Raw genomic sequence first — 115,343 nt, 5'->3', positions numbered from 1 at the left:
CAGATGGTGTGGAAGCAACGACTGGACCACTTGGGCAAGGCATCGCAATGGCTGTTGGAATGGCAATGGCGGAAGCCCATCTTTCTGCGACTTACAATCAGGAAAATTATCCGATTATGGATCATTATACCTATGCATTATGTGGAGACGGTGATTTGATGGAAGGTGTTTCTCAAGAAGCAGCATCAATGGCCGGTCATATGAAGTTGAATAAATTAATTGTTTTATATGATTCAAATGATATTTCTTTAGACGGACCAACGTCAAAAGCCTTTACTGAAAATGTAGGACAAAGGTTTGAAGCCTATGGTTGGGAGCATCTTTTTGTTAAAGATGGGAATGACTTAGATGAAATTTATACAGCCATTGAAACAGCACGAAAATCAGATAAACCAACATTAATTGAAGTAAAAACAGTCATTGGTTACGGGTCAGTTAATCAAGGAACATCGAAAGTTCATGGTTCACCTCTAGGGCAAGAAGATACAAAGAAAGTCAAATCTTTTTATGGTGTTAATTCAGAGGAAGCCTTCACTGTCTCTAAGGAAGTTCGTAGTCATTTTATTGAGCAAATTGTTTGCCGAGGTGAAAAAGAAGAACGCGAATGGCAAGCTCTTTTTGCAAACTATGAGAAAGAATATCCTAAATTAGCTAGACAATATTTGGAAGCCTTTAATAATGAATTACCTAAAGATTGGACAGAAAATCTACCCGCTTATGAAGTTGGTACAAGTGCGGCGAGTCGTGTGACAAGTAAAGAGATTATTCAAGTATTGTCACAAAATATTCCTACACTATGGGGTGGATCAGCAGATTTATCAGCTTCTAATAATACAATGGTATCAGCTGAAACTGATTTTTCTCCAGAAAATTATGCAGGAAGAAACATTTGGTTTGGTGTCCGTGAGTTTGCGATGGCCGCTGCGATGAATGGTATTCAACTTCATGGCGGAAGTAAAATATATGGTGGAACGTTCTTTGTTTTTGTTGATTACTTACGTGCAGCAGTTCGTCTAAGTGCTCTACAAAAATTACCTGTAACCTATGTTCTGACGCATGATTCTGTGGCTGTTGGTGAAGATGGACCTACACATGAACCTGTTGAACAATTAGCAAGTTTACGTTGCATGCCCGATATCCATGTCATTCGTCCAGCTGATGGAAATGAAACTGTCGCAGCTTGGAAAGTAGCTATTTCTTCCAAAGATACACCCACTGTTTTAGTCTTAAGTCGTCAAAATTTACCTGTTATTCCAGGTACCATCGAACTGGCGACAGAAGGTGTTCCTAAAGGTGGGTATGTCATTTCTCAATCACAAGGAGAAAAACCTGAAGGCATTTTAATTGCGACTGGTTCAGAAGTAAATCTAGCTATTGAAGCACAACGTAAACTTTTAGCAGAGGGAAAAGATGTTTCGGTAGTGTCTCTACCAAGCTTTGATTTATTTGAACAACAAGATAAAGCTTATAAAGAAACAGTATTGCCCTCTGATGTATTGAAACGAGTATCAATTGAAATGGGCGCAAGTTTTGGATGGGAAAGATATGTAGGTTTTACAGGGAAAATTATTGGCATTGATCGTTTTGGAGCTAGTGCACCTGGAGATACCGTTATTGAAAAATACGGATTTACGGTTGAACACGTAGTAGACACCTACAATTCACTATAATAGATGCCTTCGCTACTATTAATTAAGGAGACAGATAATGAAAATTGCAATTGCTTCGAATCATGGAGGATTTGAATTAAAAGAGCTTCTCAAAGCACATTTATCTGAAAGGGATATAGATTATGAAGACTTTGGTACGACTGCCGCTATGGTTAGTGTAGACTATCCAAATTATGCACAAAAAGTTGCAAATGCTATTTTAACAGAAGCAGTCGATTGCGGTATTTTGATTTGTGGAACAGGAATTGGCATGAGCATTGCTGCTAACCGAAACAAAGGTATTCGAGCTGCAGTTGTTGGCGATGTATTTTCAGCGAAGGCAACAAAAGAACACAACAATGCCAACATTATTTGCTTAGACCAACGTGTAACAGGCGACGGTCTAGCTCAAATGATTGTGGATGCATGGTTGGATGCAACGTTTCAAGGGAAACGTCATCAAAATCGAATTGACATGATTGAAAATTAATAAAGTAAATAGTTTGTTTGATTACCTGGAGAAAGTTCAGTATTATCTTGAGCTTCCTCCAGGTAAATTTATTAAAAATGACAAGGAGAAGAAGCAATGAAAAAAATATTCGTTTTTGATATTGATGATACAATGTACGATCAACAACACGCATTTGGAAGAGCATTGAATAATTTAGTTATTAATGAAAAACAATTGAATATTCCTGCTCTTTATCAATTAATGAAAGAATACGGAGATGAAGCTTTTTCAGAAGGCTTTGATAAGAAGAAATTGAAAGCGATGCAAATATTTCGCATTCAGCGTGCACTACAAGATTACAATATTCAAATTACAGAAGAACAAGCCATTCAATTTCAATTGGACTTTGAAGATTATCAAAATGAGATTCAATTATTTCCAAAAATGGAAGAACTTTTAGATTTATTGGTGAATGAACAGCAAATTATCGGAATTATTACTAACGGTACGATAAAAAAGCAATCTAAAAAAATCACTATGTTGAATTTGGATAAATGGTTCCCACAAAATCGCATGTTTATTTCTGAAAAGGTAGGGATTTCTAAGCCGGAAAAATTTATTTTTGAACAATTTGAGAAAAAATTAGATTTTCCAATAAATAAGCAACATTTTTATTATATAGGTGATAATTATCAAAATGATATTGTAGGACCAAAATCAGTAGGATGGCATACGATTTGGGTGAACTATCGAGGGTATAGAGAAGAAAAAGAATCTTTATCCGATTATATTGTACATTCGCCCGATGAATTATTATCTGTTGTTCAAAGACTTGTATATAAGTAAAAAACACTTCATTTGATTCGATCTATGCAAATTGTTTGCACTATGTTGATGCAATCAAATGTGGTGTTTATTTATATAGCTAGTAGTTATATTAGTAATAGGAAACGTTTTCTTTTTAAGGAGTAAAAATATGAATTCTAGACAAATAAAATTACTCAAAATATTGTGTGCTAATAAAGATTATGAAGCAGTAAATCAAATTGCTGAAAGACTCAACATTTCAAGAAGAACGGTATTCAATGATTTAAAAATAGTTGAGCAGTTTTTAATCACGAATCAAATTCCACTACTTAAAAAACAGGGGAAAGGGATCAAAGTGACTATCAATTATAAAGATACATGTAGAATTCAAGAACTTATTGATTATGAAGCGACTAGTTTTGAAATTACTGAAGTTGAAAGCCGATTTTTTGAAAATATTGAAACGCTGTTAAAAGGGAAAAAAGTCACGTATGAATCATTGGCTGCAACGTATTATATCAGTAATTCCTCTGTTGCCCAATTGTTTGAAAAAATAAAATTATTCTTCTCAGATAAAGCAGGATGTACCTTTTACTCTGGTTCACAAGGTAGTTATGTTACTGGTTCAGAATCTCAACTTCAATTTAGTTATACAAAGCTAATCTTTGAAAGATCTAAAAATACAAGTGAATCTTATGTTTCATCGGATAATCATATCCAATTTTTAAAGCAATCATTTGGTGAGAGAGCAGTCAATAGTTGTATGGACATGTTAAATGACGTACTAGAGCTGAATATATCACAATTTAATGTTATCTATTACCGAGAATTGCTCACTAAATTGGTCGTGATGATTCATAGAATCCAACAAGAGCATCATGTTGAAGATACTTTTATGAATTCAACATTAGTTTTACAGTTGGAATCTTACGCTGCAATGAAAGAATATTTGAACTTGGTAGGAGAAAAATTATCTATCATATTTACTGAAGCAGATATATTTTATATGAATCATCTGTTCATTGGTTATGGAATAAATGTTTCTGATAATAAGCAGGTATATCAGAAACAAGTGAAAGAAATCGTTCAACAACTTATTGTTAGAATGAGTGATGTTAGCTCTATTGATTTTAGCCAAGATGACGTTTTAAATAAACAATTACTTGCTCATGTTGAGCCAATGCTATATAGAGTCAAACGGAAAATTCATTTTAAAAATCCGATGTTGGAGACAATCAAAAAAGATTATCCCATTATTTTTCATCTTGTTGCATTGGTTGTAAGTGACCTTCAAACATCTATGGGATTAGTGATACCTGACGATGAAATTGCATTTTTAACGATTCATTTTCAAGTTTCAATTGAAAAAAATCATCGGATAAAACGTGTGCTAATTATTTGTTTAAATGGCGTAGCATCCTCTCAATTGTTAGCTTTAAAAATTCGGCGTTACTTACCTCCGCTAGACATTATGGAAGTTAGTTCATTGGAAGAGGCTAAAGATATTGATTTATCAAGGATTGATTTTATTGTTTCAACAGTTAAAGTCAAAATTGACACTGTCCCTGTTTTCTACGTATCGCCATTTATTTCTGATGAAGATTTATCTCAAATAAAAAACTATTATTCCAAATCTTTATTACAATCTGAACAAAAATTATTGTCAGGAAATTCTTCTAAGTCTATTGGAAGGCATTTTTTAGAGGGAGCATTGTTATATGAAACAAGTAATTTCTTAACTAAAGAAGAAGTATTACTCTTTCTAGCAACAGAAACCGAAAAACATGAGTTGACAATAGGGAATACGTATGAAAACTTAATGAAACGTGAACAGATTAGTTCGACAGCGTTTGTTAATGGCATAGCAGTTCCCCATCCATCACCAAAATTAGTGAAAAAAACACAGATATTAATTATTCGTAATACAACCCCTATAGAATGGGGGAATGGCAAAGCAAAATTAATTTTTTTGCTTTGTATGAATGAAAAAGACTTACACCAAGCTAAAAATATATTAACCATAATTATTGAAATTGCTAATTCGAAACAAAAATTGAGTCAGTTCATGGAATTAGACTCAATTGTTAATTTTTTTCAAAATAGGAGGAGTTAAAATGAAGGTTATCGGAATTTCTGCATGTCCAACTGGGATTGCACATACCTATATGGCAGCAGATTCAGTTGAGAACGCTGTAAAAAAGCGTAATGGTATCGTTAAAATGGAAACGCAAGGATCTATTGGGATAGAAAATAAACTTACTAAAGCAGATATTGAAAGTGCAGATTTAATTATTTTTACTGCCGCTGTCACCATTCGTGAAGAAGAGCGGTTTGAAGGTTTTGAAGATAAAATCATTGAAGTATCTTTACAAGATGCGATTGGAAAAATTGATCGTATTTTAGATGAATATTTTGAAGGAAGAAATTGATATGGGGGCCAAATTAAAACCTATTCTTAAAGAGTTGCAAAAGAATTTAATGACAGGTATTTCTTATATGATGCCTTTAATTATTATTGCTGGTGTAACTATGGGAGTCACATCTTTATTAGGCTCAGTTTTTTTTGATGTTAGTGTTTTTACAGAAGAAGTTTTGGCTGCACAAGGAAGTCCTATATTAGATTTTATTACGTGGTGTTATAATGCAGGCTCATTAATGTTTACTATTATGTATCCTGTATTCGCTGGATATATTTCTTTCGGTATTGCTGATAGACCAGGATTAGCTCCGGGATTCTTAGGTGGATTGTTAGTTGTTCAAATGGTAACAGGTTTTCTTGGCGCGATTTTAGCAGGATATGTGGCAGGTTATAGTATTTTATGTCTTAATAAATCCATTAAAATTAATCGAAAATATATTGGTGTAAAAACGTTATTTTTACTTCCGCTTTTAGGCTCAATTATCGTTTTATTGGCAAGTAAATTTGTTATTGCCTATATCGGTATTGGGTTTTCCAGTCTCAGTCAATGGTTAATCACTTCGATTGGTACAGAAGGTGGCGCATTACTTTCTGCCGGATTGGGTGCAGCTCGTGCCTTTGATTTTGGTGGTCCAGTAAATAAAATGGCTGGTACTATAGGAAAACAATTATATTTTGATACAGGATATTCGTATATAGCATTGGTTCTGGGTGCTCTTGTCGCTCCGATAGGTTTAGGATTGTCTCCTTATTTTGCAAGAATTTTTACGAAAAAAGAAATTTTCGATCCCCAATTAAAGCAAGGTGCTCTTTCTTGTTTAATATTAGGATTTTTAGGAATTTCAGAAGCAGTATTACCGTTCATCATCTTATATCCAGTAATTATTCCAATAAGCATGATTGGTACGGCTGTAGCAGGAGCAATTGGCTTTTCACTAGGTGCTTCAGTATTTCCAGGAGGGATTTATGGCTTTTATATGTGGCCGTTAATCGAAAATGTTTGGGGATTTCTAATTGCTTTAGCGGTTGGTGTATTAATTGTTTGTACATTAATGTTCTTCTATAGATTACGAGTATACAATAAAGAACAATTAGAACAAGAAGAACAGGTCAAAAGCGTAGAATAAACTATAATTAGTAGCGATAATTAGAGGAATGTCTTAAAATTTTTTGAATGCAAACAAAAGATTTCTGAGTTATCTCAATCATTTGTTGCAACAAATTATTCTTTTCAAGAAGAGAAAACTGATTTATTATGAATAATAAGAAATCTTCTCTTCTTCAGACTTAATTATAAAGGAGTTCGTTATGACAGCAATCTTATTTGATGTAGACGATACATTGTATGATCAGTTAGAACCATTCAAGCAAGCGTATCAAGAACATTTTAATTTTCCCAATGTGTCAGTTGAAAAGTTATATGTTTTAAGCCGGAAATACAGCGATGAAGTTTTTCATTTAACGGAAAATGGCGAAATGAGTATGACCAAAATGCATAGATATCGCATCGGTAAGGCGTTAGCTTATTACAGTCATGAAATTACTGATAGCCAAGCAGATAGTTTTCAAAAAACATATCAAGAATATCAACAGAAAATTGAACTTACGCCAGATATGAAAAATGCCTTGGATTTTTGTTTAGAAAAAGGAATAACCTTAGGAATCATTACTAATGGGCCAAAAGAACATCAAAAAAGAAAAATCCAACAGTTAAATTTGGAAAAATGGATTCCAAAAGAACAGATATTTATTTCTTCCATTGTTGAATTAGCTAAACCTGATCCGAAAATTTTTCACTTGGTGGAAGAAAAGCTGAACTTAAATAAAGAAAAAACGTATTATGTTGGAGATTCTTTTCAAAATGATATGGTAGGGGCAAAAGCGGTAGGCTGGAAAACAATTTGGAGTAATCGACGACAACATCCACAACCTGTTGGAACAATTATTCCAGATTATATTGTAACAGAAAAAGAATCGTTGCTAGATTTGTTGAAAGAAATTTTGTGAGTTAAGCATCTATGATCGATGACTAAAGAACTTCCGATTAACTGTGTTTAAAACAGCTAACCGGAAGTTCTTTATTTAATACCATCAATCATTTCTTTAACTAACTTCGTTTATTTCTTGCAAACTTGAATATTTTTCATATTGAATTATGGCGTCTGCAAAATATTCATCTGTAGGAGCTGTGACTTTTTCTAACCAATTAGTTGCTTCTTGGTAATAAATCTTAGCTTTCTCAATGTTTCCTAAAAGAAAGGAACAGTCGACAAGAAGTACATAAGCTTGAAATATGATGGAAGGTTGTTCGTTTTGCAAATTCTGTCTTTTTATTGCAGTTTCTAACATTTTTTTCGCTTCAATAGGACTCTCGTGAGAATAGGCGAGCGTATTGCTTTCCCAATATAATTTTTCAAATCGTGTTTTTATATGATGCTCATTCTTTTGTTCAAATACCTCCAAAAAAATGAAATTATTGCCATTCATATCCGTTAAACTAAATCTTCTATCAAAATTTAGACTTTTTGGTACGCCCATTCTAGGTAGTCCTGTTCGTGGAAGTTTTTTTCCTACTGCTTCCTTATATTGTGTCGCTAACATTGTGTGCAACGCATCGACATTGTTTACTTGATAAAGATACGTATTTGTCGGAGTAGGAATTTCTAATTTCTTATACGTATAGATATGAAATTCCAAATAATCATTTACCATCACTGCATATCCGTTTGAACGTATATTGTTCTCATAGATATTGGTAAAGCCTAAATTCTTGTAGAATGCGATTGTTTCTTTGAGATTTACAGCGGGTAATGCTGGGACAACTTTTTGAATTTTAATTTGACTCATAATAAATTCCTCCATTCTAAATATAGTTTAGCAAATTCATGCAAATGCTAAGGTTTTTAATAAGGAATCCATTATAATAAGCATTTAGTAAACATAAAGCTGTCATGTACTTTAAAGTTTATTTATAATTTAGCAAAGGAGGAATCACTTTGAGAGGAACTGACATTGCAAAACAATTAAATATTAGTACGAGTGCTTTGAGACACTATGAATCATGGGGAATTATTCCGAAAGTAGAGCGTCAAAATAATGGCTATCGTATTTATACCACGATTCATCAATCATACTTCACGTGTATTAGAGAAATGATGCCTGGTTTTGGCACAGATTTCATAAAAACTATTTTTCCGATGGTGATTTCTGGCGATATTATTTCGGCTATCTGGGAAATTAATAAAAAACAAGTCACATTGTATTCTGAAAAAGAGAGAATCGAATATACGATTGAAATTCTCGAACCTGACGTATTAGCTTCTATTCCAAAATATAAAAATAAAACAGTCTTTTCAATTGGTGAAGTGGCTAAAGAAGCAGGAGTTTCAACATCGGCTATCCGTCACTGGGAAAAAGAAGGACTGATCAACGCTAAGAGAAATTCTGATAGTAATTTTCGCCAATTCACTATTAACGATATTAGAAAAATTTACATCATCCGAACCGTTCAACGTACAGTCTTTTCTTTAGATACTGTACGATCAGTACTGGAAGAGGTAGAAAAAAATAATATCACGCAAACAAGAGAAATAGCAAACAAAGCTTTAGAAGAAGTCAACCGTGTTCTTTTGAATCAATTTAAAGGGATTGCTGCATTCCATAAGTTATTGGATACTTTATCAAGGTAAAGCTTGTTTGTGGGATACGATTGCTGGGAAGAAGACAAAATAAGCTCAATCTTTGTAATGAAAGAAGATTGAACTTATTTTATATTGATGTGTATCAATTGATGAACATCAGCATAATCGCTGACAGGATGTATCGATTAAGGTTTCATCAGTATTTTTAATTCTTCGCCATTCATAGCTAAACGAAACGCAGCTTCCCATTCATCAAGTGGAAGGATGGCAGTTACAATAGGAGACAAATCCATATTTGTATCTACTAGCCATTGGATTGCTGATTTCCAAGAGCTGGGTTTTTGCGTGCGTGAACCAACATAGCAGATTTCTTTATGAATTAAATCATCCATATTAATCTCATTCATTGTGGTAGCGAAAAGTCCTTCTTGAATAATCGTTCCTTTCTTTTTAATAATTTGCATCGCTTGATGAACAGCATGAATACTCCCTGAACATTCAAAAATTTGATCTGCACCGATTCCGTTCGTCCAAGTCTGAACGAACGCTTCAACATCATCCTTTTGCACAATCAGCGTGTGAGCAATACCTAATTCTTTAGCCAAAGCTAATCGTTTTGCATCTCTCGCTGTTCCTACTAATAAAACCTCAATATTTAGTGAAACTAACACTGTGGCAAGAAGAATACCTATTGGACCAGGTCCAAATACAACAATTTTTTCGTTAGGAGAGACTATTGTCTTTTCTTTGACGGCATGAATACAACATGCAAGTGGCTCCAACATTGCAGCTATCTTGTTGTCAATCTCTTTAGGAATAAGATGGCATCGTTTTTCTTTTACAAGAACAAACTCGGCAAAGCTACCGTCTACCTGTGTGCCAAGACCCTTTCGATCAGAACAAAGATTATATTCCTGTTCATTGCAATAGCTGCATTTTTCACAAGTTTCAAAAGTTGTTTCGCTAACGACAATATCTCCTACTTTATATAATGAAGAAGAATGTCCTATATCAACTACTTCCCCAACAAATTCATGACCTAATGTTAAAGGGATTTTTTTGTTATACTCTCCTTTAAAACCATGGATGTCAGAACCGCAAATCCCTGTATAGATAACTCGAAGCTTCAGCTCACCATCCGATGGAAAGACTTCATTTACCTCAACTAAAGCCATTTGGTTGTAGCCTTCCGCTAATTTACGTAAAGCTTTCATAATTAAGTTCCTTTCTATTTCATAAGTTCTTATTGTTATTTTTTCTTGTATTAGAGGTTGTATTGAATTATAGTAGTTAGTTTAGCATGACAGGTATCTTTTCACTATCACAATTCTTTTGAAAGCGATATCAAAATGATTGGTCTTGTGAAAAATATGAATATAGCGATAATTAGAAATGTAGAGGTGGTTGCATTGAATAGAAGAATCAATAAAATTTTATTAGATATACTTAGAGCAAAAAGTGAAACCTTACAAAGATATGCAGAACTATTTAACGTTTCAGAACAAACAATTCGAAATGATATCAAAGAAATCAATTTTTATTTAGAGAAAAAGCATGCAACTAAATTAATTATTGATGAAACAGGATTCCTAAGAATGGCGGAAGAAATTGATTTGAAATCAGTTTTGAAAGCGTATTCTAATTTTCAGAACTATCGTTTATGTCAAAATGAACGACGGACGATTTTAGCTTTAATTTTAGTGACAAGTAGCGATTATATCACCACGTATTATCTATCGGAATATGTTTTAGTTAGTCGTAACACCTTAGTTAGTGATATTGAAGAGTTAAAAAAATGGTTTGAACAAAATCAATTATCTTTAAGTTCATTCACTGGAAAAGGGTACAAAGTGATTGGCGACGAGAAAGGCATTAGAGCAGCAATGATGAAACTGATTATATCAAATGGTTTGTTTGACCAAGAATATGATTATGCAATGGGATTTGAAGATAATATTTTTCAGAACTTATTATTAGACATTATTGATAAAAAAGCGCGTTATCAAGAAATTGGTAAGCTATTATTGGAGGTTGAAAAACAACATCAAGTGCAACTTTCTGACTTTGCCTATCAAGAAGTTGTTTGTTATTTGCTGATTATGATTGAAAGACTACAACTAGGCTTTTCCATCCAAACGCTAGAAGATGGTGTTGATGTGAAGTCAAGTTCTAAATACAATTTTGCTTTGAGTTTAGCAAAAGAATTAGAACTTAAATATAATCAGAAAATTTCAGATAAAGAAATTGCATCACTTGTTTCTATTTTGCGCAGTAAAAGCTATATCAAAAATAATGGTCGAAAAATTGATTCGATTGAAATGCAAATTATGATCACTGAATTTATTTTCAATATTTCGAAAGAATTGAATATCAAGTATTACTTGAACAGTGAACTATTTGATTTACTTGAAAATCATCTAAAATTATTGATTTATCGCGTTAAAGCAAATATCAATGTTCGAAATGTCTTATTCGATGAAATTTATCAATCATATTCTGCGATTTTTCCATTAGTGAAAAAGTATTTACAGAAAATTGAAGACTATTTGCAGGCATCATTAACCCTTGATGAAATCTCTTTTGTTGTCATGTATATAATGGCAATATTTGAAACAAATGATGTTGCCACAAAGAATAAATCGTTGAAAGTCAGAGTTGTCTGTAACTCAGGACGTGGGACGGCACAATTGATTAAAGCTAAGTTGACAGCAACTTTTCCAAATATTGACATCATTTCAATTGATTCAACGCATATGTTAAGAAAAAATAATCCCACAAATCAAGATTTAATTATTACGACAGTACCTCTCCAATTTTCTTATTCACCAGTTGTTTTAATTAATCCAATTTTAATGGAAAAAGACATTATTAAAATTCAAAAAGCGATTTATCAAATCAAACCAAGAGAAATTATTGACCAAGAAATCAGTCATCAAAGCCGAGATATGTTTCAAACGTTACTTTCTCTTATGGATAAGTACGTAGAAAAAGAAGAACAGGACGAATTTTTGAAAGATATTGAAGCATTGTATTCTCCATCAATTACTCAATTAGAGCTGGAGGAAACTGAAGTGAAACGTTTATCTGATTTGCTTTCGATGGAACGTATTGCATTTAAAGTAGAAGTGAATGACTGGCGAGAAGCAATTAGCGAAGCAGGTAAACTATTACTAAAAAGTGAATTGATTGAAGAACGATATATTGAAGGTATGATAAAAGTCATTGAAGAGAACGGTTCCTACATTGTGATTTCACCTGGAGTAGCAATTCCACATGCAGATGCTTCTGATGGTGCAATTAAAATTGGCGCAAGTTTTATAAAGTTAAAAGAAGCTGTTCATTTTGGACATCCGGAAAATGATCCAGTGCAATATATCATTGCTTTTAGTATTCCAGAAGAAACATCAATAGGTAAGTGTTTATATTACTTTACTGAAATCCTAGCGAATGAAGATTTTCTTTTTAGGATGGATCAGCAAAAGACAGAAAGTGGCATGCTATTAGAAATGAGAAAAATGGAAAATAAAGTGATGGGGTTGACTTATGAAAAAAATATTAAACGATGAAACAAAAAAATATCTATATTACGTTTTTGATGAAACCAATCAAGAACAATTACTGAAACAGATGAGTACAGTGTTGATTCAAAAGAAATTTGTCAAAGAAAGTTATCAAGATGCAGTAATCGAACGTGAAAGAGAATTTCCCACAGGCTTACCCACAGGAGGAATTCATATTGCAATTCCGCATACGGATTGTGTTCATGTAGAAACAGAGGGGTTTTTGGTAGGGGTGCTAGAAACTCCAGTAGAGTTTGAAATTATGGCTACTAATAACGAATATGTGAATGTTGAGATTGTTTTTATGCTTGCAATTAAAAAACCTGAAAATCAAGTGTTTATGTTACAAAAACTCATTGCTCTTTGCCAAGACTCAGAAAAATTAATGTTATTAAAAAAAGGAGAAAAAATAGAAGAAATAGAAAAATTATTAGGCACAATCATTTAAAAGGAGGAAAAACGTATGTTAGAAATAATTAAAGGTGCTGTCAACTATGTGTTGGACTTAGGAGCAGCAGCAATGTTGCCATTGATTCTTACAATTTTTGGATTGATTTTAGGTCAATCGATTAGTAAGTCATTTCGCGCAGGTTTGACAGTAGGGATTGGATTTACTGGGTTAAATTTGGTTATTGGATTACTTTCCGATTCTATAGGTACTGCATCACAAGCAATGATTGAACGTCTAGGTTTGTCTTTAGATATTTTAGATGTTGGTTGGCCAATTGCAGCGGCAATCACATTTGCGACACCAATTGCTGTAATTTTAATTCCAATTATCTTTATTTTCAATATTATCTTATTGAGCTTGAATCAAACCAAAACAATGGATGTTGATTTATGGAATTACTGGCATTTAATTTTTCCAGGTGCGATGGTCTACTATGCGACAGATTCTATCGTGATTGCCATTGTTGCAACATTAGTAAATGCATATGTTGTTTTCAAACTTGCTGACTGGACTGCCCCAGCAGTTGAAAAGTTTTTCGGCTTACCAGGAATTTCACTACCACATGGTGAGACGGTTAACTTTGCACCAATTACTTATGCGTTAAATAAAATTTGGGATAAAATTCCAGGTATCAATAAAATTAATATCAATGCTGGAACATTGAAAGATAAATTAGGACTTTTTGGGGAACCTATGATGATTGGTTTAGTTTTAGGTTTAGGAATGGGTTTTCTTGCGGGCTATGATTCAAAAGAAATTATTCAGTTAGGTATTCAAATGTCAGCAGTTATGATTTTGATGCCAAGAATGGTAGCTCTGTTAATGGAAGGGTTATCTCCAATTGCAGATGCAGCGAAATCGTTCATTCAAAAACGATTCCCAGGAAAAAAAGTTTATATCGGTTTAGATGCAGCTGTAGTAACTGCTCATCCGGCAATCATTACAGTAGCACTACTTATGGTACCGATTACTATTTTATTAGCAGCTATCTTACCGTTTAATCGTTTGTTGCCATTTGCTGATTTAGCTGTTTTACCATTTACCGTTATTTGGTCAGTCGCAGCTTCAAAAGGGAATATTTTCCGTGGACTACTTAATGCGATTGTTTCTCTTTGTATTGTGTTCTTTATTGCAACAAACTTAGGCGCCTTAACAACCACATTGGCACATGCTGTTGGTTTTGCTTTTCCAGAAGGTGCAACAATGATTTCAGGTATTGATATGAGTTCACATATTACATTATGGATTATGCTGAAATTGATTGATCCAAGTAATGTTCCTGCCTTTGCAGCAGGTGTAATTGCGTTGCTACTTTATGGAGGTCTATGGTTCTGGACACGTAATGATATCAAAAAACAATTTGAAACCAAAGAATAAAAACATTAGATGACAGGAGACGGTTTATATGAATAAAAAACACATTTTAATTGCATGCGGTACAGGAGTAGCTACATCAACAGTGGTTAGCATGAGAGTTCAAGAAGAATTAGCGAAAAATAATATTCCAGCAACAGTAGAACAATGCAAAGTTTCAGAATTACCTTCAAAAGTTGGAAATGCTGATCTAGTGGTAACAACAACTTCTTATGAAAGTGACAGCATTCCTGTTATTCGTGCATTGTCTTTCCTAACAGGTATTGGGATTGAAGAGGATGTTCAAAAAATTGTTGAAATTCTAAAATAAGGATGTGACAGGTGTGCAAGACGATAAAAATCAAGTGGTCGTTATCACTGGTTCGGCTAAGGGTATAGGGAAATCAATTGCTGTTACTTTTGCAAAACAGGGATATAATCCAGTAATTGTGGATTTTAATGAACAAGCAGGTGAAGAAACTGCTGAGGAAATTAGTCGGAAATATCACGTTTCCTCATTTTTTGTCAAAGCAGATGTCTCGAACGCAGAAGATTTGATAAATGTTAGAAATCAAGTGATTGAGCGCTTCTCACGAATTGATGTGCTAATCATTAATGCTGGAATTAGTTATCTTCGTACGATTGATGAAATTAGTATAGATGAGTGGGAGCGTGTAATCAAAATCAATCTTCATGGCTCTTTTTATACATTGAAAGCATTTTACGAAGATTTTTTAACAAATAAGGGGAAAATTATCTTTATCACATCTGGATCAGCAATTACGGGAACTGGAGGAGGCGCTCATTACGCTTCTTCCAAAGCTGGTCAACATGGATTAATGCGAACTGTATCTAAAGAATTGGGACCAAAAGGGGTTAATGTCAATGCAATTGCTCCTCGTGTGATTCAAACCGAAATATTGGATCATTTATATCCTAATGAAGAAAGTAGAAAAGAATTACTTAAGAAGATTCCCATCAATCGTATCGGTCAACCAGAAGATATTGCTAATCTTGCGGTCTTTTTAGCAAGCCCAGAAAGCAGTTATATTCATGGGCAGATTATCTTAGCTGACGGTGGAAGAACGTATTAAAAGGAGAGATATAATGAAAACGATTTTAGTAGCATCAGGCACTTCAGACAATAAAAGAAAAGCTGCTGTTGAGTTCATTCAACATTACTTAACAGAAAAAGGCTTGGAAGTGGCTGTGATTGGGAAAAGTATTTATGAGGTTACGACTATTGAACCAGAAATAGATGCTGTGGTATCAATTGGACAGTTAAGCATTCAACCGAATGTTCCTGTGATTGACGGTACACCATTTATTACAAGTTTCGGCAGAGAAAACTGTTGTGACAGTTTGATTGAAGCTCTTTAAAATTTACTGATTTATAAAAGAGAGAAGGAGAACAAATGACAATTTCAATACCAAATAGTGCTGGCTTAACAGATGAAGATTTGAAGAACATTTATAGGGTGATGTGGGAAATCCGTTTTTTTGATGAAAAAGTAGATCAATTGTTTGCACAAGGGCTAATTCATGGAACAACTCATTTAGCAGTTGGTCAAGAAGCTACCGCTGCTGGTAGTGGCGCAGTTCTTCGAAAAACTGATTGGATTACTGCCACACATCGCGGTCACGGACAGACGATAGCCAAAGGAACAGATGTCAATGCAATGATGGCTGAATTATTTGGACGAACTACAGGCACCAATAAAGGAAAAGGTGGTTCGATGCATATTGCTGATCTTGATACTGGTAATTTAGGTGCCAATGGGATTGTGGGTGGTGGATTTCCAATTGCTGTTGGAGCTGGATTAACTGCTAAAATGAAAGGCTGGAATCGAGTTGCTTTGGCTTATGCTGGTGATGGTTCAACGAACGAAGGGAGTTTCCATGAGGCTGTTAATTTGGCAGCTATCTGGGATCTACCAGTGATTTTCTTTATTGAAAATAATCAATATGGCATGAGTGGTTCTGTGAAAAAAATGACTCGTGTCAAGCAGTTGTCAGATCGTGCGCAAGCCTACGGAATCGAAGGAGTGACCATTGACGGTAATGATTTGATGAGCGTTATAGAGACGACCCATCAAGCAGTTGAAAAAGCCCGTCGAGGAGAAGGCCCAACTTTAATTGAAGCTTTGACCTATCGTTGGAAAGGGCATTCGAAATCAGATGCGAAGAAATATCGTACAAAAGAAGAAGAAGAGAATTGGCGTAAAGAAAAGGACCCAATTCGTCGAGCGAAAGATAGGTTTATTGCAGCCGGTGTATTTACCGAAGAAGAAGCAGACGAAATTCGAAAAAAAGCGAAACAAGCAATTGAGGATGCAGTGAAATTTGGTGAAAAAAGTCCAGTAGTAGCTGTTGAAACCATGTACGAAGACGTATACGCAGAGTAGGAGGAACAACGATATGAGAGAAATTACGTATGCAGATGCAGTAAGAGAAGCTCTTTCTGAAGCAATGCGTGAAAATGAAGAAGTATTTATGTTAGGCGAAGATATCGGAGTTTATGGGGGAGCATTTGGTGTTAGTCGTGGTATGGTTGAAGAATTTGGAGAAGAACGCATACGTTCAACACCAATCTCTGAATCAGCCATCGCTGGCACAGCTGTGGGAGCTGCTATGACGGGCATGCGTCCAATTTTTGAACTTCAATTTTCAGATTTTATTACAATTGCTCTAGATCAAATTGTTAATCAAGCAGCTAAAATCCGTTATATGTATGGAGGAAAAGCAAAAATTCCTTTAGTAATGCGGACTCCAGGTGGTTCAGGTACTGGAGCTGCCGCTCAACATTCTCAAAGTTTAGAAAACTGGACAGCTCACATTCCTGGATTGAAAGTCATTCAACCAGCAACAGCTTATGATGCTAAAGGTCTCTTACATGCTGCAATTATAGATGACAATCCTGTGATGTTTTATGAACACAAATTGTGTTACCGAACAACGAGTGATGTTCCAGAAGGTAAATACGTGATTCCAATCGGAGTTGCTGATATCAAAAAAGTTGGTACCGACATTACAGTAATTGCAACTGGAATTATGGTACATAAAGCTTTGGAGGCAGCCGAAGTTTTATCTAAAGAGGACATTAATATTGAGGTTGTGGATCCACGAACATTGGTACCATTGGATAAAGAGACAATTATTCAATCGGTAATTAAAACCGGTAAGGCAGTCATTGTAACTGAAGCAGTTAAACGTAGTGGTTTTAGTGCTGAACTAGCTAGTGTAATTGTCGAAAATGAATCATTTGATTTCCTAGACGCCCCACTTGTACGGTTAGCTGGTGCAGAAATCCCAATGCCTTATCATCCTGAGTTAGAGAAAAAAGCAGTACCACAAGTTGAAAACATTGTAGAGGCTTGCCGTAACTTAATGTCGCATAATTAGGAGGAGAAAGAATGGCACACGAAGTCTTGATGCCGAAATTAAGTTCAACTATGTCTGAAGGAACAATCACTGTCTGGTTGAAAAATGTGGGAGAACCTGTTGAGATTGGTGAAGCAATTTTTGAAGTGATGACTGATAAAATTGCTATCGAAGTCGAAGCTTACGAAGAAGGTATTTTGCTAAAACGTTATATAGAAGATGGAGAGAGTGCACCTGTCAATGCAGTTATTGCTTATATTGGAGAAGCTGGTGAAGAAGTTCCTGAAGATATGCCAGGACAACAAATAGCGCCATCACAAGTGACATTAACTGAAGAGATAAAAGAACAATCAGAAGAATTAACTTCAGAATCAACTGTAGACTCAGATCACCATAAAAATGTAAGAGCGACTCCAGCCGCTAGACGAATGGCTCGTGAAAAAAAATTGGACTTAGCAGTAATTCATGGAACTGGTCCGAACGGGCGGATTCAAGCGCTAGATGTTAAAAAATATCAGATACCAGATAGAACGACCATGACATCCGCTGCGGAAGTTACAGTTGTCGAAGGGGAATTAGTTCCTTGGAGTAGTATGCGTCAAATAATTGCTAATCGGATGGTGGCTAGCAAATCAACAATTCCACATGTAACGATGACAGCGGAAGTAGACATGACACAATCCATTGAAATACGCAGACAGCTGTTGCCAATGATTGAAGAACAAGTGAATGAACGTCTGTCGTATTTAGAAATTATTGCTAGAGCAGCAATGATTGCTTTAAAAACTTATCCAATCTTCAATGCTCATGGTTTAGAAGAAGGTATCCAATTCCATAAGCATGTGAATTTAGGGATCGCAGTGGCAATTGAAGAGGGGCTCGTTGTTCCTGTCATCAAGCAGGCAGATCAGATGGGGTTAAGTGAATTAACAAAAGCAGTTAAAGAAAAGACAACAAAAGCTCGTAACAACCAACTATCTCCATCAGAGATGAGTGGTGGAACTTTCACAATTAGTTCATTGGGACGAAGTAAAGTTAAAACCTTTAATCCTATCATCAATGCACCAGAAGTGGCAATCTTAGGAGTAGGTGGTATGTATGAACAGTTAGTTCAAGATGCAACTAGTGGAGAAATAAGCAATCAATTCAAAATCAACCTGAATTTGTCGTTCGATCATCGAGTCATCGACGGAGCTCCTGCTGCAGCTTTCCTAAGTCAGATTGTTACACTTCTTGAAAATCCACTAGGCTTATTGTTATAGAAAAGTGAGGTCAAAAAATGGGAAAGAAAACAGAAACATTGGTCATTGGTTCTGGACCTGGTGGATATGTAGCCGCAATTCGGGCAGCGCAACTGGGGCAACAAGTTACAATCGTGGAAGGAAAACACATTGGTGGCGTTTGCTTAAATGTTGGTTGTATCCCATCTAAAGCTTTGATTCATGCTGGACATATTTACCAAGAGTCCTTACACGCTACTTATTTGGGCATTAAAAATAGTCAGACTGAATTGGATTTTGCAACAACACAAAAATGGAAAGATGAAAAAGTTGTACGTGTGTTGACTTCAGGAATCCGAATGTTGTTGCAAAAAAATAATGTGAAAATTGTTGAAGGGATGGCAAAATTTATTTCATCAAAACAAGTGTCTGTAAGCACGAATGAACAAGAAGAAGTCATCGATTTTCAACAAGCGATTATTGCTACTGGTAGTCAACCAATTGAGATACCTGGTTTTTCTTTTGGTGGACGAATAATTGATTCAACAGGAGGTCTTTCTTTAAAAGAATTACCAAAAAAATTGGTGATTATCGGTGGTGGAGTTATTGGTTCAGAGCTAGGAGGCGCATATGCCAATTTAGGTGTAGATGTAACAATTCTAGAAGGTTCGTCACAGCTATTACCAACTTATGAAAAAGATTTGATTCAAGTTGTCGAAACATCCTTCAAGAAAAAAGGAATTAAAGTGGTGACTAATGCGATCGCTCAATCAGCGGTTGACGATGGTTCACAAGTAAACGTACATTATACAGTCAATAATCAAAAAAATCATGTGTCTGCAGATTATGTGATGGTCACAGTTGGTCGTCGTGCCAATACAGCCAATCTTGAATTAGATAAAGCTGGTCTTGCAGTAAATGATATAGGTCTAATTCCAGTCAATAATCAGTATCAGACTAAACAATCGCATATTTATGCTATAGGAGATGTTATTGAAGGACCAGCGCTAGCACACAAAGCTAGTTACGAGGCGAAAGTTGCTGCTGAAGTGATCTGTGGTAAAAATGTCGCTAAAGATTATCGAGTCATTCCAGCAATTTGTTTTACCGACCCAGAAGTTGCAAGCGTAGGTTGGACTTTAGCAGAAGCTAAAGCGGCTGGCAAACAAGTTAGTAGGGCTGTCTTTCCTATGAAAGCGAATGGTCGAGCCTTGTCACTAAATGCAACTGAAGGATTTGTGCGCTTAATTTTTGAAAAAGAAACAGAATTGGTTATGGGCGGACAAATAGTTGGTGTAGGTGCTAGCGATTTGATTGCAGAACTCACTTTGGCAATCGAATCTTGCTTGACCTTAGAAGATATTGCATTAACCATCCATGGACATCCAACTCTTTCAGAAACAATTATGGATGTGTCCGAGATAGGCTTAGGTTTACCCATTCATATGTAAAAAATAGTCATAAAGTGAAAATTATCATAACTGGAAAAAAGTGCGTTCTCATACAAAGAATGCACTTTTTTAATGTAATTAGCATTAGTTGGTAACCAGATCATCCTTAAATATGTTGTTTCATTTCAGACAGATAAAGTGCCACGCGCAATTGCAGCGAGAGTTCTTCTGAATGGATAGGTGCATGAAAAATCGCTTCACATTTTTTTATGCGATATTTAACTGTATTCCGATGCACAAATAATTTTTCGGCAGTTTTTGTGATTTCGCATTGATTGTCCAGATAAGTTTTTAAAGTTTGACGCAAGTCTATGTCACTTTCATTCTTAGGATACGCGAGATGTTTCAAGACAGAAAGGCAAAAATATTGTATATCATCTTCTGGCGTATTTTTAGCAATATATTTGATACTTTTAATTTTATTAAATGAGAGATAAGTATCACCATTATTTTCTTTTAAAGCATAAAGACTTTCTTTATGCGAAAAACTAATAAGATCAATATCATTAACCGGATCACCAATCCCAAAGTGAGTATCTGTTTTTAAATAATCAACCACAAAATGATGGATTTCTTCTAAGAGGGGTAAAAAATCGACTTTTTCTTGTAAAAGTAAAATCCATTGTGTAGGTTCATTAGTTGGAAATAATAAAATAGATTGGTGCATGTCTTTCATTTTTTTAAGCAAATAATCCTCAATTAACAATAATATACTTTGTTTGTGAAAATACTTTTTTGAAGAGATAGTCGCTTCCATTGTCACAATTCGATAATAAGCAGAGGTTAATTTAGGAAAATGTTTTTTGTACTCTACCCAGTCATCATTTTTTGCATCTGATTGTGTTAAAAAATATTGAAGAACTGTTTTTCTTTCCGTTTGTTGTTGTGTTTGTAATGCCAATTCTTTGTGAACAGCTAGTGATAAAACATTGAGTGCTTGCTTAATCGCAAATTTAGAAAAAGGATACGGCAGTGGATCTGTTTCAAAAAGCACCAATACATAGGGAAAATAACGTTCTGTTTCTATTGGCAAAACACTAACCAATTTTTCTTCTTGTTCGAAAGTGAATAAAAATTGTTTTTCCTGTTTTTCCTTTTGCAATCTTTTTAAGAGTGATAAAAATTTTTGTCCATCTTCAGAAAATAAATCAAAAGTAGAATACTGAAGATTTGAATACCGAATATCTCCTAATGGGTCAACAAGTAGCATAGACTGTTTTAGCATAACACTCAATTCATCTAAAAGTTTTTCTAGGGGTACATTTCGAACGAGTAATTGAAGAAAATGTTGTTGAATTTCTAAAGAATAAAAAATTTGCTCCGTTTGTTCATCCCAAATATAGCCCAATAATTTTTGAGAAATATCTCCAAGCGTCATATGGATAGGGATTTGGATGAGAGGAAATTCTAATTGATCTGCTAAATCAAGGACTTGTGAATCAAGTGTTTCTACAAAGCGACCTAATTTAATTGCTAATCCAGTTGCAGGTAATTCCGATAATGTACTAATTAGTTCGCATAATTTTTCAGGTTGATTTTGATAAACCATACCTGTTGTAATCAATAGGGTATTTTTTTGAATGAATCTATGCATATCGGGTGTTTCGAAGACTTCCACTGTATCCAACGGGCGGTCCAAATTGGCGTGATTATTAAGAAGACTCAATTCGCTAAATCTTGGAATAGCTAGAATTTCTTTTAAAGTAGTCAAGGAAAACCCTCCATTATACAAAGTCAACAAGACTTAATATCAAAATATTTTTTGTTTAAATCTTAGCATAATTAAAATAATGATTCAATAAAGATAAACATCTGTAAATAAGGGAAACTTTCTCATTAGAAAAGCAAATATTCGATGATGATGGACGATTTTTCATAAATTTATAAAAAATACCTTTGTTCAAAACGGACAAATTAATAAATAAAATATGTTTCATTTGATTAATGATTGAAATATCCGATGCGATTACAATTAAATAGAAATTTGAAAGAAGAGTAAAAGAATGTAAAGGAGGAAGAATTATTTGTTAGAAGCTTATCAAATTTCAAATGACAAGTTTAAACTGTTTGAACAACCATGAAATTATTCGAACAATTTTTCATAGGCAATTGTTTCTAGGTAATCTGAGAGTTTTTTAGAAAAATTTTCTAATATGTTCATGGGGGGATGTAATTTGGAAAAAGAAGCACTAAAAAAAACAGTTCCTTATTGGAAACAAATTTTATTCATTTTGACTGCTGGCTGGGTAGTTATCTGGATTTATCGAGACGCATATCCTCCGATTTATCCAATCATTAAAGAATTTTTTGGTGGAGCAAGCGATGCACAAATTGGTTATATTTCTAGTTATTATTTTTTAGGTTATGCGTGTATGCAAATTCCATCAGGGATATTAGTCGATAAATTAGGGCGAAAGAAGATTCTTATTCCAGGATTTATTATTTTCGGTTTTGGTACATTGCTTGTAACGACAGCAACAACACTACCCGTGGTATATTTAGGAAGTGTGTTATCTGGACTGGGATGTGGAACCTATTATGGTGTTGCATATTCCTTAACAAATGAATTTGTTCCTCCAAAAAAACGCAGTATCGCAACAGCTATTGTGAATAGTGGCACAGCATTGGGGTGTGGAATAGGCTTGATTTCATCTAATATTTTAGTAGGTGGACGTATTATTCCATGGCAAGCTATTTTTTTACTTCCGATGTTTTTGATTATTGTGATGCTAGTTATTTTTACTAAATATATCCGACCAGAAGAAATAAAAGAAAGAACAATTTCAAAAGGTCAGTCAAAAAAAGTATCCATTAAAGAATTTTTTAAGCCGCAAATGGTTGCAGCGTATATCTTGTATTTTTCAACATTATATACATATTATTTAATTGATACATGGTTACCTAATTTTTTAGAAACCGAACGTGGAGTTCCCAACAATTTTGTAGGAATTATTTCAGCAATGGTCTTTTTTGTGGCAATTCCGGGAGCATTAATTTTTAGTCGTTTAGCAGATGAAATGCCGCAATACAAAGAACGATTTATTATTATTTTAGAGCTTTTGGCGGCAACTATTTTATTATTCACGTTGTCACCAATAACTGAGGGAAGACAAACATTACTAATCATAGGTTTTATTTTGTATGGTTTTTTTGGAAAATTAGCAGTCGAACCAATTATTATTTCTTGGTTAGGACAATTTGCTCCAAGAAAAAATATCGCAACAACTTATGGTGTGTTCAATTTCTTTGGAATGACCGCTTCAGTTCTCGTTCCTACAGTCACAGGCTTTATTTCAGATAAAACAGGTTCAAAAGTCTATGGTTTTTACCTAGCTATCTGTATTATTTTAGTTGGCACCTTATGTTTTTATTTGATTAATAAGTTCTTTCCAACTGAAAACCTGGAAAAAGTATAGCATAAGAGCAATCTTTTTCACGATATTTGTAATATAAAAGATAAAATAGACAAGTAGACTGCTTTGGCAGATGCTTGTTTTTTTATTTGTTGAACTTCTTGATTTAAAAATAAGTTCGCAGGCAACTTAAGTTCAGGTATTTTTTCTTCATTTATAACTTTTGGGAATGAATCCCCAATTAAAAAAGTCTACCAATGATTTTGATGGAAAAAATGGATTTATTGAAAACCCTGTTTGATAAAGGATTCTTTTACAGCAGGTGATGGTTCCACCGAGTATTCCCACTAAAATTGATTTTGATATTTTTCGTGGGATTGTTAAGGTGCATTGGGATTTTAAGAAAATAATTCTTAAAATATTAATTGTTGTTATGCTAACGAAAAAAGCTCTTATTGATTGTACTATAAGTGCTTTTTTTGCGCTTTATTAATGAAAAGAGTCATTTCTCGTAAATGTTCTTTCTTTGTCTACCGCGATTGCTGTTTCAGTTCCTGTATAACTTTTATAATAGTAATTCATATGGAGAGACTTTTTTTGCCTTTGTAATCATCATTGCAATTTCTTCAGGCGTTTCTAGCCCGCCTTTTTTTATCCATAAATGAATGATTCCAGCAATACTAGATAATAAAATTTCTTTGGCATAATCATCAGGCAGTTCTTTTTTTGAAAATTGTAGACTTTTTGACAAATTTAATTTTGAATGAATCAACTCATTAAGTATATCTTTAACCATTTGCATAAAATGAGGATCTCCCCCTTCACTTGCTAACGCTTGAATTAAGCTAAAATCATTTTTCACATAAATCAAGGCTTGAAGGATGGATTCATAAGGAATGAGTTGAAGTGGATCTTCAAGATTTTTCGGATTTTTATCCAATAGTAAAATTTGTTTAAGATTATAAATTGCTTCCATTTCTAATTTTTCCATCAAATCATATTTGTCTACATAATGAAGATAAAAGGTTCCTCGATTAATATTACACTGTCGAGCAATATCACTAACGGTCATCCCTTCTAATCCTTTTTCGTTGATTAAGTTGATAAAGGCTTCTTTTATTTTATCTTTTGTTTGTGTATTTCTTCTCATTTTTTCTCACCTTTCTTGTAAAATAAACACATTTGTAAAAAGTGTTTATTGCCATTGCTTGGGGTTAATTATATACTAGCCATGAGTTTAAATCAACACGTTGTTCATTTAAAGGAAGGAAGAGGATTATGAGTTATATCGAAGTTATTAACAGCTATAAACGTTATCACATGGGAAATACAGAAATTGTAGCGAACAATAATGTGTCATTTGAAGTAGAAAAAGGTGAGTTAGTCATCATTCTAGGTGCTTCTGGTGCTGGTAAATCAACCATGTTAAATATATTAGGTGGCATGGATACAAATGATGAAGGACAAATTATTATCGATGGAAATGATATTTCTGATTACAATTCAAAACAATTAACAAAATATCGTCGTGAAGACGTTGGATTTGTATTCCAATTCTATAATTTAGTACCCAATTTAACATCCAAAGAAAATGTTGAATTAGCCTCAGAGATTGTGAAAGAAGCTTCTGATCCAGTAGAAGTATTAAAGGAAGTTGGACTAGGCGAACGAATAGATAACTTCCCAGCTCAATTATCTGGCGGGGAACAACAAAGGGTTGCGATTGCTAGAGCTGTAGCAAAAAATCCAAAAATTTTACTTTGTGACGAACCTACAGGCGCACTTGATTACCAAACAGGGAAGCAAGTACTACAAATTTTGCAAGACATGAGTAGAGTCAAAGGTGCAACGGTAATTATTGTTACACATAACGGTGCCATTGCTCCTATTGCAGATCGTGTGGTTCGAATGAGAGATGCAACGGTTCAAAGTGTGGACATCAATCCTTCACCAAGTAAAATTTCAGATCTTGAATGGTAGGTGAGTAAAGTGAAAAAAATGTTATGGAAAGATATTTTCAAATCAATTTCTAAATCAAAAGGACGCTTCTTCTCTATTATGGGATTAATGCTGATTGGTTCCTTTGCACTTGTCGGATTGAAAGTGACTGGACCGAATATGCGTGCTACTGGGGAAAATTATTTTGATGAATTGAATGTATCCGATTTAACGATTATAGGAACATTGGGAATTGATGACAATGATGTTGAGGTAATTAATCAGGCAACCGGCATCGATTCTGTAGAGTATGGATATTTAAAAGACATGGTCATTAAAGAGACCAATTTGAGTATTAGAGTGTTTTCTAAAGGCGAACAAATTTCTGATTATCAAATTATAGAAGGAAAACTACCTGAAAAGGCAGAGGAAATCGCTCTTGATAACAAATATGTAGATCAATACAAAATTGGGGATACCATTGAATTTACAGAAGATGAAGACATCTCAGGAGAAACTATTTTAAAAAGACATAAATTTGAAATCGTTGGATTTGTCTACTCAGGTGAAATTCTATCCAGTATTAACCAAGGGGTCTCAACAGCAGGAACAGGATCATTAGAAGGTTACGCCGTGGTTCCTGAAAGTGCTTTTGACTCTGAAATCTATATGTTAGCTCGTGTAACATTTGAGGACTTAAACAATGTAGATCCTTATTCTGATCAATATACAGATTTACTGCAAACACATAAAGATAATTTGGATGAACTGCTAAAAGATCAACCGGATATCCGTTTAACAACGATTAAAGAAGAATATCAAAAACAAATTGATGACGGTCAAAAACAAATTGATGATGCGAAAAAACAATTAGAAGATACTGAAAAACAGTTAGAAGCCGCGAAAGAAAAATTAGCCTCTGGTGGCGAACAAATTGACGAAGCGCAAGAAGAATTAGCTTCTAAAGTTGCGGATGCCAATCAACAAATCAGTGATGGTGAAAACCAAATTGCAGATGCACAAGTAACCATTGCTGACGGAGAAAAACAACTATCTGCAGCCAAAGAGCAATTAAACAATGGTCAAGCGACATTAGATGAGAAATGGAATCAACTACAAAGTGCCAAAAGCCAATTAGAGCAAGCACGAGGATTATTGAATAATGCCGATGCGGAATTAACGACAGCAGCGAATTCATTAGCAACTGGGCGCCAACAAATTGCAAATGGTTACGGAAAAACTAATGAAAATCAAGCAAAGATTGCAATAGCAGAAAGTCAAATTGCAGCAGCAGAACAAGTTTTCTCAGAAAAACAACAAGAATACAATGCAAAAAACAATGAATACGAAACCGCACGTAATCGTTTCAATCAAAAACAACAAGAATACAACGCAGGCGTAGAGCAAGTTGAAGTAGCTCAAGCCAATTTAGACTCAAAACGCCAAGAATTAGAGTCAGGAAAACAGCAATATGAAGCAAACATTCAACGCTTAACAGCTGCTAAAAGTGAAGTGGAACAAGCACTCACAAACCCTGACCTAACAGAAGAAGAAACGGCTGAGCTATCGGCTAAACTTGAAGGTGTCAATCAAGACTTGAGTACGCTACAAAATGAGTACAATACATTTATCGAATCGACATACAACCCAGGTTTAGACCAAATAGCAACCGGTCAAAATGAAGTAGAGAGTAAAAGAGCAGAATTAGCTAATGCAAAAAGCCAACTAGACCCGATTGAACAAGAGTTAGCCAGTGCACAAAATGAGTTAAATGCCGCTTCTACAGAGCTTTCAAACGCAAAAGCAGAGCTAGACAGACAAAAACAAACGATTGCAAATTCAAAAAATCAATTGCAACAAGCACAAAATGAACTAGCTCAAAAAGAAGTACTCTTGAACCAAAAAGAAACAGAATATCAAAACGGATTAAATCAATACAATTCTGGTGTAGCAACGTACAATCAAAATTTAAATGCCTATTATGTAGGTTTAAATGAATGGTATGAAGGCGCATCTACCTTAGATAGTAAGTCTGAAGAATACCAAGCTACTGCTTCTAGATTAGCGCAAGCACAAAATGAGTTAGCCAATAAAGTAGACGAGCTAGAAACAGCCAAAAACACGCTTGCTGAAGAAAAAAGTGCGGGAGAACAACAGATAGAAGAGGCTAAACAAACACTCGCTGAAAACCAAAACGAATACGAGGAAAAGAACAAAGAGTTTCTATCGAAAAAAGAAGAAGCAGAAAAAGAAATTGCAGACAAACAAGAAGAACTTGATAAAGCCCAAGAAATGATTGATCACTTGTCCGTACCAACCTATTCATTGAATAGCCGTCGAGAAATGCCAGGTGGGGAAGGCTATAAAATTTATAGTAGCGTTTCTCAAATTGTCGATTCCTTAGCCAATGTTTTCCCTATTTTCCTTTATTTTGTGGCGGCATTGGTTACGTTGACTACTATGGCTCGATTTGTAGATGAAGAGAGAATCAAATCAGGAACATTAAAAGCATTGGGGTACGAAAATAAAGATGTTCTAAAGAAATTTGTGTTTTATGGGATGACTTCTAGTCTTTCAGGAACAATTTTAGGGATTATTTTAGGGCATACACTCTTGCCGCTAATTGTAAATAATGCCTATCATGCAGGATTTACCGTTCCAAACATAGAATTACATTTCTACTGGGGCATTTCATTAGTCGCTATCCTACTTGCTCTATTGAGTTCCGTTCTTCCTGCGTTTATTGCGGCTTCCAAAGAGTTAAAAGAAAAACCTGCACAACTCTTGCTACCGAAGCCACCTACAGCCGGTTCAAGAATTCTATTAGAACGAATCAAGCCTATTTGGAGTCAAATGAGTTTCACTCATAAAGTGACGGCGAGAAACATTTTCCGTTATAAACAAAGAATGATGATGACCATTTTTGGTGTTGCTGGCGCAGTGGCACTCTTATTTGCTGGATTTAGCGTACAGCATTCTATTGGTGGCATTAACGAGCGACAATTTGGTGACTTGATTCACTATAATATGATTGTTGCCCAAAATGATTATGTTTCAGATGAGCAAGAACAAAAAATCAACGATATGCTGCACTCTGATGAAGTAGCTCAAAATGAAGCCATTCACTACGAAGAGTTAACAAAAGTTGCAGGAGCAAATAAAGATACACAAGAGATAAAATTAATTGTTCCAGAAGAAGACGAAAATTTTTCAGATTATATCAACCTAATAAATAGAAAAAGCAAGGATTCCTTGTCATTGCCAGACGATGGCGTAATTATCTCTGAACGTTTAGCAACACTTCTAGATTTAAAAGTTGGAGATACTGTAGCATTAGAAGACAGCACCAACACCGAAAGAGAAATGAAAGTCACTGGAATTGCGGAAATTTATATGGGACACTTTGCTTTTGCAAATAAAGAAAGTTACGAATCCATTTTTGGAACACCATTCGAAACAAATGCCTATCTTGTAAACCTAAAAGACAATTCCACTGAAAATACGAAAGAACAATCTTCTAAGTTTATTACTTTAGATGGGGTAACCGGTGTTGTTCAAAATACAACACTGACCAACCAAATTGAAACCATTGTGCACTCACTAGATAAGATCATGACTGTCTTAATTCTTATTGCAGCATTGTTAGGCGTGGTTATTTTGTACAATTTGACGAATATCAATGTTTCAGAACGAATGCGTGAACTTTCAACAATTAAAGTACTCGGATTTTACGAAAAAGAAGTCACGCTTTATATTTATCGTGAGACGATCTTATTAACAATCTTGGGTATTATCACAGGATTTGGAATCGGAAGACTGTTGCATCAGTATATTATTACGGTCGTTCCACCAGATGACGTGATGTTTAACCCTTCATTAGCGGCAATCAGCTTTATTGTTCCAGCGCTGATTATCGCAGTGGTCACAACCATATTGGCATTTGTCATTAATAGTCGGTTGAAAAAAGTAGACATGTTGGAAGCCTTAAAATCTGTAGATTAAACAACTATTTATCTGAGTAGATTCCATAGATGTGTACTAAAACTAGACAAAAAGTGGCTCTCTTAACACTTGTTAAGGGAACCACTTTTTGGTTTTTTTTGATTGGTTTTATCAAATGATTGTAATTTATTGGTAATCAATATATTCGGCAACTATTGATTGTAATTAGTTTGGGATATGAAAGCACGTTAACTAAATTGAAAAAGATTGTGTAGACAGCATTGGAATTTCAAATAATGTGTTTGACTATACGATTGTTTTAATGGGTTTTGGAGTACCTTCTTAAAATATTTAAAATTGAATTTCAATCAAAAAGTATAAGAAATAATTTTATGGATGTCTACATCCTCATCAGCTAAGTCTTAGATTTGAGAACTAAAAAAATTACAGAAACGAATGCTTCATCTGATAACTTAAATTAATACTTAATTACTATGGATAACAATTGATATGGATTCTATCAGTTAGGAAGACTATCATTAGTGCTTACGATTTTTGGTATCAATGAGCCAGTTATTTTTGCAACGCCAATTGTAAGGAATCCTGTTATGGCTATTTCGTTTATTTTCCCCCCCTTTGTTTCAAGTTTATTGACTTATTCTGCATTGTATACAGAAATTGTTTCGTTATATACCGCAGTTCAGGTACCATGAGCTACATCACTTATTATTTATGGATTTTTATTAAATGGGCAAGACTCATTATTACAAGCGATAGTCCTGGGAATAAGTATATTGATATATATCCATTTGCACGAAAGATGGATCAAATAAATTTAAAAGTAAGATATTACTGAAATGTTTTAATTAAAGGTTACACTATGTCTTTTTTACTTTACTAAAAATGCGTCTGTTAGTGAGCACAATAGTAGAATGACTTTTTTCTAGAAAGAACGAATAGCTTGTTGTATGATAATAAGAAGAATATGGAGCAGAGGAGAGAAATGTGATGCCGACAATGAATGATGTAGCGAAATTAGCAGGAGTTTCACGAGGAACAGTCTCGAACTATGTTAATGGAGTGAAGGTAAAAGAAAGCTCTCAAAAAAAAATTCAATCGGCTATTGAGCAATTGAATTATATCCCCAATATAATGGCAAGAGAATTGAAAATGAATCGTTCGAATTTAGTTGTTTTTATTATTCCGTCGACACGAACCCCTTTCTTTGCGGAATTAACACATAAGATGCAGCAAGCGTTACGAGAAGAAAATTTCAAGATGTTGCTGTGCAATTCCAACAATGAAATTAAAGAAGAACTAGAGTATATTCAAATGGCGAAGGAACAGAAAGTGGCAGGAATTATCACCATTTCTTATAGTGATTTGGCACCGTATATAATGACTGAATTACCGATTGTCTCGATTGAAAAAAGGTTGTCAGAAACAATTCCTTGTATCTCAGCTGATAATTATAGTGGTGGTAAATTAGCTGCACAAAAGTTAGTGGAGAAGGGATCAAAAAATCTGTTAGTGATTACGAGAAGTACTTATAAAACAGAAGTCAATTATGGGCAACGAGTAACGGGGGTTATTGATTATTGTGAACAAGAAGGTGTATCGTACACACTTTTTGATTCAAGAACACATGAAGAAGAATTTTATCCAGAGCTAGCGGACTATATTGGAGGTTTAGCACGGAAAGGTTTTCCTTATGACGGTATTTTTGCAGTTGCCGATCAATACGCAGATTTTTGCTTAAATATTTTAGAAAGTGCGAAGTATGAAATACCAAAGGACATACAAATTATTGGTTTTGATGGAGGACGGATGTATCCTGAACAACAACGCTTTGTTTCATCCATTCGTCAACCGATTTCAGAGATTGTCCAACAAAGTGTTCATAGTTTACAGTTAATCTTACAAAATAAGGAAAAGAAAGTCTATCAGACCCAATATTTACCTGTTGATTACCTTGAAGGTATCACGACCCGAAGAATGTAGCAGATTATAAAGGAAACTCTGACACAGATGAAGTAGCCTGTATCAGAGTTTTTTTGATAAAAAAACCTTTGACAAGGGTTACATTTTATTTTATAGTAAAGATACAAATTTGGAACGTTCCAAAAATAGCGAGTTCCATATTTGTATTTTTAAAAATATTTTTTGGAACGTTCCAAAAAAAGGAGGAGCTTATGAAAAAGTTTGTAATCGCTTCACATGCAAAGATGGCACAAGGGATTCAAAGCACATTGGAATTATTTGTAGGAAGAGAATTAGATGTAACTTATATGTGTGCATACGTAGAAGGTGAGCTGGAGATTGAGAAGCAAATCGAAGTATTTTTTGCTGATTTGAAAGAAGACGATCAAGCGGTGATTTTTACGGATATGTTTGGCGGTAGTGTGAATCAGAAGATGACAGTGGCAGCACAAGGAAAAGAAAATGTCTTCATTGTAGCAGGATTTAATCTACCTGTAGTGATTGAAGTGATTTTTGGTGCAGAGGTTTATACAAAAGAAATTATTCAAGCGTTGGTTGAAAATGGAAAAAATGCGATGACGTTTGTTGGTGCACCGGAAGAAATAAAAGAAGAAGCACCGATTGCTACACAAGAAACAGCAAATGAATCGGTTGAAGAAGTAGTGGCATTTACTGGAACGTTACCAACAACCTTGCGCGTGGATGAGCGATTGATTCATGGACAAATTGCGATGGTTTGGTCAAGAGAGTTAAATTTACATGGGATTTTAGTTGCTAATGATGAGGTCGCAAAAAATGAAACACAACAAATGGCATTAAAAATGGCTGTACCAGCAGGAATCAATGTGTTGATTCGTTCGATTGATGATATAGCTACTATTTTGAAAGATCCTCGTGCACAATCGAAACGATTGTTGGTTTTAGTTCGTACAGTAGGAGATGCGCTAAGACTTGCAGAGAAAGTGCCAAATATGAAATACATCAATATTGGAAATGTTGGAAAATCAGTAGAAGGTAAAAAAGAAACGTTAACACAATTTGTTATGTTGACTGCTAAAGAAAAGGAAAGTCTTGTTGAATTGGTTAAAATTTATCCAGAGACTGCTTTACAAAATGTACCATCTGATAGAAAAGAATTAGCAACATCATTTATTAAGTAGAGGAGAAAAATATATGTTAATAGAAGCTATTATTGTGGCACTTATCGTTTTCCTGACGGTAGGTGGTCAAGAACTTTTAGGATTTACAATGTTGGGGCGTCCGATTGTCATTGGTCCATTATTAGGTTTATTACTTGGAGATATCGAAACAGGATTATTAATTGGAGCAGCGTTAGAAACTATTTTTATGGGTGTGATTAATATTGGTGGAGCAAGCTCCGCTGAACCTGGATTAGCAGCAGCACTTGCGACAGCTTTTGCCATCAATATGAATGCTGGTGTTGAAGTGGCTATTCCAATTGCTGTCCCACTAGGAATTATTGGTTTACAAGTCAAAACTTTATTGTACGTTGCTGTTGTAGGACCATTTGCGGCGAAATTCGATGCAATGGCAAAAGAAGGAAACAGTAAAGGAATTGCCCGTTTGCACTTTGGTTTGTGGGGATTGCAGTGGTTCATATATTCATTGATTCCATTTTTTGCTATTTTATTTGGTTCAACGGCTACACAACGCGTGCTAGAGCAAATACCTGAAGTGATTGTTCATGGGTTAAGTATTGCTGGAAATCTATTGCCTGCTGTGGGAATGGCTATGCTTTTGAATATTTTATGGGACAAGGGTGTGGCGGTTTATTACTTCTTAGGTTTTATTTTGATTGCTTACTTCCAAACACCACTGATTGCAGTGGCTGTAATCGCTTTAATTATTGCAATTGTGAGTGCAAGTCGTGACTTAGACTTGAAAGAAATCAAAAAGCAATTGAGCACAGCGCCAACAGGACCTTCTACTTCAAAAAATAAAGCGGATATTGAAGTGGATGAATTTTTCAAATAAGCAGGAGGATGGGAAAAATGACGAATCAAACATCACAAACAACCAATGAAAAGAAATTATTGAAACAATTGTACTGGCGTTCATTTACACTGTATGCAGCAGTTACTCCTTCTAAACAAGGGGCTTCAGGTTTTTCTTATGCAGTGCAACCATTCTTGGATACCTTCTATAAAGGGAACGAAGAGGGAAGAAAAGAAGCGATGGTGCGTCAAATGTCTTACTTTAATACTAACGTAGCGATGTATCCTTTTATTTTGGGAATTGTGGCTTCTATGGAGAAAGAAAACAGTGAAAAAGAAGACTTTAATGAAGAATCTATCAATGCAATTAAAACAAGTTTGATGGGACCTTTAGCAGGTATCGGAGATTCTGTTTTCTGGGGTGTCTTACGCACGTTATCTGCCGGGATTGCTGTAGGATTGGCACAGGCAGGCAATGTCTTTGCACCGATTGTGTTTTTGTTACTTTTCAATTTACCAGTACAAATTTTACGTTTTAAAGGTGGACAATTAGGCTATTCTCTAGGTTCTTCTTATATTTCTAGCCTGTATGAAAATGGCTTGATTAATATTTTAACAAAAGCAGCAAGTATTGTCGGTCTTGCGATGGTTGGTGCGATGACGAGTCAAATGGTCAATCTTGAAATTGTCTGGAATATGACAATGGATGGCGAAGTAGTCATGAATATTCAAGAGATGCTTGATCAAATTTTTGTAGGTCTTATTCCGTTGGTGATTACCTTATTTAGCTTTTACCTATTGAAGAAGAAAATTGTAAGTATCAACGTATTGATTTTTGGAATGATTATTTTAGGAATTGTTTTGGCACTCTTAGGAATTGCCTAGAACAGGAAAGGAAATATGATGCGAAGTACATGGTGGAAAGATGCAGTTATTTATCAAGTGTATCCGAAAAGTTTTAAAGACACAAACAATGACGGTATTGGAGATTTAAAAGGAATTCAAGAAAAGTTACCGTATCTAAAAGAATTAGGGATTGATGCGATTTGGATTAGTCCAGTGTACCTGTCTCCTCAAATTGACAATGGCTATGATATTGCAGATTATTATCAAATTGATCCAATGTTTGGATCAAATGAAGATATGGATGATTTGATTGCTGCGGCTCATGCACAAGAGATTAAAATTATTATGGATTTTGTGGCAAATCATACATCGGATCAATGTGTTTGGTTCCAAGAAAGCCGGAAGTCAAAAGACAATCCATATAGTGATTTTTATATGTGGAAAGATGCTGGACCAAACCGTGAGGTACCCAACAACTGGGGTTCTAGTTTTGGTGGACCTGCTTGGACTTGGGATGAGTCTCGTCAGCAATACTATCTACACTATTATGCGAAAGAACAACCAGATTTGAATTGGGAAAATCCCAAAGTTCGTGAAACAATTTATGAAATGATGCATTATTGGAAGAAAAAAGGAATTGATGGTTGGCGTATGGACGTGATTACATCTATTTCAAAAGATTTGGATTTTCCAGATAATGAAATTCCGTTTGCGAAGAACAATCAACATAACGGGCCACGTATGCATGAATTTATTCATGAAATGAACCAACGTGTGCTGACCCCCCTAGATATGATGAGTGTAGGGGAGGCACCCGCTGCTAAAGCATCGAATGCCCATTTATTAGTGGATCCAAAACGAGAAGAGTTGGATATGGTCTTTACCTTTGAACATATGCATATTGATCGTAAAAAAGGAGACGTGAACGGTCGGTGGGCACTGCAAGCCCCTGATATTGTGGCACTGAAGAACATCATGAGTGAATGGCAGGAGAACTTACGTGATCGTGGATGGAACGCTTTGTATTTTGCCAACCATGACCGTGCAAGAATTGTTTCTAGATGGGGGAATGATAGGGAATATCATTATGAATCAGCGACTGCTTATGCGACAATTCTTCACGGGCAACAAGGCACGCCTTATGTTTACCAAGGGGAAGAAATTGGGATGACCAATCCGAAATTTGAATTGGAAGAGTATGTAGATATTGAGCTGCGTGGTAATTATGAACATTTTGTAGAAGATCAACAGACGATTTCAAAAAAGGATTTTTTGGATGCGGTACACAAGGTGAGTCGTGACAATGCACGTACACCTATGCAATGGAATAATAAAAAAAATGCTGGGTTCTCAGAAGCAGATCCGTGGTTTAAAGTAAATCCAGATTATACAGAAATAAATGTAGAAAAAGATCTTACCTCAGAGAAATCTATTTTCCGCTACTATCAAAAATTGATTGCGTTGCGTCATCAAGAAGAAATCTTGAAAGAGGGAACGTATAGATTGTTACTCCCTGAACATCCAGCAATTTTTGCTTATGAACGTCAGCTGGATGAACAAAAATGGTTAGTGGTTGCAAACCTATCAGAATATACACATGATGTGGCAGAGCTTTTTGATGATGTGCAGGTCTATCGCTTTGTCATTCAAAATAAAGAAAGAGAAACAGTGACAGATGCTTTACGTCCATATGAAAGCTTTATTATACAAGTAGTAGAGTAAATAAAAACTGCCTGACCAATAGATGGTTAGGCAGTTTTAGACTGTATACAAAGTCTATATTTTGTATACAGTCTTTTTTATAATAATTGAAAACGAATACAAAGGTAGGGTATAACAGCAACAAAAAAATTAATATTCAAATAGAAATGATTTGAATATACTATTTCATTCTATAGAAAGCTTGAGACATATTTATTAATTTAATATGTCTCAAGCTTTTAGATAGTTAAAATGGCAATTGAATAATTTGGACTCCAAGTTTTTCTATCTCATCAAGCACTTTTTTATCAGAATAAATATCAGTAATCAATACATCAATGTCCGTGATATTACCAATTGTAAAATTTGATGATTTGCCAATTTTACGATAATCAGCAACTAAAATTAACTTACCTGAATTTTCAATCATTTTAGTATTAATTCGTGCTTCATGAATGACTGATGTAGAAATACCCGTTTTTAAATCTAAACCACTACATCCGATAATAGTTACGTCTGATCGGGCATTGCTAAAAGATTCCATCGCAATATCACCGAATAAAGCTTCTTTGGGGTAGCGAATTTCGCCACCGCTAAGAATAATCGTTGATTGAGGATGATGGTTCATATGGATAATTTTTGTGTTATTTGTCAGTACATTGATTGTTTTATCAGTAGTATATGACAGTGATTGAATGGCAGTGCTACTGGTATTGATGAAAACTGTGTCGTGATCAGAAATAAATGTAGCCGCTTCTTTTGCTAGACGAGCTTTGATGTGTGCCATAGAATCTGCATTGTCTTGGTCATACATTTCAGCATTTTGAATTTCAATCTTACCAAAAGATATCTTGATTTGATTCATTTCACTTAAAACTGTACAGTCTCTACGAATAGTCATCTCAGATACTGCAAATTCTTGACTAAGTGTTTTGGCATCAGTTATTTTCAATTCTTTAATTCGCTCTAATAGTTGATTTCTTCGTGCTTGAACTTCTTCATTGGATCGCTTCATTTCCACTACTCCTTGCTAAAGACAGGGTATTCCCAACTTCTTCTGCTTTTTTTCTATATTTCCCATAATGAGACAAGTCAGCTAATTCCTTATAACAATCAGCAATCATAAAATACAAATAAGCTTGTTCACGTAAATTTAATTGTTTGACTGCGACTTTCTTAAACTGGGTGATACTTTTTTTATTTCGTCCTGCTAAGGCATAACGAATACCGTCAATTTCTTCCCATGAAAATAAGGGACTGTATCTTTTTTGTTTCATTTTTTTGAAATCAGCTAATTTTTTTAGTTGATTAGTAGCGCGCTTATTATCTCTTAGGAAATAATAGCATATTAATGAATGATGGTAGTAGATAAAAAGATAATCAATCGTGGAACGGAAAAATCGTTGATGTTTTTCCATATGGTTTAGACATTCTTGATAGTTTCCTTCATCTATTAAAAGCAAGGAATCAAATAAAATTACAGAATTTTTAAAACCTTTAAATTTATCTTTTTCCAGCAATTGTTGGCGATATTTTTTAGCTAATAAAATATCTGTTTCCATAGTTAAAGAAGTAATCATTTTTTCATAAATAGTTTTTAGATACTCATAGTAGCAAGAAATACTTATTACTAAACTACCAATTGTGATAAAAGTAATTTTAGCTATAAGCATCTCTGTAGTGATACCTAAATAGATGACATAACCAATAAAAATTAAATAAATACCCCATGTATAGCTCTTTTTAAACATTTTTCTCACCTCGAAAGCATTATAACATAAAAAAACATCCGTTAACATTTTATATGTTTATTTAACGTTAAAAAAAGATTAATAAGTGGTTTTTCTAAAAAAAAAACGTAAATAAACATATAATTTTGTTAATTAACATAAAAACATGTTGAAAGCGCTTGATAAAATGTTAAACTCAAATTGTAAAATAAAACAAAGTGGAGGAAGTAAGTTTATGGCACATGTTGATAATGTAACAAGAGAAAGTTGGATTTTATCTACGTTTCCTGAATGGGGAACGTATCTAAATGAAGAGATTGAGCGTACGGTAGTTAAAGAAGGAACTGTTTCAATGTGGTGGTTAGGGTGTACGGGAATTTGGTTAAAAAGTGCGGGTACAACCAACATTTTATGTGACCTTTGGACTGGAACTGGGAAACAAACACATGGGAATGGCATGATGAAAAAAGGTCATCAAATGATGCGCATGAGTGGTGTACAAAATATGCAACCCAACTTACGTACCCAACCATTTGTAATTGATCCTTTTGCAGTGAAAGATGTTGATGCATTAGTAGTCACGCATATTCATTCTGATCATTTAGATATTAATACTGCAGCAGCTGTGCATCAGAATTGTCCAAAAGCCAAATTTATTGGTCCGCTAGAAGTAGTCAATACTTGGTTGAAATGGGGGATTCCCAAAGAAAAGACGATTATCGTAAAACCAAACGATAAAGTACAAATACAAGATATTACTATTGTAGCATTAGAAGCTTTTGACCGAACTGCATTAGTGACTGAATCAGATCCTAATGTATTGTTAAGTGGAAAAATGCCAAAAAATATGGACTTGATTGCAGTCAATTATTTATTTGAAACATCAGGTGGGAATATCTACCATGCTGGGGATTCTCATTATTCCAACATGTTTGCAAAGCATGGTAACGAACATACTATTGACGTGTGTTTAGGTGCATATGGTGAAAATCCTCGTGGAATTACAGATAAAGTAACTTCAGTAGATATGTTACGCATGGCTGAATCATTAAATGCTAAAGTAGTCATTCCCGTACACTATGATATTTGGGCAAATTTTATGGCAGATCCTAAAGAAATAACTGAAATTTGGAAGTTAAAAAAAGATCGTTTGAAATATCAATTTAAACCGTACATTTGGCAAGTCGGTGGTCAATTTATTTATCCAACAAATAAAGATGATATGGAGTTTAATTTCTATCGTGGTTTTGATGATGTCTTTACGATTGAAAATGATACACCATTTCCATCGTTCTTATAGAAATAAAAGAAGAAAGGAGAATTTCTATGCTTCGTTACTTTTATGACAACCAATTAATCAAAATTATGGATAAGCAACCCAAAAATTGGGAAGAAGCTATTCGATTTAGTGGTGAGATTTTAAAGGAACATCATTTGATTACTGATCAATATATTGAAGATATTATTCGAGATTGTCATGAATATGGACCGTACATTGTCATTATTCCAGATGTAGCAATGCCACATTCTTCTGCTGAAAGTTCAGGGGTTCTTGGGACAGGAATTGGTTTTACAATCATGCAAAAACGAGTTTCTTTTGAGGAAGGCAATCCCGAAAAAGATGCTAAATTATTTTTCACACTAGCTGCTAAAGATGCTGATTCACATATGAAAAATATTGCGAATTTATCTGAACTTTTAATGATGGAGGATATGGTACCAGATTTGTTGACAATTGAAACACTTAGAGATTTTGAAAGAATCATGGAAAAACACGGAATGTAATTTTTTAGAAAAGAGGGAGATAAATGGATGCATTACTGAATTTTTTGTTAGGTATTTGGGATTATTTTGCACAAAATATTCTAACAAAACCAGCATTTCTAATTGGTTTTATTGTGTTACTTGGATATATTCTTTTGAAAAAGCCATTGTATGAAAGTGTTGCGGGTTTCTTGAAGGCTACTGTCGGATATTTAATTTTATCGGTTGGCTCTGGTGGGCTGGTAAATAACTTTCGACCAATTTTAGTTGGGTTAAAAGAACGCTTCAATTTAGATGCGATGGTTACTGATCCATATTTTGGGCAAAACGCAGTGACTGCAGGAATTGAAGAAACATTTGGACGTACTTTCGGGGATACGATGCTACTATTGCTGATTGCTTTTGTGTTTAATATCTTATTAGTTCGTTTTAAAAAATATACGAAATTACGTGCTGTATTTACAACAGGTAATGTACAAGTACAACAAGCTGCAACTGCATTTTGGTTATTATTATTTTGTTTTCCTGAATTAGGTAGAATTGAAGTTTTACTAGTGATGGGATTAATTTTAGGATGCTATTGGGCAGTCGGTTCGAATTTGACAGTAGGGATTTGTCAAGATTTAACAGAAGGGGCTGGCTTTGCAATTGCGCATCAACAAATGTTTGGCTTATATTTCTTTGCTCGTTTATCAGAGCGCTTTAAGAAGAATAAAAGTAATCGTAAATTAGAAGATGTTGAATTGCCAGGATTTTTATCGATATTCAATGAAAATATGGTTGCTACATCAGTATTAATGATTTTCTTCTTTGGTATTATCCTGTTGACATTGGGACAAAATTACTTAATTGATGCTGGTTTTATGGTTGAAGGTCAAAGTTTCTTATTTTATATATTAGAAACATCGCTAATGTTTGCAGTGTATTTAGCAATTTTGCAATTAGGTGTTCGAACCTTTGTATCGGAACTGACCGAGTCATTCCAAGGAATTTCCAATACAATTTTACCAGGTGCTGTTCCAGGAATTGATATCGCCGCAACGTTCGGTTTTGGCTCTCCTAATGCTGTAACAATTGGTTTCTTATTTGGTGCGTTAGGTCAATTTATCACAATTTTACTTTTGATTTTAATTAAATCACCAACAGTCGTTATTGCTGGATTTATTCCGTTGTTTTTTGATAACGCAGCGATTGCAGTGTTTGCCAATAATCGTGGAGGGATTAAAGCTGCTATTATCTTCCCGTTCATTTCAGGAATCATTCAAATTGCTGGTTCAGCTTTGATTGCAACTTGGGTAGGTTTGGCACCATATGGCGGTTATCTCGGCATGCTTGATTGGGCAACGGTATGGCCATTCTTTACAGTATTAATGAAGTTCTTAGGATTTATTGGTGTTGCATTAGTAGTAATTATTTTACTAGCTATACCACAGATTCAATATCGTGCCGATCCAAAAGGTTATTTCTTAAAAGTGGATGATTACGATGCGTATTTGGAACAAGAAAAAGCAAATTCATAAAAAATAAAATAGATGGAGGAATAAAAAATGCGAGTATTAGTATCATGTGCAAATGGTTCAGGAACAAGTTTAATGATGATGAGAAGTGTGGAGAAAGCGTTGAAAGCAGAGGGATTTCGTATTACGAATATCCATCACTGTGCTATTTCTGAAGGTAAGAGTACTGCTAAAAGTTATGATGTTGTTTTCACACCAATGAATTTTGTGAGTATGTTTGATTCTGCTAAAGAAAAAGGTGTAACTGTTATTGGTGTTAAAAATGTCATGTCACCAAAAGAGATTACAGAACGTGTGAATGAAAGTGACTTGAAAGAAAGATTTCTTAAATAAAAATGCTGAGACAACGGCGAAAAATAAAATTTCGCCGTTGTTACTATTAAGAAAGGAGCAGAATAGTAATGAGTTTACCTAATTTACAAATTGCCTGCGATCATTCAGATTTACCTACTGCACTAGCAGATATAACAAAAGTAGGTGATGTAGTTGATATTATTGAAGCTGGAACAATATTGATGCTTCAAGTTGGAGAGTATGCAGTTAAATGTTTTCGTGCATTATATCCAGATAAAAAAATTGTTGCTGATACAAAATGTGCAGATGCGGGTGGAACAGTTGCTAAAAATTGTTCTGAAGCCGGTGCTAACTGGATGACGTGTATCTGTTCAGCAACGATTCCTACGATGATTGCAGCAGCTAAGGAAATCGAAGAAATTCAAGTCGAATTATACGGAGATTGGACTTATGAAAATGCACAACAGTGGTTGGATGCGGGAATTACACAAGCCATTTATCATCAAAGTCGTGATGCATTATTTGCAGGTGAAACGTGGGGAGAAAAAGATTTAAAACGTGTAAAAAAACTAATCGATATGGGGATGAAGGTATCCGTTACAGGTGGTTTGAGTGTAGAAACACTGAAGCTCTTTGAAGGAATTGATGTGCATACGTTTATTACTGGACGTGGAATTACTGCAGCTTCAGATCCAAAAAAAGCTGCTTTAGATTTCAAAGCAGAGATTAAACGAATTTGGGGGTAAGACAGTATGAGTTTGCTTGGTTTGTATGAAAAAGCAACCCCTAAAGACATCGGTTGGTTGGAGCGATTGGAATTCGCAAAAAAATTAGGTTTTGATTTTGTTGAGATGTCGATTGATGAAACAGATACACGTTTGGCTAGATTAGATTGGACAAAAACAGAGCGTCAAGAAATCATCACAGCCATCTATCAAACAGAGGTAAAAATATTATCGATTTGTTTAAGTGGTCATCGTCGTTTTCCTTTTGGTTCTAAAGACCCAGAAATACGTGCAATAGCTAGAGAAATCATGATTAAAGCAATTGATTTAGCATCGGATTTAGGCGTACGTAGTATTCAATTAGCAGGTTACGATGTATATTATGAAGAAAAAACGGTCAGTAGTCGTGAATATTTTATCCAAAACTTACAAGAAGCTGTTGCACTAGCTTCTGAAAAAGGTGTTATATTGACAATTGAAATCATGGATGATTCCTTTATTTCTTCAATTTCTAAATATTTAGAAATCAAAGAACAAATTCCTTCTCCATATTTACAAGTTTATCCAGATCTGGGGAATCTTTCGGCATGGCCAGAAAATAACCCTTCCCATGAATTGGAAAAAGGGATTGCTGAGATTACACAGATTCATTTGAAAGATACGTTAGCAGTAACAAAAGATTTCCCAGGAAAATTTAAAGAAGTGCCTTTTGGTGAAGGATGCGTTGATTTTGATGGATGTTTGCGAACTTTAAAGCGATTAAATTACAATGGTTCATTTGTGATTGAAATGTGGAGTGAAAGTAGTGAACGGCCTGCGGAAGAAATTGAAAAAGCCAAAGCCTTTCTAATTCCTAAGTTAAAGGAGGTTGGATATTTTGAATAGAGAACAAATCATTTTAGAAATGAAGCAACGCGTATTTGAGGCAAATTTAACGTTACCAAAAGAAGGACTTATAAAATTAACTTGGGGAAATGTTAGTGAGATTAATCGTAAATTGGGAGTTATTGTCATCAAACCCAGTGGCGTATCATATGATACAATGTGTGCAGAGGAAATGGTTGTTACCGACTTGAATGGAAATCTGTTAGAGAAAGAGAGCCTCAATCCATCATCTGATTTGGCAACACATGTAGTTCTTTATAAAAGTTTTGAAAAGATTGGGGCAATTGTGCATACACATTCAACCAATGCTGTTAAATGGGCACAAGCACGCCGGGACATTCCTGCCTATGGGACAACTCATGCCGATACATTTTATGGATCAATTCCTTGTACACGTCAGCTCACACGCGAAGAAATTGAAAGTGAATACGAAAAAGAGACAGGCAAAGTAATTGTCGAAACTTTTAAAAAAAGAAATATAGAGCCACTTGCTTGCCCAGCGGTGATTGTCTATGGACATGGCCCATTTACATGGGGAGAAACGGTAGAGAAAGCAGTGCAAAATAGTGTAATTCTAGATGAAGTAGCTTCAATGGCTTTGGGAACTGAACAATTAAAACCAACAATTACAGCAATTGATAGTTATCTACTCGATAAACATTATTATCGAAAACATGGTGTAAATGCCTACTATGGCCAGAACTGATTAAAATAGGAGAGCTTTATTATCAGATGGTATTTTGTCACTAATTTTATAAGAAAGTGTTTAATTAATAAATTGATGGTAATTATCAGTTAATTAAAGCTATGTGAACTTTTTTTAAGATACCTAATATATTTTCAGAAAATACAGTTAAAAATGAAAGTAGCTTATTGAGCCCTTAATTAAAGGTGGTTCAATAAGTTTTTTTGATGATTTTCATTATATCTAAATCTACAAAATTGAATCTTCTAATCCTTTTTTTAGATTTTCTACCACTGCAATCTCCACATATGTAACCCCCATTCTTGTATCCATATAACCTTACTAAAGAAGAGTTACCATGTCGCTTGATGTAAAGGTATTATCACTATTTTCATTTGAGAGTATGACTTAAGTCCATACTCTCAGATTGTAGACAAAATAAAGCTGCTGTCTTCTTTTTTCATTTACTTAACTTATACATAGATGCTTACTAAAACTTTTTTTGCTTTTGTAATGTATTATACATTTCTCCCCATGTAACCATTTCATTGATTAAGGGAATAAGTGTTTTCTAAATTCTGACAGTCGATATTTTGTTTTTGGAGGCATTACTGGATAGACTGTTTTGTCAATGATTTTATCGAGTTCTAATTCATTTAGATGTAATGCTAGCATTCTTTTTGAACAATCAGGAATGAGTTTTTGTAATTCACCAAAACGACAAACATCATTTAGGGAAAATGAAAAAGAATCACACTTTTCTATTTTCCCTAAATAATTTGTAGAGTACTTCAACTGAACAGCCTTCCATATAATCAAATACATGTCTTTTCATATGTATGCTCCTTTTAGTTACGATTTTTTATCAGAATTATAATATTTACAAAATGGAAGTATTTCTGTAAATCAATGATGGAAAGAATACTATGCAAGAGAGGTGAAGGCAATAGAGCTATTTAAGTATTGCTTTTAAAAAGCTTTACTTTTCTCAATAATATAAAAATTATATTCTTCTGCCCTCTAGAATAGTTTGTTTTTCAAAATTTGACATTGTGGCCCTTAATGGATTATGGAGTCTGGTCATTAAACAGAGATATTTGGGATGATTTCATCTAATACTTTTTCTAATTCATCAAGTTCCAATTGATGATTCTGACTCATTTAATGTTAAGGCTAGAAGATGTAGAACTTGTTGTGCGCCATTAGTAATAAGAATTTAATTTAAAATATATTTGATCTTCTTCTAATACTTTTTTTAACTCTGGATTCCCATCGACTGAATTATAACGAAACAGTTCTAATCGACTCCCAGAGAATTCGATCAAAGTAAACTTCTAGATTATGATACAAAAGGTCTATTGATTAGCTTTTATACCAAGAAAATTTAAAGTGATTAAAGGTGGATTATACAGACAATCGAAAAAAATAAACCAAGCAGGAGAGAGGTATTATTCCATAAAGCTTGCATACTACAATTTAAAATATATACAAAAAAATTTTTTTATCAAAATACCTAATAAATCAGAATTTTTACATAGTACTTCAAATTTTCGTTTTATGAAACTGTTTACAATTATGTGTAGGTTGTTTTAAACTATTTTTAAGGATAACCTTAAAAATTAAAGAGGTGAGTTGGAATGAATTCTTTATCAGCAGAAAAAGAAGAGTATTTAAAATTGATTTATTATTACAATGGTCAAATAGAGTTAGTCGGAAATAACAAAATTGCCAAACATTTAAGCCTATCCAATTCTTCAGTCACCGAAATGTTTCAAAAGTTAGCCAATGATAAATTAGTAAAGTATTTCCCATATAAAGGTGTTCAATTAACTAAATATGGATTAAAAAAGGTGGAACAGTTACAAAGAAAACAAAGATTATTACGTATTTTTTTCGAACATCATTTGGAATGTACTGAAGAAGAAATAATGGATTTACTTAATCATTTAGAACATATTGATAATCAACTTTTCTTTAACAAGCTTGAACTGTTTTTGAATCTCACTTGATTATAATTAAAAACATATTTTTATGGCTTGCCTAAAAATATGTTGACACACACCTAAAATTTATAGTAAATTATAGCCAATAGGTAATAAATTATAAATTACAAATGAGAATTATTCTCATATGTAACAGAATGGAGAGATTTTTATGAAGAAATTTGTTGGTTTGTTAGTGACGGTAATGTCGTTGGGATTTTTAGTAGCTTGTAGTAATGGAGGTACTGAAACGATTGGAAGTGATAGTGATAATGATTCAGGAAAACCAGTGGTAACTGTCACAACATCTTTTTTACAGGATATGGTTGCACAACTAGCAGGAGATAAAGTTGAGATTCAACAAATTATACCGGCAGGGGAAGATCCACATTTATACGTTGCTGCTCCAAGTGATTTAGATAAATTAACTTCTGCAGATTTAGTTCTTTACCACGGATTACATTTTGAAGGACAAATGGTGGATGCGTTAGAAAATACAGGTACAGCTGTTGCAAAAGATTTTTCTGATTCAGATATCAATATGATGCAAGAAGATGGCGAAGAAGTAGTTGATCCTCATTTCTGGTTTGATATTCAGTTATATCAAAAAGCGGTTGATGTGGCAGCAGATGAATTAGCTACTTTGTTAAATGACGAGTCGGTCAAAGATAAAGCTACGGATTACAAAAAAGAATTAAATGAATTGGACACATATATTGCAGATGAAATTCAAGAAATCCCTGAAAGTGAACGCTATTTAATTACACCACATGATGCATTTAACTATTTTGCAAGAAGCTATGGTATAGAGGTTATTGCTCCTCAAGGTGTCAGCACTGAATCAGAAGCATCTAATGCGGATATTTCAGAAACCGTTGACTTTATTGTGGAACACAAAGTAAAAGCAGTGTTTGCAGAATCGACAACAGACCCAGCACGTATGGAAAGATTGAAAGAAGATGTCGAGGCTAAAGGTGGTACTGTCAAAGTTGTTAGTGGGCATGGTCAAGAATTATTCTCTGATTCATTAGCACCTATTGGCGAAGCTGGCGACACGTATATTGATATGTATAAACATAATGTTGATTTAATTGTTGAAAATCTGAAATAAAAGAAGGTGATGTCATGTCAAATGTAGTAGAAGTCAAAAATCTGAATATGGCGTATCATGACAGTCCTGTCTTATGGAATATCAATTTATCCATTGCCAACAATAGCAAAACAGCTATTGTTGGTCCTAATGGAGCAGGAAAGTCAACCTTAATCAAAGGAATTTTAGGATTGCTTAAGCCAATTTCAGGTGAAACCAAGATTTTAGGAAAAGATTATCAAAAAATTTATAAAAAAATTGCCTATGTGCCTCAATCAAGCAGCGTTCATTGGGATTTTCCAACAACAGTTTTTGATGTAGTATTGATGGGGCGCTATGTGTATAGTGGCATGCTGAAACGAGCTAACAAAAAAGACAAGGAACAGGCTTTAGCTTCGTTAAAACAAGTTGGGATGGAAGACTTTAAAGATCGTCAAATCTCGCAATTGTCTGGTGGGCAACGGCAACGCGTCTTTTTAGCTCGTGCTATTTGCCAAGATGCAGAAATCTATTTTTTGGATGAACCGATGCAAGGGGTAGATATTAAGACCGAGAAATTGATTATTGAAATTCTGAATGACTTTCAAGCGCAAGGGAAAACGATTATTGTCGTACACCATGATTTATCAACTGTTAAAGAGTACTTTGATCACGTCATTATTTTAAATAAAGAGCTTGTATCGACTGGCTCTTTGAGAGAGGCTTTTTTAGAAGAAAAAATTAATCAGGCATATGGTAGTAAGATAGGTGAGATTTATGGATATTAATATCTTAACAAACTACTCTTTTTTAGTAGTTGCAGCAGGAACCGTAATTTTGGCCATCGCTTCAGGCATGGTTGGGACAATTAGTGTATTGAAAGGTCAAAGTTTAATTGGTGATGCCATTGGACATTCGTCATTTGCTGGAATTGTTATTAGTTTTATGTTGTTTCAACAACGAAATCCAATTATTTTAGCATTAGGTGCATTGTTCTCAGGTATTATTGCCTTTTTTTCCATTCAATTGATTGGTAAGAATTCAAAAATAGAAATGGATAGTATCCTCGCTTTAGTTTTATCTTCTTTCTTTGGATTGGGAATGGTATTAAAAAGCTATATTCAAGGAAATCCACAGTATTCCAATGCTTCTCAAGCTGGATTGCAGAATTATATTTTTGGACAAGCTGCTTACTTGATGAGAAATGATGTTTATTTAATTATTTTGGCAGCGATTATTTCCATTTCGTTGTTATTACTATTTTATAAAGAAATAAAAATTTTTGTTTTTGATGAGCAATTTGCTCGGTCAGTGGGGATTAAAGCCTCCTTTTTAAATTGGTTGATTTTAATTATGTCGATGGTCTTGATTTCGGTTGGGCTAAAAGCAGTAGGAGCGATTTTGATTAGTAGTATGCTTATTGCTCCAGCTATCACTGGTTTACAGTGGAGCAATCGATTCCCTATTGTTTTACTTATTGCAGGAATAGTTGGTGGAGGTTCCGCATTTGTTGGAACTTATATTAGTTCAACCGTAAAAAATATGCCGACCGGGCCAATGATTATTCTTATGATGTCCATAGTTGCTATTTTTTCCATTCTTTTTTCACCAAAAGGTTTTATTGCAGGATCTTTACGTAAGAGAAAGGGTGTAAAATGATGGGTGCATTGTCAGTTTTAATTATCACAGCTATGTCTTGTAGTTTGGTAGGTGTATTTTTAGTTTTAAGAAATTTAGCAATGGTTTCAGATGCCATCTCCCACACTGTATTACTTGGTATTGTTGCTGGGTATTTCGTTGCGCATGATTTAGATTCTCCGTTCCTATTTCTAGGAGCTGCCTTATTCGGTGTATTCACAGTGTATGCAATTGAAGCATTGGTAAAAAAATTTAATTTAAAAAATGACGCTGCAACAGGTTTGGTTTTTCCGTTACTCTTTGCGATTGCCATCATTATTATTTCGAAGTTTGCGCGTAATGTCCATTTAGATATTGATGTCGTTCTTAGTGGAGAAGTGATTTTTGCTTCATTAAATACAGTCACTGTTTTCGGAATGACGTTCCCTCGAACTTTTGTTGAAATGTCCGTTGTTTTTCTTATCAATTTTTTATTTATCATTCTTTTTTACAATCAATTGAAAGTTTCCACATTTGATGGACAATATGCTGCGTCTATTGGTATTGCTGTATCGCTCCTTCATTTTGTATTAATGACACTGGTTTCAATTACTACGGTAGTCGCTTTTAATGCAGTAGGATCAATCTTAGTTATTTCTTTCATGGTCGCACCTGTTTTAAGCGCCTATTTATTATCTAAACGATTATATATTATGATTTTATTGTCTATGATATATGGTATTGGAAATAGCTTGCTGGGTTATTGGCTTGCGATACACTTTGATGTCTCAATGACAGGTATGAGCGCTACTCTAGCGTTCGTCACTTTTTTGTTAACTTTTATTTTTTACCCAAATGGATTAATTGGAAAGCAAATGAAACATCTTCAATTGAAAAAACGCTATCAGATGAATTTACTATTGGTTTATTTAGCTGAAGAAAAGGAACAGAACAAAGAAGAACTTAGTGATAAGCTTAATTGGAGTGAAACAAAAGTAGAAAAATTCATCAGAAAATTAGTGCAAAAAGAGTATATAGAAGTGACGGAGAATATTCTTTGTTTAACGACAAAAGGAATGCATTATAAAGAACAATTAAATTTACTAAGTGCTGAAACGAGTGATTAGATGAAAGTACTCTTTGTTTGTAAAGGAAACATTTGCCGTTCACCAGCAGGTCAATATTTATTGAAAAAAATGCTTAATGAAGCCAATATTCATACAATTAAGGTTGAGTCTGCAGGTTTATTGAAACGCACGCATGGTAAAAAAATCCATCCTAAAATCAGTAGATATTTGAAATGGTTTGGTTGTGATGCCAGTAAGTATCACGCTACTTTTATAGGAAGAAAAAAATTGGATGAGTATGACTATATTCTAGCGATGGATCAAGACATTTTTTATGAATTAAATGTTCAGTATGCCTCAGATGTTACAGAAAAAATTTACTTGTTTACGAGTATATCTGATAAGGAAATACTGTTAGATATTGAAGATCCTATCTACACAGGAAAATTTTTGTTTACTATACGCAGAATAAATCGTTTATGTAAACTTTGGTTATTTCGTTTGAAAGAGGAATTGTAAATGAAGATAGAAAATTTATTTTAAAAAGGAGGAGAGAAGATGCCCATTGATTTAGGAAGTGTTCAAGAAACGATGTTGATACCGCTTAGTATTAGAGCAAATGAGACACGACGAAACAATGCTAGATTAAGTGATTTTAAAGCTGTAAGTATTACTAAAGCGATGGACATTGATATTTATAAATATGATAAGTTTATGAGTCATGAAGGTGTTGTCGCGAGAACAATTATGTTTGATCAAGAAGTAGAATATTATGTTAAGCAATTTCCGACAGCGACTTTCTTGAACTTAGGGTGTGGTTTAGATGATCGTTTTTCTAGAGTGGATAACGGGAGAATTATGTGGTATAACATCGATTTGCCAGATGCAATTGCATTAAGGAAAAATTTTTTTGAACCTAGAAGAAGAGAAGTTATAGTTTCTTCTTCAGTATTGGATTCTGATTGGTTAAAACGAATCATAAAAAGAGGCAAAATAATTATTATAGCTGAAGGGTTATTAATGTATTTTAATACAGAAGAAATCATTCATTTATTTCACCTTCTTTCCAGTAGATTTGAAAACTATATTTTAATAACCGAGTTAATGTCCTCTTTTTTTGTTGAAAATGCTAAGTATCATGATGCTCTAAGGCATACTCAGGCTCAAATCAAATGGGGAACGAAAAATGGCCATGAACTAACTCACTTGTATCCCTATTTGAAGTTAATAAAAGAAGAGAGTTTCAACGCTGTCATGCGAAAATATTCATTGCTAGGCTGGCTGTTTTCTGTGTTACCGATAATTAAGCAAATGAACAATCGTTTAGCAATTTATCAATTGGAAAAATAATGTAATGAATCGAGGTGTGAAAATGTTTGTAGGACATATTATTTATAAAGTAAATAATTTGGATGCAGCAGTAAAAAAATTTAGAAGATTTGGTTTTAAAGTAGAATATGGTAGAAAAAACAAACCGTACAATGCATTGATTTATTTTTCTCAAGGAGCATACTTAGAGTTATTGGAGAATACTGGTTTACCTACGTATGCAAAAAAAATATTTTCAATTTTTATAAATAAACAATTTATTCAACGAGTGAATACTTGGGAAAATGGGCCTGAAGGATTACAAGATATTTGTTTAGAAGGATCGAAAAAAGAATTAAAATATGTAATTAAACAATTAGATGGCAAAGGTCAATTATTGAGAACTAGAAGAATTGATACAAATAATAGAAAATTAAACTATCAAGTGTTTTTTCCAGACGATTTTGAGTATCCATTTGTTATGAGTCACTTTTCTACGAATCCACGCCCCATTAAATATACTCATCCTAATGGAAGTACGAAGATTGATAGAATTAGCTATCCGGTTTCAAATAGGAAGATAAGGGATTTTTTAAAGGACAACGTGAAAGATAGTCGATTAATATTGCAAGAAAAAAATTTATATATAGAATTTGATAACGGAATGTCAATAATGGGAGATAAGGTGATTACAGGAAACCATAGTTACTACTTTTTGTAAAGTACTCTCATATGTATAGATAAAATTCAAAATAATGTTTTAGATGAAAAAAGCTGAGTGATTCGTACATTTATTGTATCATTGCTCGGCTTTTTATATAGAGGCAACGAACAGCTTCTTCAAGGGCAGTTAATTTCCCGAAGTATTTCCGATGAGTCCAACGATAATAGGTAGCTCGCGAAACTTCGAAAAGCTGACACAATGCAGTAATGGTTAATTTTCCTTTCATTCTTTTGACTAATTTTACAAATATTTCTGGCTCCACATTCTTTCCAATTCTTTGTACTTTTTTAGCACCTCAATGTGCATTTTTAAAAATTTATTTTCATTTTTGAGCTGTTGTTCATTTGATTGATCTTCTGGACCTTTTCCATAAGAATACTGTTTTCCAACCAGCTAAACCAGTCGGTGATTATCACCATTACGATACCAACGCCACCACGTTTCAATTTGTGTTTTGTTCTTAATTCCTAATTCTTCCATAATCATTTTTACAGGAATATTCTCTTTTTTCATCTGTATAGCCATTTCTTTGATGTGAATCAGATAAGACACTCGATTTCCCATTGAACAACCGACTTATGCTAATGGAGACTATTTTGACACCTATTTGGCCATGGATTTTGAATTGAAAGAGGCTAAAAATAAAGAATTATTTGCAGCAATTCATTTACCAACTAAAGCTGATTGGCAAGCATTAAAAGAAGCTGTTGCTAAGGATGGTTTATATCATCGCAATCGATTAGCAATTGCACCAAATGGATCGATTTCATATATCAACGAAACCAGTGCGTCTCTTCATCCAATAACACAATTAGTCGAGCAACGTCAAGAAAGTAATGTGGGTTCTATCTTTTATCCAGCACCGCTTTTAAGTGATCAGACCTTGCCATTTTATACGTCAGCTTATGATTTGGATCAACGAAGAATCATTGATACCTACGCAGTTGCACAAAAACATATTGATCAAGGGATGAGTTTAACCTTATTTATGCGGTCGGTTTTACCAGAAGGGCTCTATGAGTGGAAGAATCAAGGGACATCCCTAATGACCACGAGGGACTTAAATCGCTTACGTAATTATGCCTGGACTAAAGGAATTAAGTCGTTGTATTACGTTCGTACATTTACCGAAGATGATGAGATTCATACAGCCAATGAATGTACAGCTTGTATGATTTAACAATAATAGATAGCTGAAACAAAGGAGAGAATACAATGAACTTTTTATACTACAAAGCCGTCAATTGGGACGAACTTCAAGATACCTTAGATCAATATACCTGGGAAAAATTAACCAACAATTTCTGGTTGGATACACGTTTACCTTTAAAAGAAGATCTTTTCGTATGGGAAAACCTAGCAAAAAGAAAAAAGGAAAACTTGAACAAGATGATGGCTAGTTTGTCGTTAAATTATGCCTTGCAGTCAGAATATGGTGCCCCCAGTCTGAGAAGAGGAATTCAAACCCAACAAGAAGAAGCTGTCTTAAATATCACGACGTTTATGGAATCTGTTCATACAAAGGCCATGACCACTTTCTTTCGAGCCTTTTTAACAGAAGATCAAACGGCTGAATACTATGCCTTTGCTGACCGCCAAGTAGAATTAGCGTTGGAATTGACTATCATCGATGAAGTCTATCAATCAGGCAGTGAATTGCAAAAAAAAGTGGCTTTCTTGTTAGGTGAGACAGTTCTAGCTTATGGTAGATTATCCCCCATCTTAGTAGAAACTCAACTTGTTCAAACCAATCAATTAATTGGTAACATCTTACGAGGAGGCGGGATTTATTGCGCCTATATTGGGTATAAATTTCAATTAGCTTATCAAGAATTGCCTGTAGTAGAACAAGTTGCCGTAATGGAATGGGTCGTTGAATTGGTAGAAAAAATCTTGCCTCTTGAAGAAAAACTGATTTGTCGATACAGCACGGAAAGCGAGATTGCTAAAGAATTGGTTCACTATGCAACTAATTATTTCTTTCAACTAGTTGGATCTTCAGAAACGGTTTTCTTTGAATTACCTCAAATGATAGGAAGTAAACTAGATAGCTGGTTAACAAACATTGATGATTTACGAAAAGAGGCGCGACAAATATTAAGTAATCAAACAGAAGCGATGAATAATGAAGATTACGAATTTTAAAAAAAGGATAGGAGGATGAGCAATGGTAGAAACAGTCAACTGGAATGTCATTGAAGATGAATTTGATGAATATGTATGGGACAAAGCTACAGCTCAATTTTGGCTAGATACGCGAGTACCGGTGTCTAATGATCTGAAAGATTGGCATACCTTGTCCGCAATAGAGAAAAGCATCTTAAATAAAGTGGTAGGTGGGTTGGCCTTGTTAGACACCCTTCAGTCTGAAGAAGGGGTCAATGTGATGCGAGAAGATGCATTGACCCATAAAGAAATGGCGGTTATTAATAATTTTTTACTAATGGAATCAATCCATGCCAAAAGCTACGGCACTATTTTAACGTCTTTGAATGAAAAAGCAGTGACGCAAGAAACGTTTGCATGGATGAATAATGATCCTCGAATGCAGTATAAAGTAAAACGAATCAATGAGATCTATAAAAAGGAAGATCATTTGAAAAAGAAAGTGGCAAGTGTCTATTTGGAAGGAATTCTATACTACAATAATTTCTTCCTACCTCTTTGGTATCGGGGTCAAAATAAATTAGCTAATCTATCAGAAATCATTAAATTAGTCATTCGAGATGAATCGGTTCATGGAACGTATTTAGGGTATAAGTTCCAACTAAGTTTTAAGCAACTTTCCACAGAAGAGCAGACTACGTTTAAAGTCTGGATGGATGAATTACTGGATGATTTACTAGAAAATGAATTTCTTTTTACAGAAGAAATCTATGCACCAATCGGTTTAGCAGAGGAAGTCAAACAGTTTGTTCGATACAATGCTAATAAATCTTTACAAAATATGGGCTTTCCAGCAAGATTTGAACAAGCGACAATCGAAGACATTAACCCAATTGTCATGAATGGAATCTCAACCGAAACCGCCAATCATGATTTCTTTTCCCAAGTTGGTGCGGGTTATTTAATGGGTAGTGTGGAGGCGATGGACGAAGAGGATTATACCTTTTAAGTAGAAACACTACGCTATATGGATTTATGAAAAAATTATGCATTAGGATAAAAAACAAGCCAGGTGTCTCAAGATGCGTGGTTTGTTTTTGGACTATAAAGGAAGTATATAATTTTGACGGCGTTGGGAAGCTGGTGTAAGGGATTTTTTTATCCGCGAAATGATACAAAGTAGTGAAGAAAATAGGTAGACAGTGGTGAAGTAATATCCTCAAGAAGTACTTGCTCTTTATTGGGAAAAAGCCGATTACTATGCTAGGCAAGGAAAGAGAACAAACTATCGTCATGCGGTGAGTATTTTAGAAGACATTTATGAGATAATGAAGAATCTCCAGTCAGAAAAGAAATGGGAAGTGAGTTATCAGGAATTTATGACAGTTAATAAATGTAAGAGATTACTAATGGAAATGTTGGAGACATGGATACAGTATCATTAGAGAACCAGTAAAATCTGAGTTACGGAGCTATTTAAATCGTTTAAACTAGAGACGCTTAAGTCAGTTTGTTTGATAGATAGTAGTCAGTATTGTAGTTCAAATCTAATATTCGAAATCCACTTAAAACATAAAAATAATGAATTACACCAAACATTCTACAAGAAGGGGACCAAATATATCTGATACTAGGATGTGTCTGAAAACTTAACAGAAATATGGTATGCTCTAATAAAAACGAATGGAGCCTGATAAAGAATGGCATAATCCCGGCGATATGAATTGAGTGGTGAACAATGGAATCAAATTGTTGGACTATTTCCAAATTATCGTACAGGTATTTTTTTCGTTCATTGAATTTGCCAAGCGAACAGTTACGCCTCTGGTAAAATACGTACTTGAAGCTCTGTCAAATAGGCGACCTTGTTGTTAAGGATCGTTTCGTGGAGCGAACGTTCATAAAAGTAGTTATCGATTTTTCACTCATGATTGGCGATCAGCTGTTTGACTTTGTGATAAAACTGCTTCAATCTTTCATCATCACCTTGATAAATCGCAATCAAATAGTGTCCTGCTGGTTTAACAAACGAGGCTAGTTGCGGATTTTCCTGATTCGTTATTTGAAAAAAGGTAAGGCTGTGCCATCAAAAGATCGTAAGCTTGGCTGATTATCTCCGGTAAGCTGCTGCCGCATGGATAAATATTCTTTTTGCTGTTCAATCAAGGAAAAAGGGGAAGTTTTTCTGCAACCAACCGTAAATCCGCTACTTTTCGTTCGATGATTTTTTTGATGTTGGTCATCTGTTGGATTTTTTCATCGATGGTTTGACGCTTGGATTTCAACAGTTTTCTCATGATTTCTGCATCACCGGTAAGCACTGTTTGGATATCTTTTAAGGGCATCGAAAGTTCTTTCAATGACAGGATGAATCCGAGATCCAAAAGTTGATCAAGGGAATAATAACGGTGCCCGTTCTCGTCTTTGCTGTTCGGTTGAAACAGTCCAATTTCATCATAGTAGTGGAGTATCCGAGGATTGCTGAATCGATAAAGAAATCGAGTTTTATATCTATACATTATTTCTTTGCTAAGAGGAACTAGCAAAGAATATAGAAGACGCATGTAGATAATTTTCTATATTAAATTTTAGAAACCGCTTGCTTTTTTTTGTTTATTAGTATATCATATAGTCAATTGAATGGGTAGTTACTGGTAAAGCAGGCTATACCTTAGGATGCACGTATTAGAATTACGTGTGTGTTAAGGTATGGCCTTTTTTTTAGGAGGTGAAATCTTGTTTGAAAATTAAAAAGATACTGAACAATAATTCAGTGTTGGTAGGTGAAGGGTCAAAAGATTATATCTGGATTGGGACAGGCATTGGCTTTAAGACAAAGCCTGGACAAGAAGCAGATGAGAAGAAAATTGAGCGGGTTTTTGTGTTGCAGAAGCAATCAACAAAACGTTTGATGAATTTGTTACAGGATATGCCTGTCGAATATGCGACGTTAGCAGATGATATTATCAAATATGGGAAACAAAAAATCACGTATGAGTTGAGCGATTCTATTTATATTTCATTAACAGATCACCTTTTTAACACTGTGAGACTGCAAAAAGAAGGGCTACATTTGAATAATCAATTGTTTTGGGAAATTCGTAAGTTTTACCCAAATGAATTTTTGGTGGGAGAACATGCGGTTCAATTGATTAATCAAAAATTTAAAACAACACTAGATGATTCTGAAGCAAGTAATATTGCTATGCACTTTATTAATGCACAATTAAATAGTGACGAGCAAGTTGAAAACATTCAATCATTGACCCAAAAGATCCGAGATATTTTAGCTATTATTAGGATGCATAACCACGTGGATGTTGATGAAAAGAGTTTATCATTCGAACGGTTTGTGACACATTTAAGATTTTTCTTTAAACGATTGGAAACACGTACAACTGAAAATTCTAGTAATCCGTTATTGGTTCATGTGATTGAGAAATATCCAGAAGCATATGAAACAACCTTGCTGATTGGCAGGTATTTAGAAAAAGAATTAATCGATGAAGAACAATTATATTTAACGCTACATGTACAAAAATTAATAGAGAAATAATTCAAGGTGTTACTGGTCATGCAGGCAAGACTTGACGAAGTTGTTGTGAGACAACTTTGTTTAGTCTTGTTTTTTATTTTATAGAAATTATTGGAGAGGATAATTGTGATGGATTATAAAGAATTAAATGAACAAATATTAGAAAATATTGGGGGAAAAGAAAATATTAATGGTTTAGCACATTGTATGACTCGTTTGCGTTTTAAATTAAAAGATGAATCGAAAGCAAACACAGAGACTATTAAAAAGATTTCAGGTGTTGTAACGGTTGTACAAAGTGGTGGTCAGTATCAAATAGTCATTGGAAATCATGTTGCAGAAGTATATAAAGAATTTGTAGAGTTAGCTGGAATTCAAAATGCATCAACTTCACAAGACGATGTAGATAAGCCGAAAGGGATTTTAAATAATTTCATTGATATTGTATCTGGTGTATTTACCCCAGTTATTAATGTTTTGATGGCTGCCGGTATGATCAAAGGCTTATTAGCTTTACTAGCAGCTTTTGAATTAATTGACAAAGTATCAGGAACATATCTAATTTTGAATGCTACTGGTGACGGTCTCTTTTATTTCTTTCCATTATTCTTAGGTTATACAGCATCGAATAAATTTGGAGGAAAGCCATTTATTGGTATGGCTATTGGTGCTGCATTAGTGTATCCATCAGTTGTTGCAGCAAGTAGTGCTGGAGGGGAAGCGTTATTCACTTTATTTCAAGGAACAGTCATTGAATCCCCAGTCTATATCAAATTTTTGGGATTACCAGTTATTTTGATGAACTATGCCTCAAGTGTTATTCCTATCATTGCAGGAACTTATTTAGCTGCTAAATTTGAGGCTTTTTTTACAAGAGTTATTCCTCGTATGGTGCGTAGTTTCTTTGTTTCTTTTCTAACATTAATTATTACAGTACCCTTAGTATTTTTAATTGTAGGTCCTATTACAACTTGGGCGGGTTTGTTTATTGGACAAATATTATCAGCAGCAAATGATTTCAGTCCAATCATTGCAGGAACTGTGATTGGTGGCTTTTGGCAAGTCTTTATTATGTTTGGTCTGCATTGGGGATTTGTTCCAATTGCATTGAACAACTATGCAACTCTAGGATATGACGTAGTTATGATGGCTGGTCTTGCAACACCTTTGGCAATGGCTGGCGTAACGTTTGCAGTTTTCTTCAAAACCAAGAACAAAAAACTAAAAGAAATCGCTTTTCCTGCAGCTTTGTCAGCAGTATTCGGGATTACTGAACCAGCATTATATGGTGTAACATTGGCTAGAAAGAAAGTTTTCTATACTACTTCAGTAGCAGTTGCCATTCCTGGTGCAATTATGGGGATTTTCAAAACACGAGTGTACATTAATGGTGGAACAGGGATCTTTGCCTTGCCAAGGTTTATCAACCCTGAAGTTGGTTTTGACAACAGTTTTATTGGATTTACTATTGCTTGTGCAGTTGCATTTGTCGTAGGATTCTTAATTACTTATTTCTATTCTTATAATCCAAAATTGGATGAAGAAACAGACGAAGTTACTGAAAAAGAGAGTGTTTCTATTAATGAAACCTTAGGTCAAACAGTTTTATATGAACTGGATACACCAATTAAAGGTGAAGTGATACCGTTAAGTAAAGTATCTGATGCTGCCTTTTCGACAGGTTTACTTGGTCAAGGAGTAGCAATTTTGCCAACTGAAGGGAAAGTCTACGCACCAGCAGATGGCGAGGTGACAACGTTGTTTCCGACATACCATGCTCTTGGTTTAACAACAAATGAAGGTATTGAAATATTGATTCATATTGGTATGGATACAGTGAATCTACAAGGAAAATACTTTAATCCAGCTGTGAAACAAGGTGATACAGTGAGAAAAGGTCAATTACTAGTAACATTTGACATTGATGCGATTACAGCTGCAGGGTATTCATTGCAAACACCGATTATAATTACGAATTCTAAAAAATATTTAGAAATTGTGAATGTTGAAGTTTCATCTGTCAGTCATGAAGATAATTTATTAACAGTAATAGCTTAGGAGGGACAATTGATGAGTAAAAAGAATATTTTTCTATTTGTAGCAGATCAAATGAGAAATGACGCATTGGCACACATGGGAAATCCAGCATCTATCACACCTAATTTAGATGATTTAGTTTCGGAGGGTGTCTCTTTTGAGAATGCATACTGTCAAAATCCAGTATGTGTTCCTTCTAGAAATAGTTTTTTAACAGGGTTGTATCCACATGTGAGTGGACATCGAACAATGCATTATTTACAACGTGAAGACGAACCTAACATTTTAAAGGAAATGAAAAATAATGGATATGAAGTGATTTGGATTGGTCGGAATGATGTTGTTCCCGCGGATCGGCCTAAAACAGAATACTGTGACGAGTATTATGATGGTGTGAAAAATGAAAACACACGCGATGCTGAAAATAGTCAAATGGATCACTCTGTTGATATGAATGAAGATAGTAAAAAGTTATACGATAAAATGTTATCAGGAGATACTTATTACTCTTTTTATATGGGGAAATTACCAGATGGAGAAGGATATGGAAAAACAGATTGGAATTGTGTAGAAAAAGCATTGGAGTACATTGAACGTCGTCGTAAAGAATCTTCAGATAAACCGTTCTTCGTTTATTGTACTATTTCATTTCCACATCCACCATATGCGTGTGAAGACCCATGGTATTCAAATATTGATCGAAGTAAGCTACCACCTCGTCGTCCAAATATTCAAGAAGTTCCAAACAAGGCTTCGATGCTATATGGTATTAATGAACGACAAGAGTTAAACGATTGGTCAGAAGAGCGTTTTGATGAATTGAGAGGAACTTATTTAGCGATGGTTTCTCGTTTTGATCATCAAGTAGGATTGATTAAAGAAAAATTGAAAGAGTTTGGCTTATATGACGATACGAATTTGATTATTTATAGTGATCATGGTGATTATACAGGAGATTATACGATTACGGAAAAAGTTCAAAACTGTTTTGAAGATCCGATTTCGAATGTACCATTATTGATTAAGCCTGCAAAAGGAATAGTAGTAGAGCCACGTATTTCCAAAGCACAAGTTGAATTGCTGGATTTACCGGCAACGATTGCAGAAATGGCAGAAATAGACTTATCGTATACACAGTTTGGAAAGTCACTATTGCATGTGGTAGCTGGTGACGAAGAGCATAAAGATGCGGTCTTCTGTGAAGGGGGACGTATTCATGGTGAGAAACAGGCGATGGAATTAGGTCATGGACCAGAATCTCCTTACTGGCCACGACTAGCAACACAATATAGTGAAGGTCCGGAGCATACAAAAGCAGTCATGTGTAAAATGGGAGATTTTAAATACACGATGCGTCTATATGAAACAGATGAATTGTATAATACTATCGAAGATCCGATGGAAATTAATAATTTAGCTGTTTTAGATGAGTACCAGGATTTAGTTCAAAAAATGAAAAATCGAGTGACACAGTTTTATATGGAAACAACAGATTATGTACCTATGAAGCGTGATAAACGTTAATAATAATTCAAATAAACAACTGAAATGTGGAGAACAATGGGTAAATTTCTCAAGAATTTCTTATGGGATGGTGCAACAACTTCCAATCAATTAGAAAGAGCCTATAACGTAGATAGCGAAGGTTTGTCTGTAGACGATGTGCTGCCGGGGGGCGTAAGCGTCTAGCAATTTTAAGTAGTGAAGAATTTGACTGGTCACTAGATTATGACAAACTGGAATTGATCATTAGCATCATTTTAAAGAAGACATTGCGTTATTTGCGGATATGGGCTTTAAGTGCTATCGTTTCTCAATCGCTTGGTCAAGTAGTTTTCCAAATGGTGATGAATTAACACCGAATGAAGTATGACTAACGTTTTATGATACCTTGATTGACGAGTATTTGAAATATGAGATTGAATCAGTGATTACGATTTCTCACTATGAATTACCTTTAAATTTAGCGAAAACTTATGGCCATTGGAAAAATCGTACATTGCATTTTTAACTGCGATATTTAATGTTAGCTTTGTAAACGGTTGAATCAAAAATGGCATCTGATTTCATTACAGGACGCTTGCTATTATTGTAGGTAATATGCATGTTTAGATGAAATCAAAGAATGTACCTAATTGACTATTTGCGTTGACACATTGAAGTAATCGAAGATGGTATTGAATTGATGGGGTAACCATAGGGCTGTATCGATTTAGTCAGCGCATCAACAGGGAAATGAGCAAATGTTATGGTTTTTTTTATGTCGATTTAGATAATCAAGAAAATGGGACATTGAATCGTTCGAAGAAAAAATCATTTGATTGGTATAAAGAAGTAATTGTGATGAACGGTGAAAAAATATAGAAGAAAGTAGGGATATATCTTGAAACATATTTCCGTGTTAATCAAACCAGCTTCAGCACTTTGTAATTTACGATGCAAGTATTGTTTTTATGCTAATGTTAGTTCATTGCGTGAAGTACGTTCTTATGGGAAAATGAAAACAGATATTGCCGAGCAAATGATCGCGAATATTTACGAAGATTTAGAAGATGGCGATGAGTTAACGTTGGCGTTTCAAGGAGGAGAACCAACGTTAGCAGGATTATCCTATTTCCAAAACATAACTGAGTTGATTGAAAAACAAGTCAGACGTGTGCATGTCCATTATGCGATACAGACGAATGGTATAGTGATTAATGAGAAATGGTGTGTATTTTTTAAAGAACATAATTTTTTAGTGGGGTTGTCAATTGATGGACATCCCCTCTATCATGACTTGAATCGAGTGGATCCTAGAGGTCGAGGAACGTTTCAGCGTGTTCTTCAAACAAAGGCGCTGTTTGATCGTTACGAAATTGATTACAATGTCCTTTGCGTATTAACAAATCCGTTGGCGAAAGAAGCGAAGAAAGTGTTTCGATTTCTTAAAGAACAACAGATTGGTTATGTTCAATTTATTCCGTGTCTGGATGATTTAGACGCACTGGAGCGAAATAGCTATGCTTTGACACCTAAACGTTTTGCAAGTTTTTATCATCAAATCTTTCAATTGTGGTTCACTGAACTTCAGCAGGGGAATTACATAAGTATCAAACTATTTGATGATATCGTGAATTTATTGGTTCGCCGACAAGTAACAGCGTGTGGTATTTTAGGAAATTGTCAGGTGCAGTATGTTATTGAAGCGGATGGGAGTGTCTATCCTTGTGATTTTTATGTCTTGGACGAGTATCGCATGGGCTATATTCAAGAACAAACATTACGAGAATTATTTTCGCAAGATGTTTCTAAAAAATTTCGTTGTGAAAAAGCCCCCTTACCTGAAAAATGTCAAATCTGTCCATTTTTAAAAATGTGTCACGGTGGCTGTAAGCGAATGAAAGATGCTATGTATGTAGATGAACGTGATTTTTGTGGTTATGCACATCTGTTAAAAGAATTTGTTCCAAAAATAGATGAAATTTTAGAGACATTACAGGCGGTTCATGCATGATTATTGGAATCATTTATTTTTTGGTGATTGTACTAGCAAATACAGTTGGCGCTGTTTCTGGCATGGGTGGTGGTGTCTTAATTAAACCGATTTTTGATTTTATTGGAGCGCACACAGTGGCGGCGATTTCGTTCTATTCGTCGGTTGCTGTTTTTACGATGTCGATTGTTTCGACAAGTCGCCAATTAACGAGTGGGCGAAAAATTAATTGGAAGATTGTTGTCTGGGTATCCGCAGGTGCAGTATTAGGCGGAATTCTTGGTAATAGCGCGTTTGATTATTTCTTACGAATTTTTGCAAATGATGATGCCGTTCAGATGATTCAAATTATTTTGACGATAATTACACTCTTATTTGCTTTGTTCTATACAAAATACGATTGGAAAAACTTCCAATTAAGCCATAGTTTTTGGTATTTAGTTTGTGGTCTGATTTTAGGCTTTTTTGCTAGTCTGCTTGGTATTGGTGGAGGACCGATTAATGTTTCTTTACTAATGTTAATGTTCTCGATTCCTATAAAAGAAGCAACGATGTACTCGATTTGTACAATTTTCTTCTCCCAACTATCCAAATTAGTGACGATGGGAGTGTCTACCGGTTTTGGAGATTTCGATTTAACTATGTTGATATATATTGTACCTGCTGCGATTATCGGTGGGCTGTTAGGAGCGAAGTTGAGCACCATGCTATCTGAAAAAAAAGTAACAACGGTGTTCCAATTAGTTATTATGTGTGTCTTGTTGATTAATTGTTACAATAGTTTTCAGCTACTATAAGGAGTGACAACCATGATTAAAATACCTGGTGGAAGTTATATCATAGGAACAGATCACGCAGACGGATTTGAAGCAGATAATGAAGGACCTCGTCTAACGGTTGTAGTTCCAACCTTTTGGATGGATGAAACGACCGTAACGAATGCTGAATTTGCTAAATTTATTGAGGCAACAGGTTACGTAACTGAGGCTGAACGTTTTGGTTGGTCTTTTGTCTTTCACTATTTTTTGAGTGAAGAAACACGAATGAAAAGTCAATTAGTTCCCAATATGGCATGGTGGTACGCTGTAGCAGGTGCTGATTGGCGTCATCCAGAAGGTCCAGATTCAACGATTGAAATGCGGATGGATCATCCTGTCGTACAAGTCTCGCGTAACGATGCGATTGTTTATTGTAACTGGGTGGGCAAACGTTTGCCAAGTGAAGTAGAATGGGAAATTGCAGCTAAAGGTGGGACAAATAATGAGCGGTATCCATGGGGCGATGAAGAATTTATCTTAGCTGGTAAACATCGAGCGAATATTTGGCAAGGAGATTTTCCGGGAATGAATACAAAAGACGATGGTTTTATGAATACAGCACCAGCCAAATGGTACGAGCCGAATGGACTAGGGATGTATCAAGCGGTTGGCAATGTCTGGGAATGGTGTAGCAATCCAGCACGAATTGATTTGGAGAAGTTTCAAACAACAACGAGTGAAGAAATTTGGCAAACATACCAACAAGTGGATGATACCTATTACGCAACACGAGGAGGTTCTTTCCTCTGTCATTATTCATACTGTAAAAGGTATCGGATTGCAGCTCGTAATGGGAATTCAGGTATGTCTGCTGCGAATAATTTAGGATTCCGTTGTGTGAAATAGGATTATGAAAGAATTATTCAAATTCCAAATATTTTCATAAATAGCAACCTACGCTACATGATAACCTAGCTTTTATGCTTGAAGTATCGTGTAGCGTAGTTTTTTGATAAACATAATACGTACAATGAACGTATTGGAATGATTAAACAAAGGGATTTATCAAAGAAAATGATTGAATTAAATTGTTCCTAACACGGCCGCTATTAGTATGTTCTTAATGGGAAAAGGTGTAATTTTTACTTAGAAAATACCTGGAATTTAATACGAAAACTATTTTACACAATGAATCTTTGTAAGTATTTTCTTTCTTCTGAGAGGCAGTGAGAGTCACTTCGTTATAACTATTGACCTTTTCCGAAAGAGAAGCAAGTAGGTTAAAAGCACAAAAAAATGGATATATTGTGTGCTTTTGGGTTTTCCCTAAAGGTTATTATGCTCCAATAAAATTACGATCACTTTTCTAAAATGACATAAAAATTCGCAGATGTAAATGGGCATATATTAATTATACCAAAAGATCATTGCACAGATTTAAATGATATTACTGATGAAAATTTTATTGAACTACAAAAGACTTTACTAAAAATTAATAACCATATAATAAACAGCTGTGGATATACAGGAGTAAATATTTTAATGGCTAGCGGTGAAAGTGTGGGACAGTCAATTCGACATGTTCATTTCCATCTTATTCCGAGAAATTTTCATGATAATATCGTTGCATGGCCAGAGCTATCTAAAGAAAAAAAGAAACTTCTGATGGGCTTTATCAAAAATTAAAAATAACAAATTGAAGGGGGATAATTATGCTTAATAATTTATTTTTGTTAGTCGGTATACCTGGTTCTGGTAAAACAACTATTTCAAAAAAACTAGAAAAAGAAGGTGCTTTTTTAGTTTCATCAGACGAATATCGTAATATTTTTACTGAATTTAAAGATAATCATGAATTTATATTTTCAGTTATGAATTTAGTAAGGCTTCATGCACTAAAAACAAGAAATGTAGTTTATGACTCTACAAATTTAAATATTATTAATAGAAAAAATACTTATGAATATTTGAAAGGTACAAATGTCAGCGTTATAGCTATAGTTTTAGATTGTAGTGCAGAGTATTCAAAAAAATGTCAAAAAAAGACCAAATAAAACTTACGTAACAGATGATTTAGTAGATTTTTTTCAAGGATACTATAAAGAACCTATTGAAGGCATTGATTGTGATTCATTAATAAAATTATCTCTGACTCAAAGAGATAATGTAACTGATATCTTCAAAGAATTCTTGTAATCAGAATTAATTGTTTGCTCAAATGATTATGATCTAAATATTGGGCGGGTCGATTGTTACATTTGCTGTTGGTCAGGTATTATATAAATCGGAATTTTATTCCCAAAAAATATAATCTAGAATTTTAAAGAAAGTAACAATAACTATCAAATAGATTCATTGTACTTTTCCTGATTTATACTGGGTCATATAGGCAAAACAACTAGGTGTAGATATGATTATTTTAGATAAGCTGATTGTGAAATTAATTTGAAATATAATCATAAGTTAATCGCAATTAACTGTTAACCAATAGTTCTTATATTGATAGGACTGATTTGTTTATGTAGTATGTTAATTGAATAAAATTAAATAAAAATGCAGGGGACGTAATTGGCGTTGAGAAGGTTAAAACCTGACCCTTTGAACCTGTTGGTGGAGCGTGTCGGAACTATTTTGTATTGAGCTGTTTTAAGCATCTTCTCTATCTTGGAGAAGATGTTTTTTTGTAATTAAAAATAAGATATTTTGATAAAATTTGGAATTATATTTAGTAAGCATAAAAAAGAGATTCTTAATCATAGAGAGCTCCTGCCTAATTGTGTAAAAAATCAAAAAAACATTTAATAATGAAAATATTGACTGAATGGGTGGAACCATGAGGAAGTGTTAAAGCAACCGTTGTAAAAGTACTTACACGTTTTTACGATGCACACAACGGAAAGGTATACATTGGAGAGAAAGATATAAAAGAAGTCAAACCAGATAATACTTATTCCCATATTTCCATAGTTTTTCAGACAATCTATTTATTTAAAAATACATTACTAAATAATATTCGGATAGGGGATAAGACTGCTAGTTTTGACGAAATTGTAGAAGTGGTCAAAAAGCACACTGCCAAAAAGGATCTTTGACAATAAGGATTGATGAGTTGAATCAAATTAAATCTGTTACAGAATGAAAGGATCTCTGTAACAGATTTTTTTATTTCACTCAAAAATAACCTTGGCAAAATCAATATATTTGCACACATCAACAATCTAATCATCTATTCAGGTGATATCATTGTAGGAGATAGTGACGGTATAGTTTCGAAACATACCCATGAGGCAGAAGAAGTAGCGAAGCTGATAGGTGCAGTTTAAGCTAAATAACAAACTACGATGGATAGTATCTTAAAAGGCGAATCCTATCATCTATAGATCGACGAAACAAATATTAGAAAAACTGGATGGCTAGTATCCTTAAAAAATTCCATTATATGTAAGTTTGTTATCGTAAACATAAGTTTGTCGACTATAATCGCGTAAATAAAGGCTATTTTTTTATGAATACGGTCCCTCTTGACTTCTTAAAAATAGTTTGTTACGCTTATTTCTAACTTTAGAGGGGGTGGTAAACGAATGTCAAGCGACTCGAGTGACGGTGAGCAGAAACACTATTTTGACTTACCTTACTTTTTAATTGAATAGGAGACCAGCAGCAGCGCGTTATTTAGGAGCAGTTTCTAAATAAGGGGCTTATTTGTTTTATCCATCAATGAAAAAGAAAAGGAAGAAGAATAAATGAATAAAAAAGAGTTTCAGTTATCAGTGTCAGAAACAATCGAACATTATCAGGTGCCCTCAATCGAACAAGGATTGGATGAAGCACAAGTAACCGAGCGGTTAGGAATCTACGGATTGAACCAATTAGCGGTCAAAAAAACAGCTAAGTGGCGCTTGCTGCTGCGGCAATTCCATAACACGATCATCTACATTTTGATTTTCTCGGCCTGCTTGACACTCCTGATGGGGCATTTCTCTGATGCCGTGATCATCGGAATCGTGGTACTGGTCAATGCGTTGATCGGTTATTACCAAGAAGCTAATGCTTCCGATGCGTTAGAGCGGATCAAAGAGATGCTTTCGGCAGAAGCCACGGTCTATAGAGATGGGATTCGTCAAGATATTCCAGCCGCTGAAGTCGTTCCTGGCGATGTCGTATTCTTAGAATCCGGCGACAATATACCCGCAGATCTGCGGATCATCGAAGCGGACAACTTGCGTATCCAAGAATCCGCCTTGACTGGTGAATCCGATTCGGTGGAAAAAATAACAGATGCCTTAGTGGATGAAGCAACCCCATTAGCGGAACAATGGAATTTGGCGTTTGCTTCGACTTCCGTGACGTCAGGAAGCGGGAAAGGGATTGTGATCGCTACCGGCGCCACTACTGAGATCGGGAAAATCTCAGCAGAAGTCAATCAGACGGAAGAGCGAAAAACGCCGCTGATGAAAGAGATCGATGGACTGGGAAAAGGTATCACCTATGTGATCATGGGCGTGGCGGTCTTGCTATTTGTCGTCAGCTTGTTCCAGCAAACCTATGCGATTTCTGTCTTGTCCTTAGCTGTCGTCACCATGATCGTCGGTTCGATTCCAGAAGGATTGCCGGCAACGACATCGGTAGTTTTGGCGATGGGTGTCAGCGATATGGCAAAAAACAAGCACACCATCATCAAAACACTGCCTGCGGTTGAAACGCTTGGATCAGTGGATGTGATTGCGACGGATAAAACCGGTACTCTGACCAAAAATGAAATGACGGTCAAAGACATCGTATTGGCTCAGCAGGAATACGAAGTGACTGGTGACGGCTATGCGCCGTTGGGAGCGATCCATCTTAAGCAGGGGAACGACCGTGACCAAGACACCCTGCAGTTGTTTTTGGAAGCCGGCTACGAAGCCAATGATACAGTGCTAGTATCAGAAGGAAGCCAGTGGACGATCAATGGGGAACCAACGGATGGCTCCTTTTTGACGCTGTACCATAAGCAGTTTGCTTATCCACAAGTTCCTGCCTACCAAGAACTGGATATGCTACCTTTTGATTCCGACAACCGCTACATGGCGAAATTAGTGGCAAACTCTGCGGGGGAACGCTTGTTATTCGTCAAAGGGTCCCCAGATAAATTGTTTGAAATGGTGCAAAAACAGTCAGGGACTTTTGATGAAGACTACTGGACAGGACATGTCCGCCGCTTGTCGGCAGAAGGCAATCGGGTGGTAGCGGTGGGCTATCAGCCAGTTTCAATCGATCACATTGATGAAACGATTTTTGAGCAAGGACTGCAATTACTGGGGATCGCTGGGATCATTGATCCGCCGCGAGAAGAAGTGATTGCCTCCCTGAAGGAAATGAACCAAGCCGGTGTTCAGGTCAAAATGATCACTGGGGATCACCCCTTGACCGCTAAAGCGATTGGAGAAAAACTCGGCTTAGCTGACGAGATTCAAGTCGTGACTGGTACCAAGTTGGATCAGATGAGTGAAGCCGAATTTCAAGAAGCCGCCTTGGCTAATCAAGTCTTTGCACGTACGACGCCGAAAAATAAATTAGACATTATCAAAGCGCTGCAAGCTAAAGGCAAAGTCACTGCGATGACGGGTGACGGCGTCAACGATGCTCCTGCATTGAAACAGGCGGATATCGGTGTAGCGATGGGAATCAGCGGCACGGATGTAGCCAAAGATTCTGCTGATATGATCTTAACTGATGACAATTTTGGTACCATGTCCTTAGCGATTCGCGAAGGGCGGCGAATCTATGACAACATCAAAAAGAGTATTTTGTTTCTGTTACCGACGTCTTTTGCTGAAGGGCTGATCATTGCTTTTACCATCATGATGCAAAAAGAATTGCCGCTGCAGGCGACACAACTGCTGTGGATCAATATGGTTTCTGCTATTACGATCCAGTTTGCGTTTATCTTTGAACCAGCAGAGTCTGGAATCATGAGCCGTAAACCGCGAAAGACAGGTAATAAATTGTTGAATCGCCATGATATTTGGCAGATGGCGTACGTATCGATTTTGATGGCAGTCATCAGCTTGATCGCCCATGACTGGCTTTTGTTGCAAGGCATCAGCGAATCAGTTGCTAGTACCATGATGGTCAATATGGTGGTCTTGAGCAAGATTTTCTATTTGTTCAACATCCGTACCAGTGCATTAGCGTTTTCCAAAGCTTCCTTCACAAACCCCAAAGCGTTCTTGATTATTGGTGTGATGCTGGTTCTGCAACTGCTATTGACCTATGTTCCATTTATGCAGAGAACCTTTCATACCGAGGACATGTCCGTGATCGGCTGGGTCATCTCAGGGGCTTCCGGGATGGTCGTCTTACTCGTGACAGAGTTCGATAAATGGGTCCGTTCGATGAAAAGTATTTAACTTATCTTTTCTCACAATTTTTGGAAGAAATCATGAGTATAAAAAAGATTTTAAAAGACTCTTCGATAGTTAATGTTTATCATTCCCAACACTAAATAGTATAAAATCTGAATTTGTTAGTGATAATTTTTACGAACGGTGAAATCAGTTGTATTTTTGATAACTTTTTTGTGAGATCAACTTTAATTACTGAAGCCAATTATTTTACAGAGATTTGGGAAGGTTCCGAAAGTAAAAGAAGTGAGAGGTGCCTTCTCTTTTTGTCTGTACAAGTAAGAAACTTCCTAGCGATATGTATCTTACTTATGATAGTCAATTCCTGCGTGTATTTACTACTTTTGTACACTGGATATAAAGGATGAGGAGTATTATGAATCATTATACAATGTCAGAATAAGTCTATTTATTCATGTCTAAAAACGTGATAAAGTATCACCAAAAAAATTTGCCAGCAACAGTAGTTAGTAAAAATAAAGATGGTCTTGTAGTTATTTCGGAAGAAAGAATAACTATTATTCGAGAGAAACTTCCATAGATGTCTATGCGGAAGATTTAAAAAACAATACGCTTCGGCATTTAGATTTGAAAAGTTTGCTGTCTGGAGACAAACTCATAAAAAAATGCAGCAAAAAACACCCAATTTCTTGTTAGATCAAGTGAAAGCAAAGCGGCAATAAATTATCCGTCTTTTTCTTTTTGGTGTGTTGATAAAAAAATCTATGGTATTTGGATTTATTGTGAGAAAGATTTTATTAAACTAGTATATTTTCAGAGTATATAGAACATAAACAGGCTTAATTCGCGAATTAAGCCTGTTTATGTTCTATATTAGGTTTTAACAACTATTATTTACTTCCTCTTCTTTATACATATGATATTGTTGAACTATTTATGAAACGTATATTTGTATTTATCATAGTGTACATTAAAGTAATCCTGTATTTTCAAGATATTTTCGATTTAGCTTTTGATCAAGACCTGCCCAAACTATACCTCCTGTTTATCGACAAGGCAATTAGTACGAATATAAAACCAATTAGGAGTAAGACGAGAAACGTGTTCAACATATTCTGGACCATAATAATCAGTAGTAGTTTTCATAAATTGAACTCTCGATAAAATCAGAGTGATAAAAGGTCCAACGATACCTATAATTAAAAGAATCACTAAATAGATCGTTGGATTAAAACCTAAAAGTATAATATAACCTAACATAATAACAATATAAAGTTGATGTGCAACAGAAAATCTCGGATAAATATAATTTTTTGTATTCATTTTATTTTTATAGTGATCATTCCTCATTCTGGTTAATTTTTTAATTTAATTGAATTTTTCCATACAAACTAGAGTACACTCCTTGATTTTTCATTAATTCTTCATGTGTCCCTTGTTCATTCACTTTGCCATGATTGATGACCAGGATTTGATCTGCTGCTCAAATCGTATTCAAGCGATGTGCAATGATAAGCAAGATCTTATTTTTAACCAATTCAGCTGGATATAATATTCGTTATTCGCATCGACGCTGGCAGTTGTCTCATCTAAAATAACAATCGGTGCGTCCTTTAAAAATTGCGATAGAAATACGTTGGTGCTGTCCCCCAGAAAGACTTTCACCACCCTCACCAATGATCGTATCAAACCTTGAGGTAGGTTTTGAATAAAATCAAAACATCGTGCTTTTTTTGCTGCTGTAAAAATTTCTTCTTCTGTAGCATCCATTTTCCCCATCTTGATATTGTTATAAATCGAATCTTCAAATAAATAGGTTTGTTGGAAAACCATACTGATAGATTTCATCAATTCATTCAATGAAAGATCCTTTATTTGTGTCCCACGAATGCGGATAGCACCACTTTGAATATCCCAAAAACGTGCAAGTAAATTTGCAATTGTGGATTTACCTGAATCAGATGGACCGACCAATGCTGTCATCGTACTGGGGAGTAATTCAAAATTTACATCCTCTAAAACTAAACTTTTATCATACCCAAAGGATACCTGTTCAAAAACGACTTCTGGCTGTTTTTCGTCAAAACTATTCAAAGCGTTTTGACCAGCATCTTCTAAAACAGTAACGGAGAACAATTCTTCCATTCGATCCAAACAGCTATCCATAATAGCAAACATCGCTACCTCACCACTCAGTGTTTTTAAAGGAACAAAAAAAACCGAGGAAAAATAGTGAAAGAGCAATCAAGCTTTCGGAAGATAATGAGTTTGACTGATATAAGAACAAAGCAAGAATCAGAAGTAGAGAGGTAGAGATGGCTAATAATTGATGAATTTTACTTCACCAAACTGTCAACTTTTTCTCTAGTTGAATTGCAACAACTTTACTTTTTTTAAATGAATTTCGTAACCCTTTTGAACCCGATCCTAGGAGATTAAAGCTTTTGAAGAATATTTAAAGACACTTAGCGACTATCAATATCAAGTTTGTTACGATAGGTATTTTAGCGAATAAGATGAGTCTTACCAATGATTCTGGTCATAAATGTTTCAAAAATTAGCTAGAAAGTCTTGTGGTTTATATACTGTACAAAGGTATGGTATTGACAAAGAAAGGAATGCAACATTTATAGAGAAAGCAAAATTTGTTAAGTCAATTATCTAGACTGTTCTGATAAAGAAGTGACAGAATTATTAGATAAGCTTGAGTATATTAACTATTATAAGTATCGCTATTCAAAATATATCAACAGGACATATGATTGTTCTCGTGATATCAATTATCATAATTTTTTTAATTCTTTTCTCACCGAAAGGATTTATCGCAAATTTTTTGCGAAAAAGAAAGAGTGTGACAGATTAATCGGGTGTTATCGGTATTAATCATTACTGAATTATCTTGTAGTTTGGTAGGTTAGATTTTTAGTCTTAAGAAATTTAATCATGATATCAGATGCGATTTCTTATACAATTTTGTTAGGTATTGCTTCGGGAAATTTTCTTACTCATGATTTAGATTCTCCATTGATTTTTTTAGAACTATATTATTTGGTATTTTAATAGTTTATGCTATTGAATCTTTGGTATAGTAATTTATCAATTGGAAAAATAATGTAATGAATCGAGGTGTGGAAATGTTTGTAGGTCATGTTATTTATAAAGTAAATAATTTGGATGCAGCGGTAAAAAAATTTAGAAGGTTTGGTTTTAAAGTAGAATATGGTAGAAAAAACAAACCATACAATGCGTTGATTTATTTTTTATCAAGGAACATATTTAGAGTTGTTAGAGAATACTGGGTTACCCAAGTATGCAAAAAAATATTTTCAATTTTTATAAATAAACGATTCATTCAACGAGTGAATACTTGGGAAAATGGGCCTGAAGGATTACAAGATACTTGTTTAGAAGGATCGAAAAAGGAATTAAAACATGCAATTAAACAATTAGATGGCAAAGGTCAATTATTGAGGACTAGAAGAATTGATAACAAATCATAAAATGGTTATGATCTTTACTTGCTGGATAAAAATAGATAGTAGTGCCTACCATTATTTTGTTAATCATTTTTTCTTCCAATAATTTATTCATATTTCGACAAATAGTAGATAGATTTATCTTATTAGCAATCTTATAACCATTTTAGCATTTAAAGCATGATTAGGACGTTGCTCAAACAAGTCAATAAAGTTTTGTTATGCTTATCAATAGACCGCCTTTATCTATAAAATTTCAATTTCAGTATTAATTAATCGCAAATCATTTGCAATTAATGGTTGACGAATGATAGGGAGATAGTTTAGAATACTTGCAAATGATTCGCAATAAGGGGGATATAAATATCATTGATACCCGTTATGATTTTAATTTGCAGGAAAAACGACTTTACTGAACCATGTATGAACAATCTAGAGAGTCTAAAGGTTGCTGTCATTGTCAATAATATGAGTGAAGTCAATATTGATAGTGAATGTAATAGAAAACATTAAAGTAATTGCCAATAAGAATGGGTTTTAATTAATGTATAAATAGTTTATAATACCCTCAATTGATAATGATTCTCATTATCGATTATAAAGATTATTGTGTTTTATTGAGCAAAATGTAGTAACTAAATCATAAAGAAAGAGGAGATTGGATAGTGAAAAATGAATCGGTTCTTATAACATACTTATCACGAAAAAAACTGCTTCTGATAAGTTCAGGCATATTAGCAACAATAGCAACTATTATACAATTTTTCCCGTTTTATTGTATTTACAAAATTATTGAGCTTTTAATGGTGGGAAGTTATACAGCGCAAGAGATGATGCAGTGGGGGCTTCTATCTATTGGAAGTCTTATTATTAGCTTAGTTTTCTTATATATTTCAACAATGTGTTCGCATGTTGCGGCATTTAATATTTTATATGAAATTCGAATGGATTTACTCAATCATTTAACCAAAGTACCGATGGGATATTTTACACAACACTCTAGCGGACAAATGGTCAAAACGATTGACCAAGCAGTTGAAAAGATGGAGTCTTTTATTGCTCATCAAATCCCCGATATCGTTTCTGCTGTGATATTCCCCATTGTCTATATTGCTTTAATGATCGGAATTGATTGGAGATTAGGGTTGGTCTCTCTTATTCCAATTATTGTAGGAATTATCTTGTATGCAGTACTAATGGGAAAAACAATGAAAGATAATAAGGTAAAGCAATATCATGATTCGTTAGAAGAAATGAATAGTAATGGTGTGGAGTATGTAAGAGCAATGCCGGCAGTAAAAGTCTTTGATTTATCCGTGGATAATTTTAAAAGGTTCCACCAAAGTATTCAAGACTATCGTACATTGGTTGTTGCATGGACAAAAAACTTTAGAGGAGGGTATATCTGGTTCACAACTTTGGTTACTTCTGTGGTTCTATTCGTATTACCATTTGGTGCATATCTTTTAAATAAGGATCCTCAAAATGGCAGTCTTGCTTTAACAGTTATGCTGTTTGTTATTTTATCTTCAGGAACCAATGCACCGTTTATGAAGTTGATGTATGCTGCGTCCACATTCAGTAATGTGAATGAAGGAGTACAACGTGTAGATGAGATGTTTGCTGTAAAGGAAGTGGAAGAAGTACAGACAAATAAACTATTTAAAGACAATAGCATTCAGTATGAGAATGTCTCTTTTTCTTATACGAAAGATGCACCTGTTCTTAAAAATGTCACTTTTGAATTACAGCCAAACACAATGAATGCCCTTGTTGGTCCATCTGGTGGTGGGAAAAGTACGATTGCTCAACTATTATTAAGATTTTATGATGTTGATCAAGGCGCTATCAAAATCGGTGGTATTGATATTAGGAAGGTTTCAATCGATACATTAATGCAGCAAGTATCGTTTGTTTTTCAAGACGTGACTTTATTCAGTGACACCATAGAAGCAAACATTCGTATGGGAAATGACCAAGCGAGCTTAGACGAGATTAAATGGATTGCTCAATTAGCACGTTGTCATGAATTTATTGAAGAATTACCTAATGGCTATCAGACAAAAATTGGCGAAGATGGGGTATTTTTATCAAAGGGTGAAGCACAACGAATTTCGATTGCACGGGCATTATTAAAAAATTCGCCAATTCTTGTTCTTGATGAAGCAACCGCTTATGCAGATGCTGAAAATGAGGTGTATATTCAACAAGCAATTAATGAGCTGGTTGTTGGGAAAACAGTTTTAATTATTGCTCACCGTCTTTGGACAATTCAACATGTAGATCAAATTCTTGTCTGCAATCAAGGTGTAATCGAACAAGTTGGTACACATGAAGAATTGCTACAAAATAATCAATTATATGCCAAACTTTGGGCAATTAATGCAGAAACAAAAGATTGGGGGGCGGTTTCACATGTCTAAATTTTTATATAATATTTCATCGGGACAACCAAAAAGACTCTTTCCTGCTGTTTTTTGGGCAACTTTTGAATCGATTGCTCGATTGATACCAGCTGTGATTGCTTTTTATGGAATTAATGAATTATTTGAATCTTATCGTGCGCAGCGGGCATTAGATATGCGATTATTTCTTGTTTTAGGTTGTGCTAGTATTATTTGGTTTGTCATTCAACTGTTTATTTCTTCAATCACTTATGATAAAGAATATTTGACAGCTTATGATGTTTCTGCAGAAGGGAGAACGAAACTAGCTAATCATCTAAGAAAGTTATCTTTAGGTTTTTTGGATAAACGTGATCCTGGAGATTTAACAACGATGATGTTGGGTGATTATACCTTAGTTGAGTCAGCCGTTTCTCATATGATACCACAAGCTATTTCAGCCGCTTTTTTATTAATAATAGCCTTTTTTTCATTACTAACAATCAATTGGCAATTAACATTAAGTCTTTATGCATTATTACCGATTGTGTTATTGGTTGTTAGAGGTTCCAATCATTTAATGAAAAAAATGGGTGGACGACATATCAAAGCGAAAGTAGATAGTGCCTCTAGACTACAAGAATATTTACAAGGAATTAAAGAAATTAAAGCTTATTCTCTTGGTGGAGAAAAATTTTCACGGATTGAAGAAGCATTTAATCGTTTGCGAAAAGAATCAATAAAATTGGAAGGGGTTATAGGCCCAGTGGTTATGACTGCCATTTCAATTCTCCGCATTGGATTGCCTATTCTTATTTTCGTTGGTGGAAATTTACTGGTTAATAGAGAAATCGATGAGTCTATTCTGCTTGTTTTTATCATTGTTGCTAGTCGTATCTATGATCCATTTACTGCATTAATGATGAATTACACAGAAATGCGTTATGCAACGATTAGTGCTGAACGAATCATGGATATTCGAAATCAACCCGTGATGTCAGGAAATGAAGAACTAGGGAAGGATTATACGATTTATTTTGAAAACGTTGATTTTTCCTATAATAACGAAAAGGTACTTCATGATATCAATCTAATTATCCAACCAAAGACGTTGACAGCACTAGTAGGTCCTTCAGGAAGCGGTAAGTCAACTATCGTAAAATTAATTGCACGTTTTTATGATGTGCAGAACGGACAGATACAGATTGGAGATAAAGATATAAAAGAGGTCAAACCAGATAATATTTATTCACATATTTCCATGGTTTTTCAGGATGTCTATTTATTTAAAGATACTTTACTAAATAATATTCGTGTAGGAAATCAGTCTGCTAGTTTTGAAGAAATTGTAGAAGCAGCCAAAAAAGCTCAGTGCCATCAATTTATTATGAGTCTTCCAAGTGGTTACGATACGTTGGTTGGAGAAGGTGGTTCGACACTTTCGGGAGGTGAAAAGCAACGGATAAGTATTGCCCGAGCCTTTTTGAAAAAATCTGAAATCATACTATTAGATGAAGCAACAGCAGCATTAGACCTTGAAAATGAATCAGCAGTTCAAAAAGCTATTACCAATCTGGTACAAGATAAAACAGTCATTGTGATTGCCCATCGTTTAAATACGGTTGTCAATGCAGACCAAATCATTGTATTAAATGAAGGTCGTATTCTATCTCAAGGAACACACGCTGAACTGTATAGTGAATGTTCTTTATATAAAAATTTAGTGGATATGCAGACAGAATCTAAAAATTGGAAATTTACGAAGAAAGAATCTATTAAAGGATAGGTGGAATTATGAAAAATAAAAATAAGTTAGTGTCTAAAGATTATCTAACCATTGGTTTATATACAGTTGTTAATCTAGTTATTTCGTTTGCTTTATCGATACTTACCACACCTTTTTTAGTTTGGGCGTATCCGTATGCAACTGCTTTTGTTCTATTTTTTACTTGTCCCATCTATATTTTATTGGCTTTTAAGGTTGGAAAACGAGGAACGTTATTAACCTTTGGAATTATCAATGGATTATTTTACACGATTATGGGCGCGCCCTTTGTTTTACCATTCACAATGTTAGGAGCATTGTTAGGAGAAATTGTTTTAGCCAAATTTGGTGGTTATAGAAGTCTGAGAGCGCAAACCATTGCCTATACTTTGTATAATCTGGTTTATGGTTTTTGTAACTATATCATCCTTGCGATTTCTGCAGAGTACTATTTTTCAACGATGCAGATTGAAGGTGTCTTGCGTGATGCATATGTAAAATATATGACGACACCATTCTGGATTGTTGTTGCTGTCTTGACATTGATTGTAGCCATTGTTCTAGGTTGCTTATTTGGCTATGGTTTGTTGAAAAAACATTTTATCAAGTCTGGGCTTGTCTCAAAGCAATAATACATTACATTTTATTGAAGGAGCTATGTAGAATTCATAGTTCCTTTCTTTTAAAAAAGGAGTATAGAGAGTGAAAAAAAGTATCGATCCACGTATTCAGTTTTTATTATTGATCTTCTTGGGAGTTATTATTTTGATAGCTACTATCGACCAATTGATTTTATTCAATTTACTGGCAATTGGTTATCTTTTATATAATCGTCATTACAAGCGTGCAGTCAAATCAATTCTTTTGGTTCTTATAGTCACAGCATTTCACTTCTATAGTTTAATAACTGACTATCAGTCGTTAAAATTTTTTGGTTTTTTTACATTCTTAATTTTAAGATTCGGCCCGGTAATAATGTTTGCTTCTATCTTGCAAGAAGTACCTAGTGGACAAATGATTTCTTCATTACAAAAACTAAAAATTCCGAAAAATATTTTGATTACACTAGTAGTTACTTTACGCTTCTTTCCTATCATTAAGATGGAAAATGATACTATTCAAATTTCAGCAAAATTAAGAGGACTTTCATTCAGCCAACCTAAAAATTGGCTACATCCATTAAATAGTTTTGAATATACCTTTGTTCCTTTAATGATGAGAACACTAAAAATTACAGACGAGTTAGCAGCTTCAGCAATGACGAAGGGAATTGACTATCCTAAAAAAAGAACGTCTATCTATGAAAGTCGATTAAGTAGAGACGATATACTTATCACATGTTTGGTTTTTAGCTGTAGTGTGATTATTTTATTTGTAAGATTTTGAGCAGAGGAGAAAGAAAATGGACATAGCAGTGCAATTACAAAATGTATCCTATTCCTATGATGGAGAAAATAATCAATTAAAAAATATTGATTTAAGGATTTCAAAAGGGGAATGTGTATTATTAACAGGAGGATCAGGTTGTGGGAAAACGACGATTACTCGCTTGATTAATGGGTTGATTCCTCATTATTTTGAAGGAAATATACAAGGGGAAATTTATATTGATGGCATGCATACCTCACTATTTGAATCCTGGGAATATGGAGAGCATGTGGGCAGTGTTTTTCAAGATGCCCGTTCTCAATTTTTTACCTCGCATATATTAGATGAACTGGCTTTTACTTCAGAAAATTATGGATATGATCCTGAAACTATCAAAAACCGAATAGATCATGTTACAAAAGCAAATAGAATTGTTGATTTAAAAAATCGAAAATTAGAAAATCTTTCAAGCGGTGAGAAACAAAAAGTAGCCATGAGTGTTGTACAGGTAAGTGATCCAGATATCTATGTACTTGATGAGCCATCAGCTAATCTGGATTTTGAATCGTGTCTGATTTTAGCGAAGTTATTAAAAAAATTGAAAAAGCAAGGAAAGACTATTTTAATTGCCGATCATCGTATTTATTATTTAATGAATTTGTTTGATCGAGTCGTTTATATGGAGGAAGGCACAATTAAAAATCAAGGGGATAGTGAACGATTCAATCGATTAGATGACGAGTATTTAAATTCACTTGGTATTAGAAGTAATCAAGCGATCACTCTTAATGAAATCATGAAGAAGCAACCCAAATTAGAAAGTAGACGACAAAAGGAGTCAGAACTCCATTTAAACAATCTTTCAGTTGGTTATGGTAGAAGAAATAAACCTTTATTAGAAAACATTGAATTTACTATGAGTAAAGGAGAAATCGTTGTTCTAACAGGAAAAAATGGTATTGGAAAAACTACATTAGCACAAACTCTTTGTGGTTTATTGAAAGAAAAAGCAGGTACAATTATGTTAAATAAGACCAAATTATCCATGAGAGAGAGGCGAAAAAAATTTTGGTTTGTTTTGCAAGATGCAGATTATCAATTGTTTTCTGATAGTGTAGTTAATGAATTACTATTAGGAATCAATAGAACCACAGAGAATATTGAGCGAGCAGAAAAAATAATGCAAGATTTGGGACTAGAAACACTTAAAGAACGACATCCAGCTTCATTATCAGGAGGACAGAAGCAACGATTAACTTTTGCAGTAGGATTGATGAGGCAACCGGATTATTTGATTTTGGACGAACCAACATCCGGTTTAGATGCACGTAATATGCAGCGAATGCATCGTTTGATTGATGAATACCGTGAAAAAGGAATTCGTTTTATCATTATTAGTCATGACTTTGAATTTGTTTCAAAGATGCAATGCCTAATAATAGATATGAATGAATATTGTTAAGCATTATTAACTACTGTTCCGAAAAATATTTATGAGGGTAAGTAGTATTTTTTGTCATAACTTTTCATGAAAAAAAGTAAAGGAAGGATTGTTTAAGTTTAGATTGGATCTTTGCTGAAAACCATTAGTTACAGAAGGATAGGTACTTTAGAATTAAATGTTCAATTGTAAATATCACATCATTTTTGCACAAAAATATAGAATGCGAGTGATTTATGGATAATACAAGAAAAGTATTCGGGAAATTATCCGATAATTGTGTAAAAGAAAAGACATTGAGATAATTCAAGCAAACGCTTGTCGAGATTATATTCATTTGTTAGTCAGTTTTCCAGCAAAAATTAAGTGTATCAAGTTTTATGGGATATATAAAATAGCCGTTTAAGGAAAGTTGATAGCTATGCCAATTTAAGAAGGTATCGGTATGAGAATATCCCATTTTGATATAGTGGGAGAGTATTATGTCGATATAGTTGGAAACAATAAACAGCAGATAGAAGTCTATATTTGAAAGCAAATACAAGAGGGTTATGTAGCAGATCAACTCACATTGTTTGAAGGATAAAGTCCGTTTATAGGACGAAAAAATAAAAAGAAGTGAAAAAAATTCTTTTATCAACGACATACTAGAAGCAAGTATATGAAATATATATGGGATATTAATATGGAAGTATACTGTCTGCACAAAATAATCAGTTTTTTAAGCGCAGAGCTTTGACGAATAAGTTTATTCATTTTACAATTAATGAAAGGTATATTTTATTGAAAAGTTTAGTAAATCAGAAAAATGAAGTTGCTGTCATCGTTAAATCTATATATATAATTAAATAATTGATTGAAAGAAATAGAGTTAGTTTTCCTTTATTTTTTGAAAGTAGGTGGACGCGATAATGGGGCAACGGATGACAAAGAGTGAAATAGAAGTGTTAAGTTACTTAACAATGGCAGCTACTTTTTTGATGGGATTTATTGATGCTTATACTTTTTTAGAAAAAGATGGTGTCTTTGTGAGCGCTCAAACTGGTAATATGATTGCTTTTAGCAGCAAACTTTTTACAGGACAATTTAGCCAAGCTGCAGGTCATATCACTGTTTTTATTGGTTTTTCATTAGGGGCTTTCATTGGAGAAGCTGTCCTTCAGAAAATGAAGAGGCATTTTCTCAAAAAATATCAAATTTTCTTACTCATTCAGGGAAGTCTGCTGCTGTTCTTTGCTCTTTTTCAGCAAACGATTAACGATTCATTGATGATCTTTCTCTTAGGTTTTCTGGCAGGCTACGAATTGACTATTTTTCGACAAATCGGTATGACGACGGTCAATGACGGTATTATGACAGGAAATACGAAAAATTTGATGACGAATCTTTTTAATTTTCTCTTTAAAAAAGACGAAACAGCTAAGAAAAATTTCATACATTTAAGTTTAACAATTCTGCTTTTTATGATTGGTGTAGGAAGTGGTAGTTTAGTGGTTCAAATTTTACCGTTTTTCTGCCTTTGGTTTGCGTTTTTATTAACTATTGGATTGTATTTCTTTATTTCAGCTTTGTTCAAAAAAAAATTTGAATTTAGTGATAAGAAAGATTAAAACAAAAGATAGACCTGCTTTTCCCTATGGTCTCAGAAAGTATTTAATTGGCAAGACGATTGAACAGAAGGCAGTGATATAACGAGACCATTTTTAAAATTACGTTTACGAGGAGGAAAAACAATGACAAATATTTTAGTAGCTGTTGATTTACCAACAGAAAGCAAACAACTTTTAGACGAACAGAACTTTCAAGTGAAGTATCTTAACGATACGGAAAAGCTGATCGATACTATCGCAGGAGTCGATATTCTGATCGCTGCAGTCAATGTTTCTGTGACAGAAGAGGTACTTGAAAAAGCCGATAAGCTTGCATTGATTGCCAATATTGGAGATGGTTATAGTAATATCGCAATCGAGACAGCTAGAAAGAAAAACATTTCAATTACAAATACGCCTACACATGATGCCATTCAATCGACTGCTGAAATGACGATGACTTTGTTGTTGGCTTTATCAAGAAACGTAAAAGAAGGACAAAAGATTTGTGATCAAAATGATTTTAGTGGCTGGTCTGTTACTGGCTATCTTGGGGGACATCAAGCATCTAATAAAAAAATTGGAATTATTGGATTTGGCAGAATTGGACAAAAAGTAGCTAAAATTGCGCATGCTTTAGAGATGGAAGTCTTGTTTGTCGATCCTAAAAAAATAGCAGCTCAAACGAAGCATGAACTGCATGCCAAAGAAGTTTCTTTGGAGGAAGTGTTAAAGTCCGCAGATTATATTACCTTAAATTGTTCCGCAAATGACGAGAATCACCATATGATTACGAAAAATGAAATACAAATGATGAAGAAAAGTGCTTATTTAATCAATTGTGCGAGAGGATCATTAATTAAGGAAGCAGATCTTGTCGAAGCACTTAATGAAAAAATGATTGCCGGAGCAGCTTTAGATGTACACGAATTTGAACCGCATTTTACAGAAGGTTTATTGAAATTGCCGAATGTAGTCCTTACGCCACACGTAGGCAATGATACGTATGAAGCTCGAAATGAAATGGCATACGAGGCTGTGACACAAGTAATTAAATTTTCTAAAGAAGAGCCAATCAGCCATTTAATTTAAGGTGTATGATAGTAGCGGAAATAAAAAACATGACTTTCTCTGATTAGGCACCTTATTTATTACTGTAGTATTGAATATTACAGATGATAATTTCACTACTGGGTTATGACTCACACAAAGTAAAAAATACGTTAGCAAATTTTATTCTCTCTTTTATAACTGTATAGCCTGCGATTTTAAGGTTCTATGTATATAATTGTCCGACAAATAAATGGTAAATATTTAAAATAGATTTAACTAATGAATGATTTCAATCTACAATGATTAATATTGAGTTGACGTTTAATTGATTTGGTGCTGATATGAAAACGTAATTAAAGAGAGTCACTCTTCGGAGGCTTCACCAATTATTCAATTTTAGGCACTAGTGTCTATTTTTGTATTTGTATAGTGGTTTCTGAAGAGTTTTTTTGTTGTCATCATGTAATAACTAGTTAACATGGGGTTAGAAATATGTTTAAACTCTTTCAAAGTAAGAAGAATATCCAAGTGGTTGCGCCAATAACAGGTAAATTAATTTTAGTGAATGATGTTCCAGATGATGAAGTCATCTTTAAGCTTCAATCGATTCACGGTTCGAGGGTTGAAGAAAGTTCGAAAGTAATCTGGTATCCTTATCATGGCCCACAATAGGATGAAATTAGCTACATTAAACAAAAATAATTACCAATATACATAGAAAACCAGAAGACCCACAAAAATCAAAGATGATTTTTGTGGGTCTTCTGGTTATAAATGAGGATGAGACATATTTACGTCACAGCCCCTTTGGTATCACTATTTTCTAGAGGGATAGCAATGGAGAAGATTGATCCTTTTGGTGAAGTTTCTAATTTTAAAAGCCAATTATTTTTCTTGATTAATGAAGAAACAATAAACAAGCCAAGACCTGTGCCACCATCAGAAGTTCGAGTGGTAAAAAAAGGAGTGAAAATTTTATTTTCAATTTCTTTAGGAATACCTGGTCCTGTATCTTGTATCTTGAGCAGTAGAAATTTATTATTTCTATATATTGAATGATAATTTTGGAAATTGATAATATCTGATTCAGTACATTTTTCAACCGAAACTATTATTTTTCCTGAAGAACCCATTGCTTGAAAAGCGTTAATAATGAGATTATACAAAATTCCTTGTAAATCATCTTTTTCAAAAATCGCTGGTCCTGTAGTTTTGATTTCGAGGTTGATAATATCTTCGTTTGGCAAGAGTAACTTCATGACTGAAATAGCATCAGATACAACAGAACCAATATCTAGTGTCTCTTTTGATTCGGGTGCAACTTTTGAGAAACGTAATACATTTTTAGAGAGTTTTTGACCTTTTTGGGCAGCTTGATAAATTTCTTTCAAGTCTTCGATAAGTTCAGGATTATCTTTGTGCTCATCCATAAGTAATTGGAGATTACCAATCAGAGGTGTCAAAAAATTATTCATATCATGAACAATGGATGTAGTTAATAAGCCAATCGTTTCTAATTTAGATTCTTGTAATAATGTTTTTTCTACGTTATGTTTTTCTTTCTGTAGTTCTTGAATTGCCAATAATCGTTGGTTTTCTTGATAGGCTTGATTACGTCTAATATAATTTCTGAAGTTGATTAATATGGATAAAATGATAGCTAATAGAATTGCTAATAAACCGATGACTATGAGACTTTCTTGTAATTTTAAACCGCTTACTTCTCTAAAGTCAGCATTACTAGCTACTATCCAACGAGTTTCACCGATAGTGATCCATTGAAACGCAGTCATTTTCAATACTTTTTCTAAATTTTTACTGGTCCACCAATAAGAATAATAAGCTACAGTTCCATGATCATTTGTTCGTTGCTGTTGTTCTAATTTTTCTAAATCTGAATAATCTAATTTAGGGAACTCTTTTTTTCTTCCATCAACAATAGATAAACCAATTTGGTCTGTAGAAGGATGCATAATAACTTCCATATTTTCATTTTTGACCATAGTATATCCTTGTAGAGAATCTTCTTTTTGAGCAATTTTTTCATTAAAGAATTGATTTAGATTAATAGGAACCATCAAGATAGATTCTATTTGCTGATTGTCATTAACAATGGGATAGTATATATTAATATAAGAACTATGATCATCAAAGTATTCTTTGCCACTTCCGAGAACTTCGCCTTGTAGCGCCTTATAGAAAAGCGAATCTTTAGTATATATTTCTGGTAAATAATCGAGAGTAGTCAATCCGTTTTTTGACTGCTTACGACCATCTAAAAATTTCCCATCAGGATTCAGCAAGTAAATTTTTCTGATAATGGAAGTTGGCGCATCAAAGAGCTTGTTTAAAATTTGATTATCGTCTAATAATTGTGTACGCTCTTTATTAGTAGCCATTTGCTTGCCCAGATCATTTAGCAAATCAGTTTGTGCATCTAACTCTAGGGTTAAAATCTTTATTACATAATCATTTACTTTATCTAGTTGTGTAAGCCCCATTTCCAAAGAATGTTGGTGTGTGTTACGATAACTAGTAGCAGTCACAATTATTCCTAAAATAGATAGTAATAGAATAATAAAAAAACTCAAATAAAGCCATTTGATTGAATGTTTCTTATACATAGGAAATCCTTTCTTTTACCACTAAATGTAACTTTCAAATTAGGAGGAAATAGGTATGCGTAACGAAAAAATCTTAGTTGTTGATGATGATTCATCAATAAGAAGATTAATATGGAAAGCTCTACAATCAACAGGAATTTTGATTTATCAAAGTGATTCAATTGAAAAAACATTAGATATTATGTCAAGAGTTACTTTCGATTTATTCCTGTTAGATGTTAGTTTAGAATATGAAAATGATGGCTATTATTTAGCACAAATAATCAGAGAACAAGATTCAATGGTACCGATTGTATTTCTTAGCGGAAAAAACAACGAACATGATATTGTAGCTGGTCTAGAGACTGGTGCCGATTTGTATTTGACGAAACCTTTTACCCCAGCAATATTAAAAGCACAAGTTATAGCAACGTTAAATCGTTCGAACGTTATTCGTAATCAACAACAAGAACTTCAAAGTAATGAATTGATTATTGGGGATTTTCGATTTGATTCTAATCGGTATCAATTATATAAAAAGGATAAATTGATACCACTTTCTTCAAAAGAAACACAACTCATGCAATTCTTTTTAAAAAATCCAGATCAGGTATTTTCTAAAGAACAGATTTATAGTAGTGTTTGGAATGATGGAGAAGTAGATGCGAATACAATTATGGTCTTTATCAACCATCTACGAAATAAAATTGAAGATAATCCTAAAAATCCCAAGAATTTAAAAACTGTTTGGGGAATAGGTTATGCATTTTTTCCAGCAGAAAGTTAAAAAATATTTTCTAAAAAAGCAAAGTAAAGCCCTAACCCTAATAAATCTGCAGCACCACCGGGACTCAAATTTTTTTGAGTCATTTTTTTATCATAATCTTGTAGAGTTTTTAAAAAATCATCGGCATCCAGTTCCATTTCAAAAAGCTGTTGACTTTCTTTTTGAACTTGTCGCCAAGCATCAAATCCACCTCTGTGTAAAATATTCCCATCTTCAACTGTACTCATCAACAAAATTAAGCCGCGCAGTAAGGTTATATTTTTGGATTCTTTAGTGGGTCGACGCAAAAAAGGTAGAAGCAAGGTAGATAGAGTAGGAAACCCCTTAGACACTTCCCCTCGAATACCCGTTATTTTTTTCTCTAGATAGAGTTTTTCACCATAAGAAAGTACTCTCTTTTGATGTAAATCCGTAAAATCTTTTTGAATAAGATCTTTTGTCATTTCAGTGACGATCATCAAAATATTTTTGCTGTCTTTCTCAGTTAATGGCAATTGATGATTTTGTAGATAAAATCCTGTAGCACCCAGCAATACAGCAAATGAAAAATTCGCTCCTTTATGAGTATTTACTTGATTTGTTGCTGCTAACATCGATTTTTCAGCCTGTATACCAACAGTTCGTAGTTTTGAAAAAAGAGAAGGCAACACGTCATTATGACGATAACCAATTAAGACGTATTCATTAAAAAAGGGAGCCAGACTTTGAATGCTATCAATAAAGGTGAAGAAGTCCATATCTTGATGTGCGCCATTGGAAAACCGATCCACTAGACCTGGTTTTGGTGAGAGACTTACTTCATAAAGTAAAGCTTTAATGGCAATTCCAGCAATTTGCTGTGATAAATATTCAGTCAATTTGACGACGCTCCATTTCTTTTAAAATAAATGTTAAGGAGCGATTAAGGTGTTCGTGCGTAATTAAAGTAATTTGTTCGCTATTCTGTGTTTTCATGCCTCTAAAAATTAACCAGTGCTCTTTTAATGCTCGGCTTCGTCGAGAGGATGATCGGATGGCAATATCCCTAAAATAAATTAAATAGGCTTGTAATTCAGTTACGATTGTTTTTAATCTAAGCATTTGACTTTTTTCATAGATGAAAGAATTAAAGTCAGAGAAATTTTGCAATAATTTATCAACTTGACCGGTTTCGTTTAAATACTCTCCTTGTATGAGCAGTGATTCCAATTCTTCAAAATCATCATCGGTCATTAAATTCATTGCTTTGATTGTCGCTAAAGTATCTAGTGATTTTCGAATTTCATAGATTTCGTGAGCGTCTTTAATGCTGATACCTTTGATGACGATTCCAATTTTAGGTACATGTGTAACCAATTGTTCTTTGACTAATTCTTGCAGTGCGAATCGAATAGGTGTACGGCTAATATTCAATACTTCTGAAAATTCTTTTTCATTTATACGTTCACCAGCAGGAATATCTCCTAAAATAATTGTTTTTCGGAAAGCTTCGTATATACAAGCTTTAAGTGGTTTATTTTGTGTTAGATCCAAATTTTTTTTCACGACTTCAATAATAGATGCCATGATTAGACCTCCTTTAATAGTATAACAGTGATTACTTTTGAGTACACTGATAAATTTAGATACCTCGTTTATGTTTAATTTACTATAAAACAATTATTGGACAAATCTAAGAATAATTTTCTTGGATTTGTCCATTATTTTAGTTTTGTGGGATAAAAATAGGCATATGTCCAAGTAAAACAATAGTTACAATGAAAATGATAAAGATTCCTAAAGCATACTTAGCTGATTCTTTTTGCCATTGCCCCATATCTAGGCCGGTTAAACGAAGCAATAAATAGATAAATGCCACTAAGGGACTTAATAAATGAAAAGCCTGTCCCATTAATGAAGCAAGAGCCATTGACATATTATCAAATCCATAAGAACGTCCTGCTTCTGCTAAAACAGGCATCACTCCAAAGTAAAATCCATCATTGGAAATAAAGAAGGTACCTGGTGCAGAAATGAAGGCAATAACTAATCCCCACGCTCCAGCAAGTTGTTCTGGAATAATATCGACAAAACTGTTCGCTAAAGCATTTGCCATACCTGAGCCCTGGAATAGACCCATGAATACACCAGCAGCAAATACAAGAATGACTACTTGAACGGCATCTCCTCCGTTAGCACCAATCCGAGCACTTTGATCTTTTAATACAGGATAGTTGACAATTAAAGCAATACAAGTACCAACTAAGAAAAGTAATAATGGAGGCATAGAAATCCATTCTGGGAGACCTAATTGGTTAACAAAAGAACTTAATACCAGCCATGCAATTAAGACAATTGTTAAAATACCATTGAATATAAAATTATTTGGACGACGAATTGTTAGAATTTCTGAATCAGTTACGCTAGTCATTTCTTCTATTTCAGCATCCGAAAAGCTTGTGACGCCCAAACGAGCACGTTCTTTTTTTCCCATACGATAAGCAACAAAGAAGATAACATATAAGATTGAAATAATCATACCTGGAGCTAGGTAAGACAGTATATCTGCATCAACCTCTAAAACCGCCATTGCACGGGCAGTAGGACCACCCCAAGGCAATAGATTCATAATAGTATTTTGTAAAATAATCAAAACACCTAGGTTCATCAATTTCATGTTCAGTTTTTTATAGATTGGAATAAACGCAGAACAACAAATCAAAGTGGTCGTTGTTCCATCACCATTTAGTGATACTGCGGCAGCCACGACTGCAGTTGCCATCAAAACTTTCATGGGGTCGCCTTTAGCAAAATAAATCATTTTTTTGGTAATTGGATCAAATAATCCTGCGTCCAGCATGATTGAGAAATAAAGAATGGCAAAGAGCAACATAATTCCTGTTGTTGCTGTTGTTGCGATACCTTCCATTACAAAATTGCCAATGTGTACTTCTGGAATACTGCCATCTGCTCCAGTTGGTGGACTTGCGACACCTGTGGCAATCGCAATCAAAGTGAACACAAGCGGAACAACTACTAATGAAGTAAATGGTGATAACTTTTTCTTCATGATGACGAACATGAAGATGATAATCATTGCGTAAGATAAAATAGTTAGTAACATTTTTTCTTCCTTTCTTCTAATTGAACGAATGTTTTTTTGAAAACGGTAACAATAACAAAGAAATAAAAAAGAAATTAATAATTTTAATTTCACAATCTATCTGTTTTTTTTATTATTATTTCCTGTTTACAAATTTAGAATAATCAAATTAACGAAAAGAATAAAGATGGTGACTAACAAAAGAACACAAAAAAAACAATCGTGGACTATAAATCTTATTCAGTACTTAATTAAATATTAATAGAATCTTAATTGTCTATAAATAGCTTTATACCAACGTTTTCAAGGTTTTGTAGGATGGTTTTAGAAATATGAACACGAAAAGAACAATTTAAGTTTGAATTTTTTCTACATCTTTTCGATGAGTTTTCTATAATGAGTCTGTGAAATAAATTTAAGAAAGGAGTAGTCAATGAATCTGATAAAGCGATTGTTCACAAAAAAACAAAATGGAGAAGAAAACGTTTTCGAAAATAACTTGGACAGCCAAAAAATATCCGAGAAGGAGTCTGACGGATGGGAAGCGATTCCGACATTTATAGAAATGAATCCAAAAGATTATGAACGAATTAGTGTTATTGTGACAGCCATAGCAGCTGGCGATCGTCCAGATAGTCAGTTTGTTATAAAACGGATTCTTCAAAGAAACCCAGAGGCAAGAACAGTTGCGATTATTTCTGCTAGTTTAGTCTCAGAGTTAGCTGATGATAGTCAGTTGTTTGTTAAGAGTATTGCCAAGAAAAAGATAGATAGCATATAGGAGGAGTATCGATGTTACGAAAATTTAAAATCTCAATTGATGGTACGGAATACTTAGTAGAAATGGAAGAAGTGGGGGCGGTACAACAGCCAGTAGCAGTTTCTGCACCGGCAGCACCAGCACCAGTTCCTGAACCAGAGCCTCAAGAAACACCGGCGCCAGTAGCAACATCACAAGCAGGAGTCGATGCAATGGTTGCACCTATGCCGGGTACAGTATTGAAAATTTTAGTAAAAACAGGAGATGCTGTACAAGCGAATCAACCACTATTGATTTTAGAAGCTATGAAAATGGAAAATGAAATCGTAGCAAACCAAGCAGGAACTGTTAATGGCATTCATGTTACACAAGGTCAAGTGGTTAATCCAGGTGAACCATTATTAACTATTAAATAAGTTTGATAAAAAGAGGAAGTGAAATTTGTGGAGACATTAATTCAAGGTATTTTAGGTATGGGACAAGAACCCGGAAGAATCGTTATGATGCTGATTGGTGGACTATTGATGTACTTAGGAATCAAGAAGGAATATGAACCAACTTTACTTGTACCTATGGGATTAGGAACAATTTTAGTCAACTTTCCAAATTCTGGGGTATTATTCGCTGGTGGAGAACCAGGACCTTTCAATGTGTTGTTCGATTTTGGAATTTCAACAGAATTATTCCCTTTACTGTTATTTATTGGAATAGGCGCAATGATTGATTTTGGACCATTACTACAAAATCCATTTATGCTCTTATTTGGAGCTGCTGCTCAATTTGGAATTTTCTTTACAATTATTATGGCTGTTCTATTAGGATTTGATTTATTCGATGCTGCGTCTATTGGAATTATTGGCGCTGCAGATGGTCCGACTTCTATTTTTGTGGCTAATACACTTAATTCTAAATATATGGGGGCAATCATGGTGGCGGCCTATTCATATATGTCATTAGTTCCAATTATCCAACCAGTGGCGATTAAAGCAGTTACAACTAAGGCAGAGCGTCGGATACGAATGACTTATCGTGCTGGAGAAGTATCACAAACAGCTAAAATCTTATTCCCAGTTGTCATTTCAATTGTTGCTGGGTTAATTGCACCAGTATCGTTACCGTTAGTCGGCTTTTTGATGTTTGGTAATTTGTTACGTGAATGTGGTGTATTAGACCGCTTATCTTTGACTGCTCAAAATGAATTAGTTAACATTATCAGTATTTTGCTAGGATTATCTATTTCAGTCAGTATGAATTATGAAGACTTTTTACAAGTAGATACGTTAATGGTTATTGGTTTAGGTTTGATTGCTTTTGTTATGGATTCTATTGGCGGTGTGTTGTTTGCGAAATTTATCAATCTGTTCCGCAAGGAGAAAGTAAACCCGATGATTGGTGCTGCAGGAATCTCAGCTTTTCCAATGTCTAGTCGAGTGATTCAAAAGATGGCGACTGATGAAGATCCGCAGAACTTCATTTTAATGCATGCTGCTGGTGCAAACGTTTCTGGTCAAATTGCTTCTGTTATTGCTGGCGGTTTATTGTTAGCGTTTTTAGCTTAAGAAAGGATGAATAATTATGTCAATTAATATAGAAGATTTAAAAACCTCCTTTGAACTGCTTGTTTTAGGTTGGGGCGGAGTTTTCTTGGTACTATTTATTATTTACTTGTCATCGAAACTTTTGACGAAACTATTTCCAGTTAAGAAAAAGTAAGGAGATCATCAGTTATGTACAACGTATATACAATGAAACGAATCTGGTTGGATGTTGATAAAAAGGGCTATAAGCAGTGGGCAGAACTAATGGCAAAAGCGAACCTTCATACAAACGAACGACTTGAGTACACGATTGGTATATGATGATGAACAATTGATCGCAACGGGTTCTTATGATGAAAATATCATCAAATGTGTAGCTGTTTGCAAAGATTATCAAGCTGAAAATCTTTTAACACAAGTGGTTACGCATTTGTTAGAAAAAATGCGCGAAAATGAGCAATTACATGTATTTCTTTATACAAAACCGCAGAGTAAAGCCATCTTTCATTCGTTAGGATTTAAAAAGATTGTAGCGAATGAAGATGTGTTGTTTATGGAGTTGGGTAAACCTAATTTTTCTGACTATCTACGTTTTTTGCTGGAAAAGAAAAAAATCGGAGAAGGTAGTGGAATTGTAATGAATGCGAATCCTTTTACGAAAGGACACCAGTACTTAGTAGAAACTGCTGCACAACATAGTCAACAAGTTTATGTTTTTGTTTTATCAGAGGATCATTCGACTTTTTCAACCGCAGATCGACTCGCCATGGTGAGACAAGGAGTTGCTCATTTAGGCAATGTGACAGTTATTCCGACAGATCAATATATGGTTTCCTCGGCTACTTTTCCAGCGTACTTTTTAAAAGATAAAGCGGAGTTGGATATTGCTAAAGTACAAGCTACTTTAGATGCACGACTGTTTATGGAAAGAATCGCTCCTCTATTAGAGATTCGAACTCGTTTTGTAGGTGACGAACCGTTTTCTAAAGTTACAGAAGTTTACAATCAAGCAATGCAAGAAGTTTTTGATGACAGATTACATTTGGTTATTCTGCCAAGATTGACCATTGATGGGGAGGCAATAAGTGCAACGAAAGTCCGTCAAGCCATCAAGGAAAAAAATGAGGATGTATTGCTAAAATTTTTACCAAAAACGACCTACGATTTTATAAAATACACAAACTGATTAATGAGGTGAACAAAGTGAAAATTATTAAAACCGCTGTTGCGGGAACCATGGAATCGAGTGATATCATGCTTACGATTCAGCCTATTGATTCACAGGGAATTCATATTGATCTAGAAAGTAGCGTAGAAAAACAATTTGGACGTCAGATTCGCAAAGTAATCACAGATACTTTAAGTCATTTAAATGTAACTGGAGTGGAAGTCATTGCTGTTGATAAAGGAGCTTTGGATTGTACGATCAAAGCTCGAACACTTACAGCTGTTCATCGTGCTGCTGAAAAGGACAATTATGACTGGGAGGAGATTGACTCATGGAACAATTGAGAAGAACAATGATGTTTGTACCTGGTGCAAATGCGGCAATGCTCCGAGATGCACCATTGTATGGTGCAGATTCCCTTATGTTTGATTTAGAAGATGCGGTTTCTTTAAAAGAAAAAGATTCTGCCAGAGTTCTAGTTCATTCAGCTTTAAAAACATTTGATTACAGCAAAGTGGAAACGGTTGTACGTATCAATAGCTTAGATTCAGGTGGAAAACAAGATGTTGCAGCTATGGTTTTGGCTGGTGTTGATGTTATCAGATTGCCGAAGACCGAAACAGCACAGGATATCATTGAGGTAGAAGAAGTTATTACAGAAGTTGAAAGTAAAGCAGGAATTGAAATCGGTAGAACAAAAATGATGGCCGCAATTGAATCTGCAGAAGGGGTACTAAATGCATCCGATATTGCGCAAAGCTCAACACGATTGATTGGTATTGCTTTAGGAGCTGAAGATTATGTAACCAATTTAAAGACACGTCGCTATTCGGATGGTCAAGAGTTGCTTTTTGCTCGCAGTATGATTTTACACGCTGCCCGAGTTGCTGGAATTTCAGCAATTGATACAGTTTATTCTGATGTTGACAATATCGAAGGTTTTCAAAACGAAGTACGAACGATTAAACAATTAGGATTTGATGGAAAATCAGTTATCAATCCACGACAAATTCCTTTGGTAAATCAAATTTACGCGCCAACTGAAAAAGAGATTCAATCTGCTAAAGAAGTTATTTGGGGGATCAGAGAAGCAGAAGCAAAAGGTTCTGGTGTTATTTCTGTTAATGGAAAAATGGTAGACAAACCTATTGTTGAACGTGCAGAACGAGTTATCGCATTAGCCATAGCAGCAAAATTGATTACAAAGGAGGAAGTTTAATATGGTATTAAATAAAGTGGGTAAAGAGATTCCTCAACAATATGCAGAACAATACGGTATCTATGAAGGAGAACTTGCTCATATTAATCAGTATAAAGAAACGAGCCGTAAAATTAATCCAGTTAAACCAAGAGATCAAAAATTGCTAGGCAGTATCCGAGAAGCAATCGAAAAAACTGGCTTAAAAGACGGTATGACAATCTCTTTTCATCATCATTTTCGTGAAGGAGACTACGTAATGAATATGGTGATGGAAGAAATTGATAAAATGGGTATTAAAAACCTTTCCATTGCGCCAAGTTCAATTGCCAATGTTCATGCACCGCTGATTGATCATATCAAGAATGGTGTTGTGACCAATATTACCTCTTCAGGATTAAGAGATAAAGTTGGGGCAGCAATTTCTTCTGGAATTATGGAGAATCCAGTTGTGATTCGTTCTCATGGTGGACGTGCTCGAGCAATTGCTGCGGGAGACATTCATATTGATGTTGCTTTTTTAGGTGCACCAAGTTCTGATGAATATGGTAATGCTAATGGAACAAAAGGAAAAGCGAATTGTGGTTCATTAGGTTATGCGATGGTGGATGCAGAATATGCAGACCAAGTCGTGATTATTACTGATACACTAGTGAGTTATCCCAATACTCCCATTAGTATTCCACAAACAAATGTTGATTATGTCGTTGAAGTGGATGCAATTGGTGATCCTCAGGGAATAGCCAAAGGAGCAACACGTTTTACAAAAAATCCTAAAGAGTTATTGATTGCAGAATATGCTGCGAAAGTAATTACCTCTTCACCGTATTATAAACAAGGTTTTTCTTTCCAAACAGGAACGGGTGGTTCATCTCTAGCAGTCACACGTTTCATCAGAGAAAAAATGCTTAAAGATGGTATTAAAGCAAGTTTTACATTGGGAGGGATTACAAATGCAATGATTGAACTTTTAGAGGAAGGATTGGTTGAAAAAATTATTGATGTACAGGATTTTGACTACCCTTCAGCTGTTTCTTTAGGAATAAATGCAGACCATTATGAGATTGATGCGAACATGTATGCCTCACCTTTGAGTAAAGGAGCGGTTATCAATCAGCTGGATACCTCTGTTTTATCAGCTTTGGAAATAGATACAGATTTTAATGTGAATGTCATTACAGGTTCGGATGGGGTAATTCGAGGCGCTTCAGGCGGACATTCAGATACTAGTATGGCCTGTAAAATGAGCTTAGTACTTTCACCATTAGTTCGTGGTAGAATTCCAACTTTCGTCGATCAAGTAAATACAGTTGTCACACCTGGTGATAGTATAGATGTGATTGTTACAGAAGTAGGAATAGCAATTAATCCGAATCGAAATGATTTAATTGAACACTTTAAGTTATTAGATGTACCGCAGTTTACAATTCAAGAATTAAAAGAAAAAGCTTATGCAATCGTAGGCACACCAGATTCAATCCAATATGGGGATAAGGTGGTAGCTTTAATCGAATATCGAGACGGTAGTTTGATTGATGTGGTTAAAAATGTCTGATGAACTATTTGATGGTGAAGAAATTACTTTAGAAGAGATACTAGATGCTAGAGAGAAACGAGTCAGTATGCAACAAAAAATATTGGAGACTTATCCAAATTCTTCTTTATTAGTAGCTACAATGAATATTCCAGGATCGATTAAAAACTCGATTGGCTTAATGGCTATTTTTGTGGAGGCTGTTGCATACATTGAACATCAGTTGGCTGATGTAGTTCCAAATGTTAGAATTTGCCATAGTAAAAAAACAGGTGCTGAATATTATCTATCTGTTAATCTATTGCCAGAAAAATTAAAGAAAAAAATGATTCAAATTGAAGAAACTTATAAATATGGACGGCTATTCGATTTAGATGTTATTTGGTTTGATGAAAAACTCAAAAATATTAGTCGACAAGTGCTCAAACATCCTAGTCGAAAATGCTTGATTTGTCAAAAGGATGCGAAGGAATGTGGCCGTTCTCGACAACACTCTATTGAAGAATTACAAAATAAAATTTACGAAATGGTAAGCATAGGAAAGGAGCAATAGAATGACTAAGAAAATTCGGTTCACGGAAACTGTTTTGCGTGATGGTCAGCAGAGTTTGATTGCAACACGCATGCCTACTTCAGATATGTTACCAATTATAAAAACAATGGATGAAGCAGGCTTCCGTGCTTTAGAAATGTGGGGAGGTGCTACTTTTGATTCTTGTGTGAGATATTTAAACGAGGATCCCTGGGAAAGATTACGCGCAATAAGAAAAGAAGTAAAAAATACTAAATTGCAGATGCTGCTTAGAGGACAAAATCTTTTAGGTTATCGTCACTATGCAGATGATGTGGTAAAAGCTTTTGTCGGAAAATCAATTGAAAATGGAATCGATGTGATTCGAATTTTTGATGCACTGAACGATGTGCGTAACCTACAAACAGCAATCCGTGCGACCAAAGAAGCTGGCGGTGAATGTCAAGCAGCAATCTCCTATACAACAAGTAAAGTTCACACGTTTGATTATTTTGTTGATTTAGCTAAAGAGCTAGCTAAAACAGGTGCAGATTCAATTTGTTTGAAAGATATGTCTGGAGTTTTAACGCCTTATGCTGCTTTTGAGTTAGTCAGTCGAATAAAAGATTCCGTGGCTTTGCCTTTAGAGGTGCACACACATGCAACAAGCGGAATTTCAGAAATGACCTATTTAAAAGCTGCTGAAGCGGGTGCCGATATCATTGATACCGCAATTTCCTCATTTGCAGGAGGTACAAGTCAGCCAGCAACGGAATCTATAGCTACTGCATTTGAAGAATTGGGATTTGATACAGGTTTAAACATGAATAAAGTAACAAAAATTGCAGAATATTTTAATCCAATTCGTGATCAGTTTAGAGAAGATGGCATCTTAAACCCAAAAGTGAAAGATGTTGAACCTAAGACCTTGATTTATCAAGTTCCTGGTGGAATGCTTTCTAATTTGTTAAGCCAATTAAAAGAACAAGGATTATCAGACAAGTATGATGAAGTTTTAGCCGAGGTACCGAAAGTCCGAGCTGATTTAGGGTTTCCTCCTTTAGTAACACCACTATCACAGATGGTCGGTACTCAGGCTTTAATGAATGTCATATCAGGGGAGCGTTATAAACTGATTCCTAATGAAATCAAAGATTATGTTCGAGGATACTACGGAAAATCTCCCGCACCAATCTCTGAAGAAATGAAGAAAAAAATCATTGGTGAAGATGAAGCCATCACTTGCCGTCCTGCTGATTTGATTAAACCAGAATTAGCAATTCTAGAAGAAGAAATTAAAAAGTATGCAAAATCGGAAGAAGATGTTTTGTTGTATGCGATGTTCCCACAACAAGGCAAAGATTTTCTGGGACGTAGAGAAGATCGTTTTTATGATGTACCTACACAATCGGTTTCGGTAAAATTTGCTATTGAATAATTAATGAAAACTTGCCACTTCTTTGATTTTTTTCTTGTCAATGTCAATGTCGAAGTAGAATCAGATTGAAAATTAGAGAGTCTAAAAGCAATAGAGTAAGGGAATGATATCAGTAAAAAGCGTCACAATTTCAAAAATTGTGACGCTTTTTGCTGATAGATTTGATAGAGAGTGACGATGTTTTGTCTAAAATTCAATTTTTACTAGGTGAATGTTTTACAATTCCACTTCTAGATGCGAAAGGTGATGTTCTAAACTACTTATCCAAATACCATTTCATCCCGTTTTTATACAGAATTTTCTCTACATCTTGTGCATTGAAAATTTCCTCCAATAAAAGAATATCATTTATAGAAAATCGATAATTTGCTCTGGTTGAAGGTAAATCTGTTCCAAAAATTAATCCTTCTGAATTTTCTGCATGTAGTTGCACTAATATAGATTTTAATTCATCTCTGTCATACTTAATTCTACCAAATCCTGTTACACGAATTGGAATATTATTTGAAAGATACTTTTTTAGTTTATCAATAGAATGTCTTCCCATACCAAGGTGATCAATAGATACTTTAGGAAGAGAATGAATTAACTTATCTAAATTTGTATCAACAGTATCCACATTCAAATAAAACTCAGTTTTCCAATTGCATAAATTATAAACACGTTTAGATAATCTCTCTATGTCATCTAAAGAAGTATCAATACCCCTATATAAATTGAAACGAATCCCTTTTATTCCTGTAGCATCAAGAAATCTAATCTCTTGGTCCGAGATATCTATTGGAAGTTGAGTAATACCTATAAAATTTTCACCTAATTCTGTTAAAGCAGCGTTAAAATAGTCTTGGTGATATCCTTGAAAAGAACCAGATACAACTGCACCCCCTATAACGTCTATGTTCATTCTTCTTAATTCTTCTCTATATTCTTTTATCACATAATAATCAGGTATAAAGCCATTGTTCTCAATTAATGGAAAAGCTGGATCAATGATATGGAAATGCCCATCAAATATCTTATACATAATTTTTTCTCCTTCTAGTAGATAAACATTAAAACTATCGTTGCAATCATCGCAAATAATAAACCTAGGAAGGTTGCTTTATATAATAAATCATTGTAAAACTTCTGTTGTTGTTTACCTTCAAGTCCACTTGACCCGAGAATAAGACTACCTCCAGTAGAGAAAGGAGCCACGGCTGTTGATTGCGCACCTATAATAATAGCTACTGCAATTAAAGAAGGGCTATAGCCGGAAGCGACGGCGATTCCAGTAATCATTGGAAACATTAAAGGTGCTACAACACCGAGTGTACTGCTAAAAATCGACATGATTCCGGCAATAATGCACACTGCTAGGGGGACTAAAGGAGTCGGGATTTTAGTAATCAATGAAGCAAGTAAATCAATTGTTCCAGCCTCTACAGCAACATCAATCAACATCCCAACTCCTGAAACCAACCAAATAGTATTCCAAGGAACTTTTTTTAGTACTTCATCAGAATTATCAACCAGTTTAAGGAAATAGCCAAAAATCGAAAAGACTATCGCTAACAAACTGATATCGATTCTTTGACTAATGTAGGAAATCTCTGGAACCAATTTTTCTATCATTGGAATAACCAAAACTAGCACCATTAATAAAAAAATCAACACTAAGTTTAATTTTTGCTTCGAATTAAATTTTTCTGGTAGTTGTATGTTTAGTTCTTTTTTCGAATGATTTTTACGAGAAATGAATATTAAAAATAAGATAACAACGATTGGATAAGTAAAGGATACAATAAAGATATCTTTTGTAAGAAGGCCAGCTTGTTCAGCTAATGGAGTCTCTAAAAACAAAGAATGAAATAATACGCCATGAGCACTGTACATAAAATTTGCTCCTGAAAGTGCTCCTAGGGAAACAGCTAATGAAGCATGGATACGATTCATGTTTGATGATTTACATAGCACCATTGCCATAGAACCCATGATTGCGATGGAAGTGAAAAAGCCAGCACCCATTCCCGACACCAATGCAGTGATAAAATATAAAATCAAAGGTAAGAATAAACTAAATCTTTTAAATTTATATAATAATAAATCGGCTAATTTATTTAGTGTACCATTTACCACAGCAAAGTTAAAAAACAATGATACGGAGAAAATTACAAGAAACAACTGCGTCGGCCAAGTTGCCAATAAATCTTTTACTGACATTCCCAGTACAAAACATCCAATAAGATAAGCAAAAGCTAACGCTATCAGTCCTGTATTTATATTGAATTTTTCACCAAGCAAAATAGACAATATAATGGCTAAGATAATGAGTAATGAAACAAACATATATAGACCCCTTTCTGTCACTTTATTTTTTCAAAAAACTTGTCATTTATCATCATATTTTAATCTTTTTGTTAATGTAATTCAATCTATATCACTGTTTTTTAAGTGTTCTTTTGACGGAATCAATCTATCTAATTTAAAAGAAGGGACATAAATCTTGTTTGTTGGCTATCTATCTGGTGCTGATAAGCAAGTATACAGAAGAAATATCAGAAGATGGTGGAAAATAAAATAAACTATTTACAAATAATCTTAATAACTATAGTAGAAAAGATACTATGTGTTCCTCTTCATTTTCTACAAAAAATAGGTTGAAATGGTTTTGTATAATATATAAAATGTTACTGATTATTTAGCGACACTATGAACTGGTTGTCCTTCAGAAAAGTCTTGTGTAGACTGTATTCATCAAGTTTTCTTTAGCTTCCTTTGTTGATCGTACCATACGTGGGATAAGAATAGTATTTGGCGTTTTTAGTAGAGGATTATCAGCACAAATTGGTTCAGTTGATACAACATCCAAAGTAGCAACACTAATTTTACCACTTTCAAGTGCATCTTTAAGATCCTCTTCTACAATTAAAAGACTTCGAGCACTGTTAAGAAGCAACACACCATTTTTCATTTTAGCAATCGAATTCTTATTAATTATTCCTTGAGTTGTTGGTAATAAGGGGACAAATAAAGCAATTACATCTGAGATTCAAAATAATGAGGTCGCACGTATCGTTAGAGGACTGAAAGATGCCAATGCAATGCAGAAAATTGGACTGTCAAACAGATGAAACGATTTCGAGTAAATTTAGAAACCAATTTGGAGAAGCTAGATAATGATGGTAAACGTGATGAAGTGATTACCTTTGAAAATTAAGGTGTTGATTTCTTATTTGTGGATGAAGCCCATGTCTACAAAAATCTATTTATTTACACAAAAATACAAAATGTTGCAGATGTCAGCGATGCACCAAGCCAAAGAGCCAATGATATGCGCTACATTTAAGGTGCATAAGATGGTAGCAATGTTGTCTTTACGACAGGAACACCTGTATTTAACTCAATGAGTGAATTATATGTTATGCAGTATTTCTTACAACCAGAAGCTTTACGCAGTCGTGGTTTAAATTCGTTTGATTCTTGGGCAGCAACATTTGGTCAAGTAGTGTCTTCTCTTGAGATTACACCAGAAGGAAGTGGTTAATCGAATGCGGAGTCGCTTCTCAAAATTCCATAATTTACCGGAGTTCATGAGTATGTTTATGCAGTAGCAGATATTCAAACAGCAGAAATGTTGCAATTGCTAGTCCTAGAATTAGAAACAGGAAAAGTTCAAACAATCGTCACGAAACGTACCCCTTTTCAAGAAGCGATGATGGATGAATTTGTTGTCTATTCTGAAGCTATTCGGAATAATCAAGTTGCCCTCTATGGAAGACAACATGTTGAAATTAATCAATGAAGTAAAACTCATTGCGATGGATGGTCGATTATTGAATGACTCACTTGAGTACAATCCAGAATCAAAATTAGGAACGTGTGTGGGAAAAATGTTCTCGATTTGGGACAAAACAAAAAATACCCAATTATTGTTATTAATAATGGATATCCAGATATACTGCCAACTAAAAATATAATCAAAGAGTTTTCGTCTGATGGTAACTCTGGATTAATTGACGATATTTAAATAACCCTTTTTGAAAGGAAAAAAATAAAAAGCTACACCCGTATCTGGGTAGTTGAAAAAGTCATTTATGAGATAAATGACTTTCAACTGGATTAGCTGCCTTTTCCTGTGACATTTAATCAAATGGCTTGGTTTGTTTTAACTTTGCTGTTTGTCATTTTATTTGCTCATGTGCCTCCACTATCGATGATAGAGGGGGCTTTTTTTAGGACTCGTTACGATCGATTGTTTGTAATATCGTGGAAGTCTTCTATTTTTTGAACATCTGTAGGTTTGAATAAAAAATTTACAGTGGCAATAAGAGCCTCAGATGTATAGCTGTTAGCCCACCAAGTTTCATCAATAACATGTCCAATCTCCATTGTTTTGCTTAATTTGTCATATTTGGTTACAACTATTGTTCCAATTAGTACATGTTCATTTTTAAGTTCAATTCCCCAATCAAAGAAAGCTTGTTCCTTATACTTTTAAATTTTTTTAGCTATCGATGCTTTTACAGAATCAATGTCATAATGGGGACTCCAAGTGAGAAATTTAGTAACTTTTTCACTTGATACCAAGTTATTAAGCATTTGTTTTGAATCAATTATCTGTAATGGACGAAGTATTAATCTTTCAGTATCTATGTTTTCATTTTTCATTAAAATTTCTTCCTATAATCCAAGGATATTCCAATCAATCATGGCAAGCAGTAAAAATAAAGATTGCATATTGTATCACCTCACTACGAATTGTTGAAGTGAATTTTATAATACATTATTTTTAATTCATCACCATATTGCATTTATGCAACATCAATTAAGTAGCTTTTTACTCCAGTTTTTGAGCATAATTAATGTTTCGTCCATTTCCAGAACGCTTAATACATGAAAAGTATGATGGAGATCATTTTCAGGAGCTTGATTATATTTTATCTTAAAGATTGTATTAATCCATAAAATCATAATTCTAGAGTAAGCAGAGAACTCAGAGATTGAGAGTGTTGATACTTCGTTAAGTAATTTATGCGCTGCGACTTCAGCATTTTCTTCTAGGCAGTATGAAATAAGATTAATTAAGATCAATACATCTTCGTCAGAAATACTCTTAATCTTTTGCTTTTTTCTGAGACTAAGTACCAATCTATGTCCTAATAAAACAGCATCTTCGAGTGTAAATGTGAATAAAATATTATTAAATAGGGCTATTTCATAGTAATTCCAAGTGTCACATCGACCAAGATAATTTTGGATGTTTATTGGTTTATACAAATTTTTATCAGTGCTATTTTCTGTTTTAATGCGAGAGGCGAAAAGAAATGCCTCATCTGAAAGATGAAGATACTTTAATTTTTTTGTATCCTCATATTTCTTTTTTGATAGAAGACCAATCTCAGTACACACTTGTGCATTATCTGTTTTGGCTCCTTTAAGTAAGTCCGATTTTATTTTCTTTATTATAGTTAGCTCTTCCGTTGAATATAAATCAACAAACTCCTCAATATCAATATTTAGGTTATTCAGTATAGCTAAAAATTTTTCAGCCGATGTTGAAATTTGTCCATTTTCGAATCGCCAATAATTTGATCAATCCATTAGATTAGTTCTAATACTTTCGACTTTTATATTTTTATCTTCTCTTATTTGCCGTATTGTCCTTCCAATTCGGTACATCTATGCTTCACTTCTTTCGTGTTGTAAATATACAACGATTATAACATGTGATTGTTTTTTAAAGTATTCTAAGCAAAAAGGAAGTGTAAAAATGGAAAAGTTCCAAATTAAATCTTACCTAAAAGTACGAGATAATGATTCATCTTGTCTCATCAGAACCCTCCCGGCAATTGGGAAAATAACTGTTAGTGAATCAAAAATAGTATTTGAAAATTTACTAGTGGTGTTAGTATCTATGGAAAGTGGGTAGCTGATATCACATATATCCTAACAAAACAAAATGGTTGATGTTACCTATCTTCTATTATGGATTTACACGCGAAAAAGATTATTAACTATACTTTTTCAAGACGTATGATAGTTAATTGTGTTCTACAGACCTTAAATCAAGTCAAACAGCGTTATCAATTCTAGAAGGATGATTCAATATACCTCCTTAGAATGTAAGGAATGGTTAAATACAAATAAAATAAGGCATTCCTATAGTCGTAAAGGAACGCCTTATGATAATGCAGGGATTGAATCCTTTCCCGCTTCATTGAAGAAAGAAGAAGTATACACAACAACATATTTAAATTTTGAAGAAGCGAATCAAGCATTATTTAGTTATATTGATAGATTTTATAGTCGCAATCGAAACCATTGTTCAATTAACTATTTGACACCGCATGAATTTGAAATTCAAGAAAAAATAAAAATGGATTAATCGTCTCTAAAAAAATAGGTCTAAGATATTAACCCTAGGTCCATTAATATTCTTTTTATTGATAAATAAAATGGGAGGAAGCTTTTGAATAAAATAAAAAAAATATTGTTTTACTAATAAGTAGTAAATCTATTTCAAACTTAGGTAATTTGTTCTTTGATTATGGGAATAACACATGGATAGCTTCATTAGGAAAAAAGGGACAAAAGATATTAACTTATTATCAGATTAGTGAATCGATAATAGGCATTATTTTTAATATTTTCGGCGGCATTATTGCAGACAAGAGAAATAAAAAAAGAACTATAATTATTGCAGATATTAGTAGTTGTATTGTTTGTTTTATTTTGGCTTTGTGTTATCCTACTGTATTTTTTATTTATATTATGATTTTGGTTAATGCTCTATTAGCAGTCTTTTCTTCCCTAAAATCACCGTCATATAAATCTATAATTCCCAATATTGTAGATAAAAAAAACTTAAAAAACACAAATTCTTTACTTGAAATTTCAAACCAATTAATAAATATTTCCTCGCCTATTTTTTTAATAGTTTTTATGAAAGTTATAGGGATTCAAGGTGCATTATTTATAGATAGTATATCTTTTCTTATATCCGCAATTATCAATTACAATATTTCTATGTTGAACCCTATTTCTAACGAAAAAAAAGATTCTAAAAAAATTAAAGTTATTGAAGAATTAAAAATAGGACTAAACTATTTGATAAAAGATCCAAATTTAATAAATTTACTTATTGTTTCAGCGATAGTAAATCTTTTTCTCGCCGGCTACAATTTCTCAATTCCGTTTTCTAAAACAGCATTTGATACAACCGATAATACGTATGGGACACTATTAACTGCGCAGGCGATTGGAGGTATTTTGGGCGGAATCTTTAGTAGGAAATACATAAAAAATTCTTCGATGGATTACCTACTAAAAATACTTCTTTTTTGTGGTTTAGGGATAATGCTAATCTATATCTCATTCTTATTAACAAAAAATTTATTTGCCATCGCTTCATGTGTAGCTCTTTTCCATTTTTTATTAACCATATACAATGTGACTTTTTTTACAAACGTTCAATTAGAAGTTAATAAGGAATATTTAGGAAGAGTTTTTAGTGTTATCTTCACAATTTCTATTGTATTCATGCCTATCGGAACTCTTCTTTTTTCTATTTTTTTATCTGCCAGCAATCCATTTAACTATATCGTAGTCGGACTTGGCATCGTAATAACAAGTACTACTTTCTTACTAATTAATAAAAAAAGGTGGACTAAATAATGTTTAATGAGGATTATTATTTAAACGTGATTAAAGAATTTGGTTATAATTCATTTAAATTTAATAAAATTGACTTTACTTTACCCGGTATAAATACTAAATCAATGAGAAATTTATGGCTGTGTAGTTATAATATTGACCACAATTTTAATTCCAAAAGTAAGGTTTTATTTACAACAGGAATAGGATTATCTGGAACGCCACATTTAGGAACAATATCACAGATTACAAGAGCAATAAAACTTTCCGAATATAATGATGTTCAAATTGTTTTAGGCGATGTCGATGCTTATACTGGTAGAAAATCTTCTTGGGAAAGCACACAGTTATTAAACAGTAAATATAGAAACTTTATTAAAAATATGGGATTTAAGGGTATTGTTAGAGACCAAAGTACCTTTGATTCTAATGTATATGTAACTCATTCCAAAATCAGCAAGTATTTTTCACATGAAATTGCTACAAAATCAGAAGAAGATCTTCATGAACTATATGTTTCTAATGGAAAAGTCGAAAATGATATGACATTTAATCGAAAATACTCTCTTTCCTTAATGTGTGCGGACTTTATAGATCCACTTATTAATGATGATTATGATGAAATTGTAGTTTTTTTAGGCTTAGACGAACATAAATATGTTCAAGCTGCTAATAAAGTAATCAATTCTATGTCTAATGAATTTCCTCAAGTAAAAGAAAAGAATATAAGAGCAATGTACTCGCCCTTGATTTCTGGATTTAACGGTTTCCCCAAAATGTCAAAAAGTTTTCCTGAATCTTCAATTAATATTGAAGATAGTATGGTATCAATTGAACAAAAAATTATCAATGATAATTTTTTATTAAAAGATAATTCCACTGTGACAATTCAGCTTATGAAAGCTTTAGGCAATTATACAGACATTGAAATCGATAACTTTTTTCATATCATGGAATCTAATCCAAATGAGTGGAGAAAAGAAAAGGAAAAATTTATAAATAAACTAATGATTATTAAGGAGAGTTGGAGTAATGTATGAATCAATAAATGAATTTTCAACAGTAGATCAAATTAGTTGTATCCTTCAAAAAACACTGAAAAAAAAAGTATTTCTGAATATGACTTACGTAAAATAATTACTTTACTATTAGTAAATAATGATCTAAAAAATGTAGATAACTTCTTATCTGCATTTTTAACAGGAATATCCTATATTGATTTATCAGCCAGTAATATATCTTCTTTAGTTGATGAAATATTATTGCTAGATAATTATATTCCTTATGAAAATGATTTAAAAGATATAAAAAATATAATATGTGTAGCTGGTTCAGGAAAAAAATATCATAAAACCCTGAACATAACAACATTAGCAGCTATTTTAGCTTCCGGTCTAGGAGCCAAAGTTGTGAAGCCTGTTTCAAATGGAGTAACATCAAAGTTAGGTTCTGAAGAATTATTAACCAGCTTAAAAATCACTGCTTATAGTGACATTAATGATATATATGATCAATTAAGTAAATATAATATTTCTTTCGTATCAATAGAAAAAAATATCCCTACATTTGATGAAATATATGGTGGACGACAGCTAACTATTTCTCCTCTTAGTCATGTTTTACCAGGATTAATGTCCCCTATTAAATGCGACCATATTTATTATGGGTTAAGTTCTGATGAGCATTCAAAATCTTTTGAATTGTTCAAAAAATACGGAATACCTGGGAACATTTCCGTTGTTTGCTCGAATTATAGTGGTGGATTTATTGATGAATTAATTCTTAGTCCTAAAAGCAAGCTATCTATGATGAAGTCGGATAATAAAGTTGACGTTCTCAACATATTAGACCAAATTTCAGATAGAATGGATCCTATGAACATAAGATCTTTGTCTAACGAAAAAAAGAATATTAAATATATACTTCAGACCATAGACAGTGGAATTATTAATGATTATACGAAAACAATCGCATTAAATGCTGCAGGTATTTTAATTACCTCTAACATTTATAGTAATTTAGCAGAAGCCTATCTAATATCCTTAAATTATATTAAAGATTTAAATTTATCGAAAAAAATTAAAGATTTGCAAAAATAAAAAAATATTCCGGAGGTAAGTATGTCTATATTTCAGCAACTATTGAATATGAAAAACTCAACAGATGAATCATTGATAACAACTAAAGAAAAATTAAGCACTCATGATTTTTTATTGTTAGTAGGAAAAATACAACACATTCTTGAGAAGAATGATATACAACCAGGAAATAAAGTTATTATTATAATGACTCCCTCTATGGAAACTGTTGCAACTATTATGGCAGTTGGATTCATAGGTGCTACTTATATACCTATAGACATCAGTATGCCAAAAAGTCGAATAGATTATATTATAAAAGACACTAAAGCAAAAGTTGTATTAACAAACCAAAAATATTTACTATTACCTAATAGTTACGATATTAGAAAACTCTTAATAAAAGATATAGAATACAATGATGCTCCTATCCCCATGTTAAGAAAGAGACATATGGAGTCTACTGCCTATATTATATATACCTCTGGAAGCACTGGTAATCCAAAAGGTGTAGAAGTATCATTTTCAAATTTAGACTTCTTTATTAATACCTTTAATTGTACTTTTATCTCCAACAAGAATTCAGTTTTTTTGCTTAATACCGCCCTTCAATTTGATGTATCTATAGCAGAGTTATATGGTTGGATAGCTAATAATGCCTCATTATTCATTCTTGATGAAAAAGAAATTAAAGACATAAAAAAACTACCTTTAATTATAAAAGAACACAATATTACACACTTATCAATAGCCCCCTCTATTATGAATGCTTATAGCAATAACGAAATTAAGTATTTAAGTGAGGCAAAACTAGAATACGTTCTAATTGCAGGAGAAGAATTTCCAATTTCATTAGCAAAAAAATTGCGTGGATTAGTATTAGATTCCAAAGTTTATAATTGCTATGGACCCACGGAAGCGACTGTTTATGCCACCTATCATAGACTCTCTATCGAAGATTTAAACAATAAAAAAATACCGATTGGAAAATCTTTTGATAATATTGCTACACTGTTAATTCAAGCAAATAATTCATCCCATCATGAATTATATTTATCGGGCGATGGGATTGCGAAAGGCTATATTAATTTACAAAATAAGACAGATGAATCTTTTCCTTATATAGATGGAAAAAGGTATTATAAAACAGGCGATTTAGTATTTTTAGATAAAGATACAGGCGACTTTACATTTATAGGTAGAAAAGATTTTCAATTAGAGATAAACAGTATTCGTGTCGAACCTGGTGAAATAGAAAATGCTATTGCTACAGTATTGAATACTGATAAATGTATTGTATTCAAATGGAACAAAAAATTAGTTTGCTTTTATTTAAAAAATGAAAACATAAAAAACGTAGCTTCTACAAAAAATAAACTACTTGAAATTCTTCCTAGCTATATGATTCCATCTATATGGGAACCATTAGAATCATTTCCGATTAACATTAGTGGAAAAATTGATAGGATAAAACTAATTGAAATCTATTCGACAAAAAATATTACTAATTCCGATACTCAAAACAAATTACTGAATAATATTCGTCGAATTTCCGACATCCCCAACTTGGGATTGTATGATAATTTATTTGATTCTGGCCTGGATTCTCTTTCCGTGATAGAAATAGAAATATATTTAGAAACAGAATTTTCTAAAACTCTATCCCCAGGGTATATCTATTTGCATCCTACGGTTTTTGATATACAAAACGATATGGGCAAGAACAAAGAGCTCGATTTAAATACCTATCAAAAGATACAAAAGATACTAAATGGAAATCAAATTAATTTTAAATTAATTAAAAATAAAAATAATCACTTAAAATTAGAAATTAATGAATCAAATTTAACTACGCTTAAAATGGTTAATACTTATCATGAAATATTCTCTAAAATTCAAAGTGCTGTTTTTGAAAAAAATGGAACTTCTATATTTCATGAAGAAACTAACTATTCGAGTATTATAAAACTATTTGAAAAAAACAAATCCGACTCATATGAGTCGTCTATTTTTCAAAAGGTTTACTTTAATATTAAATTAAACAGCTTTACAGAAGTTGATTTTGAGTATCCAGATAATATATGTGCGGATGAGACCAAAAAATTAATCAAATATTTAGTTAACAATATAGAGGCTTTTAGGACTACAATCAGTAAAAATTCTAATCATAAGCTTTATAGTAATGTATATAACTATTCAGAAATAGAAACAAGGATAAAAGATTTAACTGAATTAAGTCAAAGTCAGAGAGAAAAAATAATAGAACAGGATAAAATAGATACCAAAAACTTAATAATGGATAATTTACTTGGAAACCCATTGTATCGCATACTTGCACATAGGACCTCCTTCAATAAAATTAAATTAAGTATTATTTTACATCATAGTGTTTCTGATGGCGCAAGTTCGGCAATCTTATCAAAATATGTAAGTAGTTATTTTCAAAAATCGGATATAGAATCATTGGGAATGAAAGTTTACTTAGATAAGCTGAGTACAAATTCAAAAGCTCCTCAGCTTTTGAAAGATAACTATATTAAAAAATTAGAAAATATAAAGAATAATGTTTCGAACAGCGGACTCAAAACTTCTATTTGGGAAAATGGATTTAAAATTATAAAAAAAGTCGGTGAACTAGACAAATGGAAAAAATTCCTACTAGTAGCTGATGAAGTGACTGATGACTATATTCGAAAAAATGAGTTAACTGAAATAACTTTCCAAATGCTTTTTGATTTTAGAAATGTCGGGGACTATAAATTCGATTTTCTAGTTAATGATTGCCACGAAACAGTTACTTTCTATAGACATAAAAATACAAATTCAGTAAACTTTATAAATAATTTTTATGATCATATAAATTATTTTCATTATAAAAAAGGCATAAGTTTAGGATTAGCAATTTATAGTAACTTTCCCACTTTCAGTGAAGAGCAACAAAAACTGCAAGAAATTGTTGAAACAACCCCATTAAATATAGACTATATTGGAGAGTTTTCTGAGAAAGATTTAAACAAAAAGATTCAAGAAATGGATATGCTGAAACATCAATTAAAAAATTTGAAAAAGCAAACACGTTTTACAGCATTTTCAAGTAGAGAAGATGTTTATATCTTTCAGGTGAGCAATTTATGAAAAATAAATCAAAGTTGATATCAATTTCTGTCGAAAAAGTTGGTGTTTGTGGGTCAGATAAACAAAAAATACTTCAGAATAGCCTAAGTGTCAAATATCTAGGTCACGAAATTATTGGAATTGACAATTCTTTAAAAAAATATGTTGCAGTAAATCCTAATATACATTGTGGAACGTGTTTTTATTGTAGAAGGAAAGAATTTAATTTATGCTCAAATGTTAAAGCAATTGGAAATAACATCGAAGGCGGTCTAAAAGGAACATTGCAGATTCCGATTGACAACTTATTATATCTTGAAAGTAATAATGTGAAATATACTTTGCTAGACCCATTAGCTGTTATTATTCATGGTTTAAGTTTAATTAATATTAAAGAAGAAGATAGTGTCCTAATAATAGGAAACGGTACTTTAGCAAAAATATTGATATGGATTTTAAATAAAAAAAACATTACTCCAAGTTTAGTAAATAGACGTGGATGTATTGAGAATCCTAAAGGAACCCTTAAGACAAATGAAACCTATAAATATACAAAAGTTATCTCGAAAAAATTTAAATATACTTTTGAAATAGTAGGGTATGAGCAGGTAGATTCTATAGAAACAGCTATTTCAAATACACAAAAAAATGGATATATTGTATGCTTTGGGGTTTTCCCTAAAGGTTATTATGCTCCAATAGAATTACGATCACTTTTCGAAAATGAAATAAAAATTCAAGGAGTTAGATCATTTAATCCAAAGGATTTTAAAATAGCTAAAAAAATTCTTGATGATACTCACGATGAAATTTTGGATGTTATTAACATTAAACACACGAAGTTTGTATCATACGAACAGTTGCTAATAGAATCTAAAATAAAAAATGTTGATAAATTAATAGTTGACTTAAAATAGAAAGGAACGATTTTATGACTACTTGTGTGTTTTGCGATATTATATCAAGAAAAATTCCTGGAAAAATAATATTTGAAAATGCAAAAACGTTAGCATTTTTATCAAATAAAGCAGATGTAAGTGGGCATATATTAATTATACCAAAAGATCATTGCACAGATTTAAATGATATTACTGATGAAAATTTTATTGAACTACAAAAGACTTTACTAAAAATTAATAACCATATAATAAACAGCTGTGGATATACAGGAGTAAATATTTTAATGGCTAGCGGTGAAAGTGCGGGACAGTCAATTCGACATGTTCATTTCCATCTTATTCCGAGAAATTTTCATGATAATATCGTTGCATGGCCAGAGCTATCTAAAGAAAAAAAAGAAACCTCTGATGAGCTTTATCAAAAATTAAAAATAACAAATTGATGGGGGGATAATTATGCCTAATAATTTATTTTTATTAGTCGGCCTACCTGGTTCTGGTAAAACCACTATTTCAAAAAAACTAGAAAAAGAAGGTACTTTTTTAGTTTCATCAGACGAATATCGTAATATTTTTACTGAATTTAAAGATAATCATGAATTTATATTTTCAGTTATGAATTTAGTAAGTCTTCATGCACTAAAAACAAGAAATGTAGTTTATGACTCTACAAATTTAAATATTATTAATAGAAAAAATACTTATGAATATTTGAAAGATATAGATACAGATATCAACGTTGTAGCTATAGTTTTAGATTGTAGTGCAGAGTATTCAAAAAAAATGTCAAAAAAAAGACCAAATAGAACTGACGTAACAGATGATTTAGTAGATTTTTTTCAAGGATACTATAAAGAACCTATTGAAGGCATTGATTGTGATTCATTAATAAAATTATCTCTGACTCAAAGAGATAATGTAACTGATATCCTCAAAGAATTCTTGTAATCAAAATTAATTGTTTACTCAAAAAAGTCGGATAGGATTAGAAAAGAGGAAGTATTCGACGCTTATCACGTCGGATATTTCCTCTTTTTTCTTTATCTTATGCTAATAAAGTTTTACGAACTATATTAATTACAGGCACTACTTTAGCGCAATACACAAAATATCTACTTCGCTCAAACGTCACACTATCATACACCTGTACAAATGACTGAATTTATTTACTTCTCGAATCTAAACAAGTGGTAGGTAAAATTAATCCCGCAACAATGCAGTTAGAAAGCAGCAATTTCTAGAATGGCAGCTAATGGAGATGTGTGGTCAATTACTAAATATAAAGCAAAAACAGTTGCTAGTTCAGCTTCTTTATTAAAAAAAGGGGGAAAACTCCTACTGGACCAGAAAGAGGTAAAGGTAAATCTGGATACTATATGCATTATCATACAAATCCTCGTTCAAAATCTAAGGATATTCCTTTTATGGGACACCTTCTTAAATCTGCAAAGAGCTTAATGGATTCATATAAATAAAGTTGTACTATTTACAAATTTGAGAACTCAAATTCGTAAATGAAAAGAACTAATTATGGAGCATCAAAAATAGTTATATTAGTACATAGTAAAAAATGTAAGGTACATTAAAGTAAAAAAGAGAAACCTTGTAAAAAGATTGCTCTTTTTAATATAATTTATGTTAAACTATAAGTGCTTGTTATGTAATTGGTGACAGAATATAATGTTTCAGACTTGCAAGCAAAGACTGCCTGAAATCTTCAGGTAAGTGTAGCTTTGAGTTAATATCAAGAATTATTAATACTTCTTGAATTAACATGATTGATAGGTTAAGAACTAGTGATAAAGATATATTCACTTGAATTTCTCCTTTCATGAACCAGTCAATAACATTATAACAGATTAGTTGAATCTGCTGATTTGCTGCTAATAAAAATGGCCGATATAGCAGTACATACGGCTCATGCTGCCGGAAGGGACATATGTCAGAAATCAGATCTGCTGTTCCTTTCAGCTCCAAAAAAGAGGTGCGAATATGTTAGACTCTAATAAATATAAAACAAAAACATATTTGCATTTTGATCATAGAGTGAAGATTGAGAATGCAGAAAACTATGTTACTAATCCTAAAAGGATTGCTAGACATAGTTTTTTGCCGTTGATTCATTATGTAGATTCTTTTGAGAAATACATTGGTGAAAGAAACTTGGAAAAAAATAGCAGACCCATCAAAGAAAAAAAACGAAAAATAATGTATGCTGGGCATTGGGATAATTTTATTTATAAGTTCTATGCTGATGAACTATTAAATCCAAAATACAATAACTATTGCTTTAATATGAATATTGATGATTGTGTAACAGCGTATAGAAATAACAGAAAAGGGCAATCTAATATTGATTTTGCAGCAGAGGTTATAAATAGTATTGTAGAATTTGAAGAAGCATATATTTTAGTAGGTGATTTCACTCATTTTTTTGATAGCTTGCAACATTCATTATTGAAACAAAGATTGGCCACAGTATTGGGTGTAACAATATTAAGTAAAGATTGGTTCAATGTTTTTAATTCTGTAACTAAATATGGCTATTATGAAAAACAATTACTTATTGATTTGTTCGGAACCGATAAACAAATAAAGAAATCAGGAAGAAAAAGCTACTTTAATCAATTGAGTGATTTTAGAAAATTTCAAAAAGTACACACGACTAAAACAAATCCTGATTCGATTAAAGGAATACCCCAGGGAACAGCAATTAGTGCTGTATTAGCAAATGTTTATACAATTGATTTTGACTTGGCGTTACAAAAAACGGCCAACGAATACTTAGGAATTTACAGAAGATATTCTGACGATTTTATTTTGATTATTCCAAAAAAGAATGTTAAAAAGGAAGAATTTGAATCAATTGAACAGCAAGTTAAAAGCTTGGCTGAAGATAATAAAATCAATCTTCATAAGGATAAGACCGAAATGTACTTCTATAAGGATAAACAAATCAAACTACTAGACAATAATAAAAAAGTAGTTTAGACTATTTAGGATTTACTTTCGATGGAAAAACTGTACAAATGCGCGGAAAAAGTACCTACAAATTTTATCGCAATGCTAAAAAACTTATTAATAGGGCTCATAAAACAAAAAGAAAGAAAGGATTAGATAAGATTCCTTATCGTAAAAAAATATACAAGCTTTACACAGATATTGGTGATAATAAAGGGAAACTTAGTAATTTTATTTCATACGCTAAACAGGCACAAATAAAATTTGACAGTATATCTCCAAACACTAATAATATAATGATGAATCAAATAAAAAACCGAAAAAAATATGTAGAAAAACGTTTAGGCATAAAAATTCATACGAAAATAAGAACTAGAGATATTTAATTCTCCAGTTCTTTTTTTATTCTATAAATGGTTTGTCTAGTGATTCCCAACTCTTTAGATATTTCTGAAATAGAAATCACCATTACTAGTTTTTCTACAATTTGACGATAAAGTGCCCTTTTTTGAGGATCTCTCATTCTTTCTTAATATAATTTGGGACGCCCATTATAAATTCCTTTCTCCTTGGCAATCTTAATTCCTTGAGCTTGCCGTCTTTTAGATTCCGTTCGTTCTTGCTCTGCAATCGTAGCTAAAATCTGAATGATCAAATCTTTGATAAAGTGATCGAGTACTGGGTTGCCAATTGCTTCGGCCATAAAAATATCAGACTCTCTCAAATCTAATGCTTCTTTAAAAATTGGATGCTGTTCGACAGTTGCTCCAGATTTTTTCTATATAAATATTTTTTCTGCACCTAGTTTTTCAAATTCTTGAATTTGTCTTTCCAAGCTTTGATCAATCGATGAAAATCTTGCATATGCAACCTTCAAAAAATCCATGAAAAAATTACGCAACGAGAAACCAAATCAAATTATTGGCAATGTTCGCTACAAAGATGCTGATATTTACTTGAATCAACTGAGCAATCAACAAATTAAAGCCATTGCAAAAATCAGCTATGAATACGATATTTTAAACGGGTCCAATACAATTTTTATTAGAAGGTATAACCTTAACTGCTAATTAAAGTAATTGATTCTTTTTGTATTTTATCTATAACTTAAATTCCATAAAATTTATTTCAAATTAATACGTATTTATAAAGTAGAACTATGTTGTTCTTTGAAAATTCTATAGTTTTTTTACGGCATTAAATGATTAATCGGGATGAGAAAAGGAAATTGATTCCAAAATTGTATTTATAGTTTTTTA

The 115,343-nt window shown here is 33.8% G+C and carries 106 protein-coding genes and 7 pseudogenes (1 of these 113 cut by a window edge); 92 read left to right on the top strand and 21 right to left on the bottom strand.

Annotated elements, in window-relative coordinates:
- From tkt to DOK78_RS10595, 7 genes are all read left to right on the top strand, one after another.
- Positions 1–1,670 carry the 3' portion of a transketolase gene (gene tkt / locus DOK78_RS10625; protein ID WP_207940388.1) on the top strand. It extends 325 nt beyond the left edge of the window, so only the last 1,670 of its 1,995 coding nucleotides appear in the window; its start codon lies beyond the left edge, outside the window; it ends in the stop codon at positions 1,668–1,670.
- Positions 1,671–1,707: 37 nt separating this feature from the next.
- Positions 1,708–2,139, top strand: coding sequence for a ribose 5-phosphate isomerase B (gene rpiB, locus DOK78_RS10620; protein WP_207940389.1), 432 nt, complete (start codon positions 1,708–1,710; stop codon positions 2,137–2,139).
- Positions 2,140–2,235: 96 nt separating this feature from the next.
- On the top strand, positions 2,236–2,946 hold the full coding sequence (locus DOK78_RS10615; protein WP_207940390.1) for an HAD family hydrolase: 711 nt from the start codon (positions 2,236–2,238) through the stop codon (positions 2,944–2,946).
- Between the two features lie 130 nt (positions 2,947–3,076).
- Positions 3,077–5,020: a BglG family transcription antiterminator gene (locus DOK78_RS10610; protein ID WP_207940391.1), complete on the top strand. Its 1,944-nt coding sequence runs from the start codon at positions 3,077–3,079 to the stop codon at positions 5,018–5,020.
- A 1-nt stretch (position 5,021) separates the two neighbouring features.
- A complete protein-coding gene (locus DOK78_RS10605) occupies positions 5,022–5,336 on the top strand; it encodes a PTS fructose transporter subunit IIB (RefSeq protein ID WP_207940392.1) in 315 nt (104 codons plus the stop codon).
- 1 nt (position 5,337) lies between these two features.
- The gene (locus DOK78_RS10600; RefSeq protein ID WP_207940393.1) at positions 5,338–6,453 is read left to right on the top strand and encodes a PTS fructose transporter subunit IIC; all 1,116 of its coding nucleotides are present in this window, start codon (positions 5,338–5,340) and stop codon (positions 6,451–6,453) included.
- Between the two features lie 181 nt (positions 6,454–6,634).
- Positions 6,635–7,333, top strand: coding sequence for an HAD family hydrolase (locus tag DOK78_RS10595; RefSeq protein WP_207940394.1), 699 nt, complete (start codon positions 6,635–6,637; stop codon positions 7,331–7,333).
- 96 nt (positions 7,334–7,429) lie between these two features.
- Here the strand turns inward: DOK78_RS10595 and DOK78_RS10590 are convergent, their stop codons facing one another.
- Entirely contained in the window at positions 7,430–8,173 is a 744-nt protein-coding gene (locus DOK78_RS10590; RefSeq protein ID WP_207940395.1) for a hypothetical protein, read from the bottom strand.
- A 149-nt stretch (positions 8,174–8,322) separates the two neighbouring features.
- On the opposite strand from DOK78_RS10590, the gene DOK78_RS10585 reads away from it, so the two are divergent.
- The gene (locus DOK78_RS10585; RefSeq protein ID WP_207940396.1) at positions 8,323–9,015 is read left to right on the top strand and encodes a MerR family DNA-binding transcriptional regulator; all 693 of its coding nucleotides are present in this window, start codon (positions 8,323–8,325) and stop codon (positions 9,013–9,015) included.
- Positions 9,016–9,152: 137 nt separating this feature from the next.
- On the opposite strand, the gene DOK78_RS10580 is transcribed toward DOK78_RS10585, so the two are convergent.
- The gene (locus DOK78_RS10580; protein WP_207940397.1) at positions 9,153–10,181 is read right to left on the bottom strand and encodes a zinc-binding dehydrogenase; all 1,029 of its coding nucleotides are present in this window, start codon (positions 10,179–10,181) and stop codon (positions 9,153–9,155) included.
- Positions 10,182–10,367: 186 nt separating this feature from the next.
- Here DOK78_RS10580 and DOK78_RS10575 point away from each other — a divergent pair, with 186 nt between their 5' ends.
- Genes DOK78_RS10575 through lpdA form a run of 10 tightly spaced genes read left to right on the top strand, consistent with a single transcriptional unit; the run spans position 10,368 to position 20,383 of the window.
- Entirely contained in the window at positions 10,368–12,533 is a 2,166-nt protein-coding gene (locus tag DOK78_RS10575; RefSeq protein ID WP_339076144.1) for a BglG family transcription antiterminator, read from the top strand.
- Entirely contained in the window at positions 12,511–12,975 is a 465-nt protein-coding gene (locus DOK78_RS10570; protein WP_207940399.1) for a PTS sugar transporter subunit IIA, read from the top strand. Before DOK78_RS10575 ends, DOK78_RS10570 begins: the two co-directional genes overlap by 23 nt.
- 15 nt (positions 12,976–12,990) lie before the next feature.
- Complete coding sequence (locus tag DOK78_RS10565; protein WP_207940400.1) at positions 12,991–14,355, top strand: PTS galactitol transporter subunit IIC; 1,365 nt, start codon at positions 12,991–12,993, stop codon at positions 14,353–14,355.
- Between the two features lie 28 nt (positions 14,356–14,383).
- The gene (locus tag DOK78_RS10560; protein WP_207940401.1) at positions 14,384–14,662 is read left to right on the top strand and encodes a PTS sugar transporter subunit IIB; all 279 of its coding nucleotides are present in this window, start codon (positions 14,384–14,386) and stop codon (positions 14,660–14,662) included.
- Positions 14,663–14,675: 13 nt separating this feature from the next.
- Positions 14,676–15,425: an SDR family oxidoreductase gene (locus DOK78_RS10555; protein WP_207940402.1), complete on the top strand. Its 750-nt coding sequence runs from the start codon at positions 14,676–14,678 to the stop codon at positions 15,423–15,425.
- Between the two features lie 13 nt (positions 15,426–15,438).
- On the top strand, positions 15,439–15,711 hold the full coding sequence (locus DOK78_RS10550) for a hypothetical protein (RefSeq protein WP_207940403.1): 273 nt from the start codon (positions 15,439–15,441) through the stop codon (positions 15,709–15,711).
- Positions 15,712–15,746: 35 nt separating this feature from the next.
- Positions 15,747–16,736, top strand: a complete 990-nt coding sequence (locus tag DOK78_RS10545; protein ID WP_207940404.1) for a thiamine pyrophosphate-dependent dehydrogenase E1 component subunit alpha — start codon at positions 15,747–15,749, stop codon at positions 16,734–16,736.
- Positions 16,737–16,749: 13 nt separating this feature from the next.
- Positions 16,750–17,733 (top strand): alpha-ketoacid dehydrogenase subunit beta, encoded by a 984-nt coding sequence (locus tag DOK78_RS10540; protein ID WP_207940405.1) that lies wholly within the window; start codon positions 16,750–16,752, stop codon positions 17,731–17,733.
- Between the two features lie 11 nt (positions 17,734–17,744).
- Positions 17,745–18,974 carry a dihydrolipoamide acetyltransferase family protein gene (locus DOK78_RS10535; RefSeq protein WP_207940406.1) on the top strand — a complete coding sequence of 410 codons (1,230 nt, stop codon included), beginning with the start codon at positions 17,745–17,747 and terminating at the stop codon, positions 18,972–18,974.
- A 17-nt stretch (positions 18,975–18,991) separates the two neighbouring features.
- Complete coding sequence (lpdA, locus tag DOK78_RS10530) at positions 18,992–20,383, top strand: dihydrolipoyl dehydrogenase (RefSeq protein WP_207940407.1); 1,392 nt, start codon at positions 18,992–18,994, stop codon at positions 20,381–20,383.
- A 106-nt stretch (positions 20,384–20,489) separates the two neighbouring features.
- Here lpdA and DOK78_RS10525 read toward each other — a convergent pair whose 3' ends face one another.
- The gene (locus tag DOK78_RS10525) at positions 20,490–22,094 is read right to left on the bottom strand and encodes a PucR family transcriptional regulator (protein ID WP_207940408.1); all 1,605 of its coding nucleotides are present in this window, start codon (positions 22,092–22,094) and stop codon (positions 20,490–20,492) included.
- Between the two features lie 463 nt (positions 22,095–22,557).
- On the opposite strand from DOK78_RS10525, the gene DOK78_RS10520 reads away from it, so the two are divergent.
- Positions 22,558–23,799 carry an MFS transporter gene (locus tag DOK78_RS10520; protein WP_243430418.1) on the top strand — a complete coding sequence of 414 codons (1,242 nt, stop codon included), beginning with the start codon at positions 22,558–22,560 and terminating at the stop codon, positions 23,797–23,799.
- A gap of 502 nt (positions 23,800–24,301) precedes the next feature.
- On the opposite strand, the gene DOK78_RS10515 is transcribed toward DOK78_RS10520, so the two are convergent.
- On the bottom strand, positions 24,302–24,886 hold the full coding sequence (locus DOK78_RS10515; protein ID WP_207940409.1) for a TetR/AcrR family transcriptional regulator: 585 nt from the start codon (positions 24,884–24,886) through the stop codon (positions 24,302–24,304).
- Between the two features lie 128 nt (positions 24,887–25,014).
- Between DOK78_RS10515 and DOK78_RS10510 the strand changes: the two genes are divergently transcribed.
- From DOK78_RS10510 to DOK78_RS10475, 8 genes are all read left to right on the top strand, one after another.
- Entirely contained in the window at positions 25,015–25,716 is a 702-nt protein-coding gene (locus tag DOK78_RS10510) for an ABC transporter ATP-binding protein (RefSeq protein ID WP_207940410.1), read from the top strand.
- Positions 25,717–25,734: 18 nt separating this feature from the next.
- Positions 25,735–29,676, top strand: coding sequence for an FtsX-like permease family protein (locus tag DOK78_RS10505; protein ID WP_243430483.1), 3,942 nt, complete (start codon positions 25,735–25,737; stop codon positions 29,674–29,676).
- 482 nt (positions 29,677–30,158) lie between these two features.
- Complete coding sequence (locus DOK78_RS10500; protein WP_207940411.1) at positions 30,159–30,329, top strand: hypothetical protein; 171 nt, start codon at positions 30,159–30,161, stop codon at positions 30,327–30,329.
- 295 nt (positions 30,330–30,624) lie between these two features.
- Complete coding sequence (locus DOK78_RS10495; protein WP_207940412.1) at positions 30,625–31,617, top strand: LacI family DNA-binding transcriptional regulator; 993 nt, start codon at positions 30,625–30,627, stop codon at positions 31,615–31,617.
- Positions 31,618–31,808: 191 nt separating this feature from the next.
- Entirely contained in the window at positions 31,809–32,756 is a 948-nt protein-coding gene (locus DOK78_RS10490) for a PTS mannose/fructose/sorbose transporter subunit IIAB (RefSeq protein ID WP_207940413.1), read from the top strand.
- Between the two features lie 13 nt (positions 32,757–32,769).
- Positions 32,770–33,591 carry a PTS mannose/fructose/sorbose/N-acetylgalactosamine transporter subunit IIC gene (locus DOK78_RS10485; RefSeq protein ID WP_207940414.1) on the top strand — a complete coding sequence of 274 codons (822 nt, stop codon included), beginning with the start codon at positions 32,770–32,772 and terminating at the stop codon, positions 33,589–33,591.
- 8 nt (positions 33,592–33,599) lie between these two features.
- A complete protein-coding gene (locus DOK78_RS10480) occupies positions 33,600–34,436 on the top strand; it encodes a PTS system mannose/fructose/sorbose family transporter subunit IID (protein WP_422389681.1) in 837 nt (278 codons plus the stop codon).
- Positions 34,437–34,454: 18 nt separating this feature from the next.
- On the top strand, positions 34,455–36,119 hold the full coding sequence (locus DOK78_RS10475; RefSeq protein ID WP_207940642.1) for a glycoside hydrolase family 13 protein: 1,665 nt from the start codon (positions 34,455–34,457) through the stop codon (positions 36,117–36,119).
- A gap of 226 nt (positions 36,120–36,345) precedes the next feature.
- Here DOK78_RS10475 and DOK78_RS10470 read toward each other — a convergent pair whose 3' ends face one another.
- Both DOK78_RS10470 and DOK78_RS10465 read right to left on the bottom strand, forming a co-directional pair.
- On the bottom strand, positions 36,346–37,113 hold the full coding sequence (locus DOK78_RS10470; protein ID WP_207940416.1) for a DeoR/GlpR family DNA-binding transcription regulator: 768 nt from the start codon (positions 37,111–37,113) through the stop codon (positions 36,346–36,348).
- Positions 37,097–37,849, bottom strand: a complete 753-nt coding sequence (locus DOK78_RS10465) for a hypothetical protein (RefSeq protein WP_207940417.1) — start codon at positions 37,847–37,849, stop codon at positions 37,097–37,099. The genes DOK78_RS10470 and DOK78_RS10465 overlap by 17 nt, the downstream gene beginning before the upstream one ends.
- A gap of 214 nt (positions 37,850–38,063) precedes the next feature.
- On the opposite strand from DOK78_RS10465, the gene ulaG reads away from it, so the two are divergent.
- From ulaG to araD, 7 genes are all read left to right on the top strand, one after another.
- Positions 38,064–39,128: an L-ascorbate 6-phosphate lactonase gene (gene ulaG / locus DOK78_RS10460; protein WP_207940418.1), complete on the top strand. Its 1,065-nt coding sequence runs from the start codon at positions 38,064–38,066 to the stop codon at positions 39,126–39,128.
- A 26-nt stretch (positions 39,129–39,154) separates the two neighbouring features.
- Positions 39,155–39,613: a PTS sugar transporter subunit IIA gene (locus tag DOK78_RS10455; RefSeq protein ID WP_207940419.1), complete on the top strand. Its 459-nt coding sequence runs from the start codon at positions 39,155–39,157 to the stop codon at positions 39,611–39,613.
- Positions 39,614–39,636: 23 nt separating this feature from the next.
- Complete coding sequence (locus DOK78_RS10450; protein WP_207940420.1) at positions 39,637–41,112, top strand: PTS ascorbate transporter subunit IIC; 1,476 nt, start codon at positions 39,637–39,639, stop codon at positions 41,110–41,112.
- Positions 41,113–41,139: 27 nt separating this feature from the next.
- Positions 41,140–41,442, top strand: coding sequence for a PTS sugar transporter subunit IIB (locus DOK78_RS10445; protein ID WP_207940421.1), 303 nt, complete (start codon positions 41,140–41,142; stop codon positions 41,440–41,442).
- 68 nt (positions 41,443–41,510) lie between these two features.
- Complete coding sequence (locus tag DOK78_RS10440; RefSeq protein ID WP_207940422.1) at positions 41,511–42,149, top strand: 3-keto-L-gulonate-6-phosphate decarboxylase UlaD; 639 nt, start codon at positions 41,511–41,513, stop codon at positions 42,147–42,149.
- Positions 42,150–42,155: 6 nt separating this feature from the next.
- A complete protein-coding gene (locus tag DOK78_RS10435; RefSeq protein ID WP_207940423.1) occupies positions 42,156–43,013 on the top strand; it encodes an L-ribulose-5-phosphate 3-epimerase in 858 nt (285 codons plus the stop codon).
- A gap of 19 nt (positions 43,014–43,032) precedes the next feature.
- Complete coding sequence (araD, locus tag DOK78_RS10430; protein WP_243430484.1) at positions 43,033–43,719, top strand: L-ribulose-5-phosphate 4-epimerase AraD; 687 nt, start codon at positions 43,033–43,035, stop codon at positions 43,717–43,719.
- Positions 43,720–44,250: 531 nt separating this feature from the next.
- On the opposite strand, the gene DOK78_RS15795 is transcribed toward araD, so the two are convergent.
- On the bottom strand, positions 44,251–44,373 hold the full coding sequence (locus DOK78_RS15795) for a winged helix-turn-helix transcriptional regulator (protein WP_422389696.1): 123 nt from the start codon (positions 44,371–44,373) through the stop codon (positions 44,251–44,253).
- Between the two features lie 962 nt (positions 44,374–45,335).
- Here DOK78_RS15795 and DOK78_RS10420 point away from each other — a divergent pair.
- The 8 genes from DOK78_RS10420 (at position 45,336) to DOK78_RS10385 (ending at position 51,462) form a co-directional block, all read left to right on the top strand.
- The gene (locus tag DOK78_RS10420; RefSeq protein WP_207940424.1) at positions 45,336–45,707 is read left to right on the top strand and encodes a metal-dependent transcriptional regulator; all 372 of its coding nucleotides are present in this window, start codon (positions 45,336–45,338) and stop codon (positions 45,705–45,707) included.
- A gap of 145 nt (positions 45,708–45,852) precedes the next feature.
- Positions 45,853–46,791, top strand: a complete 939-nt coding sequence (locus tag DOK78_RS10415; protein WP_207940425.1) for a metal ABC transporter solute-binding protein, Zn/Mn family — start codon at positions 45,853–45,855, stop codon at positions 46,789–46,791.
- Positions 46,792–46,805: 14 nt separating this feature from the next.
- Positions 46,806–47,537, top strand: a complete 732-nt coding sequence (locus DOK78_RS10410; RefSeq protein ID WP_207940426.1) for a metal ABC transporter ATP-binding protein — start codon at positions 46,806–46,808, stop codon at positions 47,535–47,537.
- Positions 47,527–48,408, top strand: coding sequence for a metal ABC transporter permease (locus DOK78_RS10405; RefSeq protein ID WP_207940427.1), 882 nt, complete (start codon positions 47,527–47,529; stop codon positions 48,406–48,408). The genes DOK78_RS10410 and DOK78_RS10405 overlap by 11 nt, the downstream gene beginning before the upstream one ends.
- Complete coding sequence (locus DOK78_RS10400; RefSeq protein WP_207940428.1) at positions 48,408–49,493, top strand: metal ABC transporter permease; 1,086 nt, start codon at positions 48,408–48,410, stop codon at positions 49,491–49,493. The genes DOK78_RS10405 and DOK78_RS10400 overlap by 1 nt, the downstream gene beginning before the upstream one ends.
- Entirely contained in the window at positions 49,494–49,952 is a 459-nt protein-coding gene (locus DOK78_RS10395; RefSeq protein ID WP_207940429.1) for a hypothetical protein, read from the top strand. It begins immediately after the preceding gene.
- A gap of 39 nt (positions 49,953–49,991) precedes the next feature.
- Positions 49,992–50,783, top strand: coding sequence for a class I SAM-dependent methyltransferase (locus tag DOK78_RS10390; RefSeq protein ID WP_207940430.1), 792 nt, complete (start codon positions 49,992–49,994; stop codon positions 50,781–50,783).
- Between the two features lie 22 nt (positions 50,784–50,805).
- A complete protein-coding gene (locus DOK78_RS10385; RefSeq protein ID WP_243430420.1) occupies positions 50,806–51,462 on the top strand; it encodes a VOC family protein in 657 nt (218 codons plus the stop codon).
- A 396-nt stretch (positions 51,463–51,858) separates the two neighbouring features.
- Here the strand turns inward: DOK78_RS10385 and DOK78_RS10380 are convergent, their stop codons facing one another.
- The gene (locus DOK78_RS10380) at positions 51,859–52,029 is read right to left on the bottom strand and encodes a helix-turn-helix domain-containing protein (protein ID WP_207940432.1); all 171 of its coding nucleotides are present in this window, start codon (positions 52,027–52,029) and stop codon (positions 51,859–51,861) included.
- Here DOK78_RS10380 and DOK78_RS10375 point away from each other — a divergent pair.
- From DOK78_RS10375 to nrdF, 3 genes and pseudogenes are all read left to right on the top strand, one after another.
- Positions 52,013–52,645 (top strand): annotated as a pseudogene (locus DOK78_RS10375) (ribonucleotide-diphosphate reductase subunit alpha); the annotation flags it as partial. The gene DOK78_RS10380 and the pseudogene DOK78_RS10375 overlap by 17 nt on opposite strands.
- Positions 52,646–52,680: 35 nt before the next feature.
- Positions 52,681–53,610 carry a ribonucleotide-diphosphate reductase subunit beta gene (locus DOK78_RS10370; protein WP_207940434.1) on the top strand — a complete coding sequence of 310 codons (930 nt, stop codon included), beginning with the start codon at positions 52,681–52,683 and terminating at the stop codon, positions 53,608–53,610.
- Positions 53,611–53,632: 22 nt separating this feature from the next.
- On the top strand, positions 53,633–54,580 hold the full coding sequence (gene nrdF / locus DOK78_RS10365; RefSeq protein WP_207940435.1) for a class 1b ribonucleoside-diphosphate reductase subunit beta: 948 nt from the start codon (positions 53,633–53,635) through the stop codon (positions 54,578–54,580).
- 1,153 nt (positions 54,581–55,733) lie between these two features.
- Here nrdF and DOK78_RS10360 read toward each other — a convergent pair.
- Positions 55,734–56,090 carry a MerR family transcriptional regulator gene (locus tag DOK78_RS10360; protein ID WP_339076131.1) on the bottom strand — a complete coding sequence of 119 codons (357 nt, stop codon included), beginning with the start codon at positions 56,088–56,090 and terminating at the stop codon, positions 55,734–55,736.
- Between the two features lie 221 nt (positions 56,091–56,311).
- Here DOK78_RS10360 and DOK78_RS10355 point away from each other — a divergent pair, with 221 nt between their 5' ends.
- The 12 genes and pseudogenes from DOK78_RS10355 (at position 56,312) to DOK78_RS10310 (ending at position 69,768) form a co-directional block, all read left to right on the top strand.
- Complete coding sequence (locus DOK78_RS10355) at positions 56,312–57,127, top strand: PRD domain-containing protein (protein WP_207940436.1); 816 nt, start codon at positions 56,312–56,314, stop codon at positions 57,125–57,127.
- A gap of 108 nt (positions 57,128–57,235) precedes the next feature.
- Positions 57,236–59,164 (top strand): beta-glucoside-specific PTS transporter subunit IIABC, encoded by a 1,929-nt coding sequence (locus tag DOK78_RS10350; RefSeq protein WP_207940437.1) that lies wholly within the window; start codon positions 57,236–57,238, stop codon positions 59,162–59,164.
- Between the two features lie 12 nt (positions 59,165–59,176).
- Positions 59,177–60,667, top strand: a complete 1,491-nt coding sequence (locus tag DOK78_RS10345) for a sulfatase-like hydrolase/transferase (RefSeq protein ID WP_207940438.1) — start codon at positions 59,177–59,179, stop codon at positions 60,665–60,667.
- 36 nt (positions 60,668–60,703) lie between these two features.
- Positions 60,704–61,145: pseudogene (locus DOK78_RS10340) on the top strand (family 1 glycosylhydrolase); the annotation flags it as partial.
- A gap of 233 nt (positions 61,146–61,378) precedes the next feature.
- A complete protein-coding gene (locus DOK78_RS15790) occupies positions 61,379–61,507 on the top strand; it encodes a family 1 glycosylhydrolase (RefSeq protein WP_422389680.1) in 129 nt (42 codons plus the stop codon).
- A gap of 19 nt (positions 61,508–61,526) precedes the next feature.
- Positions 61,527–62,639, top strand: coding sequence for an anaerobic sulfatase maturase (locus DOK78_RS10330; RefSeq protein ID WP_207940439.1), 1,113 nt, complete (start codon positions 61,527–61,529; stop codon positions 62,637–62,639).
- Complete coding sequence (locus DOK78_RS10325) at positions 62,639–63,415, top strand: TSUP family transporter (RefSeq protein ID WP_207940644.1); 777 nt, start codon at positions 62,639–62,641, stop codon at positions 63,413–63,415. Before DOK78_RS10330 ends, DOK78_RS10325 begins: the two co-directional genes overlap by 1 nt.
- A gap of 12 nt (positions 63,416–63,427) precedes the next feature.
- Entirely contained in the window at positions 63,428–64,282 is an 855-nt protein-coding gene (locus DOK78_RS10320; RefSeq protein WP_207940440.1) for a formylglycine-generating enzyme family protein, read from the top strand.
- Positions 64,283–64,780: 498 nt separating this feature from the next.
- The gene (locus DOK78_RS15785; protein WP_207940645.1) at positions 64,781–65,062 is read left to right on the top strand and encodes an HIT domain-containing protein; all 282 of its coding nucleotides are present in this window, start codon (positions 64,781–64,783) and stop codon (positions 65,060–65,062) included.
- Positions 65,063–65,088: 26 nt separating this feature from the next.
- Positions 65,089–65,430, top strand: a complete 342-nt coding sequence (locus DOK78_RS10315; RefSeq protein WP_207940441.1) for an AAA family ATPase — start codon at positions 65,089–65,091, stop codon at positions 65,428–65,430.
- Between the two features lie 843 nt (positions 65,431–66,273).
- Positions 66,274–66,468: pseudogene (locus DOK78_RS15780) on the top strand (ABC transporter ATP-binding protein); the annotation flags it as partial.
- A 651-nt stretch (positions 66,469–67,119) separates the two neighbouring features.
- Positions 67,120–69,768, top strand: a complete 2,649-nt coding sequence (locus DOK78_RS10310) for an HAD-IC family P-type ATPase (RefSeq protein ID WP_207940442.1) — start codon at positions 67,120–67,122, stop codon at positions 69,766–69,768.
- A gap of 1,449 nt (positions 69,769–71,217) precedes the next feature.
- On the opposite strand, the gene DOK78_RS10305 is transcribed toward DOK78_RS10310, so the two are convergent.
- On the bottom strand, positions 71,218–71,901 hold the full coding sequence (locus DOK78_RS10305; protein ID WP_207940443.1) for an ATP-binding cassette domain-containing protein: 684 nt from the start codon (positions 71,899–71,901) through the stop codon (positions 71,218–71,220).
- Positions 71,902–72,839: 938 nt separating this feature from the next.
- On the opposite strand from DOK78_RS10305, the gene DOK78_RS10300 reads away from it, so the two are divergent.
- From DOK78_RS10300 to DOK78_RS10255, 10 genes and pseudogenes are all read left to right on the top strand, one after another.
- Complete coding sequence (locus DOK78_RS10300) at positions 72,840–73,223, top strand: VOC family protein (protein ID WP_207940444.1); 384 nt, start codon at positions 72,840–72,842, stop codon at positions 73,221–73,223.
- Between the two features lie 641 nt (positions 73,224–73,864).
- Positions 73,865–75,622, top strand: a complete 1,758-nt coding sequence (locus tag DOK78_RS10295) for an ATP-binding cassette domain-containing protein (protein WP_207940445.1) — start codon at positions 73,865–73,867, stop codon at positions 75,620–75,622.
- A complete protein-coding gene (locus tag DOK78_RS10290; protein WP_207940446.1) occupies positions 75,615–77,369 on the top strand; it encodes an ABC transporter ATP-binding protein in 1,755 nt (584 codons plus the stop codon). The genes DOK78_RS10295 and DOK78_RS10290 overlap by 8 nt, the downstream gene beginning before the upstream one ends.
- Before the next feature lie 8 nt (positions 77,370–77,377).
- Positions 77,378–77,980 carry an MptD family putative ECF transporter S component gene (locus DOK78_RS10285; protein ID WP_207940447.1) on the top strand — a complete coding sequence of 201 codons (603 nt, stop codon included), beginning with the start codon at positions 77,378–77,380 and terminating at the stop codon, positions 77,978–77,980.
- Between the two features lie 70 nt (positions 77,981–78,050).
- Positions 78,051–78,734: a CbiQ family ECF transporter T component gene (locus DOK78_RS10280; RefSeq protein WP_207940448.1), complete on the top strand. Its 684-nt coding sequence runs from the start codon at positions 78,051–78,053 to the stop codon at positions 78,732–78,734.
- A gap of 16 nt (positions 78,735–78,750) precedes the next feature.
- On the top strand, positions 78,751–80,178 hold the full coding sequence (locus tag DOK78_RS10275) for an ABC transporter ATP-binding protein (RefSeq protein ID WP_207940449.1): 1,428 nt from the start codon (positions 78,751–78,753) through the stop codon (positions 80,176–80,178).
- Between the two features lie 157 nt (positions 80,179–80,335).
- Positions 80,336–80,743: pseudogene (gene tnpA / locus DOK78_RS10270) on the top strand (IS200/IS605 family transposase).
- A 337-nt stretch (positions 80,744–81,080) separates the two neighbouring features.
- Positions 81,081–81,767: a YoaK family protein gene (locus tag DOK78_RS10265; protein WP_207940450.1), complete on the top strand. Its 687-nt coding sequence runs from the start codon at positions 81,081–81,083 to the stop codon at positions 81,765–81,767.
- Between the two features lie 123 nt (positions 81,768–81,890).
- Positions 81,891–82,838 carry an NAD(P)-dependent oxidoreductase gene (locus DOK78_RS10260; protein ID WP_207940451.1) on the top strand — a complete coding sequence of 316 codons (948 nt, stop codon included), beginning with the start codon at positions 81,891–81,893 and terminating at the stop codon, positions 82,836–82,838.
- Between the two features lie 453 nt (positions 82,839–83,291).
- On the top strand, positions 83,292–83,471 hold the full coding sequence (locus DOK78_RS10255; RefSeq protein ID WP_207940452.1) for a hypothetical protein: 180 nt from the start codon (positions 83,292–83,294) through the stop codon (positions 83,469–83,471).
- Positions 83,472–83,590: 119 nt separating this feature from the next.
- Here DOK78_RS10255 and DOK78_RS10250 read toward each other — a convergent pair whose 3' ends face one another.
- Positions 83,591–85,423, bottom strand: a complete 1,833-nt coding sequence (locus DOK78_RS10250; protein WP_207940453.1) for a sensor histidine kinase — start codon at positions 85,421–85,423, stop codon at positions 83,591–83,593.
- Between the two features lie 55 nt (positions 85,424–85,478).
- Between DOK78_RS10250 and DOK78_RS10245 the strand changes: the two genes are divergently transcribed.
- Positions 85,479–86,189, top strand: coding sequence for a response regulator transcription factor (locus DOK78_RS10245; protein ID WP_207940454.1), 711 nt, complete (start codon positions 85,479–85,481; stop codon positions 86,187–86,189).
- On the opposite strand, the gene citG is transcribed toward DOK78_RS10245, so the two are convergent.
- The 3 genes from citG to DOK78_RS10230 all read right to left on the bottom strand — a co-directional run bounded on the left by citG (position 86,186) and on the right by DOK78_RS10230 (position 89,271).
- On the bottom strand, positions 86,186–87,046 hold the full coding sequence (citG, locus tag DOK78_RS10240; protein ID WP_207940455.1) for a triphosphoribosyl-dephospho-CoA synthase CitG: 861 nt from the start codon (positions 87,044–87,046) through the stop codon (positions 86,186–86,188). The two genes, DOK78_RS10245 and citG, sit on opposite strands and share 4 nt — an antisense overlap.
- The gene (locus DOK78_RS10235; RefSeq protein ID WP_207940456.1) at positions 87,039–87,734 is read right to left on the bottom strand and encodes a GntR family transcriptional regulator; all 696 of its coding nucleotides are present in this window, start codon (positions 87,732–87,734) and stop codon (positions 87,039–87,041) included. Before DOK78_RS10235 ends, citG begins: the two co-directional genes overlap by 8 nt.
- Positions 87,735–87,873: 139 nt before the next feature.
- Positions 87,874–89,271 carry a CitMHS family transporter gene (locus DOK78_RS10230; RefSeq protein WP_207940457.1) on the bottom strand — a complete coding sequence of 466 codons (1,398 nt, stop codon included), beginning with the start codon at positions 89,269–89,271 and terminating at the stop codon, positions 87,874–87,876.
- A gap of 412 nt (positions 89,272–89,683) precedes the next feature.
- Here DOK78_RS10230 and DOK78_RS10225 point away from each other — a divergent pair, with 412 nt between their 5' ends.
- From DOK78_RS10225 to DOK78_RS10180, 10 genes and pseudogenes are all read left to right on the top strand, one after another.
- The gene (locus DOK78_RS10225; protein ID WP_207940458.1) at positions 89,684–90,031 is read left to right on the top strand and encodes a hypothetical protein; all 348 of its coding nucleotides are present in this window, start codon (positions 89,684–89,686) and stop codon (positions 90,029–90,031) included.
- Positions 90,032–90,042: 11 nt separating this feature from the next.
- On the top strand, positions 90,043–90,426 hold the full coding sequence (locus DOK78_RS10220; protein ID WP_207940459.1) for an acetyl-CoA carboxylase biotin carboxyl carrier protein subunit: 384 nt from the start codon (positions 90,043–90,045) through the stop codon (positions 90,424–90,426).
- A 27-nt stretch (positions 90,427–90,453) separates the two neighbouring features.
- Entirely contained in the window at positions 90,454–91,569 is a 1,116-nt protein-coding gene (locus tag DOK78_RS10215; protein WP_207940460.1) for a sodium ion-translocating decarboxylase subunit beta, read from the top strand.
- Between the two features lie 16 nt (positions 91,570–91,585).
- A complete protein-coding gene (locus DOK78_RS10210; RefSeq protein ID WP_279381634.1) occupies positions 91,586–91,723 on the top strand; it encodes an OadG-related small transporter subunit in 138 nt (45 codons plus the stop codon).
- A 32-nt stretch (positions 91,724–91,755) separates the two neighbouring features.
- Positions 91,756–92,734, top strand: a pseudogene (gene citC, locus DOK78_RS10205) ([citrate (pro-3S)-lyase] ligase).
- A 17-nt stretch (positions 92,735–92,751) separates the two neighbouring features.
- Positions 92,752–93,060, top strand: coding sequence for a citrate lyase acyl carrier protein (gene citD, locus DOK78_RS10200; protein WP_207940461.1), 309 nt, complete (start codon positions 92,752–92,754; stop codon positions 93,058–93,060).
- The gene (gene citE / locus DOK78_RS10195; RefSeq protein WP_207940462.1) at positions 93,048–93,935 is read left to right on the top strand and encodes a citrate (pro-3S)-lyase subunit beta; all 888 of its coding nucleotides are present in this window, start codon (positions 93,048–93,050) and stop codon (positions 93,933–93,935) included. The genes citD and citE overlap by 13 nt, the downstream gene beginning before the upstream one ends.
- Before the next feature lies 1 nt (position 93,936).
- A complete protein-coding gene (gene citF, locus DOK78_RS10190; RefSeq protein ID WP_207940463.1) occupies positions 93,937–95,469 on the top strand; it encodes a citrate lyase subunit alpha in 1,533 nt (510 codons plus the stop codon).
- Positions 95,462–96,001 (top strand): citrate lyase holo-[acyl-carrier protein] synthase, encoded by a 540-nt coding sequence (gene citX, locus DOK78_RS10185; protein ID WP_207940464.1) that lies wholly within the window; start codon positions 95,462–95,464, stop codon positions 95,999–96,001. Before citF ends, citX begins: the two co-directional genes overlap by 8 nt.
- Before the next feature lies 1 nt (position 96,002).
- A complete protein-coding gene (locus tag DOK78_RS10180; RefSeq protein WP_207940465.1) occupies positions 96,003–97,397 on the top strand; it encodes an oxaloacetate decarboxylase subunit alpha in 1,395 nt (464 codons plus the stop codon).
- Between the two features lie 256 nt (positions 97,398–97,653).
- Here DOK78_RS10180 and DOK78_RS10175 read toward each other — a convergent pair whose 3' ends face one another.
- The 3 genes from DOK78_RS10175 to DOK78_RS10165 all read right to left on the bottom strand — a co-directional run bounded on the left by DOK78_RS10175 (position 97,654) and on the right by DOK78_RS10165 (position 100,374).
- Positions 97,654–98,421, bottom strand: coding sequence for an amidohydrolase family protein (locus DOK78_RS10175; RefSeq protein WP_207940466.1), 768 nt, complete (start codon positions 98,419–98,421; stop codon positions 97,654–97,656).
- A 14-nt stretch (positions 98,422–98,435) separates the two neighbouring features.
- On the bottom strand, positions 98,436–99,725 hold the full coding sequence (locus DOK78_RS10170; protein ID WP_207940467.1) for an SLC13 family permease: 1,290 nt from the start codon (positions 99,723–99,725) through the stop codon (positions 98,436–98,438).
- A 379-nt stretch (positions 99,726–100,104) separates the two neighbouring features.
- Positions 100,105–100,374 (bottom strand): NAD(P)-dependent oxidoreductase, encoded by a 270-nt coding sequence (locus tag DOK78_RS10165; protein ID WP_339076400.1) that lies wholly within the window; start codon positions 100,372–100,374, stop codon positions 100,105–100,107.
- Positions 100,375–100,782: 408 nt separating this feature from the next.
- On the opposite strand from DOK78_RS10165, the gene DOK78_RS10160 reads away from it, so the two are divergent.
- From DOK78_RS10160 to DOK78_RS10145, 4 genes and pseudogenes are all read left to right on the top strand, one after another.
- Positions 100,783–100,923 carry a hypothetical protein gene (locus DOK78_RS10160; protein WP_207940468.1) on the top strand — a complete coding sequence of 47 codons (141 nt, stop codon included), beginning with the start codon at positions 100,783–100,785 and terminating at the stop codon, positions 100,921–100,923.
- 87 nt (positions 100,924–101,010) lie between these two features.
- Complete coding sequence (locus DOK78_RS10155) at positions 101,011–101,181, top strand: hypothetical protein (RefSeq protein WP_339076118.1); 171 nt, start codon at positions 101,011–101,013, stop codon at positions 101,179–101,181.
- Positions 101,162–101,356 carry a hypothetical protein gene (locus DOK78_RS10150; RefSeq protein WP_207940470.1) on the top strand — a complete coding sequence of 65 codons (195 nt, stop codon included), beginning with the start codon at positions 101,162–101,164 and terminating at the stop codon, positions 101,354–101,356. The genes DOK78_RS10155 and DOK78_RS10150 overlap by 20 nt, the downstream gene beginning before the upstream one ends.
- Before the next feature lie 50 nt (positions 101,357–101,406).
- A pseudogene (locus tag DOK78_RS10145) lies at positions 101,407–101,616 on the top strand (TcpE family conjugal transfer membrane protein); the annotation flags it as partial.
- 5 nt (positions 101,617–101,621) lie between these two features.
- On the opposite strand, the gene DOK78_RS15775 reads toward DOK78_RS10145, so the two are convergent.
- From DOK78_RS15775 to DOK78_RS10135, 3 genes are all read right to left on the bottom strand, one after another.
- Positions 101,622–101,804, bottom strand: coding sequence for a GNAT family N-acetyltransferase (locus DOK78_RS15775; RefSeq protein ID WP_422389695.1), 183 nt, complete (start codon positions 101,802–101,804; stop codon positions 101,622–101,624).
- 69 nt (positions 101,805–101,873) lie between these two features.
- A complete protein-coding gene (locus DOK78_RS10140) occupies positions 101,874–102,047 on the bottom strand; it encodes a hypothetical protein (RefSeq protein WP_207940471.1) in 174 nt (57 codons plus the stop codon).
- A gap of 153 nt (positions 102,048–102,200) precedes the next feature.
- Positions 102,201–102,788, bottom strand: coding sequence for a hypothetical protein (locus DOK78_RS10135; protein WP_207940472.1), 588 nt, complete (start codon positions 102,786–102,788; stop codon positions 102,201–102,203).
- Positions 102,789–103,476: 688 nt separating this feature from the next.
- Between DOK78_RS10135 and DOK78_RS10130 the strand changes: the two genes are divergently transcribed.
- The 10 genes from DOK78_RS10130 (at position 103,477) to DOK78_RS10085 (ending at position 114,470) form a co-directional block, all read left to right on the top strand.
- Positions 103,477–103,764, top strand: coding sequence for an integrase core domain-containing protein (locus DOK78_RS10130; protein ID WP_207940473.1), 288 nt, complete (start codon positions 103,477–103,479; stop codon positions 103,762–103,764).
- Positions 103,765–103,913: 149 nt separating this feature from the next.
- Positions 103,914–105,053: an MFS transporter gene (locus DOK78_RS10125; RefSeq protein WP_339076116.1), complete on the top strand. Its 1,140-nt coding sequence runs from the start codon at positions 103,914–103,916 to the stop codon at positions 105,051–105,053.
- Positions 105,053–106,072 carry a hypothetical protein gene (locus tag DOK78_RS10120; RefSeq protein ID WP_243430424.1) on the top strand — a complete coding sequence of 340 codons (1,020 nt, stop codon included), beginning with the start codon at positions 105,053–105,055 and terminating at the stop codon, positions 106,070–106,072. The genes DOK78_RS10125 and DOK78_RS10120 overlap by 1 nt, the downstream gene beginning before the upstream one ends.
- 36 nt (positions 106,073–106,108) lie before the next feature.
- Positions 106,109–107,131 (top strand): hypothetical protein, encoded by a 1,023-nt coding sequence (locus DOK78_RS10115; protein ID WP_207940475.1) that lies wholly within the window; start codon positions 106,109–106,111, stop codon positions 107,129–107,131.
- 21 nt (positions 107,132–107,152) lie between these two features.
- Positions 107,153–110,245 (top strand): non-ribosomal peptide synthetase, encoded by a 3,093-nt coding sequence (locus DOK78_RS10110; protein ID WP_207940476.1) that lies wholly within the window; start codon positions 107,153–107,155, stop codon positions 110,243–110,245.
- Positions 110,242–111,141 (top strand): alcohol dehydrogenase catalytic domain-containing protein, encoded by a 900-nt coding sequence (locus DOK78_RS10105; RefSeq protein ID WP_207940477.1) that lies wholly within the window; start codon positions 110,242–110,244, stop codon positions 111,139–111,141. The genes DOK78_RS10110 and DOK78_RS10105 overlap by 4 nt, the downstream gene beginning before the upstream one ends.
- 14 nt (positions 111,142–111,155) lie before the next feature.
- Positions 111,156–111,566: an HIT family protein gene (locus DOK78_RS10100; RefSeq protein ID WP_207940478.1), complete on the top strand. Its 411-nt coding sequence runs from the start codon at positions 111,156–111,158 to the stop codon at positions 111,564–111,566.
- A gap of 13 nt (positions 111,567–111,579) precedes the next feature.
- The gene (locus tag DOK78_RS10095; RefSeq protein ID WP_207940479.1) at positions 111,580–112,071 is read left to right on the top strand and encodes an AAA family ATPase; all 492 of its coding nucleotides are present in this window, start codon (positions 111,580–111,582) and stop codon (positions 112,069–112,071) included.
- 1,044 nt (positions 112,072–113,115) lie between these two features.
- Positions 113,116–114,114, top strand: coding sequence for a reverse transcriptase domain-containing protein (locus DOK78_RS10090; protein WP_339076113.1), 999 nt, complete (start codon positions 113,116–113,118; stop codon positions 114,112–114,114).
- A gap of 38 nt (positions 114,115–114,152) precedes the next feature.
- Positions 114,153–114,470 (top strand): hypothetical protein, encoded by a 318-nt coding sequence (locus tag DOK78_RS10085; protein WP_339076111.1) that lies wholly within the window; start codon positions 114,153–114,155, stop codon positions 114,468–114,470.
- Here DOK78_RS10085 and DOK78_RS10080 read toward each other — a convergent pair.
- Positions 114,467–114,961: pseudogene (locus tag DOK78_RS10080) on the bottom strand (recombinase family protein). The gene DOK78_RS10085 and the pseudogene DOK78_RS10080 overlap by 4 nt on opposite strands.
- Positions 114,962–115,343 lie beyond the last annotated feature (382 nt).

Origin of the sequence: Enterococcus sp. DIV2402 (assembly GCF_017426705.2) — a bacterium.
Classification (GTDB): Bacteria; Bacillota; Bacilli; order Lactobacillales; family Enterococcaceae; genus Enterococcus_F; species Enterococcus_F lowellii.
The sequence above is the reverse complement of the archived record's forward strand: the minus strand, read 5'-3'. Positions and strand labels throughout refer to the sequence as shown.

What these genes read in the sequence shown, in the direction of transcription:
- rpiB (WP_207940389.1), top strand. Translation starts at nt 1,708, where the DNA reads ATGAAAATTGCAATTGCTTCGAATCATGGAGGATTTGAATTAAAAGAG.
- DOK78_RS10615 (WP_207940390.1), top strand. Translation starts at nt 2,236, where the DNA reads ATGAAAAAAATATTCGTTTTTGATATTGATGATACAATGTACGATCAA.
- DOK78_RS10610 (WP_207940391.1), top strand. Translation starts at nt 3,077, where the DNA reads ATGAATTCTAGACAAATAAAATTACTCAAAATATTGTGTGCTAATAAA.
- DOK78_RS10605 (WP_207940392.1), top strand. Translation starts at nt 5,022, where the DNA reads ATGAAGGTTATCGGAATTTCTGCATGTCCAACTGGGATTGCACATACC.
- DOK78_RS10600 (WP_207940393.1), top strand. Translation starts at nt 5,338, where the DNA reads ATGGGGGCCAAATTAAAACCTATTCTTAAAGAGTTGCAAAAGAATTTA.
- DOK78_RS10595 (WP_207940394.1), top strand. Translation starts at nt 6,635, where the DNA reads ATGACAGCAATCTTATTTGATGTAGACGATACATTGTATGATCAGTTA.
- DOK78_RS10590 (WP_207940395.1), bottom strand. Translation starts at nt 8,173, where the DNA reads ATGAGTCAAATTAAAATTCAAAAAGTTGTCCCAGCATTACCCGCTGTA.
- DOK78_RS10580 (WP_207940397.1), bottom strand. Translation starts at nt 10,181, where the DNA reads ATGAAAGCTTTACGTAAATTAGCGGAAGGCTACAACCAAATGGCTTTA.
- DOK78_RS10570 (WP_207940399.1), top strand. Translation starts at nt 12,511, where the DNA reads ATGAAAAAAATATTAAACGATGAAACAAAAAAATATCTATATTACGTT.
- DOK78_RS10565 (WP_207940400.1), top strand. Translation starts at nt 12,991, where the DNA reads ATGTTAGAAATAATTAAAGGTGCTGTCAACTATGTGTTGGACTTAGGA.
- DOK78_RS10560 (WP_207940401.1), top strand. Translation starts at nt 14,384, where the DNA reads ATGAATAAAAAACACATTTTAATTGCATGCGGTACAGGAGTAGCTACA.
- DOK78_RS10550 (WP_207940403.1), top strand. Translation starts at nt 15,439, where the DNA reads ATGAAAACGATTTTAGTAGCATCAGGCACTTCAGACAATAAAAGAAAA.
- DOK78_RS10545 (WP_207940404.1), top strand. Translation starts at nt 15,747, where the DNA reads ATGACAATTTCAATACCAAATAGTGCTGGCTTAACAGATGAAGATTTG.
- DOK78_RS10540 (WP_207940405.1), top strand. Translation starts at nt 16,750, where the DNA reads ATGAGAGAAATTACGTATGCAGATGCAGTAAGAGAAGCTCTTTCTGAA.
- DOK78_RS10535 (WP_207940406.1), top strand. Translation starts at nt 17,745, where the DNA reads ATGGCACACGAAGTCTTGATGCCGAAATTAAGTTCAACTATGTCTGAA.
- lpdA (WP_207940407.1), top strand. Translation starts at nt 18,992, where the DNA reads ATGGGAAAGAAAACAGAAACATTGGTCATTGGTTCTGGACCTGGTGGA.
- DOK78_RS10515 (WP_207940409.1), bottom strand. Translation starts at nt 24,886, where the DNA reads ATGAGAAGAAATACACAAACAAAAGATAAAATAAAAGAAGCCTTTATC.
- DOK78_RS10510 (WP_207940410.1), top strand. Translation starts at nt 25,015, where the DNA reads ATGAGTTATATCGAAGTTATTAACAGCTATAAACGTTATCACATGGGA.
- DOK78_RS10505 (WP_243430483.1), top strand. Translation starts at nt 25,735, where the DNA reads ATGTTATGGAAAGATATTTTCAAATCAATTTCTAAATCAAAAGGACGC.
- DOK78_RS10495 (WP_207940412.1), top strand. Translation starts at nt 30,625, where the DNA reads ATGCCGACAATGAATGATGTAGCGAAATTAGCAGGAGTTTCACGAGGA.
- DOK78_RS10490 (WP_207940413.1), top strand. Translation starts at nt 31,809, where the DNA reads ATGAAAAAGTTTGTAATCGCTTCACATGCAAAGATGGCACAAGGGATT.
- DOK78_RS10485 (WP_207940414.1), top strand. Translation starts at nt 32,770, where the DNA reads ATGTTAATAGAAGCTATTATTGTGGCACTTATCGTTTTCCTGACGGTA.
- DOK78_RS10480 (WP_422389681.1), top strand. Translation starts at nt 33,600, where the DNA reads ATGGGAAAAATGACGAATCAAACATCACAAACAACCAATGAAAAGAAA.
- DOK78_RS10475 (WP_207940642.1), top strand. Translation starts at nt 34,455, where the DNA reads ATGCGAAGTACATGGTGGAAAGATGCAGTTATTTATCAAGTGTATCCG.
- DOK78_RS10470 (WP_207940416.1), bottom strand. Translation starts at nt 37,113, where the DNA reads ATGAAGCGATCCAATGAAGAAGTTCAAGCACGAAGAAATCAACTATTA.
- DOK78_RS10465 (WP_207940417.1), bottom strand. Translation starts at nt 37,849, where the DNA reads ATGTTTAAAAAGAGCTATACATGGGGTATTTATTTAATTTTTATTGGT.
- ulaG (WP_207940418.1), top strand. Translation starts at nt 38,064, where the DNA reads ATGGCACATGTTGATAATGTAACAAGAGAAAGTTGGATTTTATCTACG.
- DOK78_RS10455 (WP_207940419.1), top strand. Translation starts at nt 39,155, where the DNA reads ATGCTTCGTTACTTTTATGACAACCAATTAATCAAAATTATGGATAAG.
- DOK78_RS10450 (WP_207940420.1), top strand. Translation starts at nt 39,637, where the DNA reads ATGGATGCATTACTGAATTTTTTGTTAGGTATTTGGGATTATTTTGCA.
- DOK78_RS10445 (WP_207940421.1), top strand. Translation starts at nt 41,140, where the DNA reads ATGCGAGTATTAGTATCATGTGCAAATGGTTCAGGAACAAGTTTAATG.
- DOK78_RS10440 (WP_207940422.1), top strand. Translation starts at nt 41,511, where the DNA reads ATGAGTTTACCTAATTTACAAATTGCCTGCGATCATTCAGATTTACCT.
- DOK78_RS10435 (WP_207940423.1), top strand. Translation starts at nt 42,156, where the DNA reads ATGAGTTTGCTTGGTTTGTATGAAAAAGCAACCCCTAAAGACATCGGT.
- araD (WP_243430484.1), top strand. Translation starts at nt 43,033, where the DNA reads ATGAAGCAACGCGTATTTGAGGCAAATTTAACGTTACCAAAAGAAGGA.
- DOK78_RS15795 (WP_422389696.1), bottom strand. Translation starts at nt 44,373, where the DNA reads ATGCTAGCATTACATCTAAATGAATTAGAACTCGATAAAATCATTGAC.
- DOK78_RS10420 (WP_207940424.1), top strand. Translation starts at nt 45,336, where the DNA reads ATGAATTCTTTATCAGCAGAAAAAGAAGAGTATTTAAAATTGATTTAT.
- DOK78_RS10415 (WP_207940425.1), top strand. Translation starts at nt 45,853, where the DNA reads ATGAAGAAATTTGTTGGTTTGTTAGTGACGGTAATGTCGTTGGGATTT.
- DOK78_RS10410 (WP_207940426.1), top strand. Translation starts at nt 46,806, where the DNA reads ATGTCAAATGTAGTAGAAGTCAAAAATCTGAATATGGCGTATCATGAC.
- DOK78_RS10405 (WP_207940427.1), top strand. Translation starts at nt 47,527, where the DNA reads ATGGATATTAATATCTTAACAAACTACTCTTTTTTAGTAGTTGCAGCA.
- DOK78_RS10400 (WP_207940428.1), top strand. Translation starts at nt 48,408, where the DNA reads ATGGGTGCATTGTCAGTTTTAATTATCACAGCTATGTCTTGTAGTTTG.
- DOK78_RS10395 (WP_207940429.1), top strand. Translation starts at nt 49,494, where the DNA reads ATGAAAGTACTCTTTGTTTGTAAAGGAAACATTTGCCGTTCACCAGCA.
- DOK78_RS10390 (WP_207940430.1), top strand. Translation starts at nt 49,992, where the DNA reads ATGCCCATTGATTTAGGAAGTGTTCAAGAAACGATGTTGATACCGCTT.
- DOK78_RS10385 (WP_243430420.1), top strand. Translation starts at nt 50,806, where the DNA reads ATGTTTGTAGGACATATTATTTATAAAGTAAATAATTTGGATGCAGCA.
- DOK78_RS10380 (WP_207940432.1), bottom strand. Translation starts at nt 52,029, where the DNA reads ATGGGAAATCGAGTGTCTTATCTGATTCACATCAAAGAAATGGCTATA.
- DOK78_RS10370 (WP_207940434.1), top strand. Translation starts at nt 52,681, where the DNA reads ATGAACTTTTTATACTACAAAGCCGTCAATTGGGACGAACTTCAAGAT.
- nrdF (WP_207940435.1), top strand. Translation starts at nt 53,633, where the DNA reads ATGGTAGAAACAGTCAACTGGAATGTCATTGAAGATGAATTTGATGAA.
- DOK78_RS10360 (WP_339076131.1), bottom strand. Translation starts at nt 56,090, where the DNA reads ATGTATAGATATAAAACTCGATTTCTTTATCGATTCAGCAATCCTCGG.
- DOK78_RS10350 (WP_207940437.1), top strand. Translation starts at nt 57,236, where the DNA reads ATGGATTATAAAGAATTAAATGAACAAATATTAGAAAATATTGGGGGA.
- DOK78_RS10345 (WP_207940438.1), top strand. Translation starts at nt 59,177, where the DNA reads ATGAGTAAAAAGAATATTTTTCTATTTGTAGCAGATCAAATGAGAAAT.
- DOK78_RS15790 (WP_422389680.1), top strand. Translation starts at nt 61,379, where the DNA reads ATGAGCAAATGTTATGGTTTTTTTTATGTCGATTTAGATAATCAAGAA.
- DOK78_RS10320 (WP_207940440.1), top strand. Translation starts at nt 63,428, where the DNA reads ATGATTAAAATACCTGGTGGAAGTTATATCATAGGAACAGATCACGCA.
- DOK78_RS10315 (WP_207940441.1), top strand. Translation starts at nt 65,089, where the DNA reads ATGCTTAATAATTTATTTTTGTTAGTCGGTATACCTGGTTCTGGTAAA.
- DOK78_RS10310 (WP_207940442.1), top strand. Translation starts at nt 67,120, where the DNA reads ATGAATAAAAAAGAGTTTCAGTTATCAGTGTCAGAAACAATCGAACAT.
- DOK78_RS10305 (WP_207940443.1), bottom strand. Translation starts at nt 71,901, where the DNA reads ATGTTTGCTATTATGGATAGCTGTTTGGATCGAATGGAAGAATTGTTC.
- DOK78_RS10300 (WP_207940444.1), top strand. Translation starts at nt 72,840, where the DNA reads ATGAATCGAGGTGTGGAAATGTTTGTAGGTCATGTTATTTATAAAGTA.
- DOK78_RS10290 (WP_207940446.1), top strand. Translation starts at nt 75,615, where the DNA reads ATGTCTAAATTTTTATATAATATTTCATCGGGACAACCAAAAAGACTC.
- DOK78_RS10285 (WP_207940447.1), top strand. Translation starts at nt 77,378, where the DNA reads ATGAAAAATAAAAATAAGTTAGTGTCTAAAGATTATCTAACCATTGGT.
- DOK78_RS10275 (WP_207940449.1), top strand. Translation starts at nt 78,751, where the DNA reads ATGGACATAGCAGTGCAATTACAAAATGTATCCTATTCCTATGATGGA.
- DOK78_RS10265 (WP_207940450.1), top strand. Translation starts at nt 81,081, where the DNA reads ATGACAAAGAGTGAAATAGAAGTGTTAAGTTACTTAACAATGGCAGCT.
- DOK78_RS10260 (WP_207940451.1), top strand. Translation starts at nt 81,891, where the DNA reads ATGACAAATATTTTAGTAGCTGTTGATTTACCAACAGAAAGCAAACAA.
- DOK78_RS10255 (WP_207940452.1), top strand. Translation starts at nt 83,292, where the DNA reads ATGTTTAAACTCTTTCAAAGTAAGAAGAATATCCAAGTGGTTGCGCCA.
- DOK78_RS10250 (WP_207940453.1), bottom strand. Translation starts at nt 85,423, where the DNA reads ATGTATAAGAAACATTCAATCAAATGGCTTTATTTGAGTTTTTTTATT.
- DOK78_RS10245 (WP_207940454.1), top strand. Translation starts at nt 85,479, where the DNA reads ATGCGTAACGAAAAAATCTTAGTTGTTGATGATGATTCATCAATAAGA.
- DOK78_RS10235 (WP_207940456.1), bottom strand. Translation starts at nt 87,734, where the DNA reads ATGGCATCTATTATTGAAGTCGTGAAAAAAAATTTGGATCTAACACAA.
- DOK78_RS10230 (WP_207940457.1), bottom strand. Translation starts at nt 89,271, where the DNA reads ATGTTACTAACTATTTTATCTTACGCAATGATTATCATCTTCATGTTC.
- DOK78_RS10225 (WP_207940458.1), top strand. Translation starts at nt 89,684, where the DNA reads ATGAATCTGATAAAGCGATTGTTCACAAAAAAACAAAATGGAGAAGAA.
- DOK78_RS10220 (WP_207940459.1), top strand. Translation starts at nt 90,043, where the DNA reads ATGTTACGAAAATTTAAAATCTCAATTGATGGTACGGAATACTTAGTA.
- DOK78_RS10210 (WP_279381634.1), top strand. Translation starts at nt 91,586, where the DNA reads ATGTCAATTAATATAGAAGATTTAAAAACCTCCTTTGAACTGCTTGTT.
- citE (WP_207940462.1), top strand. Translation starts at nt 93,048, where the DNA reads ATGGAACAATTGAGAAGAACAATGATGTTTGTACCTGGTGCAAATGCG.
- citF (WP_207940463.1), top strand. Translation starts at nt 93,937, where the DNA reads ATGGTATTAAATAAAGTGGGTAAAGAGATTCCTCAACAATATGCAGAA.
- citX (WP_207940464.1), top strand. Translation starts at nt 95,462, where the DNA reads ATGTCTGATGAACTATTTGATGGTGAAGAAATTACTTTAGAAGAGATA.
- DOK78_RS10180 (WP_207940465.1), top strand. Translation starts at nt 96,003, where the DNA reads ATGACTAAGAAAATTCGGTTCACGGAAACTGTTTTGCGTGATGGTCAG.
- DOK78_RS10175 (WP_207940466.1), bottom strand. Translation starts at nt 98,421, where the DNA reads ATGTATAAGATATTTGATGGGCATTTCCATATCATTGATCCAGCTTTT.
- DOK78_RS10170 (WP_207940467.1), bottom strand. Translation starts at nt 99,725, where the DNA reads ATGTTTGTTTCATTACTCATTATCTTAGCCATTATATTGTCTATTTTG.
- DOK78_RS10160 (WP_207940468.1), top strand. Translation starts at nt 100,783, where the DNA reads ATGAGTGAATTATATGTTATGCAGTATTTCTTACAACCAGAAGCTTTA.
- DOK78_RS10155 (WP_339076118.1), top strand. Translation starts at nt 101,011, where the DNA reads ATGTTGCAATTGCTAGTCCTAGAATTAGAAACAGGAAAAGTTCAAACA.
- DOK78_RS10150 (WP_207940470.1), top strand. Translation starts at nt 101,162, where the DNA reads ATGTTGAAATTAATCAATGAAGTAAAACTCATTGCGATGGATGGTCGA.
- DOK78_RS10140 (WP_207940471.1), bottom strand. Translation starts at nt 102,047, where the DNA reads ATGAAAAATGAAAACATAGATACTGAAAGATTAATACTTCGTCCATTA.
- DOK78_RS10130 (WP_207940473.1), top strand. Translation starts at nt 103,477, where the DNA reads ATGATTCAATATACCTCCTTAGAATGTAAGGAATGGTTAAATACAAAT.
- DOK78_RS10120 (WP_243430424.1), top strand. Translation starts at nt 105,053, where the DNA reads ATGTTTAATGAGGATTATTATTTAAACGTGATTAAAGAATTTGGTTAT.
- DOK78_RS10110 (WP_207940476.1), top strand. Translation starts at nt 107,153, where the DNA reads ATGTCTATATTTCAGCAACTATTGAATATGAAAAACTCAACAGATGAA.
- DOK78_RS10105 (WP_207940477.1), top strand. Translation starts at nt 110,242, where the DNA reads ATGAAAAATAAATCAAAGTTGATATCAATTTCTGTCGAAAAAGTTGGT.
- DOK78_RS10100 (WP_207940478.1), top strand. Translation starts at nt 111,156, where the DNA reads ATGACTACTTGTGTGTTTTGCGATATTATATCAAGAAAAATTCCTGGA.
- DOK78_RS10095 (WP_207940479.1), top strand. Translation starts at nt 111,580, where the DNA reads ATGCCTAATAATTTATTTTTATTAGTCGGCCTACCTGGTTCTGGTAAA.
- DOK78_RS10090 (WP_339076113.1), top strand. Translation starts at nt 113,116, where the DNA reads ATGTTAGACTCTAATAAATATAAAACAAAAACATATTTGCATTTTGAT.
- DOK78_RS10085 (WP_339076111.1), top strand. Translation starts at nt 114,153, where the DNA reads ATGCGCGGAAAAAGTACCTACAAATTTTATCGCAATGCTAAAAAACTT.